The following is a 113,438-nucleotide window of genomic DNA, read 5'->3' as shown; positions in this document are numbered from 1 at the left end:
TTGCGCGATGCCAGAACGGCAACCTCATCCGCGGGGAACTGGCGTTCTGCCAGAATGTTGAGCATTTCGCGGCCCACGTTGCCCGTGGCGCCGACTACGACGACTCTGTAGCCCATTTGTCTGGTTCCTTTATAAGAGACTCATGCCCCGTATGGGACAGCCGCCTCATAGACGGAAAGCCCCATGAACAAAAGGGGCGACGCCGCAACGGCGCTTGCGCGACTGTTCCGCGCGGCCGGGAACGGTGCAGGCGAGCCGGGCGATTTCCCCGTTGGCGGCACCGCAGTAACACCCTGCGTCATCTTGCGCGGCGGGCGACTTTCGCCGTGCCTGTCCCGGTGGCGGCTGATATAAGGGGTGCAACAGATTGAACGAATGCCCCCGGGCGGCGCGTTGGTCAGCCGGTGCCTGCCGGCTTTTCAGCATACGACGGGGCTTGCAAAACAGTGAACGAAAGGGGGGCCCGGTGTTGGTCACTCGAATATCGGGAATGGATGCTCAGTGTTCCGAATGTCCGATCCGATACCGCGCGGTCTGCGCGAAATGCGATTCGGAGGAGCTGGAGCAGCTTGAGGAAATCAAGTTCTACCGCACCTACGAAGCCGGCCAGACGATCGCCTGGGCGGGGGATGAGCTGACGTTTCTGGCGTCGGTCGTCTCGGGCGTGGCGACCCTTGGGCAGACCCTCGAAGACGGGCGCACGCAGATGCTGGGCCTGTTGCTGCCGTCCGATTTCGTCGGCCGACCCGGCCGCGCCTCCTCGGCCTATGACGTGGTGGCGGTCAGCAATGTGACGCTGTGCTGTTTCCGGCGCAAACCCTTTGAGTCCATGTTGATGCAGACCCCCGCCATTGGTGAGCGGCTGCTGGAAATGACCATGGACGAGCTGGATGCCGCCCGCGAGTGGATGATGATCCTTGGCCGCAAAACCGCGCGCGAAAAGATCGCCAGCCTGCTGAGCATCTTTGCCCGCCGCGAAAGCGCGGGCCCCTTCCCCGCGCGCGCCACGGGCGTCAAGATCACCCTGCCGCTGACGCGTGAGGCGATGGCGGATTATCTGGGTTTGACGCTTGAGACCGTCAGCCGCCAGATCTCTGCCCTCAAGCGTGAGGGGATCATCCATCTGGAAGGCAAGCGCAATGTGACCATCCCCGACATGGCGCGGCTTCTGCAAGAAACCGGGGATGAGGGCGCGCGGGGGCATTTCGCCTAGGCACCCGTCGCCCCAACAGGTCCGTCGCGGCCGCATCAATGGGCCATCAGCAGCGGGATCTCGGTCTGCTCCAGCAGATCCCGCGTCACGCCGCCGATCAAGGCCTCGCGGAAGCGCGAATGGCCATAGGCCCCCATCACCAGCAGATCGTTCGCCCGGTCCGTGATCTGACGGCGCAGCACATCGCTGACCCGTGGCAGGGTTTTGGACAGAATCGAAACCTCGACCTTGGCGCCGTGCCGGGCGATCATCATCGTGACCGCGCCGCCCGGGTCGGACCGCTCGGGGCTGTGCGACGGCGGATCGACCATCACCACGTCAACCCGTTCGGCCGAGCGCAACACGGGCAGCGCGTGGCGCACGGCGCTGAGCGATTCGGTGCTTTCGTTCCACGCAATCATCGGCCGTGCGAAGGGGCGCGTGTAGTCTTGCGCGCTGCGCGGTACGACCAGCACCGGCGCCCCCGTCCCGAAGAGGACCGATTCGAGCACGCTCACCTGCAATTGCGTGGCCCCTTCGCCGTAAGGCTGGGTCGCGACGATCAGATCGGCGAACCGGACCATGCCGGCAATCGAGCTTTCCAGTGCCACGGAGCTTACAACGAAGGGCCGGACCGAGAACGCGAACCGCGCAGCGTCAAGTTGCGCCTCTGCCCAGTCAACCATGCGTTTTGCGGTGTCATGGGCGTCGCTGGTGCAGGGAATCGTGAACACCGGCGCGGTGCCCAGCGGCACCATGTCATAGCGCATGGGATCGAACCCGAGGCAGAACACCTCAAGATGTGCGTCATGTTGCTCTGCCAGCGCGCGGGCTGCGTCAAAGGTGGTGCGGTCCACCTCTTCGTCGGTCAGGACCATGCTGATTGTTCGATAGGCCATCGTCGTCGCTTCCTTGTCTTTTTCGCTGCCATGTCGCCGCCGCGCCACCTTTGCGCGCTTCGCGGCCCGCGGCTTTGACACGGGTCAAACAATCGCCTGCAAAAACTTGATGTGGATCAAGGCAGGGTCGCGGCCCGTCGTGGGAAACCCTGCGCCAAAGCGGGTGCCATGCGCCCTGTCGCGACATGAAAGAGGAAAAGACACCATGTGGGACCAAATGAAAGTTGTGGCGTTCGGGGTGATCACCCTGCTGGCCGCCATCGCGGCGAGTTGGGCGCGGGACCTTGCCTATCAGGTCCATGCCCTGATCGTCATGATGGTGTCGGCAGGCATGTTCATCTGGAGCGTGCGCCAGATTGACGAGCCTAAACCACCGCAGCCCACAGGCTATATGGACGGCGTGATCCGCTACGGCGTCATCGCCACGGCGTTCTGGGGTCTCGCCGGGTTCCTCGTCGGGACCTTCATCGCGTTCCAACTGGCCTTTCCGGCGCTGAACTTCGAGGTTCTGCAAGGCATCGGCAACTTCGGCCGCCTGCGCCCGCTGCACACCTCGGCGGTGATCTTCGCCTTCGGTGGCAACGCCCTGATCTGCACGTCATTCTACGTGGTCCAACGCACGAGTGCGGCGCGCCTTTGGGGCGGCAACCTCGCCTGGTTCGTGTTCTGGGGCTACAACCTATTCATCGTGTTGGCCGCGACGGGCTATCTTCTGGGGGCCACCCAGTCCAAGGAATACGCCGAGCCCGAATGGTATGTAGACATCTGGCTGACCATCGTCTGGGTCGCCTATCTGGTGGTGTTCCTGGGCACCATCGTGAAGCGGAAAGAGCCGCATATCTACGTCGCCAACTGGTTCTACCTCGCCTTCATCATCACCGTGGCGATGCTGCACATCGTCAACAATCTGGCCGTGCCGGTCAGCATCTTCGGGTCGAAATCGGTGCAACTTTTCGCCGGTGTGCAGGACGCCATGACCCAGTGGTGGTATGGCCACAACGCCGTGGGCTTCTTCCTGACCGCGGGTTTTCTGGGGATGATGTATTACTTCATCCCGAAACAGGCGGAACGGCCGGTCTATTCCTACAAACTGTCGATCATCCACTTCTGGGCGTTGATCTTCCTGTATATCTGGGCCGGGCCGCACCACCTGCACTACACCGCGCTGCCGGACTGGGCCTCGACCCTTGGGATGGTGTTCTCGATCATCCTGTGGATGCCAAGCTGGGGCGGCATGATCAACGGGCTGATGACGCTTTCGGGCGCATGGGACAAGATCCGCACCGATCCGATCATCCGCATGATGGTGATCTCGCTGGGCTTCTACGGCATGTCCACCTTCGAGGGTCCGATGATGTCGATCCGGGCCGTGAACTCTCTAAGCCACTACACGGACTGGACCATCGGGCACGTGCACTCGGGCGCTTTGGGTTGGAACGGCATGATCACCTTCGCGGCGCTCTACTTCCTGACGCCACGCCTGTGGAACCGCGCGGGCCTCTATTCGCTGCGGCTGGTGAACTGGCACTTCTGGCTCGCCACCATCGGCATCGTGCTCTACGCCGCGTCGATGTGGGTCACCGGCATCATGGAAGGCCTGATGTGGCGTGAAGTGGATGCGCAGGGCTTCCTGGTGAACAGCTTCGCCGACACCGTCGACGCCAAGTTCCCGATGTATGTGGTGCGCGGTCTGGGCGGGGTTCTCTACCTCTCCGGTGCGATCATCATGGTCTACAATCTCTGGATGACAGCCTTCGGAAAGGCGCAGCCCGCTGCGACCACCGACAACGCTGCAATCCCCGCTGAATAAGGAACACCCGACATGGAAAAACCTGGAAAACCAGCCATGCCCGCCAATGCCACCGGGGTTGGCGACCGCCCTCGGAAGCGGACCTTTCTGGACAAGCACCAGATCATCGAACGCAACGCGAGCTTGCTTCTGGTCGGCAGCCTTCTGGTGGTCTCGATCGGCGGGATCGTGGAAATCGCGCCGCTGTTCTACCTCGAGAACACCATCGAAGAGGTGGAAGGCATGCGCCCCTACTCTCCGCTTGAGCTGACGGGCCGCGAGATCTACGTCCGCGAAGGGTGCTACACCTGCCACAGCCAGATGATCCGCCCCATGCGGGACGAGGTCGAGCGCTACGGCCACTACTCGCTGGCGGCGGAATCGATGTATGACCACCCGCACCAATGGGGGTCAAAGCGGACCGGGCCGGATCTGGCCCGCGTGGGCGGGCGGTATTCCGACGCCTGGCACGTGGATCACCTCAAGGACCCGCAGTCGGTGGTGCCGGAATCCATCATGCCGCCCTATGCCTATCTGGCCGACACGATGATCACCGCGGAATACACGCAGGATCTGGTAAAGGCCCATGCGGCGGTCGGCGTCCCCTACACCGACGAGATGATCGAGAACGCAGCGGCGGACTTCATCGCCCAGGCCGATCCCTTCAGCGACTGGGACGATCTCGTTGAACGCTACCCCGGCGCACAGGTGCGCAACTTCGACGACGCGCCGGGCATCTCCGAGATGGACGCGCTGGTGGCCTATTTGCAGATGCTGGGCACGCTGGTCGATTTCTCGACCTTCACCCCCGTCGCCAGCCGCTAGGGGGAAGCATGGAGACATATTCCTTCCTGCGCGAGATGGCGGACAGCTGGGCGCTCTTGCTGCTGGTGATCTTCTTCGTGGGCACGTGGTTCTGGGCCTTCCGGCCCGGCTCACGCGACCTGCACGATGACGCCGCAGACGTGGTGTTCCGGCACGAAGACACTCCGGCGTCCGAAAAGGACGACGATGACAACAACACACCCGGTTCGGAGGGTCGATCATGAGCAACGACACCAAACACAATGACGCCGATGTCGGCACCACCGGCCACGAATGGGACGGCATCGAAGAGTTGAACAACCCGATGCCCCGCTGGTGGGTCTGGTGTTTCTACCTGACCATCATCTGGGGGATCGGCTATGCCATTGCCTATCCGGCGTGGCCGCTGATCAACGGGGCCACCAAGGGCCTTCTGGGCTATTCCACCCGCGCCGAGGTGGCCCGCGACATCGCCCGCGTCGATGCGGCGAACGCCGACCTTGTGGACCGGCTGACCACGGTGGACCTGACCACGATCCGTGACGACGCCGAACTGCACGGTTTCGCGGTCAACGCCGGTGCCTCGATCTTCGCGGCCAATTGCTCGCAGTGCCACGGACGTGGCGCGGCGGGGGTTCAGGCGGGCGGCTATCCCAACCTGCTGGACGACGCATGGCTCTGGGGTGGCGAGATCGAGGACATCGCCTTCACCGTCACCCACGGCATCCGCAACGAGCAATCCCCCGACAGCCGCTATTCGCAGATGCCGGCCTTTGGCAAGGACGGGCTGCTGATGGATGACGAGATCGAGAGCCTCGCACACTTCGTCCTGTCCCTGTCGGGCCGCGACCACGACGCCGATCTGGCCAGCGAGGGCGCACCGCTGTTCATGGACAATTGTGCCGCATGTCACGGCGACGCCGGTGAGGGTATGATCGAAATCGGTGCTCCGAACCTGTCGGATGCGATCTGGCTCTATGGTGGCAGCTTCGATGATATCACGACGTCGATCCACAACGCCCGTTTCGGGGTCATGCCCGCATGGGCAGAGGAATTCCGTGCGGCAGGTGGTCTCACCCCGGCTGAAGTCAACGCCGTCGCAGCTTATGTCCACCAACTGGGAAGCACCCAATAATACCGCTTCGGGGGCGCCGCTGGCGCCTCCGACACAACTGGATCACGCCCTATGAGCTCCTCAGAGAACGTTCCGCTTTATGCCAAGCATGAGCCTGTCTTTCCCCGCAAGGTGAAGGGCAAGTTCCGCTCCCTCAAGTGGGGGATCATGATCGTGACGCTGGGTATCTATTACCTGACGCCGTGGATCCGCTGGGATCGCGGGGCGGAATTGCCCGATCAAGCGGTGCTGATCGACCTTGCCAACCGGCGGTTCTTCTTCTTCTGGATCGAGATCTGGCCCCATGAATTCTACTTCATCGCCGGGCTTTTGATCATGGCGGGGCTCGGGCTGTTCCTGTTCACCTCGGCCATGGGGCGGGTCTGGTGCGGCTATGCCTGCCCGCAGACGGTCTGGACCGACCTGTTCATCGCCACCGAACGCTGGATCGAAGGCGACCGGAACGCCCGCGTGCGGCTCTGGAATGCCAAGTGGGACGCCCGCAAACTGCGCCTTCGGGCCACAAAATACGCGGTCTGGGTCCTAATCGGACTGGCGACGGGCGGGGCGTGGGTCTTCTATTTCACCGATGCGCCGACGCTGCTGGTCGATCTGTTCACCGGCACCGCGCATCCCGTCGCCTACACCACGATGGCGATCCTCACCGCGACGACGGTGTTCTTCGGCGGCATCGCCCGCGAGCAGGTCTGCATCTACGCCTGCCCCTGGCCCCGCATTCAGGCGGCAATGATGGACGAGGACACGATTACCATCGGCTATCGCGACTGGCGGGGCGAGCCGCGCAAGCACTCCGAACCCGTCAAGGCCGGGGAGCCCATGGGCGATTGCATCGACTGCATGGCTTGCGTCAACGTCTGCCCCATGGGGATCGACATCCGCGACGGCCAGCAGATGGAATGCATCACCTGCGGCCTGTGCATCGACGCCTGCGACGACGTCATGTCGAAGATCAACAAGCCGCGCGGCCTGATCGACTATCTGTCGCTGGACGATCTGCCCGCCGAAGCCGCAGGCGAGCCGACAAAGCCGATCTGGAAACACATCCTGCGGCCCCGCACGCTGATCTATACAGCGCTGTGGTCACTGGTCGGGGTTGCCCTGCTGGTCGCGCTGTTCATCCGCACGGACATCGAAATGTCAGTCGCGGCGGTGCGCAACCCGACCTTTGTGACGCTCTCTGACGGCACGATCCGCAACGTCTATGAGGTGCGCCTGCGCAACAAACACGGAGAGGCCCGCCCGTTCGAGCTGTCGCTCAAATCCGACGCCGAGCTTGCATTGACGGTTCAGGGGTTGGAGACTGGCGATACCACCGTGATGGCCCCGGCCGATGACACGCACTTCGTGCGGGTTTTCGTCAGCGCCCCCGCCGGCAGCGCCGCGGCAACCGCCGACCGGACCCCCCTGCGGTTCTGGGTCGAGGATACAATCAATCAGGAGCGTGCCCATCAGGACACGCATTTCAACGGAACCGGAGGGTTTTGACATGGCGCCACTTACAGGACGCAAGGTTTTCATCGGCATGGCCTCGGCCTTCGGGGTGATCATTTCGGTGAACCTCTTTCTTGCCTATTCGGCGGTGAACACCTTTCCGGGGCTCGAGGTGAAGAACTCCTACGTCGCCAGCCAGAACTTCGACAGCGACCGGGCCGCACAAGAGGGGCTGGGCTGGTCCGTCTCGGCGCAGGTGACCGATGACACGCTGCACCTGAACATCGACGACGCCGAGGGCCGTGCCGTCGAAGTCGCGGACCTGTCGGCCACGTTCGGACGGGCGACGAACGTGCGTGATGACCAGACCCCCGCCTTCGTCTTCACCGGCCAGGATTACACCGCGCCGGTGACCACCGCACCGGGCAACTGGAACCTGCGCATGGTTGCCCGGGCCGAGGACGGCACCGAGTTCAAGCAGCGTGTTGTGGTTCTGGTGAACCCATGACCGCCACCGATTTTCACAACGGGCCAAGCGCCTGCCCCGGCTGCGATGCCACGGCCATGGCCACGTCCCGCGCGGCGGGCACGGCGCAGGACGGCGACCGCACGACAACCCTTTCCCTGCCCAGCATCCACTGCGCGGCCTGTATCTCGACCGTGGAACGGGGGCTTCTGGCCGTGCCCGGGGTCTCCTCGGTCCGGGTGAACCTGACGCGCAAACGCGCGGTCGTCCATGCGGCCCCCACGGTCGCCGAGGACGCGCTCACCTCGGCGCTGGCCGCGCTGGGTTATGACGCGCAGCTTCTGGACGAAGCGACGCTCACCGCCGGGCAATCGGACACCGCCGCCCGCGATCTGCTGATGCGGCTAGGGGTGGCTGGCTTTGCCATGATGAACGTCATGCTGCTGTCGGTGGCCGTCTGGTCCGGCGCCAGCGATGCCACCCGCGACCTGTTTCACTGGGTGTCGGCTGCGATCGCCCTGCCGACGATCCTGTTCTCTTCGAAACCCTTCTACGTAAACGCATGGCGGGCGCTGCGTGTGGCGCGGCTGAACATGGACGTGCCGATCACACTGGCGATCTTTCTGGCCGCGGGCATGTCGCTGTTCGAGGTCGCCCATTCCGGCGATCATGCCTATTTCGATGCGGCCCTGTCGCTCACCTTCTTCCTGTTGGCCGGGCGCTATCTGGACCAGCGCACGCGCACGGTGGCGCGCTCAGCGGCGACGGAACTGGCCGCGCTTGAGGCCCCGACCGCGCTGTTGCTGGACGACGACACGCCGAAAACCGTGCCGGTGGACGAGCTTTCCGTGGGCGATCTGGTGCTCGTCCGCCCCGGCGCGCGGATGCCCGTCGACGGAGAGATCGTCTCCGGCGCCAGTGAGCTGGACCGCGCCTTTCTGACCGGCGAATCCGACCCGGTCTCCGCCGCTGTGGGCGACCCGGTGCGCGCCGGTGAGGTCAACCTGACCGGACCGCTGCACGTCCGTGTGTCGGCCGTGGGCGCGGATACGATGCTGCATGCGCTGGCCGATCTGGTGGCCGTGGCCGAGGAAGCCAAGTCGCGCTACAATTCGCTGGCCGACCGGGCCGCGGGGATCTATGCGCCCGCGGTGCACCTGCTGGCCTTCGCAGCCTTCGTGATGTGGCTCTACCTGACCGGCGGCGACATCCGCTATGCGCTGAACATCGCGGTCGCCACCCTGATCATCACCTGCCCCTGTGCGCTTGGTCTGGCCGTCCCGGCGGTGTCCACCGTGGCCTCGGGGGCGTTGTTTCGGCACGGGATGCTGGTCAAACATGCCACCGCGCTGGAACGTCTGGCCGAGGTAGATGCAGTCGTCTTCGACAAGACCGGAACCCTGACGCTTGGCGCGCCCGAGCTGTTGCACGGCGATACGATCCCCGATCTTGACATGGCGCTGGCGGCGAAGCTGGCCCTTGCGTCCGAACACCCCAGAAGCCGCGCCATCGCGCAGGCCGCCGCCCGGCGCACCCTCCCCGAGGTCGAGGTGACCGAGATCCGCGAGACGCCGGGCTTCGGCATCTCTGGCCAATGGCAGGGGCAGCGCGTGGCGTTGGGGCGTGCGGATTGGGTCGGCGCCGAGGGCAGCGGCACGATGCTCAACGTGGAAGGGCGCGGCTCGGTCGCCTTCGATTTCGAGGATGCGCTGCGCCCGGGGGTGGAGCCCCTTTTGCAAACGCTTGAGAAACAGGGTCTGCCAGTGACGATCTTGTCCGGCGACACTGAAGCGCACGTCAAACGCTTCGCCGGTGCGCTGGGGCTGAGCAATTGGCACGCCGGGGTCCTGCCCGAGCAGAAGGCCGATATCCTCACCGAAATGGCGCAATCGGGCCGCAAGGTGTTGATGGTGGGCGACGGGCTGAACGACACGGCGGCGCTGGCGCTGGCCCATGTCTCCATCGCGCCGGCCTCGGCATTGGATGCGGCCCGCGTGGCGGCCGATATGGTGCTGGTGGCACCGGACGTGTCGCGCATCGGCGACGCTGTGCGGATTGCCCGCTCGGCCCGCCGACGTATCCTTGAAAACTTCGGCGTGGCCGCTTGCTACAACGCCGTGGCGATCCCCTTTGCCTTTCTGGGCTTCGCCACACCGCTGACCGCCGCCATTGCCATGTCGACCAGTTCGATCATCGTCTCTCTCAACGCGCTGAGGACCCGCTGATGAACGTGCTCGCCTATCTGATCCCCGTGTCCCTCGTGCTGGGGGGGCTCGGGTTGCTGGCCTTCTGGTGGACCCTGCGGTCGGACCAATATGACGACCCCGAAGGCGACAGCGCCCGCATCCTGCGCGATGATTACGACGATTACCCGGCGGAGACACCGCAATCCCGACCAAAAGACTAGGCGATATGGACCATCGCGCACGGATAGGCTAGCAGCGGTCCATGACAGACGCTCCGGACACCGTCCCGCCCCCACCGAAAACGTCATGGTTTCTTGCGGACAAGGCGTTGGCCGCGCTGGCCTTTGCCATCGCTGCCTTCTGCCTGTTGCCGCACGTATCTGTGCTGATCGCTGCGCTGACCAGTGACACCGAAACGCTGCGCCACCTCGCCGGATCGGTCCTTGGCACCTATTCCGTCAACACCTTGGCGCTGGTGGTCATTGTCGGCTTTTTCACCTTCCTGATCGGCACCGGTGCCGCTTGGCTGGTGACGATGACCGACTTCCCCGGGCGGCGTGTGCTTGAGATCGCGCTGGTCGTGCCGCTGGCCTTTCCCGCCTATGTGCTGGCCTATGCCTATACCCATGTGCTGGACCATCCCGGCGTCGTGCAGACCCTGCTGCGCGATGTGACCGGCTGGGGGCCGCGCGACTACTGGTTCCCCGAAATCCGGTCCTTGGGCGGGGCGGCGATGATGCTGACGTTGGTGCTCTATCCTTACGTCTATCTGCTTGCCCGGGCTGCGTTTCTGGGGCAAAGCGCCACCACGTTCCTGGCCGCACGCTCGCTGGGGAAATCGCCGCTTTATGCCTTCCTGACCGTGTCGCTTCCGTTGGCCCGTCCGGCCATCGCGGCGGGCGTCCTGCTGGCGATGATGGAGACGATCGCCGACTTCGGCACGGTGTCCTATTTCGGGGTGCAGACCTTCGCGACGGGCATCTACAACAGCTGGTTTTCCATGGCCGACCGCGGCGCGGCGGCGCAACTGTCCCTTGGCTTGCTGACCTTCGCGCTGCTGCTGGCCATGCTGGAGCGGTCCAACCGCGGGCGGGCGCGTTTCTCGAACGGCAAACGGCAAGAGGTGATCGCCCGCATTCCGTTGCAGGGCGCGGCGCGCTACGGCGCGATGATCCTGTGCGGAATCCCCGTGGTGCTGGGCGTGATCGCGCCGGTGGTGGCGCTGTCGGTGATGGCCGTGGGGTCCGAGCAGAACCTGCTCAGCCCGCGCTACGTCAAGTTCATCAGCAATTCGCTGACGCTGGCTTCGGTGGCGGCGGGGGTTACGGTGGGTGTGGCCATCCTGCTGGGGAGCTTCGCGCGGCTGCGCGGTACGCGGGCGGCGGGCACGGCGCAATATGTGGCGCGGATCGGCTATGCGGTGCCCGGCGGGGTGATCGCCGTGGGCCTCATGGTGCCCTTCGCCGCCTTCGACAACGGGCTGGACGCGCTGATGCGCGACACCTTCGGCATCTCGACCGGGTTGCTGTTCACCGGCTCCATCTGGCTGCTGGTCGGGGCCTATATGATCCGGTTTCTGGCCGCTGCTTTGGGTGCCTATGAGGGGGGCATCGCCTCGGTGAGCCGCAACATCGACGCCGCCAGCCGCGTGCTTGGCCAATCCTCGCTCGGGACGATCCGGCGCATCCACGTGCCGCTGCTGACGCCCAGCCTTTTGACCGCCGCGTTGATCGTGTTCGTCGACGTGATGAAGGAACTGCCCGCGACGCTGATCATGCGGCCGTTCAACTTCGACACGCTGGCAGTGCAGGCCTATCGTCTGGCCTCGGACGAGCGGTTGAACGGGGCGGCGGTGCCCAGCCTTCTGATCGGCGCGATCGGGCTTTTGCCGGTGATTCTGCTGTGCCGGCAGGTGGCGCGCAACTGACGAAAAAGGGCGCAGCCGAAGCTGCGCCCCTGTTGCCGGATGCCGGGAGTTTATTCCCAACCGACGTCGTTGAAGATGGTCAGCGCCAGCGGAAGCTGCTTGGCAACGGCGCTCAGGTCCACGTCATCAGCCTTGAACTCACCCAAAGACGCGACCTCTTCGCTCAACTCCACACCTTCGACGGCGGGAAACTCGTCATTGCCGGCGGAGAAATACTGCTGCGCCTGATCCGAGGCGAGGTATTCGAGGAACAGCACGGCGTTCTCACGGTTCGGCGCATGGGCGGCAACGCCGGCCCCCGAGAGGTTCATATGCGCGCCCTCGGCGTCCTGGCTGGGCCACTGCAGGCCGATCATGTCGATGCTGTCGGACAGGCCGTCCACGTTGGTGCGCAGGCCACGAGCAAAGTAATAGGAGTTCGACACCGCAATGTCGCACTCACCCGAGACGATGCCGCGCAGCTGGTCGGTGTCGCCGCCCTGTGGATCACGGGCCATGTTGTCGACCACGCCCTGCGCCCAGTCACGCGCCGCCTCTTCACCGTGGTTCTCGATGATCGAGGCCAGAAGCGTCTGGTTGTAGGTGTTGCTGGACGAGCGGATGCAGACCTGCCCCTTGTAGGCCGGATCGGCAAGGTCAAGGTAGGTCGCGGGCGGGTTCGTCACGTCGGCCTTGTCGTAGAAGATGATCCGCGCGCGCTGCGAGAATCCGAACCACTGGTTGTCGCTGTCCTGCAGGTTTGCGGGGATACGCTCTTCCAGAACGTCGCTGTCCACGGACTGCAGAATGCCCATGTTCTTGGCCCGCTCCAGACGCGACGTGTCGACCGTGATCAGCACGTCGGCGGGCGAGTTGCGGCCTTCGGCTTCCATGCGCGCGGCCAGCTCGTCTGCCTTGCCTTCGATGCGGTTGATGGTGATGCCGGTCTGCTCTTCGAAGTCCGAGTAGAGCCGCTCATCGGTGTCGTAGTGGCGTGCGGAGTAGAGGTTCAGCTCGCCTTCGGCGAAGGCGGGGGCGGCGGTGCTCAGCAGCAGCGCGGTAATGGTCAGGGTGCGTGTCGTCATGGGGTCTCCTTAATTCCGACTATTTCACTCGACTACCTGCCGCGCTTTTCGCCGTCAAGCAAGTCTGACTAATTTTATCAGTTATTGAAACCCCACTCACAAAGCTTGACCACCCCGCCCTTTTCGCGCCCTCTGGCCCAAAGGAGGGTCCGATCATGGCAACGACGCAATTTACCACCACACCGACACGGAACGCCTATGACATCGTCATCATCGGCGGCGCGATCTATGGCTCGGCGGTCGCTTGGTTCCTGACCGACAATCCCGATTTCGACGGCTCGATTATGGTGATCGAGCGTGACCCCAGCTATGCGGATTGCGCCACGGCCCACACCAATTCCTGCATCCGGCAGCAGTTCTCGAACCCGCTGAACGTGCAGATTTCCCGCTTCGGGGCCGAGTTCATCAAGAATTTCCGTGGCTTCATGGGCGGCGATCCACGCGTGCCCGAGCTTTCGATCCAGAGTTACGGATACATGTATCTTGCCGACACGCCCGCCTTTGCGAATCAATTGCGCGCCTCGCACGCGGTGCAGCAACAGGCGGGGGCGGCGACGCAGTTGATGACGCCCGAAGAGATCAAGGCCGCCTATCCCTTCTACAACGTGGATGACATCCTTCTGGGCAGCATTAATCTGATCGACGAAGGATACTGGGACGGCGGCACGGTCTTTGAATGGTGGCGGCGGTCGGCGCGGGAACGCGGCGTCGAATACCTTGCCGGTGAGGTGACAGGCATGTCCCTGAACGCCGCCGGCACGCGGGTCGAAAGCGTTACGTTGGCTAGCGGTGAGGTGATCGCCTGCGGGCAGGTGGTCAACGCGACCGGTCCGCGCGGCGCGGCCACCGCGCGCATGGCGGGGATCGATATCCCCGTCGAGCCGCGCAAACGCTTCACCTGGATCTTCTCGGCCGAGACGCCGCTGGACCGCGAGCTTCCGCTGACCATCGACCCGTCCGGCGTTCACGTGCGGCAGGATGGCCCGCAAACCTACCTCGCGGGGGGGCATACCGACGACGACCCGGCCGTCGCGCCGGACGATTTCGCCATGGATCACAGCCTTTGGCAGGACAAGATCTGGCCCGCCATCGCCACCCGCATTCCCCAGTTCGAGGCGATCCGCGTGGTGACGGAATGGACCGGGCACTATGACTTCAACACGCTGGACCAGAACGCGATTGTCGGCCCCCATGACGTGGTCGAGAACTTCCATTTCCTCAACGGGTTCTCTGGCCACGGGTTGCAGCAATCCCCCGCGATGGGCCGTGGCGCGGCCGAGATGCTGGTCTATGGCGCCTACCGGACGCTGGATCTGTCGCCCTTCGGCTTCGATCGCATCCGGCAGGGCCGCGCCTTTGCCGAGGCCGCGATCATTTGACCCTGTCGTCCGGGTGCCGCCCGATCAGCCGCAGCAGGGGACCGGCCCGCAAATAGGTGCCGGTTTCATGCCGGGACCGCGTGCGCAGCACCGGCGTGTTCGCCGAACTGCCCGCGCGGCTTTCCCGCAGGACGATATAAAGCCCCGAAGCGATGATCACCGCCGCGCCGATCAGCGTCGGCTGGTCGATCGTCTCATTGAAGAACAGCGCGCCATAGACCGTGGCCCAGACGATCTGGCTGTATTGCATCGGCGCGATGATCGCGGCTTCCCCGTGCTGATAGGCAGAGATGTTGAGCCGCCCGGCGGTGAAGGCGAAGGCCGCCACCAGCGCGATCAGCCCCAGATGTTCGATGGGCATCGGCTTGTAGACGAAGGCCAGCGCCGCCCCCATGATGAAGAAGTTCGCCATCATCGGATAGAGCAGCATGACCACGGGCCGCTCATCCGCGCCGATGCGGCGCACGATGACCGACGCAATCGCCCCGCCCACGGCCGAGGCCAGCGCCGCCAGATGGCCCAGCGTCAGCTCTTCCGAGCCCGGCCGCAGGACGATCAGCACCCCCGACAGCCCGATCAGAACCGCCAGCCAGCGCCGCAGCCGCACCTTTTCGCCCAGCACCGGAATCGCAAGGATCGTGATCAGCAAAGGTGACGCGAAAAGGATGGCATAAACCTGCGCAAGGGGCAGGACCGAGAAGGCGTAAAAGGCCGAGATCGCCACCGTGACCGAGGCGATGGTCCGCAGCCCCAGCCAGTAGGGGTGGCGCGGCAACAAGGTGCCGGGCTTGGCGTCCCGCATGAGCGTCACCGCCGCCAGCGGAAAGCTGAACAGGACCGAGAAGAACACGATCTGGATCGGCGAATATTCCGCCCCGAGTGTTTTTACGAAGACGTCATGGGTGGCGAAGATGCCGAAGGCCAGCAGCGCAAACAGCGCGCCCTTTGCGTTTGCCGACATGATCCTGACCCTCCGTTTTATCGTTTCTTAACGTCTTGTTATCGCTAACACCCCGGGCCGAAAAAAAGCCGCGCCCAAGGGGTGCGGCTTTACTAGTGTCAAACTAGAGGCTGGCGTCAAGCGCCGCAAGGATCGCGTCGGTCATGCCCGAGGTGCTGACCGGCGTGGTATCCGCATCCCCCAGCAGATCGCCGGTGCGCACACCGTCCGCCAAGACCTTCTCGATTGCGGTTTCTAGGCGCGTCGCATCGGCGCCTTCGTCGAAGGAATAGCGCAACGCCATCGCGAACGAGAGGATGCAGGCAATCGGGTTCGCCTTGCCCTGCCCCGCAATGTCTGGCGCGGACCCATGAACCGGTTCATACATCGCTTTGGGCCGGCCATTCGCCATGGGCGCCCCGAGCGAGGCCGAGGGCAGCATGCCCAGCGACCCGGTGAGCATCGCGGCACAGTCGGACAGGATGTCGCCAAAAAGGTTGTCGGTATAGATCACGTCGAACTGCTTGGGCGCGCGGACAAGCTGCATCGCGCCGTTGTCGGCATACATGTGGCTCAGCTCAACCTCGGGGTAGTCCTTCGACACCTCGGTCACCACGTCGCGCCACAGGATGCCGCTTTCCATGACGTTGGCCTTCTCCATGGAACACAGCTTCTTGTCGCGCTTCATCGCCAGATCAAAAGCCGCCCGCGCGCCGCGTTCGATCTCGGCCTCGGTGTAGCGCTGGGTGTTCACGCCCACGCGCATGTTGTCCTCGGTGTGGATGCCGCGCGGCTCACCGAAATAGACGCCCGAGGTCAGCTCACGCACGATCATGATGTCGAGGCCGGCGACGATGTCTTTCTTGAGGCTGGAGAAATCCGCGAGCGCGTCAAAACACTGGGCGGGGCGCAGGTTGGCGAACAGGTCCATCTCTTTGCGCAGGCGCAGCAGGCCCCGTTCGGGCTTCACGCTGAAGTCGAGGTCATCGTATTTCGGACCGCCGACCGCGCCCAGCAACACCGCGTCCACCTCTTGGGCTTTCGCCATCGTGTCGTCGTGCAGCGGGGTGCCATGCGCGTCATAGGCCGCACCGCCGACAAGGTCTTCGGACACGTCGAACGCCAGATCCCGCTTTGCGCCGAACCAGTCGATCACGCGGCGCACTTCGGCCATGACTTCCTGGCCAATGCCGTCTCCGGGCAGGATCAAAAGGGATGGGTTCGACATGGGCTGGTCCTCGATCTGTCAGGGTCAAATGTATCGGCTTTCGCCTAGCCGCTTGCTGACCCGTGGTCAAGAAATCACGGGGCGGGCTGCCGCAGATCCACCCAGACCAGATGGTGCGGCCCGGCGGCACGCTGGTCGTCGCCCAGAAGCCCGGCGGCGGGATCGTCCGGTGCGGGCCAGAACACGCCTGCATCCACCACGGTCAGGGCGCGGGCGGGCAGCACATAGGACACGCGCAGATTGCCCGGCCCATCGTCGGACCAGTCCGCCGTATCCAGCGCCGGATCGCCATGGTGGTCGGGGTTCGCAGCCTGCTCTCCGCCTTCGCTGCGCGGCGCAGGGTCCTGCAGATCCGGCCGGGCCAGCACCTCCGCGATCCCGTCACGCAGCCCGTCGCCGTCGAAGGGTTCAACATTGGCGTTGCCGATCAGGATGGGCCTCTCGGGCACCGGCCCCATCGCCCCGTCAAGCACCGCCTCCCACAGGCGCAATTCGTCCCGGTTGCGCAGCCCGTTGAAATCCTCGGGCCCGTCGAACACCGGCGAGGTCGCGGAGAACGCCAGCAGGGACAGCGTTACGCCGCCAATCTCCACCGGGACAATCCAATGAGAGGCCGAGGACACGGGCAAAACGTCAAGCACCTGCTGCGACGGGAACGGCGCGCCGTCCAACGTCGGCAACACCGCGCCGGGCACATCGCGCCATAGCGTCGGCGTCAGGTCGCGCACCTTGGTGGCGTCGATCGGATACCGCGACAGAACCGCCATGCCGCCATCGCCGAAGAACCGCCCATAGCCCAGCGCATCGCGGGCCTCTCCGGTGCGGCCGTTGCCATCCACGTCAAGGCCGGTCTGCCGTCCAGCATTGGGCGCGGCGGTGAAGCGGTAGGGATAAGGGTGCTGCAAACGGTCCGAGAGCGCCGCCAGCGCCGCGCCGCCCGCGTCATAGTCGATATCGGTGAGCACCAGCACGTCCGGCGCCACGTGATCGATCACGCCGAGAATGGCGGTGATCTGCGGATCTTCGCCAGAGAGGATGTCGCGCAGCAAAAGGCCCGGCCCGTCGCGGCTGAGCGGGGCGGCATAGGTGGCGATGCGGATGGTCGTTTCGGCCCGCGCCGCAGGGGGCAGGAGCAACACCAAAGCTGCGACGCGCAAGATCAGGCGGGCAGCGCCTCGTCGTCCTGCGCGCTCAGATAGGCCTGCTCGCGCTGGATCGCGATCATCTGCGCGACGCGCAACATGGCGACGCCGCGCATGATCAGGCTGGCGGGAATGAAGGCCCATGCTGTCATCATCCAAATCAGGGTATGCGCATCTTGCAACTGGATCGGATTAAACAGGTCCGAAGCGAGTTTGACAAACGCCGGAATCAGGAACGGCAGAAGGAAGCCCAGAACGATGTTCAACTGCCCGTCCCGCTCCAACCGCTCGACCACGTCGACGCCGGCGGTGGGGTTGAACGTGGGCAGGTTGGTCCAAACGTTGAAGCCGCCTTTCTGGTTGGGCCAGTTGTTCAGCCGCAGCACCAGCACGAAGAAGGCCAGCGACAGCAGCGACACCAGATAGCTGAAGCCCGCCGCCGTGCGCACCCGCTCGACCAGGTCCGACCCGGCTTCGGGCGGAAGCATCAGCACCACAAGGCGCACGGGGGAATAGGGGAAGTCCATCGCCTCGGCCAGACTGCTGCCGACCACCTCGAATAGACGGGTCAGGTTGGTCGGGTCGGTGTAGCCCTTGGCGATCACGGTCAGCGCCAGCACCGTGGTTGCAAGGCCGAAGAACCGCACCCGGTTGAACGGCGGCGCATCACGAAATTCAATCAGGCTGGCACAACCGGCGTTGTATTCAATGAAAACGAAGACCGCCGAGACGATGCAGATCAGGGTCACGATCTGCGCGGTATCGGTCGTCGTTCCCGACAGGATGAGCGACGGGGTCGCGATCATCAATATGACCAAGACTGCCCGTAAGACAGCCCCTGCAAGCCGTGAAATCACTGCCGTTCCATCCTCATCTCGGGCGGTCGCGATACGATGTCGCGTCCTTGTCCCGGTTTGATCCTGCGCGTTTGCGGCAGGCTGCCTCATCTTCGCCATAATGTTGCCCACATTCGGTTGGTGCTGCAAGTATCTGACGGAAAATGCAAAAAGATCGGGGCGGATTTGCGGCGACACTGGTGCGAGATTGCAACCATTCCGTCGCATTCGACCGGTGAGACCTAGATGTGGGGGATTGGGGGCGGGCTGCCACAAGGGCCCGTTTACGCCGCGTTAGCACCTGCGGCAAATGCGGGACGCCTGACGCGGCGTCCCGCCGGGTGATTCAGACCCAGGGCCGCTCAGTCGCGTGCTTTTCCTCGAACGTGTCGATCGCCGCTGCCTTCTCGAGTGTCAGGCCGATGTCGTCCAACCCGTTCATCAGACAGTGCTTTTTGAAGCTGTCGATCTCGAAGTGGTACACCTCGCCATCGGAGGAGGTCACGGTCTGCGCCTCGAGGTCCACTTCGATCCGCGCGTTGGCCCCCTTCTCGGCGTCCTCCATGAGCGCATCGCGCTCTGCCTCGGGCAGGACGATGGGCAGGATGCCGTTCTTGAAGCAGTTGTTGTAGAAAATGTCCGCGAAGCTGGTCGAGATCACGCAGCGGATGCCGAAATCCGCAATGGCCCAAGGCGCATGCTCGCGCGAGGAGCCACAGCCGAAGTTGTCCCCCGCCACAAGGATCGAAGCCTCACGATAGGCGGGCTGGTTCAGCACGAACTCGGGTATTTCGTTGCCCTGCCGGTCATAGCGCATCTCATCAAACAGGTTCACGCCAAGGCCCGAACGTTTGATCGTCTTCAGGAACACCTTGGGGATGATCATGTCGGTGTCGATGTTCACCAAGGGCATTGGCGCCGCGATCCCGGACAGTTTGTCGAACTTTTCCATTACATCATCTCCCGCACGTCAGTGAGTTTGCCTGTGATCGCCGCCGCCGCCGCCATGCCCGGAGACACGAGGTGCGTGCGGCCCTTGTAGCCCTGCCGCCCTTCGAAGTTCCGGTTCGAGGTCGAGGCGCAGCGTTCGCCTTCGGACAACTGGTCCGGGTTCATGGCGAGACACATGGAGCAGCCCGCCATGCGCCACTCAAAGCCCGCCTCCTTGAAGATGTCGGCAAGGCCCTCTTCTTCGGCCTGAGCACGCACAAGACCCGAGCCGGGCACGACCATGGCGCGCATCCCGTCCTTGACCTTCTTGCCCTTCAAGATCTCGGCCGCGGCGCGCAGATCCTCGATCCGGCCGTTGGTGCAGGACCCGATGAAGACCGTGTCGATCTCGATATCGGTGAGCTTCTGGCCCGCCGTCAGCCCCATGTAGTCCAGCGCGCGTTTCGCCGCGTCGACCTTGCCGCCCGCGAACGACGCAGGGTCAGGCACAACGGCGTCGATGGGCAGAACGTCCTCGGGCGAGGTGCCCCAAGTGACCGAGGGTGCGATGTCATCGCCGCGGATCGTTACGACCTTGTCCCAATGGGCGTCATCGTCGGAGTAAAGCGTCTTCCAGTATTCCACCGCCTTGTCCCAGTCTTCGCCCTTGGGCGCATGGGGTCGGCCCTTGCAATAGGCGAAGGTCTTCTCGTCCGGCGCGATCAGCCCGGCCCGCGCGCCGCCCTCAATGGCCATGTTGCAGACCGTCATGCGGCCTTCCATGCTCAGATCCTGAATGGCGGTGCCGCAGTATTCAATCACGTAGCCGGTGCCGCCGGCGGTGCCGGTTTCCCCGATCACCGACATGGTAATGTCTTTCGCCGTCACACCCGGTTTCAGGTGGCCGGTGATCTCGACCTTCATGTTCTTGGATTTCTTCTGGATCAGCGTCTGGGTGGCCAGCACGTGCTCCACTTCCGATGTGCCGATGCCGTGGGCCAGCGCACCAAAGGCGCCGTGGGTGGCCGTGTGGCTGTCGCCGCAGACGACGGTCATGCCCGGCAGGGTCCAGCCCTGTTCGGGGCCCACGATATGCACGATGCCCTGACGGACGTCGGAAACGGGGTAATAGTGGATGCCGAAATCCTTGGCGTTCTTGTCGAGCGCTTCGACCTGAATGCGGCTGTCCTCGGTCATCGTCTCGGCGTTGGCGCGGTCCAGCGTGGTGGGCACGTTGTGGTCCGGCACGCCGATTGTCTTGTCCGGTGCGCGCACCGTGCGGCCCGCCATGCGCAGGCCTTCGAAGGCCTGCGGCGAGGTCACTTCGTGGACCAGATGCCGGTCGATATAAAGCAGACAGGTGCCATCGTCGGCCTCATGCGCGACGTGGGCATCCCAGATTTTGTCATAGAGCGTTTTGGGGGACATGGTCCTCTCCCGATGTGGTGAAATGGAACTTGAATTGCGGAGTGGGCGACCGTCGGACCGGGATCACCCCGGAGGCGCGACAGGCGCGCAGCAGGTCATAGGTGAGCGAGAATGGTGCGCGTGGCACCATAGAAGCGCCACGGCAGGCGCGCGCGATCATCCATGTCGAACACTTGTGTCATAGGGCGGCAATATACCCCTTGGTCGAGTCTCGCAAGGGCGATCGGCCTGCCTCGGCCGCGGCCAGAGCGCCATGATCCTTGCCCCAACTGCCCGCTCGGCGCATGCTGAGACCACGCGGGCGACCAGAGGGCGTGTATGGAACCGGACGAACTACCAGACCTTGTGGATCAGGCGGCGGATATTGCCGCCATCGGACAGGGCGTTCTGGGAGAGGTCGCCGCGTTCTTCGAAAGCCTGTTGCGCCCGTGGAACGCCTATCAGGTCGGGATCATCGTCGCGGTCTGGCTGCTGGCCCATGTTGCCAGCAAACTCTTGCAGCCGCGTCTGCACGAATGGATGCGGGCCCGCGAAGGCTGGCCGAAATGGCGGCTGCGCTGGCTGCTGGTGGTGCACAAACGGCTGCGGATGATCTTCTTCGTGGCGCTGCTCTGGATCGTTCTTGCCACCATGCGCGAGGTCACCTGGGGGTCGCGCTCCTATCTCATCGGCATCGTCGCCAATCTGGCCCTGGCCTGGCTGATCGTGACCTTCGCGACGCGGCTGATCGGCAACCCCTTCGTGCGTTCTATCGTGCGCTACGGTGCCTGGGCCTGGGTCACCTTGCGGATTGTCGGGCTCACCGAAGAGGCGGTCGAGGTGCTGGACGCGGTGGCCTTCGAGATGGGCTCGGTGCGCTTGTCGCTCTGGCTGCTGTTGCAGGGTGCGTTCATCCTGTCGCTGTTCTTCATCGCCGCGCGGTTCATCACCAAACAGACCGCCACCCGCATCCAGTCGAACGAGGATATCAGCCCGTCGATGCGGGTGCTGGTCGTCAAGTTCATCCAGGTGCTGCTTTACGGCGCGGCCTTCTTCATCGGCTTGCGCGCGGTGGGCTTCGACCTCACCGGGCTTGCAGTGCTCTCGGGGGCCATCGGCGTGGGCCTTGGCTTCGGCTTGCAGAAGGTGGTGTCGAACCTTGTCTCGGGGATCATCATCCTGCTCGACAAATCCATCAAGCCGGGCGACGTGATCACCGTGGGCGAGACCTTCGGCTGGATCAATTCGCTGGGCGCGCGCTATGTCAGCATCACCACGCGGGACGGGCGCGAGTATCTGATCCCGAACGAGGATCTGATCACGACGCAGGTTGTGAACTGGTCCCATTCCAACGATTTCGTGCGGCTCGACATCTATTTCGGCACCGCCTACGGCGACAACCCGCACGAGGTGCGCAAGCTGGCGATCGAGGCGGCGAAATCCGTCGATCGCGTGCTGTCGTTCCGTCCGCCGGTCTGTCACATCGTCGGCTTCGGTGACAGCAGCGTGGACTATATACTGCGGTTCTGGATTCGCGACCCCACAGGCGGGCTGACCAACATTCGCGGCAATGTCTATCTGGCGCTGTGGGATGCCTTCGCCGAGCACGGCATCTCGATCCCCTTCCCCCAGCGCGAGGTCAAGATGCTCGAAGGGTCGCAACTGGACACCAGGGCGCTGGATTAGGCCTCGCACCGGGACGGCAAGACACAGAGGCAGCGCCAAAACGCCGCTAACCTTTGCGAGCGTTGAAATGGCCCCCTTGCGTTGTTAAGTTGGCGCAGAACCCAGCGCCAGGGTTAGGATGGCGCTCTTTAAGGAGGACAATGAACTGTCTCTTTCTACATCACCTGGCCATTCCGCCAGTGACGGACGCTCTCGGATGAGCGTGCAGACCCCGAACGCCGACAGCACGCTGGCGGCAGTCCTGAAATCTCTTGACGACGACAAGGCCGAAGACGTTGTGCAGATCGACCTGCGCGGCCGCTCCGAGATGGGTGACCACATGGTCATCGCCTCGGGCCGTTCCTCTCGGCAGGTGTCGTCCATTGCTGAAAAGCTGACCGAACGATTGAAGCGCGACTTCGGCATCCTGTCCAAAGTCGAAGGCAAAGCGGCCGGCGACTGGGTGTTGATCGACACCGGCGACGTAATCGTTCATGTCTTCCGCCCCGAAGTGCGGGAGTTCTATCAGCTTGAAAAGATGTGGCTGAGCCCGGACGAGGCGGCGAAGGCCGACTGAGGGCGGCTTTATGAAAGTCACACTCTGCGTCGTGGGCCGCTTGCGGGCGGGCCCCGAACGCGACCTGATCGACGACTATCTGACACGTTTCGACCGCACCGGACGGGCCCTTGGCCTGGGTCCGGTCGACGTGCGCGAGGTTGAGGATCGCAAGGGCGGAGGTATGGCAGCCGAGGCGGCGCTGCTTGAAAATGCCCTGCCCGCGGGCGCTGCGGTCATTGCGCTGGACGAACGGGGCAAGCTGAAAACCTCGCCGGAGTTCGCCGCCGATCTGACGCGGTTTCGCGACGACGGGCGCCGCGATCTGGCTTTCGTGATCGGCGGCGCCGACGGCATCGACCCCACGCTGCGCGCACGGTGCGACGCCGCCCTGAGCTTCGGCAAGATGGTCTGGCCCCACATGCTGGTGCGGGTGATGCTGGCCGAACAGCTTTACCGCGCCGCCAGCATTCTGGCCGGCGCGCCCTATCACCGCGCTTAGGATTGAGTTTATTTGGTCAGATGAAGGGGGAACGGTTTCCGTGGCCCTTGCGGTGGGCTAGAACGCGGGCGAGCAAGCAAGAGAGGCTAACATGTCGACACCCAAACCTGTTGTCCTTTGTATTCTGGATGGTTGGGGCAAGCGCGCCGAGACCGAGGGCAACGCCCCCGCTTTGGCCCATGTCCCGAATTTTGACCGGATTATGTCCGGCCCGACGGCGCAGCTTGTGACTCATGGTCCTGATGTCGGTCTGCCAGAGGGGCAGATGGGCAACTCCGAAGTGGGGCACACCAACATCGGCGCGGGCCGTGTGGTGGCGATGACGTTGGGGCGGATTGATGGCGTGGTGGCGGACAAGAAACTCGCCCGCCAGCCGGTGCTGGACAGCTTTATCGCGACTCTGAAGCAGACCGGCGGCACCGCGCATCTGATGGGCCTCGTGTCCGAGGGGGGCGTGCACGGCATGTTCAGCCACACGCTCGCCGCGGTGAAGGAAATCACCGCCGCCGGCGTTCCCGTGGCGCTCCACGCGATCACCGACGGGCGCGACGTCGCCCCCCGAGATGCGCAGCCCTATCTGCGCCAGCTTGATGCAGCGATGCCCGAAGGCAGCCGGATCGCGACCCTGTCCGGGCGCTATTTTGCCATGGACCGGGACAATCGCTGGGACCGCGTCCAGAAAGCCTATGACGCGATGGCGCGCGGTGAGGGGGTGCAGCACGACGGCCCGGCCGAAGCGGCGCTTGAAGCGGCCTATGCCCGCGACGAGAGCGACGAATTCGTGACCCCGACCGTGCTGGGCGATTTTGGCGGCATGGCAGACGGCGACGGGTTCTTCTGCCTCAACTTCCGGTCCGACCGCGCACGCGAGATCACCCAGGCCCTGCGCGATCCCGCCTTCGACGGCTTCGCACGGGGCGACGCCCCACACCTTGCTGCCGCCATCGGCATGGTCAAATATTCCGACGCCCATGAGTTGTGGCTCGAAACGGTATTCCCGAAAGAGGATATTCCCAACACGCTGGGCGCCTGGGTCTCGCAGCACGGGTTGCGGCAATTCCGCGTGGCCGAGACCGAGAAGTACCCCCATGTGACGTTCTTCCTCAACGGCGGGGTCGAGACACCCGAAGTGGGCGAAGATCGCTACATGGCGCCCTCGCCCAAGGTGGCGACCTATGATCTGCAGCCCGAGATGTCGGCGGCCGAGGTGACCGAGGCTTTCGTCGGCGCGATCCGCGACGGGTATGACCTGATCGTCTGCAACTACGCCAACCCCGATATGGTCGGCCACACGGGCGATTTGCAGGCTGCGATCAAGGCTTGTGAGGCTGTGGACGCAGGCTTGGGCGCGGTGCTGGAGGCGCTGGAGGCGGCGGGCGGCGCGATGATCGTCACCGCCGATCACGGCAATTGCGAAACGATGATCGACCCCGACACCGGCGGCCCGCACACGGCGCATACGACCAATCCGGTGCCAGTGGCGCTGGTCGGCGGTCCGTCGGGGGCGACATTGCGGGACGGGCGGTTGGCCGATCTGGCCCCGACACTGCTGACGCTCATGAGGCTTGAGCTTCCGCCCGAAATGACCGGGACCTCCCTGCTGTCGTGAGGGTGCTTGCCCTGATAGGTGCGCTGCTGGCGAGCCCGCTGGCGGCCCAGACGCCCGCCCCGACCCCGGCCGAGGCGGCGCAGATGGCCGCCGCGCGCCTGCAAGAGGCGCAGACCGCGCTTGAAGCGGCCACCGCACGGTCCGACCGGGTGGCCGCGCTGACCCAGACGGTGCAGGCCTATGAAGACGGGCTGGCCGCATTGCGCGACGGGTTGCGCCGCGCGGCGATCCGGCAGCGCACGCTGGAAGGCGATCTCAATGCCCGCTCGGACGAGGTTGCGCGCCTGCTGGGCGTGTTGCAGACCATGGGCCGCGCCCCGACGCCGATCCTGTTGCTGCACCCCTCCGGCCCCACAGGCACCGCGCGCTCGGGCATGATGCTGGCCGATGTGACGCCTGCGCTACAGGACAAGGTGACCGCCCTGCGCGACCAGCTGGACGAGGTGGCGGTGCTGCAGGGTTTGCAGAACGACGCGCTGTCGGTGCTGGAAGAGGGGCTGGCCGGGGCGCAGGCTGCGCGTGCCGCCCTGAGCGCTGCCATCGCCGACCGCACCGACCTGCCCCGGCGCTTCGCCGACGATCCGGTGCAGACCGCCGTGCTGCTGGCCAGCTCCGAAACGCTCACCGCCTTCGCCAGCGGGTTGACGGAAACGCAAGTCAGCGGCGGCCCCGAAGCGGATGCGATCCGCGGCGGTCTTCCCTTGCCCGTGGATGGTCAGGTGATCCGCCGTTTCAACGAACCGGATTCCGCCGGTATCGCCCGCCCCGGCATCCTGATCTCGACCCGCCCCCGTGCGCTTGTCACCACGCCGGTTGCGGCGACGGTGCGCTATGCGGGGCCGCTGCTGGATTATGGCACCGTGGTCATTCTTGAACCTGCCGCCGGCACGCTTTGGGTCATCGCCGGACTGGCCGAGGCCTTTGGCGAGGCCGGGCAGATCCTGCCCGAGGGCACGCCGGTCGGGCTGATGGGGGGCGCGGTGACGCAGGCTCAAGATATTTTGACCGAAAGCGCGCAGGGATCCGCCGGTCAGCGCACCGAAACGCTTTATCTCGAGGTCAGAGACATGCAGAGTGTCGTCGACCCGGCAGAGTGGTTCGCATTCGAACGCGCCCGCCCGTGATGAAAGACCGCTGGCCGATTTGGCCGAACGTGATGATGGGAAAGACTTGGATGAAGAAATTTGCAATGGCCGCGACGGGCGGGATTTTGATGGGGGCGATTGCCACCACGCAGGTCGCGGGCCCGCTGATCGCCCAGGAAGCACAGAACAACGCCAGCGTTTACGAACAGCTTGACCTGTTTGGCGACATCTTTGAGCGAATTCGCGCGCAATACGTGGAAGAGGTTGATGAGGCTGCGCTGATCGAGGCGGCGATCGACGGAATGCTCACCTCGCTCGATCCGCACTCAAGCTACCTGTCCCCCGATGATGCCGCCGACATGCGCGAATCCACCCGGGGCGAGTTTGGCGGCCTCGGGATCGAGGTCACGCAGGAAGAAGGGTTTGTGAAGGTCGTCTCACCCATCGATGGCACCCCTGCCGCCGAGGCGGGCATCGAAGCGGGCGATTTTATCACCGCCGTGGACGGCGAGAACCTGCTGGGTCTGACGCTGGACAAGGCGGTCGACATGATGCGCGGGCCGGTGGGCTCTGAGATCGTGATCACCGTGGTGCGCGAGGGGGTCGAGCCGTTTGACGTATCCTTGATCCGCGACACGATCACGCTGACCGCCGTGCGCAGCCGCGTCGAAGGAGAGACCGTGGTGCTGCGGATCGTGACCTTCAGCGACCAGACCTACCCCAGCCTGGAAGAGCAACTGGCCGAACAGGTCGAAGCGGCGGGCGGGATCGAAAACGTCAACGGTTTCGTCATCGACCTGCGCAACAACCCCGGCGGGCTGCTGAATCAGGCGGTTGCCGTGTCCGATGCTTTCCTTGACGCCGGCGAGATCACCTCGACCCGCGGCCGCAGCCCGTCGCAGGGGCAGCGCTGGAACGCCCGCGAAGGGGATCTGGCCGAGGGGCTGCCCATCGTGGTGCTGATCAACAACGGCTCGGCCTCGGCCTCTGAGATCGTCGCCGGTGCGCTTCAGGACCACCGCCGCGCCATCGTCATCGGCACGAAGTCCTTCGGCAAGGGATCGGTGCAAACGGTCATGCCATTGCGCGGCGAAAGCGCCATGCGCTTGACCACCGCCCGCTATTACACCCCGTCGGGCCGCTCGATTCAGGCGCTTGGCATCTCGCCCGATATCATTGTCGAACAGCCCCGGCGGGACCCGAACGAGGAGACCGAGGAAGAAGAGACCAACCCCGCCTTCCTGCGCTCCGAGGCCAACCTGCGCGGCGCGTTGGACAACGACAGCCTGTCCGACGACGAGATTGAGCAGATCGAAGCCGACCGCCTGCGCGCGGAAGAGGCGGCCAAGCTGCGCGAGGAGGATTATCAACTGGCCTATGCCATCGATATCCTCAAGGGCCTGTCGGCCCTCGGTCCGAACGTCGACAAATAAACATCCGGATCGGGCGAGACATGGCAAAGACCCTGACGGCTGAGGACATCGCAAAGCTGCCCTACCGGCGCTGCGTGGGTGTGATGGTGGTTAACGCGGAGGGCAAGGTCTTCGTGGGCCAGCGCGTGGACCGCGACACGGATGCATGGCAAATGCCACAGGGCGGCATCGACGCAGGCGAAGACCTGCGCACCGCCGCCCTGCGCGAACTGGCCGAGGAAACGGGAATCACGTCCGATCTGGTCGAGATCGAAGCCGAAACCGGTGACTGGCTCCCCTATGATCTGCCGCACCGGATCGTGCCGAATATATGGAAGGGGCGTTATCGCGGGCAGGAACAGAAGTGGGTTCTGCTGCGGTTCAAGGGTGAAGATGCCCAGATCGACATCGAACAGCCGGATCAGGAATTCTCGCGCTGGAAATGGATGGCGCCCGAGGATCTGCTTGCGCATATTGTGCCGTTCAAGCGCGACGTTTACGCCAAGGTGCTCGACGCCTTCCGCGACCGGCTTTAGGGCGCGTCCGCAGCGATCCGCCCAAACGCAGGGCAGTGCCGAAGCACCCTTGCGCCGATGACGCGGAACGGGAATGCTTCGATCATGAAACACCTGATCCTTGCCGCCCTTTGCGCCACCCTTACCGCCGGACAGGCCAGTGCGCTGTCCTGTCTGCCGTCTGACGTGGCGCGTGCCTTCCAGCAAGCCTCGGATGCGGAAGAACGCTACGTCGTCCTGCTGGGCAGCTTCAGCTTCGACATGCCACCCCAGACCAGCACGGACATCAACCGGCCCGACATCCGGCGGACCGAAGCACAGTTCACCGGCGAATATCTGGGGGCTGACGGTTTCACCTCCGCACCGGCCCTGACCGTCGATCTTGAGTTCGACTGCCTCGCCGCGTGGTGCGGTGCCCTGCCCGAAACAGGCGATGAAACCCTCGCCTTTGTGGAAATGGTCGACAACGGCTATTCCCTCTCCGTCGGCCCCTGCTTCGAGAAGACCTTCGTGCGCCCGTCACCCGAGGACGTCGCGCGCGTCGAAGCCTGCATGCGCGGCGACACCTGCGAAGAGATGCCGCTGCGCTAGCACCAAATCAGGAGCGTGTGCGCTTGACCTTTCGGGCGGTCTTTGCGGCCTTCTTACGGCCCTTCGCAGCTTTGCGACGGGGGGAGCCGCCGCGCCCCTTGCCCTTCGGCCCTTTGCCACGCGGGGGCGCCTCGCCGTCGATCTCGACCAGATCGACGATCAGCCCGCCGGTCACCGGCGCAGCCTCGACCAGCTTCACCGTCACTGGCACCCCAAGGCCGATCACCAGCCCGCTGTCGCTGCCGGTGAGGGTCTGCTCATCCGCGTCATAGCGGAAATACTCGGCCCCGAGGTTGCGGATCGGGATCATTCCGTCGGCCCCCGTCTCATCCAGCTTCACGAAGACGCCGAACTTGGCGAGGCCGCTGATCCGGCCGGACATGACCGTGCCCACATGGTCGCTGAGATAGGCCGCGAGATACCGGTCGGTGGTGTCCCGCTCGGCCAGCATGGAGCGCCGCTCGGTGTCCGAAATCGCCTCGGCAATGGCGGGCAGCCTTTCTTCGATCTCGGGCGTCAACCCGTCATCCCCCCAGCCATGGGCCGAGATCAGTGCGCGATGCACGATCAGGTCCGAATAGCGCCGGATGGGAGAGGTGAAATGCGCATAGGCCTTCAGCGCCAACCCGAAGTGCCCGAAGTTCTCGGGGTTGTAGTAAGCCTGCGTCATCGACCGCAGGGTGGCGATATTGATCAGCTCCGCATGGTCGGTGTTCTCGGCCTGCGCCAACAACCGGTTGAGGTGCGCGGTCTGCAACACCTGACCCTTGGCCAGCACCAGCCCTGCCGCCTCCGCGGTCTCGCGCAGGGCATCCATTTTCTCGCGCGTGGGCTCTTCATGGACGCGGAACAGCAGCGGCGACTTCTTGGCGACCAGCGTTTCCGCCGCGGCCACATTGGCAAGCACCATGAACTCCTCGATCAGCCGGTGCGCGTCCAGACGCTCCTTGAACGCCACGTCGACCACCTCACCCTCGTCGTTGAGCACGATGTTCCGCTCGGGCAGGTCCAGTTCCAGCGGCTGGCGCTTGGCACGCGCGCGGGTCAACGCCTCGTAACAGGCGTAGAGCGGGCGGATTACGTCATCGAGCAGCGGGGCCACCTTCTCGTTCACGTCGCCATCCATGGCGGCCTGCACCTCTTCGTAGTTCAGCGACGCAGGCGAGGTCATCAGCCCGCGCACGAACCGTTGCGAGGTTTTCACACCGAATTCATCCACCTGCATCTCCACCGCGATACAGGCGCGGGGCACCCCTTCGTGCAGCGAACACAGGTCCCCCGACAGCCGGTCGGGCAACATCGGCACAACGCGGTCGGGGAAATAGGTGGAATTGCCGCGCTTGCGGGCCTCACGGTCCAGCGCCGACCCCGGCGTGACGTAGTGCGCCACATCGGCAATCGCGACCCACAGGGCGAACCCGCCGTCCGCGCGGGGGATCACGCAGCAAGCGTCGTCGTGGTCGCGCGCATCCGACGGGTCGATGGTGACCAGCGGCAGATGGCGCAGATCCTCACGCCCTTGCAGTCCGGCGGGCTTAGCACGGTCGGCCTCGGCGATCACCTCATCGGGGAAATGGTCAGGAATGTCGTGCTGGTGGATCGCGATGAGCGAGACCGCGCGCGGCTGCGACGGATCGCCCAGCCGCGCCACGACGCGGGCCTTCGGCAGACCCATGCGCCCCTTGGGGCCGGCCTGTTCGGCCTCCACCAATTCGCCATCCTTCGCGCCGTCCGTGGCATCGGCGGCGACCGTCCACTCCTTCTGCGAACCCTTGTCCACGGGCAGAATACGCCCCCCTTCCGAGCCAGCCCGGAACACCCCCAGAATGCGCAGCGGATTGGTTCCGATGCGGCGGATCAGCCGCGCGCGATAGGCGTGATCCTCGCCCGCCACCTCAGTCAAACGCCCCAGCACGCGGTCGCCGTCGCCCAGTGCGGGCTCCCCGTCTTTCATCTGCATCAGGATGCGCGGCGCCTCACCCTCACCGGCCCATTCCAGCGGGCGCGCAAACAGATCGCCGTCGCCATCCGTGCCGGTGATCTGCAACACCGCCACCGGCGGCAGCGCGTTCGCATCACGGTAGGACGATTTGCGCTTGGCCAGCTTGCCCTCGTCCTCCAGCTCGCGCAGCAGCCGTTTCAGGTCGATCCGGGCGGCGCCCTTGATGCCGAAGGCCTTGGCGATATCGCGTTTGGCGGCTTTGGTGGGATTCTCGGCAATCCAGTCAAGGATTTCGGTCTTTGAAGGTATACGTGTCATGGGCATGAGGTAGCACGCCACAGCCGCAAGGGCAGGCCTATTCTTCTCTGGTGCAAAAATACCTCGGGGGAGTCGCGCAGCGACGGGGGCAGCGCCCCCTCCCCCATTGCATCAAGCGCCAATCACCCGAAATAGTCGCGCAGCACCCGGCCATAGACCGCCTTGAGCTGTTCGATCTGTTCCACCGGCACGCATTCATCAACCTGATGCATGGTCTTGCCGACCAGTCCGAACTCCACCACCGGACAGTGATCCTTCACAAACCGCGCGTCCGAGGTGCCGCCCGTCGTGGACAGCACTGGCGTTACCCCCGTTACCGAGGCCACGGCGCCGCTCACAAGCTCGGACAGCTCCCCCGGCGGGGTCAGGAAGCTCTCGCCCGAGACACGCACATCCATATCGATCCCCACACCGAAGGCCGCCGCCACGGCATCGACCTCGTCCTGCATCCACGCGATGACCGACGCGCCGCTGTGCAGATCGTTGAACCGCACATTGGCGCTGGCGCGGCTCACCGCCGGGATCACATTGGTCGCGGGGTTGCCCGTGTCGATGGTGACCACGGCCAACGTCGACGGGTCGAAATGCTCCGAGCCGTCGTCCATTTTGTGGCTGGCCAGCCGGTCCATCAGCCGCGCCATGGCGGGCAGCGGGTTGTTGGCACGGTGCGGATAAGCCGAATGCCCCTGTTTGCCGGTCACCGTGAAGTGCGCGGTGAGAGAGCCGCGCCGCCCCACCTTGATCATCTCGCCCATGGTCTCGGGGCAGGTGGGCTCTCCCACGATGCAGTGGCTCATCCGCTCACTCTGCTCTTGCATCCAGTCGAGCAGCGCAAGCGTGCCGTCCTTGCCCGGCCCTTCCTCATCCCCGGTGATGGTCAGGATGATGGCCCCGTCCGGCGGTGTCTCGCGCACGAAGTCGATGGCCGCCGCCACGAAGGCCGCGACCCCGGATTTCATGTCGGTCGCACCGCGGCCATACAGCACCCCGTCGCGCAGCTCGGCCCCGAAGGGGTCAACTGTCCAGGCATCCGCGTCCCCCACCGGGACTACATCCGTATGCCCGTTGAACCCGAAGCTGCGAGCGGCCCCGCGTGCGCCCCAGCGGGCGAACAGGTTGGGCGTGCCGTTGCGGTCGACGCGCACGGTCTCGAACCCGGCGTCGGACAGCAGCGCGTCCAGCAATTGCAGTGCGCCGCCCTCGGTCGGGGTGACGCTGGGGCAACGGATCAGATCGGCGGTCAGGGCGGTGGCATCGACGGTCATGGGCTCTCCTGTTTTCACAGGGGTAGCCGATGCACGCAGGAAGTTGCAAACCCTGCCGCATGTGTCAGATGCGACACACTCCGTGGCTTACGTGCAGGTCAGCCGCGCAAAACGCGACCGGATTTGGCGGCGCTCGTCCTATAGATACCCCAATAAGACAGACCCGAGGCAGGGCAGACATCAAGCGGACCCAACGCGGTTCAAAGGCCGCAACGTCGGCCAATATATACCGGACCCCACGCGCGGCGCGGGGCCCATCCGTCTGGCTCGTCTCATCTTGGGAAGGATGAGGGACCATGGTTGCAGGCAGAGAGCTGACCTACGACACCAATGCGACGGCCATGCAGATGGCCAATACCATTTTCGGCAACGGCGTGACCGTGACCGGCGCGTCCTATTCGGGGTCGAGCTATTCTTCGGCGATCTACTCGAACGGCGATGCAGTTGCGGGCAACGTGACGCCCGCCGACACCGGCGTCATCCTGTCCACCGGCAGCGCCACGCTGTTCACCAACAACAACTGGAGGCAATCCAACTTCCGCTCCAACACCTCGGTCAACTCCGGCGGCGAGAACAACGAAGCCGGGTTTAACGAGCTGGCCGGCACCAATACCTACGATGCCTCCTATATCGACGTGGATTTCATCCCCACGAACGACACGATGACCATGCAGTTCGTGTTCAGCTCGGAAGAATACCCCGAATACACCAATTCGATCTACAACGACGCCGTGGGGGTCTGGATCAACGGCAATCTGGTGCCCCTTGCCGTGACCGAGAACGGCACGACGATCAATTCGATCAACGATACCAACAACATAAACCTGTATCAGGACAACGCCTACGACCAATACAACACCGAGATGGACGGGTTCACGATCACCATGACCCTGACCATTCCGGTCAACGTGGGCGAGGTGAACTCGATCCGGATCGGCATCGCCGATGTGTCCGACAGCAACTATGATTCCAACCTTCTGATCGCCGCGAACTCGGTCCAGACCGAGCTGGTCGCCGAACAGGACCACGTGACCATGCAGGACAGCGTCACCAAGACGGTGGACGTTCTGGGCAATGACATCAACAACACCAACGGCACGCTGACGATCACCCATATCAACGGGATCGCGGTGACCGCGGGGCAGACCGTGACGCTGACCACCGGCCAGACGGTGAAGCTCAACGCCGACGGCACCTTCGACATCACGACCGACAGCGACTTCGAGACGTCAAGTTTCACCTACCAGATCGCATCGACCAACGCGGCCGGTGCCACCATCGAGACCGACGTGGGCTTCGTCACGGTCGAGACAATTCCCTGTTTCGTGGCCGGAACCCTGATCGGCACGCCCCAGGGGCCACGGCCGGTTGAGGCGCTGGTGCCCGGCGATATGGTCCTGACCCGCGATGAGGGGCCCCGCCCCGTGCGGTGGATCGGGCGGCGCAGCGTGCCCGCGGTGGGCAAGATGGCCCCGGTCTGCATCAAGGCTAACGCCTTGGGTGAACATGGGGAACTGCGCGTCTCGCCCCTGCACCGCATCCTTGTCGAGGACGCCCGGGCGGAACTTCTGTTCGGCGATTCCGAAGTGCTGATCGCCGCGCGCGACCTTGTGAACGATCACAGCATCCGCAGCATCGATGGCGGCGAAGTGGAATATGTGCACCTCCTGTTCGACCGCCATCAGGTGATCTATGCCGAAGGGCTGGCAACCGAGAGCTTCCTGCCCGGCCCCCAGACGACCCGGTCGTTCGAGGCCGAGATCATCGCCGAGATCACGGCAATTTTCCCTGAACTCGACCTGCTGACCGGGGCGGGCTACGGCCCGGCCGCGCGCCCGCTGCTCAAACGGTTCGAGGCGGAAACCCTGCGCCCGCGCGTGGCCTGATCGCAATGGCGCGGACGACACCGACCTGGATCGCGACACGCACGCCGGAGCGCTGCGTGTTCAATCCCGCCGGGCTTGACGCCGGACACAGCACCGCCCCGGTGGGGGCAGACCTTTTGCCCCGCGGCAGTCTGCTACTCGAAGTCGTCACCGGACCTGCGGATCACCCCCGCAACCTGTTGCGCTATGTGGTGCGCGACCCCTGGCCTGCGGGGCTGACGTTGTGTCTCGAACCCGACGGCACCCTGCGGCTGATGATGCGGCAGGGCAACCGGCACCTGTCCGTGGCGCTGCAAACGACGCTCGGCCGCACAGAGCAAACGGTCCATATCACCTATGTCTGGGATGCCCCAGCGCGCACCGGGCGGCTCAGCGCCTATCTGCCGGATTTCGGCCTGTTGTGGCAAACCGGGGTGGCCGACCCCTTCCCCCTTTCGCTGCGGGATGCGGCGCGGATGATGGCCCGCGCCGACGCCTGCGCCATGGACAGCGGCGTGACGTTTGCCGCCTTGGCCGACACACCCTGCCCCATCGGCCCGCTTCCCGGGCTGTCCGGCGATGCGGCGGTCGAGACACCGGGCGGTCCGCGCCCGCTGCGCGACATCGTTGCGGGGGATCTGGTGTCGGTCCATCGCGGTCCGCCGATGCCCGTGCTCTGGGCGGGCTGCGCGCAGGTTCCCGCGCTGGGACGGTTCGCCCCCCTCACCCTGCGGCAACCCTATCTGTCGCTTCGAGACGATCTGGTCGCAGCGGGCGATCAGCGGGTCTGCTTGTCGGGATCGGATGTGGAATACCTGTTCGGGGAAGAGCGGGTCAGCACGGCGATCCGCCACTTCGACCTGCGCAAATGTGTCATGCCGGTCCGACCAGCCCCCGCGGTGGTCACCTATCACCAGATCCTGCTGGCCAGCCATGAGATCATCACCGTGAACGGCGCAAAGGTGGAAAGTTTCGACGCCTCGGCGGTGCTGTCCCCCGACCTATTGGCGACGTCGGTGCTGGCAGACATGCCAGCGGATCGTTGCCCGCGCGACATCGGCCTTGCGGCACCGGTGCTGCAAGGGTTTGAAGCGCACACGCTGACCGGCGTGGCCATCGGCTAGGGTTGATCCCCCGCGCCGTCGTCAATCTTGTCGTAAAACGGAGTCATCTGGGCCACGATGACGCTGTTTTCGTCCAGCGCCCGTTGCATCAGTTCGCGTTCCTCATCGGGGATGTCGTGCCCTTCGGCCAGACGCTCATCCAGCGTGCCGTAGCCCGAGACGTCAAGCGGTGCGACGTCCGCCTGCTTCAGGATTGCCACAGTCTCGCGTACGGCCTCGGCCTCATCCACGCCCGAGGCATAGATCATCAGCGCCGCGCCGGTGCTGTCCTTGGGCAGGCCGTCACCCTCTTTCCGGCCAACTTCAACCAGCAAGGTAAACACCTGCTGGCGAGAGGGTTTTTTGGCGGGTTTCGCCTTGGCGGGCTTTGATGCTTTCTCTGACATACCGGCGACCTAGCCTGCGCGGCGGGGTCCGTCAACAAATCCGGCCCCTGTTACGAGTCCCCTGCGCGCGGTCAGGACAGCTTGCGATAGCCCCAGATTAGCACAATCGCGCCGGCGGCACCGACGATCAGCTGCGGAATCCAGCTGCGCTGTGCGTAGATACCGAACCACGACAGGACGAGGTTGAGCAGCAAGGCCCCCACGATCCCCAGAATGATGTTCAGAAAAATCCCCGTGTCGGCCTTCATGATCATGCTGGCGATCCAGCCTGCCAGCCCGCCCACGATGATAGACGCAATAATACCCAGTCCCATGTCGTACTCCAGTTGCTCCAGTCAGCAACGCGCGGGCGTCAGGATTGGTTCCCCTCGGGGTCGAGATATCGCGATTTCGCGGCCCAGAGGGACGACAGGATCAAGACGAATTGCGACGGCAGGTAAACCAGAAAGAACAGCGCCAGCACCATGGCCCAGAGCGGCGGATCATAAGCCGCGATCAGCGCGCGGGCGGGGGCGAACAGCAGCGCCACCAGCGCAAGAAGGCTCGCGGCATCGATCGCCACAGGCCCCCAGGCCGCCAGCCACGAGGGCCGCACCCCGGCCGCCATGCGCCGCCGGGCCAGCGCACGCGACAGGATCAATCGCGCAACAGCTCGTTGATGCCGGTCTTGGACCGGGTCTTGGCATCCACCCGCTTCACGATCACCGCGCAATACAGGTTGATGTCGTTCTTAGAGGGCATGGTGCCCGACACGACGACCGAATAGGGCGGCACCTCACCGTAGAACACATCGCCGGTTTCGCGGTCAACGATCTTGGTGGACTGGCCGATATAGACGCCCATCCCCAGAACCGACCCTTCGCGGATGATGCAGCCTTCGACCACCTCGGACCGCGCGCCGATGAAACAATTGTCTTCAATGATGGTGGGGCCGGCCTGCATGGGTTCCAGCACACCGCCGATGCCCACGCCGCCCGACAGATGGACGTTCTTGCCGATCTGCGCGCAAGAGCCGACCGTCGCCCAACCGTCCACCATCGAGCCTTCGTCCACATAGGCGCCTAGGTTCACGAAGGACGGCATCAGCACCACGCCCGGCGCGATATAGGCCGAGCGGCGCACGATCGATCCGGGCACTGCGCGGAAGCCCGCGGCCTTCCACTGGCTGTCGCCCCAATCCTGCCATTTCGACGGCACCTTGTCCCACCAGTGGCCGCCCCCGTTGGAGCCTTCGATCATCGCCATGTCGTTCAGTCGGAAGGACAGCAGAACGGCCTTCTTGGCCCACTGGTTCACGTGCCAATTGCCATCGTCGCCCCGTTCCGCCACGCGCAACTTGCCGGAATCGAGCGCGGCAAGCGTGTCTTCGATCGCCTCGCGCACCTCACCGGTGGTCGCCGGGCTGATCGCATCCCGGTCGTCCCAGGCGGTTTCGATGGCGGTCTCAAGCTGTGCGTTCGACATGGGGGCCCCTTGTGGCTGCGGTGTATCTCTGGACAGGCTCATACCGCGCGGGGCGCAGCGCGGCAATGCGCAAGGCGGCTTGGATTGCGCGGACCACCCGCTTGGGGTCGCGAAAATTATATGAGGTACGAGACACATGACCTACCCCACCTTGATCGCCCTTGTGGTGACGGTTTGCGGCGGCGCGGCGGTGGCCCTGCAGGCGCCGATCAACGCGGCCCTTGCCGATGGCCTCAGATCGACCATCGGTGCGGCGGCGGTGTCGTTCGCGGTCGGGCTGGTCGCTTTGCTGGTGGTGCTCGTGCTGACGGGGGACGGCGCTGCCCTTGGCCGCATCGGAAATGTGAACCCGTGGCTGCTGGTGGGCGGCTTTCTGGGCAGTTTCTACGTCTGGAGCATCGTCTTCGCCGTGCCGGTGCTGGGGGTTCTGACCGCGATCTCGGCGGTGGTGCTGGGCCAGCTTCTGGCCGCCCTGATGCTGGATGCGATGGGGCCGTTCGGATTGCAGGCCATTGAAATCACGTGGCAAAGGGTGGCCGGAGTCGTCCTTGTCGGGGCCGGGCTGATCCTGTCGAAACTCTGAGTTTTTGCGTTCAAATCGGGATCGGCGCGGGGTTCGCGCCGCAGAGCAGCACGGCCACACGTTCGTCCTTTTCCGGAACGTAGGCCCCCGACAGCACCGCCGCGAGCGCGGCCGCGCCCGCCGGTTCCACCAGCTGCCGCAGCGTCTGCCACAACCGCTTTTGCGCCTCTGCGACCGCCTCATCGCTGACCAGTACGGTTTGCAGATCACGGGCGGTGGCGAGGTCATAGGCCAGACGCCCGATGCGCCGCGCGCCCAACGCATTGGCGCAAAGGCCCGACACCTCGATGTCCGTCTCGGGGCCACGGGCCAGCGCCGCCTGCATGGTGTTCGTCGTCTCGCTCTCGACCCCGACGATCTTGCGCCCCTCAAGCCATGCCATGGCGCCGCCGATCAGCCCGCCGCCGCCAATGGCGACCAGCACGGTGTCGGCATCGAGGTCCTGCGCCTCCCACTCGCGAAAGCAGGTGCCTTGTCCGGCCAACGTGGCGGGCGCGTCATAGGGGTGAATGTCCAGCGCGCCGGTCGCCTCTTGATGGGCGCGGGCCGCCTCGGCCGCATCGGCATAGGCGCCCTCGACGATGTGCAGCGTCGCCCCCGTTTGCCGGATCACGTCGATCTTGGCCGGACCGGCGAAAGCGGGCACGAAAATATGCGCCGCGTGCCCCAATGCGCGCGCCGCATGGGCCACCGCCGCCCCGTGGTTCCCGCCCGAGGCGGCGACGATGCCCGCTGGCGGCACATCCGCCGTCAGCACCGCATTGAACGCCCCACGTGCCTTGAACGACCCTGTGACCTGCGTGTGTTCGAACTTGAACTGCAGCGGCAGGCCAAAGCCGTCGCTGCGCATCACCGGTGTCTGGTGGACGTGACCGGCAACCCGCGCGGCGGCGGCGTTTATTTCTTCGCGTGTGACAGGCATCGGCCCCTCGATCATTGGACAATCTGCGCGCAACCTGCCACTAAAACCCAAAGCGCAACAACCGCCGATTGGGAGCAGCCCGCATGAAAGACGACCACCGCCGCCATCCGTTCCGGGACTCGAGCGAAGACCGCAAAGAGGCGCAGCAGGTTCCCGATACGCCGCAAACCCGCTCGCCCGCCTATACGCTGGCCTTCGTGGATGAGGATTTCCTGTGCCGGGATGAGCTGCGTCCCGTGCGGCTGCAACTGGAACTCCTGAAGCCCGAGTTGATGCTCGACGAACAGGGCATCCAGTCGACGGTGGTGATGTTTGGCGGCGCACGGATTCCCGCGCCTGTTGAAAAACACACCGCGCGGACCGAGACCTTGGCCGAACTGTCGAAATACTACGATGAGGCGCGCGAATTTGCCCGTCTCCTCACGCTCAAGGGCGATTCAACCGAGAATGTCGTCGTCACCGGGGGCGGGCCCGGCGTTATGGAGGCAGGCAATCGCGGGGCCGTCGATGCGGGCGGCAAGTCCATCGGGTTGAACATCGTGCTGCCGCACGAGCAGGCCCCGAACGAATTCGTAACCCCCGAGCTGTGTTTCAACTTCCACTATTTCGCCATCCGCAAGATGCATTTCCTGATGCGGGCCAAGGCGATCACCGTGTTCCCCGGTGGCTTCGGCACGCTGGATGAAACCTTCGAAGCGTTGACCCTGATCCAGACAGGGCGGATGAAAAAGGTGCCGTTCTTGCTGTTCGGCCGCGCCTTCTGGGAAAAGATCATCAATTGGGAAGCGCTGTCCGACGCGGGCACGATTTCCCCAGCCGATCTAGAGCTGTTCAAATTCGTCGAGACCGCCGAAGAAGCGCTCCACGAGATGGAGAATTGGGAAGGTGCCGGCGAAAAGCGCGAGGTGATCCCCGGCCGCCCGGACACCGACCCGCCCGCCGGAGTCGAGTCGCCCTATGGCGAGTCGGAGCGCGACGACGACTGAAACGGGACGGGCGCTTAAAGCCCCGCGTCCGCTTCGATCTGTTTGCGTGATTTGCGTTCGCGCTCGGTGGCGGATTTCAACTGCCCACAGGCGGCCATGATATCCTCACCGCGCGGCTTGCGGATGGGTGACGAATACCCCGCCTTGAAGATGATCTCGGCAAACGCCTTGATCCGCTTCCAGTCGGAGCGTTCATAGGGCGCGCCGGGCCATTCGTTGAACGGGATCAGGTTGATCTTGGCGGGGATGCCGTCGATCAGCTTGATCAGACGTCGCGCATCCTCGTCTGAATCGTTCACGCCTTTCAGCATGACATATTCAAAGGTGATCCGCTCGGAGTTGCTGACTTTGGGATAGGCGGCAAGCGCCTTCAACAGCTCTTCGATGTTCCAGCGTTTGTTGATCGGCACCAGCTTGTCGCGCACCTCATCGGTGGTGGCGTGGAAGCTGACAGCCAGTTGGCAGCCGATCTCTTCCGCGGTGCGGTGAATTTCCGGCACGACCCCCGAGGTGGACAGCGTGATGCGGCGGCGCGACAGGGCGATGCCTTCGCCGTCCATGGCGATCTTCATCGCGTCGCGCACGTTCTCGAAATTATAGAGCGGCTCGCCCATGCCCATCAGCACGATGTTCGACAAAAGGCGCGGCCCCTGATCGGCGGTGCTCAGGCCCGCTTCGGGCCATTCGCCCAGATCGTCTCGGGCCAGCATGACTTGCCCGATGATCTCTCCTGCGGTGAGGTTGCGGACCAGTTTTTGGGTGCCCGTGTGGCAGAAGGAACAGGTCAGCGTGCAGCCCACTTGCGACGAGATGCACAGGGTGCCGCGGTCGGTTTCGGGGATATAGACCACCTCGACCTCGTGCCCGCCGGCGATGCGAACGAGATACTTGCGGGTGCCGTCTTCCGAGACGTGCTTGCTCACCACTTCGGGCAGTTCGATCTTGAAATGTTCGGCCAGCGTCGCGCGAAGGTCTTTCGACAAGTTCGTCATCTTCGCAAAGTCGCGCACGCCCCAGTGATAGAGCCACTGCCAGATCTGGTTGACCCGCATCTTGGCCTGTTTCTCTTTCACGCCAACACCGATCAACGCGTCGCGCATCTGGGGGCGGGTCAGTCCGACAAGGTTCGCAGGGCCGCCCTCGGGCAGCTTGCGTTTGATCGTCATCACATCCTGAGTGATGGGCGCGGTGATGGGTTCGGGGGCCGACATAGCAGACTTTCGGTTTGGGTCAGATGGGCGACATATAGGAACGATCGCCAATTTCCAAAGTGATTCTTTTCGTCGCGGGGTGTTGGGCAGCATCGCGCGACCACAGGTTCACCCCCCTATCGCCCGATGCACCGCCCAATAAGAAAGGGCGGCGCATATCTGCACCGCCCGTCCTGTCACATGAATCAGACTTGACCGCCTAGCTGGAACAGCGGCTCGCCGCTTCTTCCACGCCGGCCGTAAAGCCCAGCAAAGAGAATGTGTCGCGGGTCACCGTGCCACGTCCGGACCGTGCAGTGATCGTGGCGGCCGACCCGCGTTTCATCGCCGCCACGATGCGGGCGTCATCCTCGGGCGTGGCGGGCCAGGCCCATTCGCCTTCAGTGAACAGCTCATAGGTGGTGCCGCCGATCTCAAGCTCGGCGGTCGAGCCACCGGCGAACGGATAGCCGCCGGTAAAGGTCACCTGCCCCTCGACCCCGGCACCGGGACGATAGAAGACGAACAGCAAAATCTCGCCCCGGCGCACCGAGACGACCTGCCCATCGCGGGAGTTTACGGTTTCCTTGGGCGCCGAGACGGCCCAGCATTCCTTGGGGTCGGTTTCCACGAAGACCGACCAGTCCGTGTTCGCGGCCACACGGTTCGAGCTCGCCTCTTGCGCGGCGGCGGATGTCCCGATGGTCATTGCCCCAGCGGTCATACATGCAACTACGCCAAACGCGCGCGAAATCTTTGAAATCATATCTACAGCCTCCAAGCTGTCCGTGCCTCTGGTTACTCTGATCAAGTCAGCACCTCTGCCGGGTACTTTTTCGACTGGATTGAGCCGTTTCAACTCGATAGCCATAGCACTAGCAAGTTTTTGCCCAAATGGGAAAGCCCTTCGGGCACACTAAATTGTGCGGATTGCCGCCGAAACAGGGGATGACATGACACAAGCAGTCGATCTGGTGGAAATTTGGCGCGGCGGACGTCTGGAATCCTGGCACCAAGGCCACGCGGTGGTGGTGGATGAGGGCGGCGACATCATCGAGGCTTGGGGTGACCCCGAAGCGGTGACCTTCCCGCGATCTTCGGCGAAGATGATCCAGGCCCTGCCGCTGGTCGAAAGCGGGGTGGCCGACCGCTTCGGATTGACCAGCGAACAGCTCGCCCTCGCCTGCGCGTCCCACTCGGGCGCGGCGATCCACACCGACCGCGTGCAACGCTGGTTGGCCGATCTCGGGCTGGGCAACGATGATTTCCAATGTGGCCCGCAATGGCCGCAGGACATTCCCGCCCGCAACGGGTTGATCAAGGCCGACGATAGCCCCTGCCGCTATCACAACAACTGTTCCGGCAAACACTGCGGGTTCCTGACTCTGAGCAAGGCAAACGGCTGGGGCCCCGACTACGTCGAGATCGACCACCCCCTGCAGGTTTTGCTGAAGCAGACCTTTGAAGAGCTGGTCGAGGAGAGCTCGCCCGGGTGGGGAATCGATGGCTGTTCGGCCCCCAACCACGCCAGCACGGTACACGGGATGGCCCGCGCCATGGCGACCTTTGCGAGCGCTGATGACAGCACCACACGGGGGGCCGCGATGGTGCGCCTGCGCGAGGCGATGATGGCGCACCCCGAGCTGGTGTCGAACACCGACCGCGCCTGCAACCACCTGATGCGGGCCGCCAAGGGCAAAGTGGCGGTGAAGACCGGCGCCGAAGGCTTCTTCATCGCCATCATCCCCGGCCAGAAACTGGGCGTCGCGCTGAGAATCGTCGATGGCGCCACCCGCGCCTCGGAATGCGCCATCGCCGCGATCCTGTGCAAACTGGGCGTGCTCGACGCCGAAGACCCCGCCGTCAAAGCCTACCGTAACCCCGTGCTGAAGAACTTCGCCAGCCTGGTCACCGGAGAAATGCGCCCCGCTTCGACACTTGCCTAGATCATGTCCCACAGCAACTTCGCCGCCAGCGCGCTGGCAGAGATCACCAGCAGCGGCTTGATCAGCCGTGACCCCACCCGCATGGCCAGACGGCTGCCGACCCATGCGCCGGCGATCTGGGCCAGCCCCATGGCCAGCCCCGTGATCCACCAAGGCGACGCGACCAGCGCATAGACCGCCAGGCCCCCAAGGTTCGACGAGAAGTTGAGGAACTTGGTATGCGCCGTGGCTTTCAACACCCCGTAGCCCGCCAGTGTCACGAACCCGATCATGTAGAACGCCCCCGCGCCCGGCCCGATCACCCCGTCGTAGAAGGCAACCGCCGGCACCAGCGTCAATGCTACCGCAAGCGGCGTCAGACGCGCGGTGCGGTCCATGTCGTCCAATCCCGGCTTGAAGGCGAAGAACAGGGCGACGCCCACCAGCAGCACCGGCAGCGCCAGCCGGATCAGCTCGGTCGGCAAAGACGCGGTGAACAACGCCCCGCCACCGGCCACGACAAAGGCCAGCAACGCCAGCGGCGCTTGCCGTCGCAGGTTCACATGGCCACCCCGCGCATAGGTCAGCGCCGCAGTCCCGGCGCCGAAGACCGCCTGCACCTTGTTGGTGGCAATCGCCACGACCGGGGGCGCGCCCGCAAGGACAAGAACGGGCAGAACGATAAGCCCGCCGCCCCCGGCAATGGCGTCGACCGCCCCGGCGAAGAACGCCACCAAAAGCAGCAGGGCCAGAATATCGGGCGCAACCTCGATCATGTGACGAACTCCGTCTTGGCGTAGCCCTGCAGGTAGAGCAACGCGGTAAGGTCCCCGTGATTGATCCGCACGTCACACTGCTCGGAGACAATCGGCTTGGCATGGAGCGCGACGCCCGTGCCCGCCCGGTGGAGCATGCCAAGATCGTTGGCCCCGTCCCCCACGGCGATCACATCGGCCGGGGTGATCCCGAGGCGTGCGGTGATCTCTTCCAGCGCCTGCACCTTCGCGGCCTGCCCCAAAATCGGGCGCCCGGCCTCTCCGGTCAGACGCCCGTCCGCCGCGACGAGCGTGTTGGCTCGGTGTTCGTCGAACCCCAACCGCGCCGCGATGACCTCGGTGAAGGCCGTGAACCCGCCCGAGACCAGCGTCGCATGGCCGCCGTGTGCTTTCATCGTCGCCACAAGCTCCGCGCCGCCGGGCATCGGGGTGATCCGCTCGGACAACACCTTGCCGATCACCGCCTCTTCCAATCCGCGCAGCAGCCCGACCCGTTCAATCAGCGCCGCCTCAAAATCCAGCTCGCCGTTCATCGCCCGCGCGGTGATCTCGGCCACCCGCGCCCCGACGCCCGCCTCGTCGGCCAGCTCGTCAATGCATTCCTGCCGGATCATCGTGCTGTCCATATCCGCCAGAAGCATCGTCTTGCGGCGCCCCTCCAACGGCTGACACACGAGATCGACCCCCAGCGCCTGCAATTCGGTCCAGACGTGCCAAAAGTTCGCAGGCCCCTCGGCGACCGCGAATTCGGCAGCCTCATCGGCGGCCAGCCACTGGACCGATTTCCCGCCCCAAGCGTTGCGCAGACTGTCCACCAGCGCCGGGTCAAGCACGCCGGGGGGGGCGATCAGGGTGATTACGAACATCGAATGCCTCCGTTTGCCGCCAGAAACCAAGCCCGCGCCGAAAGCGCAACAGGTTCCGCTTCATCTGACCAAATAAACTCAATTCCATCACCGCCGCAGGCGCCTTTGTCGCAAATCTGAAGCAATCCGTCGCAAGGCGTCATATTTGCACTTGTGGCAGCCCCGCGTTGTCCCTATCCCTGTCGGTGGGACACCCTTCCCCAACGAAGGGCGCATATCTGTAAGGATAACAGCAATGACGATGCAAAAACCGGCCGCGCGGCCGGACAATCCGCGCTTTTCTTCTGGCCCCTGCGCCAAACCCCCCACATGGACACCTGACGTGCTTGCCGACGCGCCCCTTGGCCGGTCGCATCGCGCGCCTGTCGGCAAGGCGAAGCTGAAAGCCGCCATCGACGGCACGCGCGAGATTCTCGGCGTGCCCGAGGATTACCGCATCGGCATCGTGCCCGCTTCGGACACCGGCGCGGTCGAAATGGCGCTCTGGTCCCTGCTGGGCGAACGGCCCGTGCAGATGGTGGCTTGGGAAAGCTTCGGCGCGGGCTGGGTGACGGATGTGGTCAAACAGTTGAAGATCGAGGCCACGAGCCACACCGCCGACTATGGCGAAATCGTCGACATGGTCGCGCTCGACTATGACAAGGATGTCGTCTTCACCTGGAACGGCACCACCTCGGGCGTGCGCGTGCCTTCGGGTGACGTGATCCCGGCGGAGCGCGCTGGCCTGACGATCTGCGACGCCACATCGGCCGCCTTCGCGCAGGATTTGCCGTGGGACAAGCTCGATGTGACGACCTTTTCCTGGCAGAAGGTGATGGGCGGAGAAGCCGCGCATGGCATGCTGATCCTCAGCCCCCGCGCCGTCGCCCGACTGGAAAGCTACACCCCCGCCTGGCCCCTGCCGAAGATTTTCCGCCTGACCAAGGGCGGCAAGCTGATTGAGGGTATTTTTGAGGGCGCTACGATCAACACCCCCTCGATGCTCTGCGTCGAAGACTACCTTTTCGCGCTGGATTGGGCGCGGTCGGTCGGCGGCTTGGACGGCTTGCGCATGCGCGCCGATGCCAATGCCCAGGCGGTCTGGAACTTCTGCGCCACCCGCGACTGGATCGACAACCTCGCCCGGGATCGCGCAACCTGGTCGAACACCTCGGTCTGCCTGAAGTTCACCGACGACCGGATCACCGACAGCGCAGCCTTCGCCAAGGCAGTGGCCAAACGGCTTGAAGCCGAAGGCGTAGCCCTCGACATCGGGGCCTATCGCGACGCGCCTGCGGGCCTGCGCATCTGGTGCGGCGCCACGGTCGAGACCAGCGACATCGAAGCGATGCTGCCCTGGCTTGACTGGGCCTTCCACGCCGAACTCGCCGCCTGACCCAAGCCAGCCCTGCGGGGCGCCTGCGCCCTGCCTTCCCGATATTTTTCCAAAGGATGCTTATCATGGCTCCCAAAGTTCTCGTTTCCGACAAACTCTCCGACACCGCTGTGCAGATCTTCCGGGATCGCGGCATCGACGTGGATTTCAGGCCCGATCTGGGCAAGGACAAGGCCGCGCTGGCCGAGGTGATCGACCAATACGACGGCCTCGCCATTCGGTCCGCCACCAAAGTTACCGCGAAGCTTCTGGACCGCGCCACGAACCTCAAGGTCATCGGCCGCGCCGGGATCGGCACCGACAATGTCGACAAGGATGCGGCCTCGAAAAAGGGGGTGATCGTCATGAACACGCCCTTCGGCAACATGATCACCACCGCCGAACACGCCATCGCCATGATGTTCGCCGTGGCCCGCCAGATCCCCGAGGCGAGCGCCTCGACCCACGCCGGTAAATGGGAAAAATCCCGCTTCATGGGGGTGGAACTCACCGGCAAGACGCTGGGCGTGATCGGCGCGGGCAACATCGGCGGCATCGTCTGCGACCGGGCGCGCGCGCTGAAGATGAAGGTCATGGCCTATGACCCCTTCCTGAGCGAGGAGAAGGCCGACCAGATGGGCGTGCAGAAGGTGGAGCTCGACACGCTCTTTGCGCACGCCGATTTCCTTACCCTGCATGTGCCCTATACCGAACAGACCGCCAATATCCTCAGCCGCGAGAATATCGCCAAGCTGAAGCCCGGCGTGCGCGTCATCAACTGCGCCCGCGGCGGCCTTGTGGATGAAGAGGCTTTGGCCGAAGCGCTGAAATCCGGCCATGTGGCGGGCGCGGCCTTCGATGTGTTCGAGACCGAACCGGCGACCGACAGCCCGCTGTTCAACCTGCCCAACGTTGTCGTCACCCCGCACCTAGGCGCAGCGACGACCGAAGCGCAGGAAAACGTCGCCCTGCAGGTGGCCGAACAGATGTCGGACTATCTGCTGACCGGCGCGGTGACCAACGCGCTCAACATGCCCTCGGTCACCGCCAAAGAAGCCAAGATCATGACACCCTGGATCAAGCTCTCGGGCCATCTGGGCAACTTCATCGGCCAGATGACGGACGAGCCGATCACCGCGATCAATATCCTGTTCGACGGCTCCGTCTCGCAGATGAACCTCGCCGCGCTGACCGCCGCCACGGTCGCGGGGATCATGAAAAAGGCCAATCCCGACACCAACATGGTCAGCGCCCCTGTGATCGCCAAGGAACGCGGCATCCAGATCAGCACCACCAAACAGGACAAGTCCGGCGCCTTCGACGGCTACATCAAGGTGACCGTGGTAACCGAAAAGCGCGAACGCTCCATCGCGGGCACGGTGTTTAGCGACGGCAAGCCGCGCTTCATCCAGATCAAGGGCATCAACATCGACGCCGAGATCGGCGCGCACATGGTCTACACCACGAACGAGGATGTCCCCGGCATCATCGGCCTGTTGGGCAACACCATGGGCAGCCACGACGTCAACATTGCCAACTTCACGCTGGGCCGCTCGGAAGCCAAGGGAGAGGCGATCGCCCTGCTCTATGTGGATGAGGCCATCCCGCCCACTGCACTGGCGGCACTGGAAGACACCGGCATGTTCACGCAAGTCAAACCGCTCGCCTTCGACGTCTGAACAAACGGTCGGGCGCGCGGGCTTGCATCCCGCCGCCCGTTCATCTTTGCTTGAAAAATATCCTGGGGGGCGCGCGTCAGCGCGGGGGGCAAGCCCCCCATGATCCACCGCGTCCCCCCGCAAAAGGACCTTTGATGTTTTACGTTCTCGGCGACATTCACGGCCAGACCGCCGCGCTGGACCGCGCGCTGCGGCTGATCGAGGCCGACGGCGGCGCGGACCGGCCGCTCTATTTCGTCGGCGACCTCGTGGATCGCGGGCCGGACAGCCGGGGTGTGATCCAGCGGATCATCGACGGGCAGGACGCGGGCCGCGACTGGCACTGCACCCTTGGCAACCACGACCTGATGTTCGCGCAATTCGTCCTGACCGGTCGGGTTTCCCACCCCGAGATCAAATCCGGCAAGACCTGGCTGCACCACCGGCTCGGCGGCGTGCACACGTTGGCTTCCTACATGGCGGAAAACGAGCTCGACCACCCCGAGTGGACCTCATGGGCCGAAGCGCAAGAGGCCGGCCTCGACCCCTCCTCAGCGTCACTGCAACAGGCCCTGTCCGACGCGGCCCGCGCGGCTGTGCCAGAGCGCCACATCGACTGGATCACGGCGCTTCCGCTGATGTGCGACGCGCCGGATAACCACCTGATCGTCCACGCCGGCCTGCGCCCGGGCCGCCCGCTGGCCAAGCAGACCCGCAGCGACCTGACCTGGATCCGCGACGGCTGGCTCGATTACGACGGGCCGCTTGATCACCGGGTCGTCCACGGGCACACCGCGCTCGACTTTCCGGCGCATCACGGCAACCGGATCAACACCGACGGCGGCGCGGGCTATGGCCGGCCGCTGGTGCCCTGCGTTTATGAAGGCGGCCAGTGGTTCACCCTGGACGAGACTGGCCGCACCCCGTTGCAGCCCGCCGCCTGATGCCCCGCTGGCCCGCCTGCGTGCAATGGCGCTTTCCGCGCCCCGCCGCGTCGGGTAAGCAGCGCCCATGACCACCACCTTCGGCAGCCTTGACGCGCTCTTGTCGCACGGGTTCGACACCGTGATCGACGTCCGTTCGCCCGCCGAATACGCCGAGGACCACATCCCCGGCGCGATCAACCTGCCCGCGCTGGATAATGACGAACGCGCGCGTGTGGGCACGATCTACGTGCAAGAGGCCGCGTTCAAGGCCCGGCGGATCGGCGCGGCGCTTGTCGCGCGCAATCTGGCGGCCCACCTCGAAGGTCCGCTGCGCGACAAGCCCGGCGGCTGGCGGCCGCTGGTCTATTGCTGGCGCGGCGGGCAACGCAGCGGGGCGGTCACGTCATGGCTGACACAAGTGGGCTGGCGGGCCGAACGGTTGCAGGGCGGCTATCAAACCTATCGCAGCCTTGTGCATGACGCGCTTTATCAACAGCCCCTCCCGCACCGGCTGATCCTGATCGACGGCAACACCGGCACGGCCAAGACCGACATCCTGCACCGGCTGGCGCGGCACGGGGTGCAGGTGCTGGACCTTGAAGGATTGGCGAACCATCGCGGGTCTTTGCTGGGCAGCCTGCCCGGCGGCCAGCCGCCGCAGAAGTGGTTCGAGACGCAGATCGCCCGGCAACTGGCCGGGTTCGACCCCGCGCGCCCGGTGCTGGTCGAAGCCGAGAGCAGCAAGGTCGGCGCGCGGATCGTGCCGCCCAGCCTTTGGTCGGCGATGAAGGCCGCGCCCCGGATCGAGGTTGAGGCCCCCGCCGCCGCGCGCGCCGCCTACCTCGCGCAGGCCTATCACGACGTGCTGGCGGACCGCGCGGAGCTGGCCCAAAAGCTCGCCCCCCTGCGCCGGTTGCGCGGGGGCCGCGTCGATCACTGGCTTAAGGTTTGGGACAGCGGTGACATGGCTGCCGTCACCGCACTTCTGATGGAAGAGCATTACGACCCGACCTATCGCTCCAGCCGCGCGAAACACGCGGCGACCGTGCTGCACAGGTTTCCCGTCGCGGGGCTCTCGGACGAGGACCGCGACGGGCTGGCCGGAAGGATCGCCACTTGGCTCGACAACTTCAACGAAACGTAACGCCGGTGCCTTCGGTGATCTCGCCAATGGGGGTGAGCGCCGCAGCGCCCATCGCGGCCAGCCGCTCCGCCTCTGTTCGGTCCAGCACGGCCAGCAAGCCGCCGCTGGTTTGCGGATCGAACATCAGCGCCGCGCGGGGGGTGTCGGGCGCGGTGACGCGCCAATCGGCGCGGTTGTCGGCATAGATCGAAGAGCGCACGCCCGCCTCGGCCAAGTCCAGCGCCCCGCGCATCAGCGGCACTGCGTCCAGATCGACCACCGCCCCGACGCCCGATGCCTCGCATATCCCGGCCAGATGCCCGGCCAACCCGAAGCCCGTCACATCGGTCATCGCCCGCGCCTGCGCCAGCGACCGCGCGGCGGGCGCGTTTGAGCGCACCATCCAGTCGTAACAGCTCAGCACATCCTGACCGCGCGCCTGTCCGCGCATCTCTGCGGCCAGAATGGTGCCCGAGCCGACGGGCTTGCTCAGCACGATCACATCCCCAAGCCGCGCCCCTGCCAGGGTGATCGCCGCCCCGTCAAGCAGGCCGGTCAGGCTCAGCCCGATGGTGAGCCCGTCGCCCATGGTCGTATGCCCGCCGACCAGCGCCGCGCCTGCGTCCTGCAACACCTCGGAGACCGTCGTGGTGATTTCGCCCACGGTGCGGCGCTGCAACTCCGGCGCCATGCGCGGCACCGTCAGGGACAGCACCGCCGCCTGCGGCGCGGCCCCCATCGCCCAGATGTCGCCCAGCGCGTGGAGCGTCGCGATCTTCGCCATCAGCACCGGGTCCTTGGTCACCGCGCTCAGGTGATCCGTGGTGAAAACCTGCGTCGCGCCGCCGGTCCGCAGCACCGCCGCGTCATCGCCCGGCGTGGACAGAATATCGTCGCGCCCGTGCGGGGTGATCCCGGCCAGCACGTCCTGCAACGCGCCGCGCCCGACTTTCGCACCGCAGCCAGCACACAGGGGCGCATCGCCGGTGATCTGACGCACGCCCTCGGCGACCACCTTTGGCAGCTTCTGCTGCATGGTGGGCAACGCGTCGAACTTCGCCATGAAAGTGCGGTCGATGTGGTCCTTCCAACGCCACAGCAGCCGCCCCCGCCGCGCGGTGCCGAACCTCTCGGCCAGCGCCTCGCGCGCGCCCAGCGAGATGAGCTTGAGGTAGTCCTTCTGCGGCCGGTAGCGCCGCATGCGCCCGCCCGACAGCGCGGCCCGCAGATTGTCGTAAAGATAGGGCGCCTCACGCACGGCAAAGACCCCGGCCTTGGGGCGCGGCGCGTGGCTCAGATGGGCGCAATCCCCCACCGCAAAGGCCGACGGGTCCGAGGTTTGCAGGCTTGGCCCGACGGTGAGGAAGCCGTCTTCGGTGTCCAACCCGCTGTGCGCCAGCCACCCCTGCGGGCGGGCCCCGGCGGCGCCGGTGGTGAACCCGGACGCGATACGTCGGCCGTCGGACAGGAGCACATGATCCTCCGCGACCGCCCGAACCTCGGCATTCTCGATCAGGTGCACGCCCTGTTCCGCCATCGCCCGCAAAAGCCTTTGGCGGGCGGCGGCGTTGACCTGTTCCAGCGCCCGACCCCGGTCGAGCAACGTGATCTCGGGCGCACGGTCGCGCAAGGCGTGGGCCATCGCCATGGCAAGCTCCGCCCCCGCCACGCCACCGCCGATCACTGCAACCTTCGGCTCTGTCGCGTTGGCGCGGAACGCCTCCCACTTCGTGGCGAAGGGACCCAGCGGCTTGGCCGGGATGCCGTGTTGCGCGAAGCCATCAAGCGCGGGCATGGCAGAGGTGATCCCGACATCGACCGAGGCCACATCAAAAGCCACCGGCGGGCGCCCCTCAACCGTGATCGTCTTGCCCTGCACATCCAGCGCCGTGGCCGCCCCCGCAATCAACCGCGCGCCCGCGAAGCGCGCAAGCTGCACCAGATCGATGTCCAGATCCTCGCGCGCGTAATGGCCCGCGACGAAGCCCGGCAGCATGCCCGAATAGGGCGCGGTGGGCCCGGGGTTGATCAACGTCAGCCGCACGCCAGGCAACGGGTCCATGCCCCATCTGCGCAGCACCAGTGCGTGGGTGTGGCCACCGCCGATCAACACAAGGTCGCGGGTCAGGGGAATGCTGGGTGTCATGATCCGGTTCTAACCGCCGCGCCGCGCGCGGGCGAGGGGTTTTGCTCAGTCATAGCCCGTCATCTCAAGATAGCCGTGCCCGTCGTGACTGCCCGAAACCGTGACCGGCCCTTCCCAATAGGCGACGGTGGTGTCCATCCACGCCTGCGGGTTCAACGCCGCAACCGTGACGTCCACGCCCTTGGCCGCAAGCTGCACGCGCCAGCCCGTTGGCACCGTGTTGCCCCGCACCTCGGTCCGCATCACCGGCTCTGCTTGGAAAGCGCCGTCGGGATAGGCGGTCGTGCGGCCCTGCGGATCAATCCACGTGGCCGAGGTATAAACGCTGCCATCGATCTGGCGCAGCCGGAACCCCATCAGCTTTCCGGTTCCAAGCGAGAGCGAGAACCAGTCCCAGCCGGTCTGATCCTCGGACAGGGGTTGCGACGACCATTCCCGGTCGAGCCATGCCTCTCCGGTGACAGCAACCTCCCCCTCGGGCAGGGTCAGCGTACCGGCGATGTCGTAGAAGGGCTGGGAGTAGTAATAACTCGCCTGCCCCTGTGCGGATTTGACGGAATAGCCGCTATCGCCGTGAAAAACGATGGGACCTTGCGCCGTCAGCGTTGTGTCAAAGGCGAAGTCCGGCCCGCTGGCGGTCATGGTCAGGGTGTCGAAATCCGGCCCCGCGATCTGCCAGTCGTCGATCCATGCGGCGAAAGGCGCCGCCGTCGCACCCGCCTGTCCGATACCGCCCCGCGCCAGCCGTTCGGCCACATGGTGCGCATCGGGCGTGGTGACGGCGGCGTGCCCCATCCAGAGCTGCGGCGCGCTCCACCCCGTGCCGGGTTCGGGGGCAAGGGCACTGCGAAACAAGGTCCATTGCAACCCGTAGGGTGTGCCGTACTCCCCTTCGAGGTTCGCGGTGACATACCACCACTCAATCCGGTAGCCCGGGTGCGCCCCGTGGTCGGCAGGGAAGTCGAAAAACGCGGGCCGCTGCGGCACCGCAAAGCCTTCGGTCTCGGTGCCCAAGCCCGCAAAGCCCTGCGCCACAGCCGCGACAGGCAGGAACAGCAAAAAGGCCAGCCCCCTAACGTTCATTGGAAAACACCTTCAAAAGCTCCGAGGGGCGCGTGCGACTGAGCTTGCGCGCGGGCCAAAGTGCGGCGAGCACCGCAGCCAACACGGCAAAGACCGTCAGGCGCGCATAGTCGAGCGGGAAGAGGAACATCGGCAGCCGCCAGCCGAAGGCCTCAACGTTGACCACCGCCAGCAACGTCCAGGCCAGCGCCAAGCCCAGAGGCAGCGCCAGCACCGCCGTAAGCAGGGCGAGCAGCACCGCGCGCAGGATCTCGATCCTCCCCAGCCGCGCCCGCGTCAGCCCCTGCGCCCAAACGGGGGCGAGCTGCGGCAGGCGCATGGTGGCAAGGGTCAGAAGGCTCATCAGGATCGCGAACCCCGCCACGGCAAGGGTCAGCACGTTGAGCGCGGCGGTCACCGTGAACGTGCGGTCGAAGACCTCAAGCGAAAAGGCCTTTAGCTGCGCCTGATCGATCATATTGTCCTCGGCCAACCCGAAATCGTCGCGCAGGTCTTCGGCCAGCGCGGACACGTCGCCTGCCTCCATGCGCAGACCGAAGCGCTCCGCTCGCACCGCGGGGAAAAGCTCGGCGAACAGCGTCGCCGTCACCAGCACCTGCCCGATGGGGTTGCCATAGTCGCCATAGATGCCCAGCACCGGAAGGCGCCGGTCCGCGACGGTGATCTCGTCCCCGATGGACAGCCCGCCCCGGCGCGCAAGCTGTTCGTTGATCGCCGCCCCCTGCCCCGCCTCGATCCGGGGCCATGCGTCAGGCGCTTCCTGCAAAAACAGCCAGTGCGCGCGGTAGGTCTCATGGGCGGCGGGGCCGTGGATTTCGGCCGGCAGGCCCGCGACCTGCTGATCGACGGACTGGATCGGCAAGACCTGATCCACACGCGGCGCAAGATAAGCGGCCAGCGCTGCCGCCTGTTCGGCGTCATCGGCATAGACATATAATTCCGAGGCCAGCCGCTGATCCAGAAACCCGGTAAAGGTCAGCCGGAAACTGCTCACCATGGTGGAAACGCCGACATTCGCCGCCATCGCCAGAAGCAGCGCCATCAGCGCCAGCGACAGGCCGGGCAATTGCTGGCGGGTGTCGGCCCAGAACCATTCGGCCATGACCGAGCGCGCCCGCGCCGCGCCGAAGGCCAGCACACGGTCAAGGATCACCGGAAGCGCCAGCGCGGCCCCGATCAGCAGCGCGGCGAGCATGGCGAAGCCAAGCAGCAAGCTTCCCCCGACAAGGCTCAAGGCCACGGCCAGCCCCAACAACCCCGCCGCCGCCCCCGCCTGCCAAAGGCGGCGCGCGCCCGATTGCATCGCCCAAGCGCGGGGCCGTGCCGAAGCCAGCAGCGGCATCTGCGCCAACTGCCACAGGGAAGAGGTCGCCGCCAGCGCCGTGCCGCCGACCGCGATCGCCAGCCCCGACAGCCACCAGTCGGGCCGCAGCTGCAAGGTGCCCGAGATAGACGCGCCGTAAAGCCCATCAAGGGTCGCCGCCACATCGGGCAGAAGCGCGGCCGCGACAACATAGCCCAGCCCGACGCCGATCGTGCCCGCGAGCAGGGAAATCACCAGCAGTTCCGCCGCAATCAGCGCGATCAGCCGCCGCAGGGGGAAGCCCAGCGCGCGCAGGGTTCGGATCACCGGCCGTCGCTGTTCGAAGGCAAGGCCGATGGCCCCGTGGACGATGAAAATGCCCACCGCGAAAGAGAGCAGCCCGAAGGCCGTGAGGTTGAGGTGGAAACTGTCGGTGAGCTGCGCAACATCGCCCCCCGTTTGCGGCGCCCGCAGGGTGAGGTCGGGCGCGACTTCGGCCAAGGCGCGTTGGCGGATCGGTTGTTCGGGCAGGACAATAAGCCGACTCAACTGGCCGTCGGCCTGCAACAGCTCCTGCGCCGTGCCCACATCCGTCAGCACCATGCTCGGCGCCACCTGAGCCGAGACGACGCGGGCCACATCGGGCGCGCCCAGCCGGTTCAGTGCCTCTGCCGTGCCAAACAGGACCCCGTTCAACAGCACGTCGAGCGTCAACGCATTATCAGAGAGATCGACCGGACCGAACCCGTTCGGCGCAGTCAGCGGGTCGAAGCCCACAACGCGCACCCCGTCCAACCGCCCTTCCAGCACCGGACTGACGCGCCAGCCCGCCCGGCGCAGGGCAATGTAGCGGTCCTGCGGGATCACGCCACCGGGCGCGGTGATCTGCGCATATCGCCCCTCGCCCAGCGTTTCGGCGGCGGCGTCGTAGCTGGCGCGGGCCTCGGCGTTCACCGCCTGCACCCCGGACCAAAGCGCCGTGGCAAGGGACAGGCCCACCACCAAAGTGAAAAGTTGCAACGGGTTGCGCCGCCAGTGCGACAGAAGCGCCTGAAGCCCGGCCCGCGTCATGCGATCCGCCCGGCCCGCAGGTGCAATTCCCGCCCCATCCGCGCGGCCAGCCGTTGCGAATGGGTGACCATCAGCAAGCCGGCATCGGTCTCCGCCGCCAGCTCAAGCATCAGGGCCAGAACCCTGTCCGCCGTCGCCTCATCAAGGTTTCCCGTCGGCTCATCGGCGAGGATCAGGCGCGGCTTCGCGGCTAATGTCCGGGCGATGGCCACGCGCTGCTGCTGGCCGCCGGACAATTGCTCGGGGTATTTCGCAAGCTGATCCGCAAGGCCCATGCGATGGGCGAGCGCCTCGGTCCAAACAGGGTCCTCGGTGCCGCCCAGCCGCGCCTGGAACGAGATGTTGGACGCAACGGTCAGCGACGGGATCAAGTTGAACTGCTGGAACACGACGCCGACCTGGTCGCGCCGCAGCCGCGCGCGCCCGGCGTCGTCCAATGCGCCGATGTCGGTGCCGTCCAACGCGACCGTGCCGCTGTCGGGCAGGTCCAACCCACCCACCAGATGCAAAAGCGTGCTCTTGCCGCTGCCAGATTCCCCGGTCAGGGCCAGCGTTTCACCGGCGCGCATCTCAAGGTCGATCCCCCGCAGAATGGGCAGCGGCCCGTCGGGGCCGGGGAATGACTTGTGCAGATCGGTGACACGCAACAGCATGACATGGTTTCCTTTGCCGGATCGGTCGGTCGCCGAGGTCTTCAACCCTGCTCAAGGGGTAGCCTGTTCGAGATCGCCGGCAAGGGCAATGGCGTCGAAGACCGCACCGTCCATTTAGAGGTTGGCACGATGTCGCAGCCCGCTACTGTGGGCCAAATTTCGCAAAATGAGGTCCTGAATGTCTGATATCGTAATCTTGTCCGGCGCACGCACGGCCATTGGCGGCTTTGGCGGCAGTCTGGCGGGGGTGACCCCCATCGATCTGGGAACCACCGTGGCCAAAGCCGCGATGGAGCGGGGCGGCGTGGACCCTGACCGCATCGGCACCGTGACCTTCGGCCATGTCATCAACACCGAACCCCGCGACATGTATCTGAGCCGCGTCGCCGCAATGCAGGCCGGCGTGCCCGACAGCGTGCCGGCGATGAACGTGAACCGGCTGTGCGGGTCCGGTGTGCAGGCCATCGTCTCGGTGATCCAGTCGCTGCGCATGGGCGACGCGGACTTCGGTCTTGCCGGTGGCGCCGAAAGCATGAGCCGCGCGCCCTATATCCTGCCCGATGCGCGCTGGGGCGCCAAGATGGGCGACGTGCGCGGGCTGGACATGATGCTGGGCGCGCTGAACTGTCCCTTCGGCACCGGTCACATGGGGATCACCGCCGAGAATGTCGCTGCGGAACATGACATCACCCGCGCCGATCAGGACGCCTTCGCGCTTCAGTCGCAGGAACGGGCCGCAGCGGCCATCGACGCCGGCTATTTCGATGCCCAGATCGTTCCGGTCGAAGTGAAGAAACGCCGCGAGACGGTGCAGTTCGACCGCGATGAGCACCCCAAGGCGACCACGGCCGAGGCGCTGGCCGGTCTGCGCACCGCGTTCCAGAAAGACGGCACGGTCACGGCAGGCAACGCGTCGGGCATCAACGACGGCGCGGCGGCGGTGGTGCTGGCGACGGCGGACGCCGCCGAGGCCGCAGGCCTTACGCCGAAGTTCCGCGTGCTGGGCTATGGGCACGCCGGTGTGCGCCCCGAGGTGATGGGCATCGGTCCGGTCCCTGCGGTCGAGGCCTTGCTGGCGAAAACCGGCCTGTCGGGCGGTGATTTCGATGTGATCGAAAGCAACGAAGCCTTCGCAGCACAGGCGCTGGCCGTGAACAAGGGGCTGGGGCTGGACCCGGCGAAGGTGAACCCCAACGGCGGGGCCATCGCGCTGGGTCACCCCGTGGGCGCCACGGGTGCGATCATCACGGTCAAAGCCATGTACGAGCTTGAGCGCATCGGCGGCAAACGTGCCCTGATCACCATGTGCATCGGCGGCGGTCAGGGTATCGCGCTGGCGATCGAACGGCTCTAACCGGCCTTGGGGTAGGCGCGCAAGAAGGTGAGCGTCTGCCCCTCGGACAGGTCCGGCTCGAAGGCGTAGCCACCCGCGTTAAAGGCCTTCAGCCCGTCCAGATCGGTCACGCGGTTCTCGACGATATGCCGCGCCATCGCACCCCGCGCCCGTTTGGCGTAAAAGCTGACAATGCGCGGGCGATCGTCCTTCACTTCCATGAACTGCGGCGTGATCACCTTGAGCTTCAACGCCGCGGTGTCCGCCGCGCCGAAATATTCCTGCGACGCGCAATTCACCAGCGTGTCGGTGCCTTGCGCTTCAGCCAGCGCATTGAGCGCTTCGGACAGGGTCGTGCCCCAGTAGTCATAAAGGTTTTTGCCGCGCCGCGTCTTGAGGCGGCTGCCCATCTCAAGTCGGTAGGGCTGGATCGCGTCCAGCGGGCGCAGCAGCCCGTAAAGCCCCGACAGGATGCGCAGATGGCCCTGCGCATAAGCCAGATCATCCTCGGACAGCGTCCGCGCCTCGAACCCCTGATAGGTGTCGCCGTTGAACGCAAAAGCGGCGGGGCGGGTGGCTTCGGCGGCGGGCGTGTCGTCAAACGTCTTGAACCGGTCCCGGTTGAGGCGAGCAAGATCGTCGGAGAGCGACATCAGATCCTTCAGCGCCCCCAACGTTAGGTTGCGCGCGGTCTTGGCAAGGCGCACCGCATCCGCCTGATAGTCCGGCGTGGTGGCGGGGATGTCGACCGGTGACCAGTCGAGGGATTTGGCGGGGGAGATGACGGTGAGCATGGCGCGGTCCTTGGGGCAGATGATGGGGGCAACCTATGACCTCGGGCCGGAAAGAAAAGGGCTGATCGGCCCTCCGGGGGGAGTTTGCCTGGGTCAGATGAAGCGGGGGCCGGGCGGCCTCAGGCCTCGGACAGGATGGTCAGGAAGGCCGGGCCGAACCGTTCCGCATGGCGGTCACCCACCAGGCGGGCCAGCGCGGCCGCGTCGCGGGGCTTCTGGCTGGCAACCTTGGCCAACTGGCTGGCGGAACAGGACATCGGCTTGTCGGTGCCATGGGGGCCGCGCGACAGGTCCGCCTGCACTTCAAGCAGGCGGTCATAGATCGTGCCCTCGTTGCGTCCGGCGAGCTTCTGGCGCTGCGGATGCAGGGCCTCGGCCTCTCCGGTGATGACCTCAAGAAAGGCTGCGCCGTAGCTGTCGAGTTTCTTCGCGCCCACGCCGCCGATCTGCGCCATCTCATCAAGGGTGCGCGGGCGTTTCTCGGCCATTTCGATCAGGGTGCGGTCGTTGAAGATGATATAGGCCGGCGCGCCCAGCTGTTCGGCAAAGGCCCGGCGTTTTGCCTTGAGCGCGGAGAGGAGCGGGGCGTCTTCCTCGGCCACCATTTGCTTGACCTTGGGGCCGGATTTCGCCGCGCGGATGGTGTCGCGCCGCAGGTCGATTTTCTCCTCATCGCGCAGGATCGGGCGGGCCTTCTCGGTCATCCGCAGGGCGCCGTGTCGCTCGGCGTCGGGCCGCATCAGATCATGGCCCATCATCTGCCGGAAGATCGCCTGCCACTGGACGCGGGAGTAGTCCTTACCGACGCCGAAGGTGGGCAGTTGGTCGTGGTTCCACTGGCGCACCTTGTCGGTCATATTGCCCAGCACGATGTCGATCAGATGGCCCGCGCCGAACCGCTCCTCGGTGCGCAAGGCCGCCGAAAGCGCCATGCGCACCGGCTGCGTGCCGTCGAACACCTCGGGCGGCTTGTCGCACAGGTCGCAATGACCGCAAGGCACCGGATCCTCACCGAAGTAAGACAGCAGGTTCTGACGGCGGCAGTGCAGGGCCTCGGCCAGTCCCAGAAGCGCGTTCAGGCGCCCGTGATCCGCGGCGCGGCGTTCGGGCGGGGCAAGGCCTTCGTCGATCTGCTGGCGGCGAAAGCGGATATCGTCCTGCCCGAACAGGGTCAGGGTTTCCGCAGGTGCCCCGTCGCGTCCGGCGCGGCCGATTTCCTGATAGTAGCTTTCGATGGATTTCGGCAGGTCCGCATGGGCGACCCAGCGGATATCGGGTTTGTCGATCCCCATGCCGAAGGCGATGGTCGCGCAGACGATCAGCCCGTCTTCCTGCTGGAAACGGCGCTCAACGGTGCGGCGATCCTCGGCGTCCATGCCGCCGTGATAATAGCAGGTTGTGTGCCCATCGTCCGCCAGCGCCTTTGCGAGTGTTTCGGTCTTGGCGCGGGTGCCGCAATAGACGATGCCCGCCTGTTCGCGGCGGGTGTTGGCAAAAGCGAGGATCTGGCGGCGGGGGTTGTCCTTGGCGGCGAAGGCAAGGTGGATGTTGGGGCGATCGAAGCCGTGCAGGAAGGTCTCGGGCGGCGCGCCGTCGAAAAGCTTTGCGACGATCTCATCGCGGGTTTCGCCGTCAGCGGTGGCGGTGAAGGCCGCAAGAGGCACGTCCAAAGCGCGGCGCAACTCACCGATGCGAAGGTAATCGGGACGGAAGTCATGACCCCACTGGCTGACGCAATGAGCCTCATCCACGGCGATCAGGCTGACGCCCGCCTGCCGCAGCATCCGCTGCGCGCCGTTCGACGCGAGGCGTTCCGGCGCGATATAGAGCAGCTTGAGGCTGCCACGTTCGAGGGCGCGCCAAACCTCCTCGGTTTCTTCCTCGGTGTTGCCGGAGGTGAGCGCCCCGGCCTCAACCCCGGCTTCACGCAGACCGCGGACCTGATCCCGCATCAGCGCAATCAGCGGAGAGATCACCACCGTGACCCCGTCGCGCACCAGCGCAGGCAGCTGGAAACACAGGGATTTCCCGCCGCCTGTCGGCATGATCGCAAGCGTGTTCCGACCTTCGGTGACCGCCTCGACAATCTCTTGCTGGCCGGGGCGGAACCCGTCAAAGCCGAATACGTCACGAAGAAGCGTGGCAGCGCCCATGTCCGTCAACCTGTGTTGAAGATATTAATTGCTCGTTAACAGGCAGGGAATCACAGGCGGCCCTGCAAGACAAGGGGTGCAGGGCCGGCAGCGTCGTGTCAGGAGACGGAAATCAGGCTGTTGATCAGGATGATCCGCAACGCCTCAAGCCCCAGCAGCGCCACCAGTGGCGACAGGTCGATCCCGCCCATCTGCGGCAGGATGCTGCGGATCGGGCCGTAGATCGGCTCAAGCAGGCGGTTGAGGCCATACCAGATCTGGCTCACCAGCGGTTGGCGGATATTGAGCACCTGAAAGCTGATCAGCCACGACATGATGAAGTGCGCGATGATGAAGATGCGCGCGACGCCGATCACCATCAGCAGGATTTCGATTAAAGAGACCATGTCCGTATCCTTTAGGGGTTTGGCGTCAGGTAAGCGCGCGGACGGCAAAGGGCAATGCCCTTCCGTCACGTCACAGGTTGACGTTAACGTCACCCTATCTATGTCTGGCGCTATGTATCCGTTTCTTCGCCTTGCATTCAACCTATGGGCCGCGCGCAAACTGCCGCCGATGACCCCGCTTGAGCTGCACGTCTCGCAGCACCGGTGCCGGCTGGTTGATTGCGACATCTTCGCCGAGATGAACAACGGGCGCATTCTGACGATGTATGAGATGGGCCGCTTTCAGGCAGCGGTGCGGATGGGGCTCTGGGCGCTGCTGAAAGAGCGGCGCTGGGGGCTGACCGTGGCGGGCACCTCGATCCGCTATCGCCGCCGCATCACGCCGTTCGAGAAATACGAGACCCGCACCAAGATCGCCACTTGGGACGACCGGTTCGTCTATATCGAACAGGGGATGTTCAAGAAGAACGGCGAATGCGCCAGCAACGTGTTGCTGCGCACGGCGGTGGTCGAGAAGGGCCGCGCGGTGCCCACGGCGCGGCTGATCGAGGCGCTCGACATCACCGATCCGCGCCCCGAACCGGCCGCATGGGTGCAGAACTGGATCGACGCCGAGGCGACGCGCCTCTGGCCGCCCGACCTGGGGCAAGACGGCCCGAAACCGCAGCCCAGGGAATCCGCCCCCCGCACCTGACGTGGCCGGTTGCCTGTTGCGGCAAATGCCTGTCTTATCGCGCCAGCAGGGGGACGGACATGGCGGCAACTCTAAGAAAGCGCATCTGGGGCTGGATGGCCTTTGACTGGGCGTCGCAGCCTTTCTACACGCTGGGTCTGACCTTCATCTTCGGCCCCTATTTCGCCGCCGTCGCGGCTGAGCATTATCTCACAAGCGGGGCCGATCTGTCCACGGCGCGCGCGCAGGCGCAGGGGCTGTGGTCCGGCGGGCAGACCGTGGCCGGGCTGATGATCGCCTTCTCGGCGCCCTTTCTGGGGGCGTTTGCCGACAATTCGGGCCGCAAGATGCCCTGGATCGCCTTCTTCTCAGTCATCTATGTCATTGCAGCATCTTTGCTTTGGGGCCTGACGCCGGACGGGGCGAACCTGATCTGGGTGCTTGTCGTGTTCTATGTCGGTTTCTTTGCCGCGGAGTCCGGGCTGAACTTCGTCAACGCGATCCTGCCCAGCCTTGGCACGCGGCAAGAGGTGGGGCGCATCTCGGGCTCGGGGGTGGCCGTGGGCTACTGGGGCGGCGTCGTGGCCCTGTTCATCGTGCTGCTGTTTCTGGCCGAGAACGACGCGGGCGTCACGCTTCTGGGCAACGCGCCCCTGTTCGGCCTTGATCCCGATTTGCGAGAGGGCACGCGCGCCGTCGGCCCCTTCATCGCGATCTGGTTTATCATCTTCATGGTCCCGTTCTTCCTTTGGGTGCGCGACGATCCATCCTTGGGCGGCAAGCCGACAAACCTGCGCGCCGTCTCGGCCGAGCTGTTCGCCACGCTGCGTTCGGTCAAGGACCGCAAGAGCTTGCTCAACTTCCTGCTCGGCTCCATGTTCTACCGCGACGCGCTGAACGCGCTCTATGCCTTTGGCGGGGTCTATGCGGCGCTGGTGCTGGACTGGCAGACCGTACAGGTCGGCGTCTTCGGGATCGTGGCGGCCATTGCGGCGGCGATCGTCACCTGGGCGGCCGGCTTGGCCGACCAGCGCTTCGGCCCCAAGCCGGTGATCCGCGTCGCCGTCTGGCTGTTGATCATCGTCTGCATCGTCATCGTGTCCATGTCGCGCGAGCGGTTCCTGTGGCTGCCCTTCACCGAGGGGTCCGCCCTGCCCGACCTTATTTTCTACGTCTGTGGTGCGATCATCGGGGGCGCGGGCGGAGCGGTCTATTCGGCCAGCCGCTCGATGATGGTGCGCCACACCCACCCCGAACGCCCGGCCGAGGCCTTTGGCCTGTTCGCCCTCTCGGGCAAAGCGACAGCGTTTCTGGCCCCGGCCAGCATCACCCTCTTCACCTATCTGACCAACAACAACCAATTGGGCTTTCTGCCCGTAATCTTCCTTTTCCTGATCGGGTTGATCCTGCTACGCTGGGTTAACCCAGAAGGAGATCGGGACGAATGGGCAGTATCCTCAAGACCGGACTAATCCTTGCGATGCTCGGCGGAGTGGCCGGATGTCGTGACGCAGACGTCAGCCGCGCCGCCAGCGATCCGCGACCGGCGGCCACCGTATCGGCGCAGAACACCGGCGACACGCGCGTCGCGAAAGAGGTGTTCGGCCATATCCCGGCCGCTTCGAACCAACGCAGCGAACCCTTCGGCGGCTATTCACGCGGCTGTCAGGCCGGCGCGGTGCAACTGCCCGAGACCGGGCCCACATGGCAGGCCATGCGCCTGTCGCGCAACCGCAACTGGGCACAGCCGGACACCATCGACTACGTGCGTGACCTCAGCCGCTTTGCCGCGACCCTCCCGGGGTGGGAAGGGCTCTACATCGGCGACATGAGCCAGCCGCGTGGTGGGCCGATGCTGACAGGGCATGCCAGCCACCAGACCGGGCTCGACATCGACGTGTGGATGTTGCCGCCGGACCGGCTGAACCTGTCGGCGACGGAGCGTGAAAGCCTGTCGTCGATCTCCATGCGTCGCGCGCGGGGGGCCTATACCAACGACAGCTGGACCGAGCAGCACATGCAGTTGCTGCGGGCCGCCGCCAGCGATCCGCGCACCGCCCGCATTTTCGTCTTTCCGGGTGCCAAGGTGGCCATGTGCAACTGGGCCACGGGGGACCGGTCGTGGCTCAACAAGATCCGCCCCTGGTATGGGCATCACTACCATTTTCATGTCCGTTTGCGTTGCCCCGAAGGGGCCAGCGGCTGCACCAACCAAGCCCCGCCCCCGCCGGGCGATGGCTGTGCCGATGCGCAAAGCTGGGTGAACAACATCCTCAACCCGCCGCCCCCGGACCCGAACGCCACGCCCAGCCCCCCGCGCGGGCCGGTGACCATGGCCTCCCTCCCCGGGCAATGCCTCAGCGTCGCGCAAAGCCAGTAAACGATCACGTTTGACAAGTCCGGCGCCGCCCGTCATAGGGGCGGCGTCCTTTGTTCCGAAGGGCCAAGTGTCCGACTACCTTGTCAAAACGGATTTTGATCATGACCCGACTTCTTCCCGGCATCCTTGCCATGGCCATCGTCGTGGTGGCCTCCAACATCCTCGTGCAGTTCCTCATTCTTGACGGGTTGCTGACATGGGGGGCCTTCACCTACCCTTTCGCCTTTCTCGTCACCGACATCATGAACCGCGTCTATGGCGCGGGGCCGGCACGCCGCGTCGTTCTCGCGGGCTTTCTCGTCGGGGTGATCTGCTCGCTGATCGGCAGCCAGATCATGCTGCAGGGGGACGGCTACGAATTCCCCGCCGTGGCGCTGCGTGTGGCGGTCGGCTCGGCCACCGCCTTCCTTGTGGCGCAGCTGATCGACGTCGCCGTGTTCCAGCGCCTGCGCAGCGGGGCCTGGTGGCGCGCGCCGCTTGCCTCGACGCTGATCGGCTCAACCATCGACACCGCGCTGTTCTTCGTCATCTCGTTCAGCGCGCTGCTGTCGTTCGGGGCTGCGGCCGACGCCGAAATCGCCTGGGCGCAGGACGCGGCCCCCTTCCTGCTGGTGGGCCCCGATGCGCCGCTTTGGGCGACGCTTGCTGTTGCCGACTGGAGCGTGAAGCTCGCCGTGGCATTGGCGGCCCTGATCCCGTTCCGCGTCATTGTGGGCCGATTGCAACATTCCGCCTAGATATCGACATTTTTTCTTTGGTGATCCCCAGAAGTTGTGCTTCTCTAACCTTAGGCGAAACAACGAAAGGAGGTGATCCAGTGTCGAGAAAGATAGTGGAAGGATGTGTCGGGACAACTATGGAGGCGCATGTCTAGGGCAACCCTTGGGCATGTAATTCCATAGGTGAGATCAAGATGAAAGCGCGCGCAAGCGCCTCTCTAACCGGCATCACCTCCTGAACTTTCGGAAGGCCGTCCCCTCGCTTGGGACGGCCTTCTTCTTGCGCCGCCTTGCCCCCGGCTGACATCCGCGCCATGGGCCCTATATTGAACCCGACCCTTTGCCCCAGCCGGACCCACACCCCATGACCCTGCGCATCACCGACAGCATCACCATCGAGGACTGGGAGTTGACCGAGCAATTCGTCCGCGCCAGCGGGCCGGGCGGGCAGAACGTCAACAAGGTCTCCACCGCCGTTGAGCTGCGGTTCGAGGCGGCACGCTCGCCCAACCTGCCCGGCCCCGTGAAAACCCGACTGCGGCGGCTGGCGGGGCGCAAATGGACCAGCGACGGGGCGCTGGTGATCTTCGTGCAGGACACCCGCAGCCAGGCCCGCAACCGCGAACTCGCCCGCGAGCGTCTGGCCGAGATGATCCGCGCCGCCCTCGTCGCGCCCAAGCGGCGGGTCAAGACGCGGGTCAGCGCCAACCAGAAGCGCAAACGGGTCGAGGCGAAGAAGAAACGCGGTGAGGTGAAGGCCCTGCGCAAGGGGCCCGAGGTCTAGCACCGGGAACCGGCGGAAGCCTCGTGCGTTGAGTCCCCGACTGCCAGAAGGAGACGACGATGCCCTATGACGACAAAGGCCCCGAGGAAAGCCGCACCCCCCAAGACCGCGGCTTCAACGCCCGCAGCCTGATCTACGTGCTGATCCCGCTGGGCTTCGTCCTGCTCGTCGCCTTCATGATGCTGGGCGGCGAAGCGGTGCAAGAGACGACGGACGGGAGCGTGGCTGATCCGGTCGAGGAGCAGCTGGATTAGGGTTTGCTCGGGTTGAGGTGAGGGAGCGCTGCGGGGGACCGTGGCGCTTTTTTGTTGGGGGGGGACTAACGTCGCCCAATATATTTAAGCCAGTGTCCGACATGCGGACAAAGCGTTAATTCGCTGCAGAAACCTACAGTCTATTCCAGCACTATTAAGTACAGCTTGCCACGTCAGTGTCTAGCTAGCATGATAGATACTGTGCCTTTAATATAGCGCTGCCGCTTGAGGTGATTAAACAGCAATGGTTTCATTCGTTTGGATAATTGTCACGGTCAGCACGCTTTTCGTTGCTAATGCATCCAACGCTGCTGACATCAGAACTACGCAAACACGCGACTGCCTCGTGGAAATTGATGGCGAGATTACACACGGCGACGCCGCGCGACTGATGGCGCTGTCCGGTCATCTGTTAGTGCATAATGGGGAAAGCACTTCGGAGTCAGTGCTGTGCCTTGATAGCCCGGGGGGTAGCGTGATCGAGGGCTTGAAGATGGCTCGTTTCATCATGGAGAACGGGATCAGCACATACATTGGAGATGGTGATGTGTGTGCTTCCATTTGCGCCATCATGTTTATGATGGGTAATTACAGAGGCAGCGAGGTGGCAGGGCTGAGTCGGACTATGCACTACCGTTCACAGCTCGGGTTTCACCGTCCATATCTTGAAGCAGATGAAGCCCGTTCTTACACGTCCGATGACATTGAAAGTGTGTATAGGCTGGGCGTTGAGACGGTTTTCGATATCTTCACTTTGGCGAACACTCGCGAGCCATGGGGTACAGCGCGCATGATCGAGGCTGAACTAATGGCGAAGATAACCGGTACGCCAGGATCGGAGATGTTCTACGTTACTACGGTAGAGGAAGCAGAGCGGTGGCGTATTTTCTTAGATGGTCTACCCGATACCCCGCCGGGGGCCAGGAAACCGCAGTATGCGTGCGAAAATGCGCTTGCATATCCAGTGGCGTTGCCATCGGAATTGAACGGGAATGACGGACTCTTGGGGGATGCGGTCTACGACTTCGACCCTTTAAACGCCTACAATGTTGAAATATTCGCAAACGCGCCTCTTGCAGTGGTAGGACAGACAGAAGATGTCGCCTCGATCCGGGCAGGATATTCGGGCGTGGGTTGCAAAGTAGCAATGCAGAACAACTATGTCGCTGTCTGTGGCTATGATGGAACCACCGATACCTACGTGGGCGCATGTACTGTACAGTATGGAATGAGGAACTATAATACTACGGTGCTTCTGCATCCCAAAACGGAATTCCGGACACTTGGGCTAAGCGATGGTTTGGGCGCGGATGCTCGACGGATCGCGCAATGCGAAATCTGGGATTCATCCAACGAGGTAACCGACAGCGATCCTTGTCTTCACAGCGTGATTTTCCTAGCGCAGAGCAGCCGTCCTCTGACACGGCATGTGTTCGATTGGCCATCTGGTGCTCGAACGATCGTAGACATTGGCGCGACCTCGTATGGTGAAACAAGTGAATTTGTTCGAATCAATGGCGAATCTGGCAGCCGAATATCGAAGCAACAATCAATGCAATGTGTATTGAATGAAACGACCGGAAACACGTTGTGTGTAAACAGTTAGGGCTCTTCCTGTTAGCGCCGCTAAAATCCTATTTATACTGACTAACTGTAAAGTATGAAGATATGAACTTAGTATCGGACGCCCATACGATTTCTAGCCTTGCCCAAGTCGGTCTAGTTGCCGCCGTTCTCTACAGACGAGACTATGGGCCGTTCTAGGCTTACCCTCAAACCACAACCTCCACCCGCTCCTGCGCGCCGACCCCGAACACCCGCTTATACCGCTCGATCTCCGCGTCCGGCCCCATCGCCTTGTTCGGATTGTCGCTCAGCTTCACCGTGGGCTGGCCGTTGGCCTCGACCGCCTTGCAGACCAGTGAGAACGGGGCGAGCGTGTCGCCTTCGGTCAAGCCTTTGAAATCGTTGGTGAGCATCGTGCCCCAGCCGAAGCTGACCTTGGTGCGGCCGCGGAACTGGTTGTGCAGGGCGACGATCTTGTCGGCGTCCAGCCCGTCCGAGAAGATCACAAGTTTCTCCATCGGGTCCTCACCCCGCGACTTCCACCATTCAATGGCGCGTTCGGCGCCGGTGGCGGGGTCGCCGCTGTCCACGCGGATGCCCGTCCACCCCGCGAGCCAGTCGGGCGCGTTGTCCAGAAAGCCCTGCGTGCCATAGGTGTCGGGCAGGATGATGCGCAGGTTGCCGTCGTGCTCGTCGTGCCAGTCCGACAGCACGTCATAGGGTGCGCGGGCCAGTGCCGCGTCATCCCCGGCCAGCGCGGCATAGACCATGGGCAGCTCGTGGGCGTTGGTGCCGATGGCCTCAAGGTCGCGGTTCTTGGCGATCAGGCAGTTGGACGTGCCGGTGAACCGCGTGCCCAGCCCCTCTTGCATGGCGCGGACGCACCAGTCCTGCCACAGGAAGGAATGCCGCCGCCGGGTGCCGAAATCCGCCACGCGCAGATCCTCCAGCGGGCGCAGCTTCTCGACCTTCTCCCACAGTTTCGTCATGGCGCGGGCGTAGAGCACCTGCAACTCGAAGCGGCCCATCTCCGTCAGCACGGCGCGCGACCGCAGCTCCATCAGGATGGCCAGCGCCGGGATCTCCCACAGCATCACCTCGGGCCATTTCCCCTCGAACGTGAGCTCATACTGCCCGTCGCGCTTTTCCAGATGATAGGGCGGCAGGCGGAGCTGTTCGAACCAGTCCATGAACTCGGGCGAGAACATGGAGCGTTTGCCGTAGAACGTGTTGCCCCGCATCCATGTGGACTCGCCCCGCGACAGCGAGAGCGAGCGCACATGATCCAACTGCTCGCGCAGCTCCCCCTCGTCCACCAGATCGGCCAGCCGCACGGATTTGGTGCGGTTGATCAGCGAAAAGGTGACATTTGTGTCCGGCTTGTTGCGAAACACCGACTGACACATCAGAAGCTTGTAGAAGTCCGTGTCGATCAGCGACCGCACAATCGGGTCAATCTTCCATTTGTGGTTCCAGACCCGAGTCGCGATATCGACCATATTCTTCCCCTTAAATGCGCGCCAATCCCCGCGCGGCTTGTCTAGCCGACATCAGGCCGGAAGGAAAAGCAATGGTTCATCGGCGCCCAAGTGCGTCAAGGGCTTCCCCCGATCGGGGTTCAGCTCTTGCTGCCAATTGTCGATGGCGTCGATGGGGGCGATCAGCTGGATGGTCGAAAGGGTAAGGTTGTCGCGGCCGATCAGCCCGGCGATAAGTTCCAGCGCCAGCATCGCGGCGACGACCAGCCAGATCGGCAGCGCAAGCGCGGCGAAGAACCCGGCCATCATGAAGACGTAGTCCATCACCGCGTTCAGGACACTGTCACCCAGATAGCCCCGGTTGATCGTCGTGGCACGGAAGGCGTTCAGCACCCAATCGGTATGTTCGATGATCTCCCACCCGATCCCGGTGACGATGGCAATGGCGAAGAGCACGTTGAAGCCCAAACGCGGGAAGACCACGCGGCCCAGAAGCGGGATGAGCATGCCGTGCAGGATGTGGCTGAGCGTGTACCAGTCCGCAATATGTTGCGAGTTTTCGCTGCTGAAAATCGAGGGCACCCAGAGCCGGACGGTCCCGCAGGTGCAAATGAGCGGCTGCCCCCAGGCCCAAAGGGTCACACCGATGAGGGGCACCCCCAGAAGGGCCACAAGGAATAGGATCGTGCGGGCCACTTACGGCTCCTGCTGTTTGTTCTGCCGGCGCAGATTAGGCAGCAATTGCGGCAAGAGTGTGGCGACCCGCACCGCAGGCGGTGCCCCCGGGGCGGGGGCCGCCTGCTTTAGTGTTCGTGGGGGTCGTTCTCGGAATCTTCCTGGGTTGCATGGACCGTGCCGTGGCGGTGATCCGGCGGGCCGTAGATCGCGTAAAGCTTGAGCGGCTCTTCCCCGATGTTGGTGATATTGTGCCACATGCCCGCAGGCACGAAGACGGCCCAATCGTCGCCAACCTCTTTGTCGTAGTCCAGGTTATCCTTGCTCTGGCCCATCTGCACACGTCCGCGTCCCTGCTCAAGGCGCAGGAACTGGTCGTTGCCCTCATGCACCTCAAGCCCGATGTCGCCGCCCACGGGGATCGTCATCAGGGTGAGCTGCAGGTTGTGTCCGGTCCAGCGCGTGGTGCGGAAATTGGTGTTGTCCAGCGTGTCCTTCTCGATATCGACGACGAAGGGCTCGGCGCCGTAATCCTTGGTGTCCGTCATGATCTGTCCTTTCCGGTCTGGGGCGTTTCCCATGAGGTAGTTCCCGGACCGGGTCGGACAACTGCGGCGGATTGTCGTGCCGGCGCGCTAACCGTCAGACAGCGTGACCCCGGCGGCGGCCATTCCAGCCGTCGCGGCGGCAAGGCTGCCGTCAAAATCAATGGCGCGGGACAGGTCGGTGCGCACCGTCACCTCAAACCCCAGTTTCGCCGCGTCTACCGCCGAGAAATTCACACAGAAGTCCGTGGCAAGACCCGCAAGGGTCAGCCGCTCGATGCCCCGCGTGCGCAGATACCCCTCAAGCCCCGTGGGCGTGCTGTGGTCATTCTCGAAGAACGCCGAGTAGCTGTCGATGGCTGGATTGAACCCCTTGCGCAGGATCATGTCGGCGCGGCTGGTGTCGAGGTCCTTGTGAAAGGCCACGCCCGGGCTGCCGATGACGCAGTGATCGGGCCAGAGCACCTGCGGGCCGTAGGGCATCTCCGTCACGGTCATCGGGTCAACGCCGTGGGTGCTCGCGAATGAGGAATGCCCCGCCGGGTGATAGTCCTGCGTCAGGATCACCGCGTCGAAATCCTCCATCAACGCGTTCAGGCCGGGCACAATGTCGTCGCCCCCCGTCACGGCCAGCGCGCCGCCGGGGCAGAAGTCGTTTTGAACGTCGATCACGATAAGAGCATGGGTCATGGCGGGCCTCGGAGGTAAAAAAGGTCAGATGATTTGCGCCTACCCTACGGGTTGAGCGCGCCGGTGCAACGCAGTATTGGAACGCCATGTATATCGTTGCCGCGCTCTATCATTTCACGCCCTTCCCCGACCCTGCCGCGCTCAAGGGGCCGCTGGCCTCGGTGTGTGAGGCGCACGGCGTGATGGGCACGCTGCTTCTGGCCCGCGAGGGGATCAACGGCACCATCGCCGGATCGCGCGGTGGGATCGACGCGGTATTGGCCCATATCCGCGCCCTGCCCGGCTGCGCCGACCTCGAATGGAAGGAAAGCACCGCCAGCGTGCCACCCTTCAACCGCATGAAGGTGCGCCTCAAACGTGAGATCGTGACCATGGGCCAGCCGGACGTGGACCCCACGGCCAGCGTCGGCCACTACGTTGAGCCTGCCGACTGGAACGCTTTGATCACCGCCCCGGACGTGGCCGTGATCGACACGCGCAACGATTACGAAGTGGCAATCGGCACCTTCGACGGCGCAATCGACCCCGAAACCAAGAGCTTCGGCGAATTCCCCGCATGGTGGGAGGCCAACAAGCACCGCTTCCACAACAAGCGCATCGCGATGTTCTGCACCGGCGGCATCCGCTGCGAGAAATCGACCAACTACCTGATCGGTCAGGGGGTCGAGGATGTCTATCACCTCAAGGGCGGCATCCTGAAATACCTCGAAGAGGTCCCGCAAGAAGACAGCACATGGGACGGGGAGTGCTTCGTCTTTGACGCGCGTGTCAGCGTCGGTCACGGCTTGAAGGAAGGCCCCCACATCCTGTGCTACGCCTGCCGCCGCCCTCTCTTGCCCGAGGATCGGGATCGCCCCGGCTTCGAGCTGGGCGTGTCTTGCCACCAATGCATCGACGAGACCTCCGAGCGCGACAAGGACCGCTTCCGCGAGCGTCAGAAGCAGATCGCCCTTGCCGCCCAGCGGGGCGAGGCGCACGTTGGGCCGAAGCGTCCCTAAGCCGCCCCGATTTGCGCGACTCAGCAAAAGTGGCGTTAAATGGACCCCTGCACAACAAAGGAGCGGACCCATGGCGAAATTCTTGTTGATCTATCACGGCGGCGGCATGCCCGAGACCCCTGAAGAGGGGGAAAAGGCCATGGCGGCTTGGGGGGAATGGTATCAGGGCATGGGCGATGCGGTCGTCGATCCCGGTGCGCCGGTGGGCAAGTCCCACACGGTCAGCGCCGATGGACACGTGGAAAACGGCGGCGCCAACCCGGTCTCGGGCTATACGGTCCTGTCGTGCGACAGCTATGAGGCCGCCTGCGCCCACGCGGCCAAGAACCCCATGGTGAAAGACGGCAGCGGCTCGGTCGAAGTCGCCGAAATGATGGAAATGTAGGCCGGATTCGGGCTGGCATCTTCGCTGCTGATCGGGTCAAGTCACGGCAAGGAGATTTGCCATGATTACCCCCGATTTGCTCGAAACGATCCGGTCGAAATTTGCCCATGTGGACAGCTGTCCGTTTCAGGGCCCGCGTGTGTTCTTCGAGAACGCGGGCGGCGCGCTGACGCTGAAATCCGCCGTCGAGACCAGCGCGAAATTCGCCGCGATCCCCGACAATCAGGGCCGCGCCAATCCGGCGGCCCAGGCGCTGATGGACGTCATCGCCGAAGCTAAGGTGGCGGCGATAGACTGGTTCGGCGTGGATCACGGGCAGGTTTTCGTGGGCGAAAGCGGCACCGAACTGCTGTTTCGCCTGATCCGCACGGCGGTGACGGGCACCGAAGGCGGCGTGCTGCTGGGCTCGACCGTCGAACACCCGGCCTCTCGCTCGGCGATGGATCACTGGGCCAAGAAGCTGGGCCGCGACTATCGCCTCGTGCCCCACGACGACGCGCAGGGTCTGGTCACCGCCGAGGCCTATGCCGAAGCCGTGACGCCGGACACCAAGGTCGCGACGATCCTGCACACGTCGCCCGTCACCGGGATGGGCATGGACCTTCCCGCAATCACGAAAGCGATCCGCGCGGTGGCGCCCGAATGTTTCATCATCGTCGATGGCATCCAACATGCATCGCACGGGTTGGTGGACCTGACGGCCGCGGATGTGGATGGCTACGTGGTCTCCCCCTACAAGGTATTCTCGCGCCACGGCTACGGCGTCGCATGGGTCAGCGACCGGTTGACCGCGTTGGGGCCCGAGCAGCTTCTGGGCGGACCCGAGGCGAATTGGGAATTCGGCACCCGCGACACCGGGGCCTATGCCACGTTCCGCGACGTGGTGGACTACTTCGACTGGCTTGGCGCTGAGGTGAGCGATGCTGACTCCCGCCGCGGCCGGATCGAAGCCGCAGGTGCTGCGATAAATGCCCACGAAAAGACGCTGACGGATGCCATGCTGAACGGCACCGGCAATCTCAAGGGATTGACCGAAATGGCCGGCATTTATGTCGTCGGAGGTGCCGACAATCCGGCGCGGGAAGGGCTGGTCTGTTTCTGGTCGGATGATGTCGCCGCGGCCGACATCGTCGAAGCCCTGAACAAGGAAGGCATCCGCACCCACGTGCGCAAGGCGGACCACTACAGCGGCAACATTCTTGACCCATTGGGTCAAGGGGCGGCGGTGCGGGTCTCCATGTGCCACTACAACTCAGAAACCGAAGTGGCCCGGTTCCTGAGTGTGATGGCGGATATTCTCGACCGCTGATTATTCTTCGGCGTCCCGGTCGTTCTCAAGATCGCTCAGGGCGCCGGACACCTCTTGCGTGTCGTCGCCGTCGTGGCGCCCCGGATCCCCGGCCCAATCGCCTTCGCGGCGCACCGCATCCTTGATCTCCGGCGGCAGTTCGCGGGCCAGATCGGCGACCGGCGGATCATCGCGGTCGCGCGGCTCTTTGCGGATGTCACGCTCTTCGCCCGGGGTCACGATGGTCAGATTCTCGGTCTCGGGGGTGACCTCGGACTGGGGCTGTGTGCTGTCGATGTTCTTCTTGTCGGCCATGTCGCATTCTCCTTTGTGTCATCAGGACAACGCGGCAGGCCGGATTTGGTTGTCGGCTTTCACACAAAAGTGCGAAAATCCGCAGCCCGTCCGTCAGTCGCCAGCCGACCGCCCGGCCCCGGGCGGTCGCCTGTCTGTGCGAAATGTCGCTAGATCACGCCCATCGCCCGCATGGCATCGGCCACGCGCACGAAGCCCGCGATGTTCGCGCCCAGAACGTAATCCCCCGGCACGCCATATTCCTCGGCCGTCTCGTGGCACGAGGCGTGGATGTTCGTCATGATCTCTTCCAAACGGCTCTCTGTTTGGGCAAAGCTCCAGCTGTCACGGCTGGCGTTCTGCTGCATTTCAAGCGCCGAGGTCGCCACCCCGCCCGCATTCGCCGCCTTGCCCGGGGCGAACAGCACGTTGGCGTCCTGAAACAGGCGCACCGCTTCCGGCGTGCAGGGCATGTTCGCCCCCTCGGCCACGGCTTTCACCCCGTTCTCGACCAGCACCTTCGCGTTGCTGCCGTTCAATTCGTTCTGCGTGGCACAGGGCAGGGCCACATCACAGGGGACATCCCAGATCGAGCCGCCCTCGACGTAGTGGCAGCCGTCGCCGCGCAGGGCCGCATATTCGGAAATCCGCCCGCGCTTCTCTTCCTTGATCTGCTTGACCAGCGACAGATCGATGCCGTTCTCGTCGACGATATAGCCTGCCGAATCCGAACAGGCGACGACCTTGCCCCCGAACGAGATGATCTTCTCCATCGCGTAGATCGCCACGTTGCCCGAGCCCGAGACGACGCAGCGCATGCCTTCGGGATCGGCGCCGCGGGTTTCCAGCATCGACCGCAGGAAGAACGCCGTGCCGAAGCCCGTGGCCTCCTTGCGGGCGCGCGAGCCGCCGTAAACCAGCCCCTTGCCGGTGAGCACGCCCGCCTCGAACCGGTTGTTGAGCCGTTTATACATGCCGAACATATAGCCGATCTCGCGCGCGCCGACGCCGATGTCGCCTGCGGGCACGTCCACATATTCGCCGATGTGGCGGTGCAGCTCGACCATGAAGGACTGGCAAAAGCGCATGATTTCCCGGTCCGACCGGCCCTTGGGGTCGAAGTCCGATCCGCCCTTGCCGCCGCCGATGGGCAGGCCCGTCAGCGCGTTCTTGAAGGTCTGCTCGAAGCCCAGAAACTTGATGATCCCGACATTGACCGACGGATGAAACCGGATGCCGCCCTTATAGGGGCCAAGCGCCGAATTGAACTGCACGCGAAAGCCGCGGTTGATCTGCACCTGATTGTTGTCATCGATCCACGGGACGCGAAAAATGATCTGCCGCTCCGGCTCGCAAATGCGCTCGATCAGCGCCTCGTCCGAGTATTCCGGTTTCCGCGCCACAACACGGCCAAGGCTTTCCAGCACCTCCCGCGCGGCCTGATGGAACTCGGGCTCGCCCGCGTTGCGGTGCAGAACGGTGCTAAGGATGGGCTGAAGCTTTTCGTCTACTGTATTCAAAGGGCAATCTTTCTGCGCAGGTCCGATGTGATGTCGCGGGAATCGTGAAATCTGGCGAGCCGTGGAGGACTCGAACCCCCGACCTGAGAATTAGAAGTTCCCCGCTCTAATCCAGCTGAGCTAACGGCCCGCACGCGCTTCTTTTAATGGGCAACGCACGGGGAATTCAAGCGGCGGTTTCGCCGATCCACGCGTGTTGTGCCCGGGCTTGGGGTTTGCGGGCGCTAGGACGCCAGAGGGGTCGCCGCTTCGGTGCGCGCCTTGAACCGCGCGGTTTGCGGATCGACTTGATAGCGATCGGCATAGTCCGACGCCCGACGCGCCAGATCGTCCACCGCACGGATGACGAAATCGACCTTCTCATCGCTCATCAACGCCGACAGGTTCAGGCGCACCCAACCCGGTTTGGCGGTTTCCTCGCCCCGTTCCAGTGCTGCGATCGTGGCGTCGGAATCCGTCTTGTCCAGACCCAGCAGACGGTGGCCGTAAGGCCCCGCGCAAGCGCAGCCGCCGCGGGCCTGAACCCCGGTCAGGTCGCTGAGCAGGCGGGTGAAGAACTGGTGGTGCACGGGCGCGCCGGTCCCGTCGGTCAACCGGAACGAAAAGATCGGCAGCGCATCTGCCCCGCGCTGGCCCAGAAGCTCGATTCGGTCGTTCCTGGACCAGACCGCAAGCGCGCGTTCGCGCAGCTCGGTCTGGCGTGCGGTCAGCCAATGCTGGCCCAAAGCCTCTTTCACCAGCATGGCGAGGGCGGCGCGAATATCGCCGATCACGTTCGGCGTGCCCCCCTCTTCCCGCGCGGCAAGCCGGTCGGAATAGACATGCCCCCAGGGCGACACGAAGCTGACCGTGCCGCCGCCGGGCAGCGTGGGCACCGCGCGGGTGGCAATGGCGTCGCGGATCACGGCGACGCCGCTGGCGCCCGGTCCGCCGGGGAACTTGTGGATCGAGCAGACGATGGCGTCCTTTTCCGCGTCGGTTCCGGGCCGCATGTCCATCTCGCAATAGGGGCCTGCGCAGCCGTAGTCCCAAACCGCGAGCGCCCCGTGCGCCTTGAGCAGCCGCGTCACCGCGTCCGTGTCGGTGCGCAGACCTGTCACGTTGGACGCCGCCGAGAAGGTGCCGACGATCCGCGCCGCGCCCTGCGCGTCCCGCAGCGCGCGGTCCAGGTCAGAGAGGTCAACGCCGCCGCCCACCGCTTCGGCGATCTCGATCACCTCGGCCCCGGTTTCGCGCCACGGCAGGATGTTCGAATGATGCTCGTAAGGGCCGGTCAGAACCACCACACGCTCCCCGGCCGCGACCAGGGGCGCGAGGTCGAGCAGACCGGCAATCCGGTTGATCCCCGCCGTCGAGCCCGCACCGGTGAAGACCACGCTGGTGCCCACCCCAGCGTTGGTCAAACGGGCGATCTCCGCCCGCGCGGCTTCTCGCAGCTTGGTCATGTATTCGCCGCAGAACGACGCTTGGGTGTGGGTGTTCGCGTAGTAGGGCAGCACCTGATCGCGGATGAAATCCTCAACCTGCGTCAAAGCCCGCCCGGAGGCGACGTAATCCGCATAGACCAGCGGCTTCGGCCCGAACGGCCCGTCGATCTTCACGTCCTCCCCGATCAGCCCGCTGCGGATATGATCGTGCACGTCGGCGCGGGACAGGGATGCTTTGAAGGTCTCAAGGGGGGTCATGTCGGCTCCGGTGTTGTGAACCTCTGCATTCTGACACGTCAGACGGAAAAATCTTCACATAAAACCACCGTTGCATATCCTGTTTTGGGTCATATGATCCAATCTTATGGAGAACCTAGATCATTTCGATTGCCGCATTCTGGAAGAGCTGCAGCGCGACGCGGGCCAGTCTCAGCGGGCGCTGGCCGAACAGGTCGGCCTGTCGCAAAACGCCTGCTGGCGGCGGCTCAAGGCGCTGGAGGCGCGCGGCGTGATCCGCAACCGCACGGTGGTCATCGACCGCGAGAAACTCGGCGGCAGCTTCATCATCTTCGCGCTGATCAAAACGCGGCACCACTCGACCGACTGGCTGCGCAAGTTCCGCGCCCATGTCTCGGCGATCCCCGAAGTGATCGACTTTTTCCGCATCGGTGGCGAATATGACTATCTGCTGAAGATCGTTGTCAACAACATGGCGGGCTATGACAACGTCTATAAACGGCTGATCGAGAACATCGAGCTCGACACCGTGACCTCCTATTTCGCGATGGAAGCGATCGAGGAGCAGCGCCCGCTGCCCCTTGGCCGGCTTTAGCGCCGCGCGTCAGGTCCAGCGCAGGACGACCTTGCCGGACTGCCCGGATTTCATCGCGGCAAACCCCTCGCGGAATTGATCCACCGGCAGGCGGTGCGTGATCACGCGGCTCACGTCCAGCCCGTTCTGCAGCATGGCGATCATCTTGTACCAGGTCTCGAACATCTCGCGCCCGTAAACGCCCTTGATGGTGATCGCCTTGAACACGATCCGCGACCAGTCCACCGGCGACTTGCCCGGCGGAATGCCCAGAAGCGCGATCTTGCCGCCCATGATCAAGTTTTCCACCATTTGATCGAGCGCCTGCTGACTGCCGGACATCTCAAGCCCGACGTCGAAGCCCTGTTTCATCCCCAACTCGTGCGAGACGTCGTGCAGGTCTTCGGCGGTGACATCCACCGTGCGCACGTTGGGACAGACCACCCGGGCTAGCGCAAGGCGGTCGGGGTTGATGTCGGTGATCACCACATGCCGCGCGCCCGCATGGCGCGCCACGGCGGCGGCCATGATCCCGATCGGCCCCGCGCCGGTGATCAGCACATCCTCGCCCAGCAGGTCATAGCTCAGCGCGGTGTGCACGGCATTGCCAAGCGGGTCGAGGATCGCGCCAATCTCGTCAGGAATGTCATCGGGCAGCGGCACCACGTTGAACGCGGGCAGTCGCAGGTATCCGGCAAAGGCGCCTTGCACGTTCACGCCAATGCCGCGCGTGCCCGGGTCCAGATGGAACTTCCCCGACCGGCTCTGGCGGCTGTCTGTGCCGACCACGTGCCCCTCGCCCGAGCAGCGCTGGCCAAGCTGCAAGCCGGTGACGTTGCGCCCGAGCTCGACAATCTCACCGGCGAATTCGTGTCCGGTGATCATCGGCACCGGCACCGTGGCCTGCGCCCAGTCGTCCCAGTTCCAGATGTGGATGTCGGTGCCGCAAATGCCCGTGGCGTTGATGCGGATCAGAACATCATCGGGGCCGATCTCGGGCACCGGCGCCTGCACCATCCACAACCCCTCTTCGGGTTTGGACTTCTCAAGCGCCTTCATCGTGTTGGGCAAGCTCATGAGATCACGCCCAACGCGCGCCCGACCTTGCCGAAGGCCTCAAGCGCGCGGTCCAACTGCTCGCGCATCAGGGCCGCATTCATCTGCGTGCGGATGCGCGCCTGCCCCTTGGGCACCACGGGAAAGAAGAACCCGGTGACATAGACGCCTTCCTCGAACAGGCCCGCGGCCATGTCTTGCGCCAGTTGCGCTTCGCCCAGCATGACCGGCACGATGGGATGCTCGCCCGCCAGCACGTCGAAGCCCAGCGCCTCAAGTCCGGCGCGCCAATAGGTCGCGTTCTCCTTGAGTTGCGCGCGCAGGTCGGCCCCCTCTTCCACCAGCCGGATCGCCTCCAGCCCGGCGGCCACTAGCATGGGCGGCAGCGCGTTCGAGAACAGATAGGGCCGCGCACGCTGGCGCAACACGTCGATCACCGCCTGCGGCCCTGCGATATAGCCGCCCAGCGCGCCACCCAAGGCCTTGCCCAGCGTGCCGGTGAGGATGTCCACATCGACGCCGAAGTGGTCAGGGGTGCCCGCGCCGTTCGGCCCCATAAGGCCGGTGGCATGGCAGTCGTCCACCATCACCAAGGCGTCATAGGTTTTCGCCAACCGCGTAATCTCGGGCAGGTTCGCCAGATAGCCATCCATCGAGAACACACCATCGGTGGCGATCATCACATGCCGCGCCCCGCCGTCCCGCGCCTCTTTCAGTTTCGCTTCAAGGTCGGCCATGTCGTTGTTGGCGTAGCGGAAGCGCCGCGCCTTGCACAGGCGGATGCCGTCGATGATCGACGCATGGTTCAGAGCGTCGGACACCACCGCATCCTCGGGGCCCCAAAGCGGCTCGAACAGGCCACCATTGGCGTCGAAGCAGGCGGCAAACAGGATCGAGTCATCCTTGCCCAGAAACGACGCGAGCTTTTGCTCAAGCTCCCGGTGCAGGTCCTGCGTGCCGCAAATGAACCGGACCGAGGCCATGCCGAACCCCTTGTCGTCCATCGCGTCCTGCGTGGCCTTCTTGAGGTCGGGGTGATCGGCCAGCCCCAGATAATTGTTGGCGCACAGGTTGATCACCTCACGCGTGCCCACGGTGATCTCGGCCCGCTGGGGCGAGGTGATCAAACGCTCGCGCTTCATAAGCCCGTCCGCGTCGATCTGCGACAGCATGGCCTCCATGTCGGCAATGAAACGATCACTCATCGGGCACCTCCTGCACAGTTGCCCCTTGGTACAAGCCCGCGGGCGCAATCGCAATGCACCGCCGCGCCCAGTGTAAATCAAGGCAAAGCTGTCTCGGAAGAGCTCAAATATACCTAGGGCCGAACCATCTGACGAAGGTCATTTAAGAGATTGAGTTCCCATACAGGACCAAGCAGATACAAATCGTCGCCTGACGACGACCATCATTGACTTGCGTCATATCTCCATGCTCGTTGACAGCATTATGCTCGCCGTGGGACCAAGAAGGGCTACTCAGTTATACCAGCGGCCTATTAGGAATAAGGGGGGGTTATCCTTCCAAAAACGAAACCCAGACAAAGGAGAAAGACAGAATGCGCGTCACGTCAATTACGCCGATGAAGAATGAGGGACCCTATATTTTAGAATGGGTCGCCCACAATCGCATGATCGGGATCAACGACATGCTAGTGTTCTCGAATCATTGTTCGGATTTCACGGATGTTATTCTCGAGCGATTGGATGAACTCGGCCTTGTTCGCCATATGATCAATCCGTCGGTCCGCAAACAGAATGCCCGTCATCATATTGAACTGGTGCGCTACGTTAATGAATTGCCACGCCTGCGGCGATCCGACTGGGTTACACATATCGATGCAGATGAATTCATCCGGGTCAAGGTTGGAAATGGCAGGTTGGAGGATCTTGTGAATGCGGTGCCAGACGCCGATGCAATTTCCATGTCATTGCGTACCTTTGGGTGTAGCGGTATCGACGGCATATTGCCAGACGATGGATTGGTGACTGAAACGTTCCGTTGGCGCAAAGACAACAATAAAAGTCATGCGCCGGTGAAGTATCTCGCGCGGGGCGGTTTCCCTTGGACGAAATTCGCAAACAATTCGCCTGAGCTTGCAGAGCCAGAGCTCTGCCGGGTGAACTGGGTAAATGGAGACGGGACCGAGTTGCCGTCTGAGAAAATTGCAACCCCGTTCAAAAGGCTTCCTCCCAATATGACCGCTTTCGGTTTGGTTGACATCGCCCATTATACGATCCGCTCCTTTAGAGGCTTCCTGTTGCAAAAGGACCGCGGAAGCGCCAACCCGATCAAGGGGATCAAACCCACCGAGCCGGACTTAGAGGACACCATGAGGTATTGGGATCTTTACAATTGCAATGAAGTTGAAGACGAAATTTCCAAAGCCGGAAATCCTGATCTGCGAGGAGCGGTGGCTGAGCTCTTAAAGGACACTGAACTAGCTGACCTCCACAAAGCGTCGGTTAATTGGCATAGAATGCGCGCACAAGAGTTGCTGAAAAATAAGACCTATGCGAATATTTACCGAACTATCCTATCCCGGCACGAGGAAGTTTTCCCGAAGGTCGTATCCCAGATAGACGATCGATTTGCGTAGAAGACTGGCAGAAATTGGGCGCCTGAGTGTATTCAGACAAAGGGGGTGTCGATGACACAGACGTTGAAGATCCGTGCCGTCAACAGTTCATCGGCGAATGCCGCTGGTCCGTGAGGCCAGTGGACGGAAGCAACGTCGGTGACGCGCAAATGCCATGACGCCCTTTCCGACCGAGGCGCCCATGCGGTCATTCCGCCGCGCAAGAACGCCAAACCGTGGTAGCCTTCGACTGTCGGCGCCATCGCCGGGAAGGAGGCACTACGCATTCACCGCCGCCTACATATAGATTTTGTATGCGAATACGCACGATATCTTGCGCGAGTGTTCGGATCGCTCAGTCCTTACCCCGATTCCGAGGCAACTTTGCCCCGATTTACACAGGCTTGTAAATCGGGGCAAAGTTGTCTCGGAAAAGCCTAAATAAACTTTATAAAACAATGGCTTAAAAGCCCTCACTATGAAATCGGAGCAAAGATCCCGCGATAATCGGGGCAAGATTGCGCGGAATCTTATCAAGGATCTCGCGAACACAGATGCCCCAAGAAAAAAGCCCGCCAAAAGCGAGCTTCTTGGTCTATAGATTTTCGATTGTCGTCAGGAGGATGCATTCACCTGCATCAAAGATTTAACATCAACCTGAATGGCGTCGATGCCAGTCCTACCCGGGTGGCGGAATGCCATAATTCGGCCTTCAAGAGCCTCAGCGAAAATTTCCTCGAAATGCCCGGCACCGCGCTGGCACGCATAGGAGATCGGGTGGAAATCGTCATTTTGCGCTCCCAACTCTGGGAGTTCTGCAACCCGCGCCAATAGGTCATCTAAATGGCGTCGGGCGAACACCACTCTACGGACGGAACCGCGTCCAGTTGTCGGGATCAAAGGCTGCAAGGTTCCATGGCGGTAGAGCCGTTTTACCTGACTTTTGCTTGCGCCCAGATACACGGGGACTTCGGACAGTGGGATAGCGGTTGAAAAGGCGTCGATAAGCGGGACGATCCTGGCCACCTCAAACACCATTTTCCCACTTTCGACCTCGGTCGCCTCTTGCGGGATTTCGCCAAGTTTCTTGAGAAGGCGGGATAGGCGCGGACGCTCAATTTCAACCGCTTTCGAAAGACTATAGAGGGTATGATATCGCCGTTCGGTGATCTCAGCTCCCAAGACTTTCGTGCCTGGCTCCACCGCGGAATGCTTTACAATATGGTCGCGCAGAATGTCGCGAATTGGGCCGGGATCGACCGCGTTGCTGCGGCGGTCCAACCAGTCAAAGAGCTTGCCGTAGTAGGCCAACGGTCCCGCCTGGACCGCGGTTGCCGACGACGATTTGCGGATTGTATCCAGCGCCTCCTCGATTGCGCCTGGGCCCTCGGAATAGATCGAGAACCCAATATCTGTGGCCTCTTCGGTTTGGGCGGCGGTCAACCTCGTGAGAGCAACCTTGTGGCCATGCTGCAGGATGCCGCCAAGCATCTCAGATGCGGCAAGAACATGCTCCAGTGTCTGGCCTGCCATCCAAGAGCCTTCGGAACTTGAACCGCCGGTAACACGGCCTCGCAGCCATTTAAGGTATTCTGGCGGTTCTGGCGTCGCCGTACTTGGCGAAGCCATCGGTTCGCCTCCCAGCGCTTCTCGCAGGTTGGTCTCATTCTTGTAGGGCGCCTCAACGAGCCATGTTGAGTGCAGGTCACAGCGAGACACATGGCGAACCCCCCAGATCAGTCGAAATCGGCGATCAGGAATCGCGCCGTCTTCCGCGAGACAGCTCGGGCAGTAACGGTCTGCACGTGGACTCAGGAAAGATTTCGACAAATGTTCGCCTCGGAAAGAGGCCGCCCGCTGGAGCACGCGGATGGCAGCGCGCTGTGCTTCATCGAGGGCCAGTCCAACCGCCTGAGCGAACGCTGATACCGCCCCGGGGCGCCCAGAGGCAAAATGCTCGGTATTGACGCCCAGGTCGCGGAGCAATCGTGCCATGCCGCGCCCTGTGTGCATTCCGGCCAAACGGTCTGTGTAGGACAAGAGTGTTTCCTCGGGGTCGAATGGAAGGGAAGGCCAAAGGGACATCATTGAGCCCACCCGATCGAAAGCAGCTCAGCCTCCACAGCAGACCAACCTGCAGCTTCAAACGGCGTCATGCCCATGGTTGAGTTCGTTTTTCTGAAGACCCGCTCGGCAAATTCGAGCGTAATCTCCTCGCGCCTCCTTGAGATGGCGCCGCGCAGAATTTCCTTGGCCAGTTCGACCGATTTTCCGACTTGGCCATGTTTCGCGAAGAGAATGCGGTCAGCAAAATTTTCCTCGTCCTCGACTTTCAGCTCGAGGATTTTGGCTGATTTTGAGAAATTCCGGCGGAAGAGGTGCGCCCCCTTGCTACCGGGGCAGATCCGCGACAGCGCGAATTGGTTGAACCGGCGGATAGTTTCGCCCGTGGGCTCTGACAGGAGCGCGAAAGCTGGTGGCAGCCATGTCAAGCCAGACGATGACCTCCGCCGAAGTGTTGAAGACTGTCAGAGAGCGCCGCCAAAGCCATTGGTATCCAATCTACCGCGATATCTATAAAGCGATTGGCTACGCCACGGAATTCCAGCAGGCCCTGGCCGAGGCAACGCTCTCTATGACCTCCCCCGCCGAGGGGGTGAAGCGGTACGTGTCCAGCTGGTTCAAAATCGACCAGCTCTATCGTAAGTTCATCTACCACATGCAGAAGAGCGGACAGGCTTCCCTGCTGGGATCATTGTTCGAAAGCGTTGAGAACCGCTACACCACCAACTTTCTTTTAACGGTCAATGACGCCTGGCAGGACCAGATCGCGAAGCTGTCCGACTGGTCAGTGCCCAGGTATGCCAAACAGACAGACTTCTACCGCGATCATGCGGCCAAGTACCGGCGCCGCGACCAAAAAGTTGTCGTGATTGTCTCGGATGCGCTGCGCTTTGAGGTGGCCGAGGAATGCCAGCGCGAGATTCGCAAGTTGTCTCGCTACGATGCGCAACTGAAGCCGATGGTCTCGACGCTCCCCAGCTACACCCAGCTTGGCATGGCCGCCCTGCTGCCGAACGAGGCGTTGACCCTGTCCGGCGATGCGGCTGTGTCGTCTTTCGGTGAGCCGACTCAGGGCACCGTCAACCGCCAAAAAATCCTCGGCAAAGGCCGCGCCGGCGATACAGCGAAAGCCATGAAGGCAGAAGACTTCATGAACATGAAGGCGGAAGAGGGCAAAGCGCTCTTCCGCGATCATGATATCCTGTACCTCTATCACAACCGCATCGACATCATCGGCGACAAGCTGGCAACCGAGGATCGCTTAACCGAGGCCGCTGAAGATGCCATCGAGGATCTGACAAAGCTTGTTCGCAAGCTGACGACCGCGAATTTCTCGAATATTTTGATCACCGCAGATCACGGGTTTCTCTATCAGCACCGCCCGTTGGACCAGTCCGATTTCTCTGTTGCTGACCCCACGGGTTCGGAAATCCTGTTTAAGAACCGGCGCTTCGTTATAGGTCGCGGACTGAATGAAACCTCTGGAATGAAGAAATTTTCGTCGGCAGAACTGGGTCTGTCGGGTGACCTCGACGTGCTGATCCCCAACTCGATCAACCGTATGCGCGTCAAAGGCGCGGGCAGCCGATTTGTCCATGGGGGCGCATCGCTGCAGGAAGTTGTCATCCCGGTATTAAAGGTCGGCAAACGGCGGGAAGCAGATGTGGGCAAGGTCGATGTCCAGATTATCGTCCCCGGTCGAAGCTTGATCTCATCGGGCCAAACAGCAGTCACGCTCTACCAGGCCCAGGCCGTTTCCGAGAAACAGCAGCAGCGTGATCTGTTGGCAGGCATATACGCCAATGACGGCACGCTTATCTCCGATGAACACAATCTCACGTTTGACTTCGCCTCGGAGAATGCCCGAGAACGAGAGCTGCCACTCAAGTTTCTCCTGTCCCGCGAAGCGGACCAGTTCAACGACCAAGATGTCTTCTTGAAACTGCGCGAGCGGATCGGCAAGACCAGCCACTACGAAGATTATGCCAGCCACCGCTTCCAGTTGCGCCGCGGCATCACCACAGATTTCGATTTTTAAGGACCGGCCATGAGCTCTCTCGATGACAAGATCAACGAACACTTCGCAGGCTATGTGGTCCGCAAGGATCTGGTGAAAGCCGTCAAAGGCAATGCCATCGTACCAACCTATGTGTTGGAATACCTGCTGGGCCAATACTGCGCGACCGATGACGAGGCTTCGATCCAAAGTGGCATCGAAACGGTCAAGGACATCCTGCGTAAGCACTATGTCCATCGCAACGAAGCCGGCTTGATCCAGTCCACGATTAAGGAAAAAGGGCGCTACAAGGTCATCGACCAGATCAGCGTATCGTTGAACGAAAAGACCGATAGCTATGAGGCGGTCTTTGATAATCTGGGCATTAAGAAGGTCGCTGTCGACAGCGGTACAGTTAAGGCCCATCCCAAACTACTGGTCACGAGCGTTTGGTGTATCGCCGATGTGCAGTATGAGTTTGCTGAAGACGCCCGTACCTCTCCCTGGGTGTTGGAAACCATCAAGCCGATCCAGATCGCACGTGTGGATTATGACGGCTATAAAGAGGCCCGCGGTCAGTTCAGCAAAGATGAATGGATTGATCTGCTCATGCAATCCATCGGGTTTGATCCTGAAGCATTCGGGCGTCGCAGCAAGCTCTTGCAACTGATGCGTCTGATCCCGTTTGTCGAACGCAACTACAACATCATCGAGCTGGGGCCCAAGGGAACCGGCAAGTCCCACATCTACTCTGAATTCTCGCCTCATGGACAATTGATATCCGGGGGCGAGGTGACGATCCCGAAACTCTTCGTAAACAACTCCAACGGACGGATCGGCCTCGTTGGCTACTGGGATGTTGTGGCGTTCGATGAATTTGCCGGGCGCGAGAAGACCGCGAATAAAGCGCTCGTCGACATTATGAAAAACTACATGGCCAACAAGACTTTCTCCCGCGGGGTCAACCCCATGGGGGCGGAGGCCAGCTTTGCTTTCGTCGGCAACACAGATCACAATGTGCCCTACATGCTGAAGAACAGCGACCTGTTCGAAGCCCTCCCTCCGCAATTCCACGACAGTGCCTTCATCGACCGGCTGCACGCCTATTTGCCCGGCTGGGAGATCGATGTGATCCGCGGCGAAATGTTCACCAGTGGGTATGGCTTCATCGTCGACTACCTTGCTGAAATTCTGCGCCATCTGCGCCAGGAAGATTTCTCCAACCGCCCCGACCAACATTTCCGTGTGAGCGAGAAAGTCTCAACCCGTGACCGCGATGCGATCTACAAGACCATGTCCGGAATGCTGAAAGTCATTTTCCCGGCCGGCGGCGAAAGTGCCGAGGATGTCGAGGAGCTGCTGCAACTGGCGATGGAAAGCCGGAAACGGGTCAAGGATCAGCTGTTCAGGATCGATGCGACCTATCCCGAGGTTGATTTCTATTATTCCGGATCCGACGGGGAGAAGCGGTACATTCAGACCGTCGAAGAGCAAGAGTTTCCGCAGTTCTACAACCAAAAACCGACACCGAATTCGATGCAACGTTCGGATGAGAAAACGCAGATCTCCGATGATGTAATCGAAAGTACCGTCGAACGCCGAGCGTCGGAACCAGCCCAGGACTCGGTCGCACGACCCCTCAAGGACGGGCACTTTACCTACGCGGAGAATCGTAAGGGCATCAGTTTCGACAAGTTATTCGGCCCCTATACGGACGGCGCCACCCGGATCGTGATTACTGATCCTTATGTGCGTAAACCATATCAGATCAGAACGATGATGGAATTCGTTGAGATGATTGTCCGGCGCAAGAAACCCGAAGATCAGATTTCAATTCACCTCGTGACGGGGCCGCATGACGGAGAGGTTCAAAGGCAGCGTGAACTTCTCGAGAGTATCACCGAAGCATGTACTGGTACCGGCGTCGATTTTACTTGGGCACTTGATACTACCGGAACCGCGCACGCGCGGGACATCTCAACCGATACGGGCTGGAAGATCGTGCTCGATCGCGGCTTGGATATCTACCAACCCCCTATTCGCCGCGACGGTTTCAGCCTTGGCGATCGCCTACAGGAACATCGCATGTTGAAAGGGTTTTATGTAACGTATGTAAGGCAATAGAACATGTTCGGTCGGGAGCAGCCCATGGTGCATGGGACTCCAGGGGGATTATATCCCTGGCATCCCGTCAGCGGTCGATCACGTAATCAAATCTATCGCCAGCTACATATAGATACCATAGCCGAGCAATAACCACATCTTGTATTACAATTCAGTGCGCGGGATCTTTACCCCGATTCCGAGACAACTTTGCCCCGATTTACAAGGCTCAGTGTGTCCAGGTGCCGCGGCGGTCGGTGGCGAAATTCTCGCCGTAGCCGCCCATGCGGATGTTGGGTCGCCGCTCGTTGGGGTCGCGCACGACGGCGGTGATGCCGTTATCCTTGGCGTATTCGAGCGCTTCTTCCTTGGTGTCGAAGGTCAGCCGCACCTGCGTCTGGGTGTCCGCGGACGAGGTCCAGCCCATCAGCGGATCAATCTCGCGCCCTTCTGAGGGGGCGAATTCCAGCACCCACAAACGGGTCTTCGCGGTGCCCGACGACATCGCGGTGCGGGCGGGTTTGTAGATTCGTGCGCGCATGACAAAACCTTTCAAGAACCTGCCGACTTATCCGGCAAAATACCGGCAGGAGCAAGTGAGTCCCATCTCTTTCCGGCCCGTCCCTTGCATCTATTTCCACCGCCGCCCCTTACATCGGCACCGCGCGGCGCTACCTGACGTCCCTGCAAGGAGCGCCCCCATGACACCATCCGACCTGATTGCGATGAACATGCGCCTCGCCACGCTCATGGTTGAGACGGGCACGGTGATGAACCTGCGGCTTCTCGGCATGGCCGGTGCGCTGCCCGCCCGCCGGGGCGAGACCCGGCGCATGGTTGATGAAAAAGCTTCCGTTGCGGCGCAGTCCTATATGGCGGCGAGCACTGCGATGATGGCGGGAAAACCGCCGCTGGCGATCTATGAGGCCGCCCTGAAACCCGTCAGCAGCAAGGTGTCGGCCAACCGCAAACGGCTGTCGAAACTGTAGCCGGCCGCGCGCGTCAGACGGTTTCCGCCTCCAGCGACACCCCGACAAACTCACCTGCCGTCTGCGCCAGCGCCGGCCAATCGGTGAACTCGTGATCGCCTTCGGAGGCTTCGTAGTCGCGCCCGCGCATCACCACGTGCTCCAGCACCTGCATCGCGTAATAGTCGTATTTGCCGATGCGGACAGCACCGGCGACGCAGGCCTCACGCTCGGGTGACAGGCCGGTGCGCATCTTCATCTCGGTCAGGTAATCCCGCGCGTCCGCATGGCCTTCGGGGAAAGCCGCGCTCAGGCTGATCGACAGCATCAGCACGCGGCGGGCGGCAAGCTCTTTCGCGTGGGCGGTCAGAAACACCTCAAAGGCTTTCGGGTGCCGCCGCTCATGCACCGGCGCGGCCAGAATGACGTGTTCGACCCCGTCGAACGACACGTCAACCATCCGGTTGCCGGCGTCGACCACGGTGACGGCGCATCCCGCCGCCTGCAGACGCTGTTCCAGAAATCGGGCGATCTTGCCGGTTTGCCCCTCGATCGTGGCATAGGCTATCAGAACTGACATCGCATCCTCCTGTCGCGTGATGGGGCAAGCCTAGCCGCGCGGCCCCTTTGCCGCTTTGCGCCAGATCAAACTCCTGCTCGGGCGCGGCCTGTTGCCCCTTGAACACAGCGCCATCGGGCTCATTTATGACAGGACAAAGGGAATCATTGATGCACAACAACACGCCTGAACGATCCGTCGAAACGATGCCGATGATGTCCTATCCGGCGCCGGACGTGAAAAACCGTGAAAAGCTCGAAGGCGGCAAGAAATTCGTCCTCGACACCGAGTTCGAACCCGCAGGCGATCAGCCCGCAGCCATCAAGGAGCTGACCGCGGGCATCCTTGACGGGGAACGCGATCAGGTGCTGCTGGGGGCGACCGGCACCGGCAAGACCTTCACGATGGCCAAGCTGATCGAAGAGACCCAGCGCCCCGCCATCATCCTTGCACCGAACAAAACGCTCGCCGCGCAGCTCTACGGCGAATTCAAAGGCTTCTTCCCCGACAACGCCGTCGAATATTTCGTCAGCTACTACGATTACTACCAGCCCGAAGCCTATGTCGCGCGGTCCGACACCTTCATCGAGAAGGAAAGCCAGATCAACGAACAGATCGACCGGATGCGCCACTCGGCCACGCGTGCGCTGCTGGAACGGGACGACGTGATCATCGTCGCCTCGGTGTCGTGCATCTACGGCATCGGTTCGGTCGAGACCTATGGCGCCATGACGCAGGATTTGCACGTGGGCCGCTCCTACGACCAGCGGCAGGTGATGGCCGACCTGATCGCGCAGGCCTACCGCCGCAACGATCAGGCCTTCCAGCGGGGCACCTTCCGTGTGCGCGGCGACAGTCTTGAGGTCTGGCCCGCCCACCTCGACGATCGCGCTTGGAAACTCTCGTTCTTTGGCGAAGAGCTTGAGGCGATCACCGAGTTCGATCCCCTGACTGGCGAGAAGACCGACAGTTTCAGCAAGGTCCGCATCTACGCGAACTCGCACTACGTCACACCCAAGCCGACGATGAAACAGGCGATCATCGGCATCAAGAAAGAGCTGAAGATGCGGCTCGACCAACTGGTGAACGAAGGCAAACTGCTGGAAGCGCAACGGCTTGAGCAACGCTGCAACTTCGACCTAGAAATGCTTGAGGCGACCGGCGTCTGCAACGGGATCGAGAACTATTCGCGCTACCTCACGGGCCGTGCACCGGGTGAGCCGCCCCCCACGCTGTTCGAATTTATCCCCGACAATGCCATTGTTTTCGCGGATGAATCCCACGTTTCGGTCCCGCAGATCGGCGGCATGTACAAGGGCGACTTCCGCCGCAAGATGACGCTGGCCGAACACGGGTTCCGCCTGCCGTCCTGCATGGACAACCGGCCGCTGAAGTTCGAGGAATGGGACGCCATGCGCCCGCAATCCGTCTTCGTCTCGGCCACCCCCGCCGCGTGGGAGCTTGAGCAGACGGGCGGCGTCTTCACCGAACAGATCATCCGCCCCACCGGCCTGCTGGACCCGGTGATCGAGATCCGCCCGGTCGAGACGCAGGTGGACGATGTGATGGACGAGATCCGCAAGGTCACGGCCGAAGGCTTCCGCACGCTGGTCACAACTCTGACCAAACGCATGGCCGAAGACCTGACCGAATACCTGCATGAGAACGGCATCAAGGTGCGCTACATGCACTCGGACATCGACACCATCGAGCGGATCGAAATCCTGCGCGACCTGCGGCTGGGGGCCTTTGATGTGCTGATCGGGATCAACCTGTTGCGCGAGGGGCTGGATATCCCCGAATGCGGGCTGGTGGCCATTCTGGACGCCGACAAGGAAGGGTTCCTGCGCTCGGAAACCTCGCTGATCCAGACCGTGGGCCGCGCCGCGCGGAACGCCGAAGGGCGCGTCATCATGTATGCGGACCGGATCACAGGCTCGATGGAGCGGGCCATAGGTGAGACCAACCGCCGCCGCGAGAAGCAGATCGCCTACAACGAAAAGCACGGCATCACACCGGCAACGGTCAAGAAGAACGTCGAGGATATTCTGGCCGGCCTTTACAAGGGCGACGTGGACATGAACCGCGTCACAGCGACCATCGACCAGCCCACCGGCGGCAATCTGCAAGCGGTGCTCGACGGGTTGCGCGCCGACATGCGCAAGGCGGCCGAAAACCTCGAGTTTGAAGAGGCCGCGCGCCTGCGTGATGAGGTCAAGCGCCTTGAGACCGTCGATCTGGTGGTCAGTGACGACCCCCTCGCGCGGCAATATGCGGTGGAGAAGGCCGTGGGCGACGCCAACAAGGCGGCGGGTCGTTCGACCGCCGGACGGCCCGGCCAACGGGGCGGCGTCAAACCCCGCAAACGCCGCAATTCCTGACCCCGCTGCCATGAAAAAGCCCCCGCCCGGACGGGCGAGGGCCAATACACACTCGAATACTCGTTACTATCTTTTTTGCGCCCGATACCGTTCGGCGATAACACACGAATTTCACGCGGCGCGGGTGCGGGGCCCCGCGGGGCCACCTGTCCGCGTCGATAAATCAACGGCTTACCCGCCCGGATCGTTCCAATTTATTTCCCGGGAACAGAATCTCTCACGCTTTCGTTGACTCTTCAGATACGAAGCAAAAATTGGAGATTTCACGATGGAATATGGCATTCTTGGCCTGCTCGTCCTGATCGCGGACATCTACGCGATCTATCAGGTCCTCACATCCGGCGCGTCCACGGGCGCGAAGATCCTCTGGACCCTGTTGATCCTGATCCTGCCTGTTGTGGGCTTTATCATCTGGCTGCTGGCAGGCCCACGGGGCGGCTCGGTCAACGTATAACCGACGACGTCATCGCACATCTGAGCCCCGCCCGTTTCCACGGGCGGGGCTTTTGCCTTTGCGCCATTGCGACGCGCCTGTAGGGCGGTAAGGTGCAGATATGACAACAGGTCTGATCCTTGGCGCGGCGGTTTGGGCAACCGGCCCATCCCCAACCTTGGCGCGGCGGACGCGCCACGGGGCGCAGCTTTATCACGCGGGGGCCGTGCAGCGCCTGATCGTCTGCGGTGGCTTGGGCCGGCACCCGCCCAGCGAAGCCCACGTCATGGCAGCACTGCTGGAGGCCGAGGGCGTCCCCGCCTCCGCCGTAGCGCTTGAGGACCGCTCAACCACCACGCGCGAGAATATCCGGTTCGCCCTGCCCCTGCTGGACGAAGCCGACGTGATCGTCATCACCGACTGGTCCCACGCCCCCCGCGCCCGTCTGATCGCGCGACGGCACGGGCTACGCGCGCGCTCCTCCTCCCCCAGCCTCAAGGGCGCGCGCGTCTGGCCGCAGACCAAAATGGCCGGGCGAGAGCTTTTCGCCTATCTCGCCCATGCCCTGCACATTGTCCGCTGATCCCGCCTACGCCGGATTGTCCATGCGCGCCGAGTAGCGAATCTCGCCCCGGACGGGCTCGGGCCAGATCACGTCGAAAGCGTCCGAGTTCGACCCGTTGACCGGTTCCACATAGGGCTGCGCCCAGACTTTCTGGTTGCTGCCGTTGCGGATCGGCCCCACGGGCACCAGCGCGTCCACGGTGCGCGCCCAGCCGCCGAAAGGCAGATAGCCTTCGGTGTCCACGGTCCATGTCTGATCGACCGAGTTTTCCTGGTGCGTGTCGATATGCGGGTTGCGCGTGGGCTGGGCGATGCCGTTAAAGGCGTTGCCCTGAAAGACGATGTTGCGCATCCGGTCGAACCGCAGGTTGGCGAAAGTGGTGTCGATCTTTTCGACCCGGCCGACGGTGGCCGAATTGGTGCGGAACACGTTGCCCTGCACCGACAGCCCGTTGATCGCGTGATCGGCCCCATGGGGTTTGACGACGATCCACGAAAACGCGGTTGTCACCTCGCTCACCAGAAAGATATTGCCAACGATGGTCAGCCCACCGAAGGAATAGCCCGTGGCATCTGGCGTGGCGTCGTGTTCGTTTGTCCACTCGATGAAATTGTTGTCGATGTAGTTGCCGGTGAACGTGGTCAGGCAATTGGGCGAGGTGAGCACGACGCCGGCCAGACGTGGCCCGTCGTCCTGATTGTCGCCCTGAAACCAGTGGTTGTTGGCGATGATGTTGCCATTGCCCTGCAGCACCATGAAATGCCGGAAACGAACGCCGCGGTTGTTGCGGATCTTCGGATCGTTGGCGTTCACGTTGAACCCGATCGACTGGCGGTTGCGGGATTCAATCGCCTGTTCGTTGGACACAAAGGTGTTGCGATCGAGAATGAGCCCCTGACAGCCCGTCCCGTGCGAGGTGATACCCTTGGCTTTCGGCTTCTTGATCTGGCTGTCGCGCACCTGAAACACCAGCCCGTTGGGGGCCAGCAACACGCCGTTGCACTTGCCTTCGCAGCTGAACTCGACCGCATCAAGGATCATGTCCGAGAGCTTGCTGAAGCCGCTGAAATCCAACAGGTATTTATGGCGGGTGAACGTGAACTGCTGGGTGCCGATGGCATCATATAGCTGGGCGTTCAGCGTCACTTCGGACTTCGCCACATCGACCGAGGTGACGTAGATCTCGCGCCCGACGCCGTTGCCCGTCACCCGGCTGCCCGGCGCGATGGCGCTGATATTGGTCACATTCGTCAGCTTGATCGATTTCGACGCGCTGTAGGTGGCCTGCGACACCACCACGTCATCGTCCCAGGCCGGCCCGTCGATGGGCTGGAACTGGCCGTTGCGGATCACGCGGCGGGTCTCGAAGCTGGTCTTGTTATGGACCGCCTCCTGCATGTCCACGGGTTCGGACAGGGAAATCCGCCGCCCGCCAAGGTCGAGCCCCTCGTGGTCCGAGAAATTGAGCAGCGCCTGAAACGCCTTTTTGAAGGCCGACTCCTCATTGGCGAAGGCATCCACATAGGTCGGGTAGTCGAAGTTCTTCTGGAACACCAAACGATATTCCGGCGGCTGGATCACCGTGCCCTGAAACCGCACGTGATTGTTGAAGGTGACGTTGTTGCCAAGGTAATAGGTCCCCTCGGAGACCAGCACCTCGCGCCCCTGGCTGTCCTGATCGGCGGCCTCGAAGGCGGCGGAATCGTCGGTCACGCCGTCGCCCATCGCGCCGTAATCGCGCACATCAACGATGCCCATCTGATCGCGCAGAAAAACCGAGGAGACATCCTCGATCACAAGATCGTCGATCCGCACGATGCCCCCGTTCGGCCCCGTCAGGTCCAGCCCGATGTGGCCGTAGTCGGCGGTGGGCCAGGTCATATCGACACCCATGCGCGCGCCGGTGCCGATGATGGCCGAGACCTCGACCACTTCGCCATAGGCGGTCAGCGGGGTTTCCGGCCTGGTCTCCACCACGCCGTCCAGATGTGTCCCGTCCGGCTGCGCCGCCCAACCGGCGATCCGCACGTTGGGCAAGGCGCCCGAGATGCACTTCACCCGCGCCGTCACCCGCAGATACAGGCCCGGCTCGATCGGGGTCTGCCCCATGTAGCGCAGCTTGGTGACGGCGCTGGTCTTCACGATCTCAAGACTGCCGGAGAAATCCTGATCCGCCGGCACGAAGACCCCGTTGCCCGATTGCGCATAGGTGTCGGACCCCGGCGTGCCGTCGCCGCTGGACCAGACGTCAAGCCCGTCCGCAAAGGGTGGCGGCATCAGCACCAGACCGTCGGTAATCACCTTGTTCATATGAAATCCCCCGAAAAGTTTGGGGGCAGCGCCGCGCCACCCCGACAAAGCCAAGCACCCCGGCCCAAAAGGGCGCAGGATCACGGAGTCAGGGATAGGCGGGCGCGGTGAAGGACGCCTTGCGCGACCGTGACGGTGCAGGGGCCTGCCGCGCAACGCGCAGGGCGCGGGTCAGGACATCATGTCGGGCGCGGGGATCACCTGCACCGCGTCGATCTGCCAGCCGTCGGGCGTCATAATCATCTGATAATCAAGGATATAGAACAGACCGTCAGGCCCCTTGATCTGCACCTCTTGCCGTGTGCGCCCGCCCGTGGCCTGCTGATCCAGAAACCGCGCGTCGGCGTTGTCCCAGACCATGGGATAGCCGTTGCGCACCATGCCGCCGAAGGTCTCGGGCGTGCGGAAAATGCGCTTGATCGTGGGGCTGGCGTATTGCCATGCGGCGTCAACATCGCGGTCGCGGAAGGCCTGCAACTGGCCGGTGATCACATCCTCGATCGTGGCCTCTTGCGCGGCCAGCGGGGCCGCCCAAAGGGTCAAACCAACAAGGGCTGCGGACAGATGTTTCATGGCGCTCTCCTGCGTGATCCTGTGACAGATACGCAAGAGAGCGCCATGCAGTTTCAAAAGCCGCCCGATTTAGCCGGTGGCCAGCTCCCCGCGCAGACCTTTTTCGATCAGCGCGATGCTTTCCTCGATGCCGTAAAGCGCGATGAACCCGCCAAAACGGGGCCCCTGTTTCGCGCCCAGCAACACCTCGTAGAGGCATGAGAACCACGCCCGCAGCGGGTCAAACCCGTGAACTTTGCCGACGGCAAAGACGATGGATTGCAGGAACTCGTCATCCTGCCAGTCCACTGTGGGCAAGGGCTGGTCCTTGCCTTCCTTGGCGTTCTTCTCGGCGATGACGGCCAGCGCCTCGTCTTCGGACTTCAGCGCCCGCACCAGATGCTCCAGCGCGCTGCGTTCCTGCTCGGTGGGCAGGCGGAACTCTTTGTGGGGCTCCACGAAATCCTTGTAGTAGCGCACCGCATGGCCCGCCGCCGCGTCCAGATCGGGGTTCGCCTCGGGCGACGCATCGGGCGCATAGCGCTGGATGAAGCCCCAGAGCTTGTCCTTGTCCTGCGCTTGGCTCACCGAGGCGAGGTTCAGCAACATCGCGAAAGGCACCACCATGGTAGACTGCGGCGCGTCCTCTCCGTGGATGTGGAACACGGGGTTGTTGACCTTCTGCGGCGCGTCCTGCGTCTGGAACGCGCGCAACTGCTGGTGATACTCGTCCACCGCCTTGGGGATCACGTCGAAGTGCATCCGCTTGGCCGTCTTCGGCTTGAGATACATGAAATACGACAGGCTTTCCGTGCTGGCATAGGTCAGCCATTCGTCGATGCTGACGCCATTGCCCGAGGTCTTGGAGATCTTGCGGCCCTGATCGTCGAGGAACAGCTCATAGGTGAAGTGTTCCGGCTTGGTGCCGCCCAAGATCTCGCAAATCCGGTCGTAGATCGGCGTGTTGGTGGAATGGTCCTTGCCATACATCTCGAAATCGACGCCAAGGCTGGCCCAGCGTGCCCCGAAATCGGGCTTCCACTGCAGCTTGACGTTGCCACCGGTGACGGGAACGGTCCACTCGCGGCCATCCTCGTCGTCGAAGGTCACCGTGCCCTCTTTCGCGTCCACGTGCTTCATTGGCACATACATCACGCGGCCGGTTTCGGGGTGCATGGGCAGGAAGATCGAATAGGTTTCACGCCGCTCATCGCGCAGGGATTTCAGCATCACCGCCATCACATCGTCATAGCGTTCTGCCGCGCGCAGCAACACCTCGTCGAAGGCGCCGCTCTCGTAATACTCCTTGCCCGAGATGAACTCATACTCGAAGCCGAAGGTATCAAGGAACCGGCGCAGCATGGCGTTGTTGTGGTGGCCAAAGCTCTCATGGGTGCCGAAAGGGTCCGGCACCTTGGTCAGCGGAAGCTGCAGATAGGGTTGCAACTGCTCGGGGTTGGGCACGTTGCCCGGCACCTTACGCATCCCGTCAAGGTCGTCCGAGAAACAGATCAGCCGTGTCGGAATGTCCGAGATCACCTCGAACGCGCGCCGGATCATCGTCGTGCGGCTCACCTCACCGAAGGTGCCGATATGCGGCAGCCCCGAGGGGCCGTAGCCCGTCTCGAACAGGACATGATCCTTGCCGGATGTCTCGACCCGTTTGAGCAACCGCCGCGCTTCTTCAAAGGGCCATGCTTTTGAGGTCATTCCTGCTTCGCGCAAAGAGGTCATGTCAGTCTCGTTCCAAAGGGCCGCACCCCGATGGTGCGACATCTTGCGCGTCCTATTGCAGCAGGGCATCGACGTCAATAAATTGGACCTGTAACGCAGGAGCCTCCGCCATGATCGACACCCCTTCCCTGACCGCGCAAGACGCCCTTTGCGCGATGATGATCGCGGTCTCCGCCAGTGATGAGACCATCCGCACCGCCGAACTGGTCAAGATCACCAACGTGCTCAATCACCTGCCGGTGTTTGCAGACTACGATTCCGACCATCTGGCGCGGGTCTCAAGAACGGTGCTGGACCTGTTCGATCAGGAAGACGGGCTTGACGCGCTCTTCGGCCTGATCCGCGACACTTTGCCCGAACGCCTGTATGAGACCGCCTATGCGCTGGCCTGCGAAGTGGCCGCCGCGGATGGCAACATCGCCCAGAGCGAGCTGCGCATGCTTGAGGAAATTCGCTACGAGTTGAACATCGACCGGCTGCATGCGGCCGCGATTGAGCGCGGCGCGCGGGCGCGGCATGTGACGCTAGATTAACCGCCCTGCGGCACCGTCGCGGCGGCATCTTCGGGGATCACCCCCCGTGACACCACGCCCCAGCGGCGCAGCAAGGTGTATTGCAGCCGCTTCGACCGGCTGTTCCACGCGCGCGCGCCTTCGGGGATCTCGTCGCCCGAGGCGATTCCCACGGCGCGGCGCTCCGGACTGGCCGTGAGGATCGCAAAGGCCAGATCCTTGCCCTCCGCCGATTGGATGTAGCCCGACAGGGCGCTGACGAAGTTCAGCGTTCCGGTCTTGGCGCGCACCACCGCCGGATAATGTTCCAGCAAGTTCCCTTCCTGGTCGCGCAGGGTGATCCGCTTCATCAGCGGCCGCACCGGACTGTCCGCCCCGGCCGAGACCAGCAACTTCGTCATGTCGCCCGCGCTGATCCGGTCCTCGTCACTCAGGCCGGAGTGGTCCACGAAACCGCATTCAATCCCGTGTTCCTGCCCCGCCCATTGGTTCATCTGCGCCGCCGAAGCCCGAATCCCCAAGGCGGTGCGCGACCGTGCCCGCGTCGCGGTCAACCCGCAGATCTCTGCGGTGAGGTTGGTGGAATAGAGCAGCATCTCGTTGAGGATCTCGCGCAGGGGGGCGCTGCGATGGCGGATGAACTCCGTGCGCTCCTCGGGCAGCTCATCCACCACCGTGGGCGCGGGCAGTGTGATCCCCGCGTCGGCGGCCAGCCCCCGGAACACGTCGCCGCAATAAAGCGCTGGCTGGCGCACCGGCATCCAGCGCGAACCGCCATTGCCCAACGCCGACCGCTTCACCGTCCATCGGTCCGGCCCCAGCACGGTGAACACCGCGCCGTCCCGATCCTCGACCCGCACCGACGCCATGGTCACCGGCGGCACGCGGGTCTCGGTGCGGGCGGTCAGCTCCACGTCCCAGCCGTTGCCGGATTTGCTCCATTTGAAATGCACGCGATTGTAATTCAGGTTCAACCCGCTGACCGCAGGATTGTAGCCCAGATAGTCCATCTGCGAGGGTTCGATCTCTTCCGCGTAGGGCAGCGCCCCGCGCCAGCACAGGAAATCGCCCGTAATCTCTTTCAGGCCCGTCGTCTGCAATTCGGCGACGATATCTGCCAGATCGTCCGACGACAGCGTTGGATCCCCGCCACCGGACAAAATCAAATCTCCATCCAAAACTCCGCCAACGATGGGTCCTGTGGCAAATATGCGCGTTACAAAGTGGTAATCCGGCCCCAGTGCGTCAAGCGCGTAAAGCGCCGTGACTGCCTTGGTGACACTGGCGGGGGGCAACGCTTCGTCTGCGTTCAGGCTTTCCACGATCTCGCCGGTTTCCGCGTCCGCCAACATCACGCTGACCTTGCCATCAAGGTTTGCCGCGTCGATCAGCTCGGCGATGGTGGTGCGTTCGCGGGGAGCGACGCGCGGCACGGGGCTGGTTTCGGGGGCAAGCGCGGGCGCGGGATCGCCGGCGCGCATCTTCGGTCGCAGGGACGACAGCGGCGCCTCGGCCAGCGCGACACCCGCCGCACCGGACAAAAGCCCGCCCACCATGGCCCTGCGTGTAAAAATCACTGTCATATCGCCTAACTAGTTGGGTGCTGAAGGGGTAACAACCAAAGGCCGGTTCCAGTTCCCCGCGCTGCGGATCGCGGTCGAGGAGATTTGCGACATCGGCAGGTTCACAAAGGCCCAGGCCGGTGGATCGGCGCGGCCCAGCAATGCGGCTTCACGCCCCGTCAGCCGGTGGCCGCGATAAAGGCGGGCCGCGAGCGACAGCCGCGCCGCGATCCTGTCGCCGGGCCGCGCCAGAACGCCCACGGGCACCCGCGATATGATCTTTTGCCAGTCCTGCCACAGATGGAACTGCGCCAGATTGTCGGCCCCCATGAGCCAGACGAACCGCACCCCCGGATAAAGCTGCTGCAGCTTCGCGATGGTGGTGGCGGTGTAGCGCGTGCCCAGCCGCGCTTCGACATCCGTGACCGTGACGCGCGGGTGGTCGATCAGCGCGCGCGCATGGGCGATGCGGTGATCCAGCGGCGCGGGCCCGCGGGTCTTGAGCGGATTGCCCGGACTGACCAGCCACCAGACCCGGTCCAGCCCGAAGCGGACCAACGCCGCTTTGGTGATGTGAACGTGGCCCTGATGGGCGGGATCGAAGGATCCGCCCAGCAAACCGATCACCTGTCCGGCGCGGGCATATGGCATCGCGTGTCGTTGCATCGCCCCTGCTTAGCCACCTGCACACGGCAAGGCAAACCCGGCGCCCCCGAACCGGTCCGCGCGCACCGGCGCGGGGGGGCGTCCGTTAAATGCATCGCAAAAAGACGCGCCCATTAAGGAAGCGAAAACCTTGCCCGCTTATGACCGCTGCTGTCCTAACCAAGGCAGGCCATGTGACCTTTTTCGTCGTCTCATATCTTCTTTTGCTAACACTTGCGCTGACACTGGTGCCGGTTCTGCTGCGGTCGTATCGGCGGGGCAAATCGCTCACGACAATTTTGCGAAAGACGCAGCAGGACATGGCCGAGACGCTGCGCGCGGCCGAGAATTACCGTGTGGCCTGCGAACATGCGCCCGACGGGATCATCATTCAGGACATGCGCGGCCGGATCATCTGGGCGAACCGCGCCTATGGACGGATCCACGGTTACGACACCGCGGCGCTGATCGGCCGCAACCCGCTTGAGTTCGTGTTTTCCCCCGACCGGACCCCCCCGCCCGAAGAGATCGAGGCCTTCCGCTACAACGCCGCCGATGAAGAGGCGCTGGGCCTGAAGCTTTACCGCAACACCCGGTCCGACGGCACGGATTTCTGGAACCAGATCAGTGTCTCGATCCGGCGGGCCGCCGATGGACGGGAAAGCGCCATTCTGGTCTGCCGCGACGTGACCGAACAGGTCGAGCGGGAAAACGCCCTGCGCGACGTCAGCCAGAAGCTGGAATACGAAGCCACCCACGACAGCCTGACCTGCGTGCCCAATCGGGCGGCCTTTATGACCTTCATGGAACAGACCGTCGCCCGTCCGGACCATCGGGCGCTGGGCTTGCTGCACATCGATCTGGATAACTTCAAGATCGTGAACGACACCCACGGCCATTCCGCGGGCGACGCCGTTCTTGTCCACACCGCCGCGATCGTGCAGGCGACCATCGGCGACCGGGATCTTGTGGCACGGATCGGCGGGGACGAATTCGTCGTTGTCTGCCCCGACACCGCCGACCTCGCGGCGCTTGACCGCTTGTCGACGGACATCCTGACGCTTCTGGAAGAGCCTTTCGAGTGGTCCAACCGCATCATGCGGGTCGAGGCCAGCATCGGCGCCGCCTTCTCGGACAGCGGCGACCTTCCCCCGGACGAGCTTTTGCTGCAGGCGGATTTCGCGCTTTATGAAGCCAAGCGGGCGGGCCGGCACTGCGTCGCGCTTTATGACGAAGAATTGCACGCCCGCCACACCCGCGAGCTGCAGTATGCGACCGAGTTGACCGAGGCCATCGACACCGGCGCGATGGATCATGTGTTCCAGCCGAAGATGGACCTTGAGACGCAGCAGATCATCGGCTTCGAGACGCTTGTGCGCTGGACCCACCCCCGCGACGGCACGATTCCGCCGGACGCTTTCCTGCCCATCGCCAAGGACCTCGGGCTGCTGGGCGCGCTGGACCTTCTGTCCATGTCCGCCGCGATCGACGAGAAACGCCGCCTCAACCTGCTGGGGTATGGCGACATCGACATGGCCTTCAACGCCTCACCGGAATTGCTCTCGCACCCCGAGTTCATCAACCGTCTGATCTGGGGGGTCGAGGCTGCGGGCATCGAACGCCATCAGATCGTGATCGAGGTGCTGGAGAACACCGATTTCGGCGAAGCGACCGAGACGGCGTCGCACGCGTCGATCATCGCCGACCTGCGTGCGGCGGGATTTCAGGTGCATCTGGACGATTTCGGCATCGGCTTTGCGGGCCTGTCACACCTCGCCTCGCTCGACGTAACGGGGGTGAAAATCGACCGTGGGCTGATCTCGGTCATGCTGGAAGACCCCACCAGCCGCAAGATCGTGCGCAAGATCGTCGAATTGTCCAACGATCTTGGCCTTGGCGTGGTCGCCGAAGGGGTTGAGGATCTGCACACCGCCAACACCCTGCGCGCCATGGGCTGCGGCATGATGCAGGGCTACTGGCTGTCGCGACCGCTGCAGCCCGAAGACCTCGCCTCTTGGCTGGCCAACCGCGTCGCAGGCCCGCAGGACCGCTCTGCCTGACCCCCATTGCACCGTCCTTCGCGGACGCGTAGTTACGGCCGAACCTTAATTTAGTGCAGGGGATCAACCTGATGGCTGCTTATCAATACGTCTATTTCATGGACGGTGTCTCCAAAACCTATCCCGGCGGGAAAAAGGTGTTTGAAAACATCCGCCTGAACTTCCTGCCCGGCGTGAAGATCGGCGTGGTCGGTGTGAACGGCACCGGTAAATCGACGCTGATGCGGATCATGGCGGGGCAGGACAAGGATTTCCAGGGCGAGGCCTGGGCCGCCGAAGGCGCGCGTGTGGGCTACCTCCCGCAGGAGCCTGAGCTCGATCCGAACCTGACCGTGCGCGAAAACGTCATGCTCGGCGTGAAGGCGAAAAAGGACATCCTTGATCGCTACAACGAACTGGCCATGAACTACAGCGACGAGACCGCCGACGAGATGGCGCAGCTGCAGGACGAGATCGACAGCAACAACTTGTGGGACCTCGACAGCCAGATCGACGTCGCCATGGAGGCCCTGCGCTGCCCGCCGGACGACGCCGACGTGACCACGCTGTCAGGCGGTGAGAAGCGCCGCGTGGCCCTGTGCCAGCTTTTGCTCGATGCGCCCGACATGCTGCTTCTGGACGAACCGACCAACCACCTGGACGCGGAAACCATCGCCTGGCTGCAGCAGCACCTGATCGACTACAAGGGCACAATCCTGATCGTCACCCACGACCGTTATTTCCTCGACGCGATCACCGGCTGGATTCTGGAGCTCGACCGCGGCTCGGGCATCCCGCACGAAGGGAACTATTCAAGCTGGCTGGAAGCCAAGGCGAAACGGCTTGAGCGTGAGGCGAAAGAGGACAAGTCCAAGCAACGCACGCTTGAGCGCGAACTTGAGTGGATGCGGCAGGGTGCCAAGGCGCGGCAGGCCAAATCCAAGGCACGGATTCAGGCCTACAACGAGCTTGCGAACCAGTCCGAGCGCGAAAAGCTGGGCCGTGCGCAGATCATCATCCCCAATGGTCCGCGTCTGGGCGACAAGGTGATCGAGGTCGAGAACATCAGCAAGCACATGGGCGACAAGCAGCTGATCGAGGATCTGAGCTTCGAGCTGCCCCCGGGCGGCATCGTCGGCGTGATCGGCCCCAACGGCGCGGGTAAATCCACGCTGTTCGGCATGCTGACCGGCCAGATCGAACCGGACAGCGGCAGCATCACGCTGGGCGACACGGTCGAGCTAAGCTACGTGGACCAGTCCCGCGACGCGCTGGACCCCAACGCCACCGTCTGGGAAGAGATTTCCAGCGGCGGCGAGGTGATCAAGCTGGGCGATGCGGAAATGAACTCGCGCGCCTATTGCTCGGCGTTCAACTTCAAGGGTGGCGACCAGCAAAAGAAGGTCGGCGTGCTTTCGGGCGGGGAACGCAACCGCGTTCACATGGCCAAGCTGCTGAAGTCCGGCGGCAACGTGTTGCTGCTTGACGAGCCGACCAACGATCTGGACGTGGAGACGCTGCGCGCGCTGGAAGATGCGCTGGTGGATTTCGCCGGCTGCGCGGTGGTGATTTCCCACGACCGTTTCTTCCTTGACCGGATCTGCACACACATTCTGGCCTTCGAAGGCGAGGCCCACGTCGAATGGTTCCAAGGCAACTTCGAGGACTACGAAGAGGACAAGAAGCGCCGGCTTGGCGCGGACGCCATGGAACCCAAGCGGATGAAGCACAAGAAATTCGCCCGCTAAACCGGGTTCCACACGAACAGAAGGGCGGCCCTGCGGGGTCGCCTTTTTTGTTTCGGGTCAGGATGCCGTCGGTCAGCGCGTCGGCAGAAGCGCCCGGCGCGACGGTTGCGCGACAAAGTCCGAGACCGCCGCCGCCGCCGAGCGTCCTGACCAGAGTTTCTGGGCGCTGATCGTCTCAACCACCAGCGACAAGGGCGGCCCCTCAGCGCCTGGGCTCGTCTGCACCCATTCATCTAGCCGCGCGTGCAGGGCCGCAAGATCCGGCGCGCTGCGTCCGTGGGTGACGCAGACGAAACGCCCCTTCCCGGCATGGGCGAAGCTTGTCGGAGCAGAGGGCAGGACGCTGGACAGGTGCTGTGCGAGATCCTCGATCAGACGCCGGAACTGCGCCGCGCTGGTCTTGCGATAAAGTTTCTGCGCGTTCTCGATATCCACCGAGAATAGCGTCATCGCGAAAAGCCCGTCGGGTTTGCGCAGCAAGGCATTCTCGAACACCGAAAGCTCAAGCGCGGCGGGGCCGGCGGACACCTTGAACGGCTCGTCAAAGGCAATCGCGGTCAGCCGGGCGAGATCGGCCATCTCGTGGCGGGCCTGCCGCTCACGGCGCAGGCTGTCCGACAGCAGCACCGCCAGTTTGATCCGCGAGCCGAGCTCAAGCCCGTCAAAGGGCTTGTTGACGAAATCCGTGGCCCCGGCGTGGAAGGCCTGCTCCATGATGTCATGGGCGCGACTGGCGGTGATCATCACGATCGGCGTGGCGCGATAGGCGTCCTGCGCGCGCACGGTTCGGCACAATTCGACGCCGCTGATCCCGGGCAACATGATGTCGAACAACAGCACGTCAAAGGGCTCCGCCGCCGCCTCGATCATCTCCAGCGCCTCTTCGCCAGAGCTGGCGAAACGCACGTCCTCGTATCCGAACTGCGCGAAGGACAGCGACAGGATCTTCAGAATGACGGGATCATCGTCAACGGCAAGGATGCGCATTGTCAGGGGGCCTCAACTGGTTCATGGCACGATTCACGGGGCATTAACCAATAACCTAAGCGCCGATCATGGCGCGATTGCGGCTGATTGACGATGATTTTGCGCACGGCAGGCCGCGTGCGTCACTTGCGTTTGACGAACTCGGTCAGGATCACGATGCGCTGCCCTTCGACGCGGCCTTCGATCTGGGCGCCATTGTCGGGCACCAGTGAAATGTTGCGCACCGCCGTGCCGCGCTTGGCGGTGAAACCCGCGCCCTTCACCGGCAAATCCTTGACCAGAACCACCGTATCTCCGTGCTCCAGCCGCATGCCGTTGCTGTCGAAATGTTCGACCTTGGGGGTCACGTCCTTGGCCCGCGCCAACACCTCGGGCTCCATCATCATGGCGTCGCGGGCGTCGGTGGCCCACATCTCGTCGATCTCGCCCAGCTTGCGCCAGACGGCGATCTGCACCGCAGGCTCGGTCGACCACATCGCCCCTTCAAGGCAGCGCCAATGGGCCGGGGGTACGTCCCCCTCGCCCCGGCAGGCGGGGCACAGCAGGACCTGATCCTCGGGTGGGACCTCAACGCTTGTCAGTTGATCCTTGGCGCCGCAAAACTCGCAGCAGCCGCCGGCCCGGTCCATCAGTTCATCCCACCGCATGTGCTGTCCTTTCGATGTGCCCTTTGTCTCAACACCCGCCACGGGCGAAGGGCAAGCCTTAATCGGTGCAGGCAGGATTCAGCCGATCGCGCCCTGGCCCGCGATAAATCTTGCAATGCGGCCCGACGTGCCCCATATGAACCTTGCAAACGTTATTCTATCTCGACCCCTGTCTACCTTCATCGGCACACAGTTCTTCGATCTAGCACTGACTACGCCGACGCTGCGGCACTTCCGCCGGCAGCACTTTATAAGGAAGACATGACATGGCCACAGGCACAGTCAAATGGTTCAACACAACTAAAGGCTTCGGCTTTATCGCTCCTGAAACCGGTGGCAAGGACGTTTTCGTTCACATCTCCGCTGTTGAGCGTTCCGGCCTCACCGGTCTGGCAGACGATCAGAAGGTCACCTTCGACGTCGAAGCCGGCCGCGACGGTCGTGAGTCCGCGGTGAACCTCGCACTCGCATAAGTATTGAACCTTCGGGTTTGAATGGGGGCGGTCCTTTCGGGGGCCGCCCTTTTTCGTGCCTGTTGCCCCGCGCGGCGATGGGCGGGGAAATGCCAGCGCCTGCGGGGTGGCGCGCAAAATGTCTTGTCTTGACCCAGCGTCACTTGCATTATCAAAGGGCCTGTTACCACGATCCACACTGCTACCCCTGCGGTTCAGACATTCTGCCTGTCCCTCATGCCAGTCCACACGATCGGAATGACGCGCCACACCGCTGCATCCCGTGAGCGGACACGACAAGAGGAAGACACACCATGCCAAACGGCACCGTGAAATGGTTCAATACGACTAAGGGTTATGGGTTCATCGCACCGGACGGCGGCGGGAAGGATGTGTTCGTGCACATCTCGGCTGTCGAACGCTCCGGCCTGACCGGTCTGGCCGATGACCAGAAGGTGACCTTCGACGTGGAAGCCGGCCGTGACGGACGCGAAAACGCGGTCAATCTGGCCCTGGCGTAAGCTGGGCGGATCGACCGGAACGGGCGCCTTGGACCGGCGCCCGTTTTGCTGACCGGTCGGCGGTCACTCGTCCAGCACGAAGGTGACCTTCAGGACCACCCGGTATTCATCGATCTTGCCATCGCTGACCGTGACCTTCTGGTCCGCGACCCAGGCGTTCTTGATGTTCTTGATGGTTTTCGACGCCCGCGCGATGCCATTCTCGACCGCATCATCGAAGGATTTCGACGACGCGCAGATGATTTCCGTGACTTTTGCGACAGAAGTGCTCATGGGATGTCTCCTTGGCTTGTGAGACCCTGACCCTAGCCCGAACGGCGCGGCTTTCCATGTCCGGCGCTCAGCGCGCGAGGTCGTCCAGCCACTCCAGAATGCGCGGGCCCAGACCTTCGACGATCACCTCGACCCCGTCTGCGCTGGGGTGAATGCCGTCCGCCTGCATGAAACGGCGGCGGGCGGCGGCGTCAGGGGTTTCCGCGGTCAGGGGCGCGAAGAAATCGGGTATCAGCGCGGCGTCATGGGCGTCGGCCAGCGCCGGATACATGCCCTCGAACGCCGCTTCATACTGCGGGCCGTAGTTGCCCGGCGCGTCCAGGCCGATCATCAGCACCGGCACCGCTGCCGCCTCCGCCGCTTGCAGGATGCCGTCAAGGTTGGCGCGGCTCACCTCCGGATCGATGCCCCGCAACAGGTCGTTGCCGCCCAGGGCGAGGATCATCGCGTCCACCTCGGGCGTCAACGTCCAGCCCACCCGCGAAAGCCCGCCCGCCGTGGTGTCCCCCGACACGCCCGCGTTGATGATCTCGACCTGCGCGCCCTGATCGCGCAGCCATGCCTTCAATTGCGGCACGAAACCATCTTCGGCGGGCAGGCCGTAGCCCTGCGTCAGGCTGTCGCCCAAGGCGGCGATGGTGACCCCGTCGGCCTGCGCGGGACCTGCGGCGATCAGCGACGTCACCGCAAGGTTGCGGGCGGCGCGGATTGCCCCATATGTCAGGGAACCCGTTCCCCGAAAGGCCGCCCCCATGTCCCACGCCCTGAGTTTGCGCGATGTGTCCCTGTCGCTGTCCGGCAACGCCGGTCCGGTGGACATCCTGCACGACATCACGCTTGACGTCGCCGCGGGCGAGACCTTGGGGCTGGTCGGGCCAAGTGGGTCTGGCAAATCGTCGCTCCTTATGCTCATGGGCGGTCTGGATACCGCGACCACGGGGTCGATTTCGGTGCTCAGCACGGACATCACCGCTTTGGGCGAAGATGCGCTGGCCCGCTTTCGTCAGGGTAATATGGGGGTGGTGTTCCAGTCTTTCCACCTGATCCCGACGATGACCGCGTTGGAAAACGTGGCAACGCCGCTTGAGCTGGCGGGCGCGCGCGATGCCTTTCCCCGCGCCGAGGCCGAGCTTGAGCGCGTCGGGCTGGGCGCGCGGTGCGATCATTACCCGTCGCAGCTTTCAGGCGGCGAGCAACAGCGCGTGGCACTGGCCCGCGCTTCGGTCACCCGACCGAAACTGCTGCTCGCGGATGAGCCGACGGGCAATCTGGACGAAACCACCGGCGCCGCGATCATCGAGCTGCTGTTCGATCTGCGCGACCATCACGGCGCGACGCTGGTGATGGTCACCCACAGTCACGATCTGGCCGCCCGCTGCGACCGGGTGGTGCGTCTGCGCGACGGACGGATCGAGGCATGACGCAGGCCTGGACCATCGCGCGGCGCGAATTGCGCGGCGGTCTGCGCGGTTTTCGCATCTTTTTGGCCTGTCTCGCGCTGGGGGTGGCGGCGATTGCCGCCGTGGGCACCGTGCGCGCCTCGATTCAGGCGGGGCTTGTGGCCGATGGCGCGGCGCTGCTGGGCGGCGACGCCGAGGTGCGGCTGACCTATCGTTTCGCGGACGAAGAGGAAGCGGCGTGGATGGCGTCGATTGCCGAAGCTGTTTCCGAGACGGTTGATTTCCGCTCCATGCTGGTGGTGCCGCGGGACGATGTGGATCGGGGGCTGACGCAGGTGCAGGCGGTCGACGCCTTCTACCCCCTGATCGGCGCGACGGTGCTGGACCCGCCGATGCCGCTGGACCGGGCTTTCGCGGGCAACGGCGCGCACCCCGGCGCGGTGATCGAACGGGTGCTGGCGGACCGGTTGGCGCTGCAGGTGGGCGACACCTTCACGCTGGGCACCCAGACCTTCACGCTCTCCGCGATCCTTGAAAGCTATCCCGACAACTCCGGCGCGGGCTTCGGGCTGGGGCCGCGCACGCTGGTGCGGCTGGACGATCTTGCGGGCTCCGGCCTCTTGGCCACGGGCACCTTGATGGAGACGAACTACCGCCTTGATCTGCCCGATGGCGCGGACCTCGCCGCGCTGGAAGCCGAGGCCAAGCGCCGCTTTGCCGACAGTGGGCTGCGCTGGCGGGATGCGCGCGAAGGCGCGCCGGGTGTGGCGCGCTTCGTGGACCGGATCGGCGCCTTCCTGATCCTGATCGGCCTGTCCGGTCTGGCGGTGGGCGGGGTCGGCGTCTCCTCCGCCGTGCGCGCCTATCTGCGCGGCAAGGCCGAGGTGATCGCCATCCTCAAGACCCTCGGCGCCAGCCGCCGCACGATCTTTCTCACCTATTTCTTGCAAATCGCCGTGCTGACGATGGCCGGGGTGGGGCTGGGCCTGATCCTTGGCGCGACCGTGCCCCTTGCTCTGGCGCCCCTGATCGAAGCCCGTCTGCCGATCCCGGCAGTGTTCACGCTCTATCCCCTGCCCCTGCTCGAGGCGGCGCTTTACGGCGTTCTCGCGGCGCTGCTCTTCACGCTCTTGCCCTTGGCGCGGACCGAAGCGATCAAGCCCGCGACCCTGTTCCGCGACGCTTTCGGCGCGGGCGGCGGCCTGCCCGGTGCGCGCTACATCATCGCCACCCTGCTGCTTCTGGCGCTGCTGATCGGCGCGGCGGTCCTGTTTTCCGGCACCGCGTTCCTGACGCTCTGGACCGCGGGCGGCATCCTGTTCGCGCTGGTGCTGCTGGTGCTTGCCGCCGCCCTCGCCCGCTTCACCGCGCGGCGGTTCCGGCGGCTGGCGCGGGGCTGGCCTGCGTTGCGCATGGCGCTCGGCTCAATCGGGGCCCGCGACGGCGAGGCCACGTCAGTCGTGCTGTCGCTGGGCCTTGGCCTCGCCGTGCTGGCCGCCGTGGGCCAGATCGACGGCAGCCTGCGCGGCTCCATCGCCGAGGAATTGCCGCAGGTCGCGCCGAGTTACTTCTTCGTTGACATCCAGCCCGACCAGATCAACGGCTTCCGCGCGCGGCTGGACGGCGATCCGGAGGTGTCGGACTACGAAGCCGCGCCGATGCTGCGCGGCATCATCACCCGGATCAACGGCGCACCGGCGCGCGACTTTGCCGACCATTGGGTGCTGCGCGGGGATCGCGGTGTGACCTATTCCGCCCGCCCCGCCGAGGGGACGGTGATCACCGAAGGCCGCTGGTGGCCCGAGGACTACGACGGCCCGCCGCTGATTTCCTTTGCCGCCGAGGAAGGCGCGGAAATGGGCCTGTCGCTGGGCGACACGATCACCACCAACATTCTGGGCCGAGAGATCACCGGCACCATCGCCAACTTCCGCGAGGTTTCGTTCGAGGATGCGGGCATCGGCTTCATCATGTCGATGACCCCGTCGGCGCTGCAGGGGGCGCCCCATTCGTGGATCAGCACCGTCTATGCCACACCCGAGGCCGAAGCCGCGATCCTGCGCGACATCGCCGGGGCCTATCCCAACGTCACCGCGATCCGTGTGCGCGACGCGATCGACCGGGTGGTCGAGCTTCTGGGCGGCATCACCGCAGCCACCCGCTACGGTGCGCTGGCCACGCTGGTGACGGGGTTTCTGGTGCTGATCGGGGCGGCGGCTTCGGGCGTTCCGGCCCGCACCTATGAAGCGGCGGTGCTGAAGACGGTCGGCGCATCGCGCGGGGTAATCCTGCGCAGCTTCGCCCTGCGCGCCGCGCTTCTGGGGCTGGCGGCGGCGGCGGTTGCGCTGGCCGCCGGGATCGCGGGCGGCTGGGCAGTGAGCACCTTCATCTTCGAAACAGAATATACGCCGGTCTGGGGTTCTGCCGCCGCGATCCTTCTGGGCGGCGTCGGGGCCACTTTGCTGGCCAGTCTGGGCTTCGCCCTGCGCCCGCTGGCGGCCAGACCGGCCCGCGTGCTGCGCGCAAGGGAATAACTCCTACCGGTTCCGGTAAAGCCAGCCGAACACCCGCGCCTGCCGCAACAGCCCGTCGGACGGATCGCCCCCCGCGCCGCCCTGCCGGATGACCCCGAGCGCCAGAAGCACGGCGAGGATTCCGAACAGGATGCCGCCGACCGATTGGCCGATCAGCACGCCGCTTGCGCCGAACCACGTGGAAAAGACGATCACGAAGGGGATCGTGCCCAGCGTATGGCGACCCCAGTTCAGCAGCGTCGAATAGAAGGGGTGGCCCATGTTGTTGAAGGCCGCACTGCTCAGGAAGATGATGCCGTTGAAGAACCACAGCAGGCTCAGCGGACCGGCGAAAAGGAACACCAGCGTGCGGGCCTCTCCGTCCAGCGCGAAGAGGATTTCCAGCCCCGGCCGGGCCAGAAACAACAGCGCCGAGACGGCGCAGACCACGATGCCGCTGAAGATCAGCCCGTCAAAGAAGGCGCGCCGCACGCGGTCCGGGCGCGAGGCGCCGAAGTTCTGGCCGATCACCGGCCCGATCGCGCCGGACAGGGCGAACAGGATGGCGAAAGCCACCGGCGTCAGACGGCCGATGATCGCCATGCCCGCCACTGCATCCTCTCCGAATTGCGACATGGCGCGGGTGACATAGGCTTGCCCCAGCGGCGTCGCCAACTGGGTCAGGATTGCCGGGATCGCGATCACCATCACGGGCCGGAAATCGGGCAGCATGCTCGCCAGACTGGGCCGCCCGAAACCGCCGTAATGCCGCACGATGGGCACCAATGCGGCCACCCCGATGGCGACCCGTGCAGCGACGCTGGCCCATGCCGCGCCCTGCAATTCCATCCCCAGCCCGAAGATCAGGATCGGATCCAGTACAGCGTTCACCACCCCGCCGATGATCGTGGCCATCATCGACCGCCGCGCATCCCCGTGCGCGCGCAGGATCGCGCCCCCGACCATCCCCACGAGCAACAGCGCAAGCGAAGGGATCACGATGGTCAGATAGGACACGGCAAGGGCTGCGGTCTCTCCGGTGGCGCCCACAAGACCGACGATGGGCCCGAGGTTGAGCCAGACCAGCGCGGCGAAGAGCGCCCCGAACCCGAAGCCGAAGATCAGCACGTTGGTCGCCAGCCGCTGCGCACGCTCACGGTCGCCGCTGCCCAATGCCCGCGCCACCAAGGCGCCGCCCGCGATGGACATGCCGATGCCGAAGGACGACGTGAAGAACAGGATCGCGCCGGCATAGCCGATGGCCGCTGCAAGCTCGGCCTTGCCCAGCATCGAGATAAAGATCATGTCGACGAAATCGACAAGAAACACGGCCATCAGCCCCACGGAAGAGGTGAGCGCCATGACCGTGATGTGCCGCATCAGCGACCCGCTCAGGAACCGCGCCTGTGCCTCCGGTGCGGGGCGGCCCGTCAAACCTTGGGTTTTCGCTGCACGAGAGGCATGACATCCGCCATCTCTGGCCCACGGCTGCGCCCGGTCACCGCGCGGCGCAGGGGCATGAACAGACCCTTGCCCTTGCGGCCCGTGGCCTCTTTCACTTGGGCGGTCCAGTCGCCCCAAGTCGCGTCGGTATAGGGCGGCTCATCCAGCAGGGACAGCGCCTGCGCGACGAAATCGGCATCCTCGGCGTCGACCTGAGCCTCGGCCCCGTCGCGGAACACCGCCCACCAGCTTTCCATGTCGTCCAGCGTGGTGATGTTCTCGCGCACCACGTTCCAGAACCGCTCACCCAGCGCCTCGGGCACGCCCAGCGCCAGCACCTGTTCGCGCACCTCGGCATAGGGGCGCGCGGCAAGGTAGCGGTGGGTCAGCGGCTTGAGGTCGTCGGCGTCGAATTTGGTGGGGGCCGAGCCGAATTTCGACAGATCGAAATTGGCGTAAACCTCATCCACGGTGTCGCGCAACTCCACCGGGTCGGAGGAGCCCAACCGCGCCATAAGAGACAGGATCGCCATGGGCGCGATCCCCTCTTGCCTCAGATCGCGCAGGGCAAGGGTGCCCAGACGTTTCGACAAAGCCTCCCCCTGCGGGCCGGTCAGAAGCGAGTGGTGCGCGAAGCGCGGCACCGTGCCGCCCAGCGCTTCGATCATCTGGATCTGGGTCGCGGTGTTGGTCACGTGGTCCGAGCCGCGCACCACGTCCGTCACGCCCATCTCGGTGTCGTCCACCACCGATGCCAACGTGTAAAGAATCTGCCCGTCGTTCTTGAACAGCACCGGATCGCTGACCGAGGCCGCGTCAATGGAAATGTCGCCGATGATCCCGTCGCACCATTCGATCCGCTTGTGATCCAGCTTGAACCGCCAGTGCGACCCGCGCTCGGCCCGCAACCGGTCCTTTTCATCCTCCGACAGCGCGAGCGCAGCGCGGTCATAGACCGGCGGCTTGCCCATGTTCATCTGCTTCTTGCGCTTCAGGTCAAGCTCGACCGGCGTCTCGAAACACTCATACAGGCGGCCCAGCTCGATCAGGCGCTGCTTTGCGGCGTCGTAGCGGTCAAGGCGCTTGGATTGGTATTCGACACGGTCCCAGGTGATCCCCAGCCAGGTGAGGTCTTCCATGATCGCGTCGATATACTCCTGCTTCGAGCGTTCGGGATCGGTGTCGTCGATGCGCAGAATGAAGGTTCCCCCGGCCTGCCGCGCCAATGCGGCGTTGAACAGGGCCGCCCGAAGGTTGCCGATGTGCAGATAGCCGGTGGGGGACGGGGCGAAACGGGTGGTTGTCATAGCGTGCGGTCCAGATGGGAAAGGTGCAGAAGGCTCTTTCACAGGTGGCGGTCAATGTCCATATTGGCAAGATGCAGCGTCGCAGGCGAAACCGGATCAGACATTTGGGCCCCTTTGCTCTGCTCCTCAACCTTTTTGTGTTCGTGGCGGTCGCCTTTGTTCTGGGCGGCGACGCGGTCAACGGGCGTCGGGCGGGGGGTGTTCACTACCTGTCCAGGGGCGGGGTCGAAACCGAAGTCGCCCCCGCGGTCTGGTGGTATTCGCAGATCCACGCCACGGTGACCTTCGGCAGCTTCGCGCTCTACCTTGTTTACCGGCTGTGGCGTCGCACCCGCCGCTAGGACGGCGTGATCGTCCAGCGTGTGCCAAGATCCTCAAGTCCGGCGCGCACGATCTCTTCCAGCACCTGCAGGTCCACGTCCGCCAACTTGTTGATATAAAGACAGGCTTTGCCGGTCTTGTGCTTGCCAAGCCGGTCCAGCAGGCCCCCGAAATTCTGGTAGCCCGGCATGATATAGAGGGTCAGGTTCGCCTTGCGCGGGCTGAACCCGGTTGCCAGACAATCCCCCTCCCGTCCGCTGTCATAGATGTAGTGGTAGCTTCCGTAGCCAATCATCGTTGGACCCCACATGCGCGGCTGCCAGCCGGTCACCCGACGAAACATCGCATCCAGCGTCAGCGCGTCGGCGCGGCGCACCGGATGTTCGACCGCCTGCAGAAAGGCCTGCACGTCCACGTCTGTCGGTTTGGTCTTGTTGTCTGCCATGGCGCGGCCTCCTGACGGCAGGGTATCACAGCACATCGCAATACAAAAAGGCCCGCCGCAGATGCGACGGGCCCCTGTTGGAGAAACAGGTTCGACTTACTTGACGATGCCGATGATGGCGTTCGTCTCGGTGTCAACCAGAACGGGCGTGCCGTTCACCCAAAGGTAGTGATATTCACTGTTCGGGATCTCATAGGTCTCGACAGTATCCGGGATGGCTGCGCCGACCACGACTTCACCGTCCAGATAGACCGTGTCGACGGGGTTTTCTGCGACATAGACAATGTTGTCCTCGGTGATTTCCTCGGTCACGTCACCGGCCACGGCGCCCGCAAGACCCGAAGCCACGATGGTGCCGATGGGTCCGCCCAGCGCATAGGCCGTCAGCGCACCAACTGTCGCACCGGCAGCAGCGCCAGTGCCTTCGTTGCTCTCAACTTCGGCGGTGGTCAGGGTCACGATTTCGACCTTTTCGGGACCTTGTTGCATGGATCAGCGATTTTCCGGTATCGGGGTGACAGGTTTTCGGGAAGGACGATCTGATGCCGTACA

General features: G+C 63.8%; 108 protein-coding genes and 1 tRNA gene (1 of these 109 running past the window's edge). 55 read left to right on the top strand and 54 right to left on the bottom strand.

Annotated features, from left to right (window positions below):
• On the bottom strand, window positions 1–116 hold the beginning of the coding sequence (locus DC363_RS10245; RefSeq protein WP_108641060.1) for an aspartate-semialdehyde dehydrogenase. It extends 907 nt beyond the left edge of the window; 116 of the gene's 1,023 nt are visible here — the first part of the coding sequence; its start codon is at window positions 114–116; the stop codon falls past the left edge of the window.
• Window positions 117–490: 374 nt separating this feature from the next.
• Here DC363_RS10245 and fnrL point away from each other — a divergent pair, with 374 nt between their 5' ends.
• Window positions 491–1,213: a transcriptional regulator FnrL gene (gene fnrL, locus DC363_RS10240; protein ID WP_108641059.1), complete on the top strand. Its 723-nt coding sequence runs from the start codon at window positions 491–493 to the stop codon at window positions 1,211–1,213.
• Window positions 1,214–1,248: 35 nt separating this feature from the next.
• Here fnrL and DC363_RS10235 read toward each other — a convergent pair whose 3' ends face one another.
• Entirely contained in the window at window positions 1,249–2,091 is an 843-nt protein-coding gene (locus tag DC363_RS10235; RefSeq protein ID WP_108641058.1) for a universal stress protein, read from the bottom strand.
• Between the two features lie 205 nt (window positions 2,092–2,296).
• Between DC363_RS10235 and ccoN the strand changes: the two genes are divergently transcribed.
• From ccoN to DC363_RS10195, 9 genes are read left to right on the top strand one after another with little or no spacing between them, the layout of a single operon-like run.
• Window positions 2,297–3,901 carry a cytochrome-c oxidase, cbb3-type subunit I gene (ccoN, locus tag DC363_RS10230; protein WP_108641057.1) on the top strand — a complete coding sequence of 535 codons (1,605 nt, stop codon included), beginning with the start codon at window positions 2,297–2,299 and terminating at the stop codon, window positions 3,899–3,901.
• Between the two features lie 36 nt (window positions 3,902–3,937).
• On the top strand, window positions 3,938–4,705 hold the full coding sequence (gene ccoO, locus DC363_RS10225; RefSeq protein ID WP_108641056.1) for a cytochrome-c oxidase, cbb3-type subunit II: 768 nt from the start codon (window positions 3,938–3,940) through the stop codon (window positions 4,703–4,705).
• An 8-nt stretch (window positions 4,706–4,713) separates the two neighbouring features.
• Window positions 4,714–4,929, top strand: a complete 216-nt coding sequence (locus DC363_RS10220) for a cbb3-type cytochrome c oxidase subunit 3 (RefSeq protein WP_108641055.1) — start codon at window positions 4,714–4,716, stop codon at window positions 4,927–4,929.
• The gene (gene ccoP / locus DC363_RS16965; RefSeq protein ID WP_196778411.1) at window positions 4,926–5,819 is read left to right on the top strand and encodes a cytochrome-c oxidase, cbb3-type subunit III; all 894 of its coding nucleotides are present in this window, start codon (window positions 4,926–4,928) and stop codon (window positions 5,817–5,819) included. Before DC363_RS10220 ends, ccoP begins: the two co-directional genes overlap by 4 nt.
• A 51-nt stretch (window positions 5,820–5,870) precedes the next feature.
• Complete coding sequence (gene ccoG / locus DC363_RS16960) at window positions 5,871–7,304, top strand: cytochrome c oxidase accessory protein CcoG (RefSeq protein ID WP_196778410.1); 1,434 nt, start codon at window positions 5,871–5,873, stop codon at window positions 7,302–7,304.
• Window position 7,305: 1 nt separating this feature from the next.
• Complete coding sequence (locus DC363_RS10210; RefSeq protein ID WP_108641054.1) at window positions 7,306–7,758, top strand: FixH family protein; 453 nt, start codon at window positions 7,306–7,308, stop codon at window positions 7,756–7,758.
• Window positions 7,755–9,941, top strand: a complete 2,187-nt coding sequence (locus DC363_RS10205) for a heavy metal translocating P-type ATPase (RefSeq protein WP_108641053.1) — start codon at window positions 7,755–7,757, stop codon at window positions 9,939–9,941. Before DC363_RS10210 ends, DC363_RS10205 begins: the two co-directional genes overlap by 4 nt.
• Window positions 9,941–10,123 (top strand): cbb3-type cytochrome oxidase assembly protein CcoS, encoded by a 183-nt coding sequence (ccoS, locus tag DC363_RS10200; RefSeq protein WP_108641052.1) that lies wholly within the window; start codon window positions 9,941–9,943, stop codon window positions 10,121–10,123. Before DC363_RS10205 ends, ccoS begins: the two co-directional genes overlap by 1 nt.
• Before the next feature lie 41 nt (window positions 10,124–10,164).
• Window positions 10,165–11,829 carry an ABC transporter permease gene (locus DC363_RS10195; protein ID WP_108641051.1) on the top strand — a complete coding sequence of 555 codons (1,665 nt, stop codon included), beginning with the start codon at window positions 10,165–10,167 and terminating at the stop codon, window positions 11,827–11,829.
• 50 nt (window positions 11,830–11,879) lie between these two features.
• Here DC363_RS10195 and DC363_RS10190 read toward each other — a convergent pair whose 3' ends face one another.
• Window positions 11,880–12,893 carry a Fe(3+) ABC transporter substrate-binding protein gene (locus tag DC363_RS10190; protein WP_108641050.1) on the bottom strand — a complete coding sequence of 338 codons (1,014 nt, stop codon included), beginning with the start codon at window positions 12,891–12,893 and terminating at the stop codon, window positions 11,880–11,882.
• A 155-nt stretch (window positions 12,894–13,048) separates the two neighbouring features.
• On the opposite strand from DC363_RS10190, the gene DC363_RS10185 reads away from it, so the two are divergent.
• Window positions 13,049–14,272: an NAD(P)/FAD-dependent oxidoreductase gene (locus DC363_RS10185; RefSeq protein WP_108641049.1), complete on the top strand. Its 1,224-nt coding sequence runs from the start codon at window positions 13,049–13,051 to the stop codon at window positions 14,270–14,272.
• On the opposite strand, the gene DC363_RS10180 is transcribed toward DC363_RS10185, so the two are convergent.
• The 6 genes from DC363_RS10180 to leuC all read right to left on the bottom strand — a co-directional run bounded on the left by DC363_RS10180 (window position 14,265) and on the right by leuC (window position 20,776).
• Window positions 14,265–15,233, bottom strand: coding sequence for a DMT family transporter (locus DC363_RS10180; protein WP_108641048.1), 969 nt, complete (start codon window positions 15,231–15,233; stop codon window positions 14,265–14,267). The genes DC363_RS10185 and DC363_RS10180 overlap by 8 nt on opposite strands.
• Window positions 15,234–15,336: 103 nt before the next feature.
• Window positions 15,337–16,440: a 3-isopropylmalate dehydrogenase gene (leuB, locus tag DC363_RS10175; protein WP_108641047.1), complete on the bottom strand. Its 1,104-nt coding sequence runs from the start codon at window positions 16,438–16,440 to the stop codon at window positions 15,337–15,339.
• 74 nt (window positions 16,441–16,514) lie between these two features.
• Window positions 16,515–17,579 (bottom strand): endonuclease/exonuclease/phosphatase family protein, encoded by a 1,065-nt coding sequence (locus tag DC363_RS10170; protein WP_241962975.1) that lies wholly within the window; start codon window positions 17,577–17,579, stop codon window positions 16,515–16,517.
• Between the two features lie 20 nt (window positions 17,580–17,599).
• Window positions 17,600–18,388 carry a hypothetical protein gene (locus tag DC363_RS10165; protein ID WP_108641045.1) on the bottom strand — a complete coding sequence of 263 codons (789 nt, stop codon included), beginning with the start codon at window positions 18,386–18,388 and terminating at the stop codon, window positions 17,600–17,602.
• Window positions 18,389–18,764: 376 nt separating this feature from the next.
• A complete protein-coding gene (gene leuD, locus DC363_RS10160; protein ID WP_108641044.1) occupies window positions 18,765–19,370 on the bottom strand; it encodes a 3-isopropylmalate dehydratase small subunit in 606 nt (201 codons plus the stop codon).
• Window positions 19,370–20,776, bottom strand: coding sequence for a 3-isopropylmalate dehydratase large subunit (gene leuC / locus DC363_RS10155; protein ID WP_108641043.1), 1,407 nt, complete (start codon window positions 20,774–20,776; stop codon window positions 19,370–19,372). Before leuC ends, leuD begins: the two co-directional genes overlap by 1 nt.
• A 318-nt stretch (window positions 20,777–21,094) precedes the next feature.
• Between leuC and DC363_RS10145 the strand changes: the two genes are divergently transcribed.
• The 8 genes from DC363_RS10145 to DC363_RS10110 all read left to right on the top strand — a co-directional run bounded on the left by DC363_RS10145 (window position 21,095) and on the right by DC363_RS10110 (window position 28,690).
• Window positions 21,095–22,441, top strand: a complete 1,347-nt coding sequence (locus DC363_RS10145) for a mechanosensitive ion channel family protein (protein WP_108641042.1) — start codon at window positions 21,095–21,097, stop codon at window positions 22,439–22,441.
• A gap of 196 nt (window positions 22,442–22,637) precedes the next feature.
• A complete protein-coding gene (rsfS, locus tag DC363_RS10140) occupies window positions 22,638–22,997 on the top strand; it encodes a ribosome silencing factor (RefSeq protein ID WP_108641041.1) in 360 nt (119 codons plus the stop codon).
• Between the two features lie 10 nt (window positions 22,998–23,007).
• Window positions 23,008–23,478: a 23S rRNA (pseudouridine(1915)-N(3))-methyltransferase RlmH gene (gene rlmH / locus DC363_RS10135; protein WP_108641040.1), complete on the top strand. Its 471-nt coding sequence runs from the start codon at window positions 23,008–23,010 to the stop codon at window positions 23,476–23,478.
• A 91-nt stretch (window positions 23,479–23,569) separates the two neighbouring features.
• Window positions 23,570–25,087 carry a 2,3-bisphosphoglycerate-independent phosphoglycerate mutase gene (gpmI, locus tag DC363_RS10130; RefSeq protein WP_108641039.1) on the top strand — a complete coding sequence of 506 codons (1,518 nt, stop codon included), beginning with the start codon at window positions 23,570–23,572 and terminating at the stop codon, window positions 25,085–25,087.
• Window positions 25,084–26,211 (top strand): murein hydrolase activator EnvC family protein, encoded by a 1,128-nt coding sequence (locus DC363_RS10125; protein ID WP_158270866.1) that lies wholly within the window; start codon window positions 25,084–25,086, stop codon window positions 26,209–26,211. The genes gpmI and DC363_RS10125 overlap by 4 nt, the downstream gene beginning before the upstream one ends.
• Window positions 26,212–26,261: 50 nt before the next feature.
• Entirely contained in the window at window positions 26,262–27,605 is a 1,344-nt protein-coding gene (locus DC363_RS10120) for a S41 family peptidase (RefSeq protein ID WP_108641268.1), read from the top strand.
• Between the two features lie 20 nt (window positions 27,606–27,625).
• Window positions 27,626–28,120 carry an RNA pyrophosphohydrolase gene (locus DC363_RS10115; protein ID WP_108641038.1) on the top strand — a complete coding sequence of 165 codons (495 nt, stop codon included), beginning with the start codon at window positions 27,626–27,628 and terminating at the stop codon, window positions 28,118–28,120.
• 84 nt (window positions 28,121–28,204) lie between these two features.
• Window positions 28,205–28,690, top strand: a complete 486-nt coding sequence (locus DC363_RS10110; protein WP_108641267.1) for a hypothetical protein — start codon at window positions 28,205–28,207, stop codon at window positions 28,688–28,690.
• 7 nt (window positions 28,691–28,697) lie between these two features.
• Here DC363_RS10110 and rnr read toward each other — a convergent pair whose 3' ends face one another.
• Window positions 28,698–30,950 carry a ribonuclease R gene (gene rnr, locus DC363_RS10105; RefSeq protein WP_108641266.1) on the bottom strand — a complete coding sequence of 751 codons (2,253 nt, stop codon included), beginning with the start codon at window positions 30,948–30,950 and terminating at the stop codon, window positions 28,698–28,700.
• A 122-nt stretch (window positions 30,951–31,072) separates the two neighbouring features.
• Window positions 31,073–32,215: a succinyl-diaminopimelate desuccinylase gene (gene dapE, locus DC363_RS10100; protein WP_108641037.1), complete on the bottom strand. Its 1,143-nt coding sequence runs from the start codon at window positions 32,213–32,215 to the stop codon at window positions 31,073–31,075.
• 296 nt (window positions 32,216–32,511) lie between these two features.
• Here dapE and DC363_RS10095 point away from each other — a divergent pair, with 296 nt between their 5' ends.
• Window positions 32,512–34,101, top strand: a complete 1,590-nt coding sequence (locus tag DC363_RS10095; protein WP_108641036.1) for a Hint domain-containing protein — start codon at window positions 32,512–32,514, stop codon at window positions 34,099–34,101.
• A gap of 5 nt (window positions 34,102–34,106) precedes the next feature.
• The gene (locus DC363_RS10090) at window positions 34,107–35,204 is read left to right on the top strand and encodes a Hint domain-containing protein (RefSeq protein WP_108641035.1); all 1,098 of its coding nucleotides are present in this window, start codon (window positions 34,107–34,109) and stop codon (window positions 35,202–35,204) included.
• On the opposite strand, the gene DC363_RS10085 is transcribed toward DC363_RS10090, so the two are convergent.
• The 4 genes from DC363_RS10085 to dapD form a co-directional block, all read right to left on the bottom strand.
• A complete protein-coding gene (locus DC363_RS10085; RefSeq protein ID WP_108641034.1) occupies window positions 35,201–35,590 on the bottom strand; it encodes a hypothetical protein in 390 nt (129 codons plus the stop codon). The genes DC363_RS10090 and DC363_RS10085 overlap by 4 nt on opposite strands.
• Window positions 35,591–35,661: 71 nt before the next feature.
• The gene (locus DC363_RS10080; RefSeq protein WP_108641033.1) at window positions 35,662–35,904 is read right to left on the bottom strand and encodes a GlsB/YeaQ/YmgE family stress response membrane protein; all 243 of its coding nucleotides are present in this window, start codon (window positions 35,902–35,904) and stop codon (window positions 35,662–35,664) included.
• 38 nt (window positions 35,905–35,942) lie between these two features.
• On the bottom strand, window positions 35,943–36,230 hold the full coding sequence (locus DC363_RS10075; RefSeq protein WP_108641032.1) for a hypothetical protein: 288 nt from the start codon (window positions 36,228–36,230) through the stop codon (window positions 35,943–35,945).
• Window positions 36,227–37,054: a 2,3,4,5-tetrahydropyridine-2,6-dicarboxylate N-succinyltransferase gene (dapD, locus tag DC363_RS10070; protein WP_108641031.1), complete on the bottom strand. Its 828-nt coding sequence runs from the start codon at window positions 37,052–37,054 to the stop codon at window positions 36,227–36,229. Before dapD ends, DC363_RS10075 begins: the two co-directional genes overlap by 4 nt.
• A gap of 136 nt (window positions 37,055–37,190) precedes the next feature.
• Here dapD and DC363_RS10065 point away from each other — a divergent pair, with 136 nt between their 5' ends.
• Window positions 37,191–37,637: a DMT family transporter gene (locus DC363_RS10065; RefSeq protein WP_108641030.1), complete on the top strand. Its 447-nt coding sequence runs from the start codon at window positions 37,191–37,193 to the stop codon at window positions 37,635–37,637.
• 10 nt (window positions 37,638–37,647) lie between these two features.
• Here DC363_RS10065 and DC363_RS10060 read toward each other — a convergent pair whose 3' ends face one another.
• Complete coding sequence (locus tag DC363_RS10060) at window positions 37,648–38,559, bottom strand: serine/threonine dehydratase (RefSeq protein ID WP_108641029.1); 912 nt, start codon at window positions 38,557–38,559, stop codon at window positions 37,648–37,650.
• 83 nt (window positions 38,560–38,642) lie between these two features.
• On the opposite strand from DC363_RS10060, the gene DC363_RS10055 reads away from it, so the two are divergent.
• A complete protein-coding gene (locus tag DC363_RS10055) occupies window positions 38,643–39,545 on the top strand; it encodes an LOG family protein (RefSeq protein ID WP_108641028.1) in 903 nt (300 codons plus the stop codon).
• 14 nt (window positions 39,546–39,559) lie between these two features.
• On the opposite strand, the gene rlmN is transcribed toward DC363_RS10055, so the two are convergent.
• Both rlmN and DC363_RS10045 read right to left on the bottom strand, forming a co-directional pair.
• Window positions 39,560–40,756 carry a dual-specificity RNA methyltransferase RlmN gene (gene rlmN, locus DC363_RS10050; protein WP_108641027.1) on the bottom strand — a complete coding sequence of 399 codons (1,197 nt, stop codon included), beginning with the start codon at window positions 40,754–40,756 and terminating at the stop codon, window positions 39,560–39,562.
• 199 nt (window positions 40,757–40,955) lie between these two features.
• Entirely contained in the window at window positions 40,956–41,501 is a 546-nt protein-coding gene (locus DC363_RS10045) for an invasion associated locus B family protein (RefSeq protein WP_108641026.1), read from the bottom strand.
• Window positions 41,502–41,688: 187 nt separating this feature from the next.
• Between DC363_RS10045 and DC363_RS10040 the strand changes: the two genes are divergently transcribed.
• On the top strand, window positions 41,689–42,681 hold the full coding sequence (locus tag DC363_RS10040) for an asparaginase (protein ID WP_108641025.1): 993 nt from the start codon (window positions 41,689–41,691) through the stop codon (window positions 42,679–42,681).
• On the opposite strand, the gene DC363_RS10035 is transcribed toward DC363_RS10040, so the two are convergent.
• Window positions 42,678–43,436 (bottom strand): TSUP family transporter, encoded by a 759-nt coding sequence (locus DC363_RS10035; RefSeq protein WP_108641024.1) that lies wholly within the window; start codon window positions 43,434–43,436, stop codon window positions 42,678–42,680. The genes DC363_RS10040 and DC363_RS10035 overlap by 4 nt on opposite strands.
• Window positions 43,433–44,302 carry a phosphoserine phosphatase SerB gene (gene serB / locus DC363_RS10030; RefSeq protein ID WP_108641023.1) on the bottom strand — a complete coding sequence of 290 codons (870 nt, stop codon included), beginning with the start codon at window positions 44,300–44,302 and terminating at the stop codon, window positions 43,433–43,435. Before serB ends, DC363_RS10035 begins: the two co-directional genes overlap by 4 nt.
• A 235-nt stretch (window positions 44,303–44,537) precedes the next feature.
• On the opposite strand from serB, the gene DC363_RS10025 reads away from it, so the two are divergent.
• From DC363_RS10025 to mnmH, 4 genes are all read left to right on the top strand, one after another.
• The gene (locus tag DC363_RS10025) at window positions 44,538–45,677 is read left to right on the top strand and encodes a phosphoserine transaminase (RefSeq protein ID WP_108641022.1); all 1,140 of its coding nucleotides are present in this window, start codon (window positions 44,538–44,540) and stop codon (window positions 45,675–45,677) included.
• Between the two features lie 65 nt (window positions 45,678–45,742).
• Window positions 45,743–47,335, top strand: coding sequence for a phosphoglycerate dehydrogenase (serA, locus tag DC363_RS10020; RefSeq protein ID WP_108641021.1), 1,593 nt, complete (start codon window positions 45,743–45,745; stop codon window positions 47,333–47,335).
• 134 nt (window positions 47,336–47,469) lie between these two features.
• Complete coding sequence (locus tag DC363_RS10015; RefSeq protein ID WP_108641020.1) at window positions 47,470–48,258, top strand: metallophosphoesterase; 789 nt, start codon at window positions 47,470–47,472, stop codon at window positions 48,256–48,258.
• Between the two features lie 67 nt (window positions 48,259–48,325).
• On the top strand, window positions 48,326–49,384 hold the full coding sequence (gene mnmH, locus DC363_RS10010) for a tRNA 2-selenouridine(34) synthase MnmH (protein ID WP_108641019.1): 1,059 nt from the start codon (window positions 48,326–48,328) through the stop codon (window positions 49,382–49,384).
• On the opposite strand, the gene selD is transcribed toward mnmH, so the two are convergent.
• From selD to DC363_RS09990, 4 genes are read right to left on the bottom strand one after another with little or no spacing between them, the layout of a single operon-like run.
• Window positions 49,371–51,509 carry a selenide, water dikinase SelD gene (gene selD, locus DC363_RS10005; RefSeq protein WP_108641018.1) on the bottom strand — a complete coding sequence of 713 codons (2,139 nt, stop codon included), beginning with the start codon at window positions 51,507–51,509 and terminating at the stop codon, window positions 49,371–49,373. The two genes, mnmH and selD, sit on opposite strands and share 14 nt — an antisense overlap.
• Window positions 51,510–51,554: 45 nt before the next feature.
• Window positions 51,555–52,592, bottom strand: a complete 1,038-nt coding sequence (locus DC363_RS10000; RefSeq protein ID WP_108641017.1) for a lipocalin-like domain-containing protein — start codon at window positions 52,590–52,592, stop codon at window positions 51,555–51,557.
• Window positions 52,582–54,966 carry an ABC transporter permease gene (locus DC363_RS09995; RefSeq protein WP_108641016.1) on the bottom strand — a complete coding sequence of 795 codons (2,385 nt, stop codon included), beginning with the start codon at window positions 54,964–54,966 and terminating at the stop codon, window positions 52,582–52,584. Before DC363_RS09995 ends, DC363_RS10000 begins: the two co-directional genes overlap by 11 nt.
• Complete coding sequence (locus DC363_RS09990; protein ID WP_108641015.1) at window positions 54,963–55,619, bottom strand: ABC transporter ATP-binding protein; 657 nt, start codon at window positions 55,617–55,619, stop codon at window positions 54,963–54,965. Before DC363_RS09990 ends, DC363_RS09995 begins: the two co-directional genes overlap by 4 nt.
• A gap of 178 nt (window positions 55,620–55,797) precedes the next feature.
• On the opposite strand from DC363_RS09990, the gene DC363_RS09985 reads away from it, so the two are divergent.
• The gene (locus DC363_RS09985; RefSeq protein ID WP_108641014.1) at window positions 55,798–56,973 is read left to right on the top strand and encodes an acetyl-CoA C-acyltransferase family protein; all 1,176 of its coding nucleotides are present in this window, start codon (window positions 55,798–55,800) and stop codon (window positions 56,971–56,973) included.
• Here the strand turns inward: DC363_RS09985 and yaaA are convergent.
• The 3 genes from yaaA to DC363_RS09970 all read right to left on the bottom strand — a co-directional run bounded on the left by yaaA (window position 56,970) and on the right by DC363_RS09970 (window position 60,285).
• A complete protein-coding gene (gene yaaA, locus DC363_RS09980) occupies window positions 56,970–57,746 on the bottom strand; it encodes a peroxide stress protein YaaA (RefSeq protein WP_108641013.1) in 777 nt (258 codons plus the stop codon). The genes DC363_RS09985 and yaaA overlap by 4 nt on opposite strands.
• A 119-nt stretch (window positions 57,747–57,865) precedes the next feature.
• Window positions 57,866–59,899 (bottom strand): DNA helicase RecQ, encoded by a 2,034-nt coding sequence (gene recQ, locus DC363_RS09975; RefSeq protein WP_108641012.1) that lies wholly within the window; start codon window positions 59,897–59,899, stop codon window positions 57,866–57,868.
• 98 nt (window positions 59,900–59,997) lie between these two features.
• Entirely contained in the window at window positions 59,998–60,285 is a 288-nt protein-coding gene (locus DC363_RS09970) for a YggT family protein (protein ID WP_108641011.1), read from the bottom strand.
• A 112-nt stretch (window positions 60,286–60,397) separates the two neighbouring features.
• Between DC363_RS09970 and DC363_RS09965 the strand changes: the two genes are divergently transcribed.
• The 7 genes from DC363_RS09965 (at window position 60,398) to DC363_RS09935 (ending at window position 66,701) form a co-directional block, all read left to right on the top strand.
• Window positions 60,398–60,979 (top strand): acyl-CoA thioesterase, encoded by a 582-nt coding sequence (locus tag DC363_RS09965; protein ID WP_108641010.1) that lies wholly within the window; start codon window positions 60,398–60,400, stop codon window positions 60,977–60,979.
• 59 nt (window positions 60,980–61,038) lie between these two features.
• Window positions 61,039–62,430 carry an MFS transporter gene (locus DC363_RS09960; RefSeq protein WP_108641009.1) on the top strand — a complete coding sequence of 464 codons (1,392 nt, stop codon included), beginning with the start codon at window positions 61,039–61,041 and terminating at the stop codon, window positions 62,428–62,430.
• Window positions 62,403–63,338, top strand: coding sequence for a penicillin-insensitive murein endopeptidase (gene mepA / locus DC363_RS09955; protein ID WP_108641008.1), 936 nt, complete (start codon window positions 62,403–62,405; stop codon window positions 63,336–63,338). Before DC363_RS09960 ends, mepA begins: the two co-directional genes overlap by 28 nt.
• A 101-nt stretch (window positions 63,339–63,439) precedes the next feature.
• Window positions 63,440–64,075: a queuosine precursor transporter gene (locus DC363_RS09950; RefSeq protein ID WP_108641007.1), complete on the top strand. Its 636-nt coding sequence runs from the start codon at window positions 63,440–63,442 to the stop codon at window positions 64,073–64,075.
• A 346-nt stretch (window positions 64,076–64,421) separates the two neighbouring features.
• On the top strand, window positions 64,422–64,841 hold the full coding sequence (arfB, locus tag DC363_RS09945) for an alternative ribosome rescue aminoacyl-tRNA hydrolase ArfB (protein ID WP_108641006.1): 420 nt from the start codon (window positions 64,422–64,424) through the stop codon (window positions 64,839–64,841).
• A gap of 59 nt (window positions 64,842–64,900) precedes the next feature.
• Entirely contained in the window at window positions 64,901–65,095 is a 195-nt protein-coding gene (locus DC363_RS17155) for a nicotinate phosphoribosyltransferase (protein ID WP_241962973.1), read from the top strand.
• A gap of 244 nt (window positions 65,096–65,339) precedes the next feature.
• Entirely contained in the window at window positions 65,340–66,701 is a 1,362-nt protein-coding gene (locus DC363_RS09935) for a COG3904 family protein (protein WP_108641005.1), read from the top strand.
• A gap of 166 nt (window positions 66,702–66,867) precedes the next feature.
• On the opposite strand, the gene pncB is transcribed toward DC363_RS09935, so the two are convergent.
• From pncB to pncA, 4 genes are all read right to left on the bottom strand, one after another.
• Entirely contained in the window at window positions 66,868–68,160 is a 1,293-nt protein-coding gene (gene pncB, locus DC363_RS09930) for a nicotinate phosphoribosyltransferase (protein WP_108641004.1), read from the bottom strand.
• A gap of 51 nt (window positions 68,161–68,211) precedes the next feature.
• Window positions 68,212–68,835 (bottom strand): DUF2585 family protein, encoded by a 624-nt coding sequence (locus tag DC363_RS09925; protein WP_108641003.1) that lies wholly within the window; start codon window positions 68,833–68,835, stop codon window positions 68,212–68,214.
• 107 nt (window positions 68,836–68,942) lie between these two features.
• Window positions 68,943–69,362: a cupin domain-containing protein gene (locus tag DC363_RS09920; protein WP_108641002.1), complete on the bottom strand. Its 420-nt coding sequence runs from the start codon at window positions 69,360–69,362 to the stop codon at window positions 68,943–68,945.
• A gap of 87 nt (window positions 69,363–69,449) precedes the next feature.
• Entirely contained in the window at window positions 69,450–70,049 is a 600-nt protein-coding gene (gene pncA, locus DC363_RS09915) for a bifunctional nicotinamidase/pyrazinamidase (RefSeq protein ID WP_108641001.1), read from the bottom strand.
• 86 nt (window positions 70,050–70,135) lie between these two features.
• On the opposite strand from pncA, the gene trhO reads away from it, so the two are divergent.
• From trhO to DC363_RS09900, 3 genes are all read left to right on the top strand, one after another.
• Window positions 70,136–71,047: an oxygen-dependent tRNA uridine(34) hydroxylase TrhO gene (gene trhO / locus DC363_RS09910; protein ID WP_108641000.1), complete on the top strand. Its 912-nt coding sequence runs from the start codon at window positions 70,136–70,138 to the stop codon at window positions 71,045–71,047.
• A 70-nt stretch (window positions 71,048–71,117) separates the two neighbouring features.
• A complete protein-coding gene (locus tag DC363_RS09905) occupies window positions 71,118–71,432 on the top strand; it encodes a YciI family protein (protein WP_108640999.1) in 315 nt (104 codons plus the stop codon).
• Window positions 71,433–71,493: 61 nt separating this feature from the next.
• Complete coding sequence (locus DC363_RS09900) at window positions 71,494–72,741, top strand: aminotransferase class V-fold PLP-dependent enzyme (protein WP_108640998.1); 1,248 nt, start codon at window positions 71,494–71,496, stop codon at window positions 72,739–72,741.
• On the opposite strand, the gene DC363_RS09895 is transcribed toward DC363_RS09900, so the two are convergent.
• The 4 genes from DC363_RS09895 to DC363_RS09880 all read right to left on the bottom strand — a co-directional run bounded on the left by DC363_RS09895 (window position 72,742) and on the right by DC363_RS09880 (window position 76,219).
• Complete coding sequence (locus DC363_RS09895) at window positions 72,742–73,035, bottom strand: hypothetical protein (RefSeq protein WP_108640997.1); 294 nt, start codon at window positions 73,033–73,035, stop codon at window positions 72,742–72,744. It lies immediately after the preceding gene.
• Window positions 73,036–73,184: 149 nt separating this feature from the next.
• Window positions 73,185–74,534: an NADP-specific glutamate dehydrogenase gene (gene gdhA, locus DC363_RS09890; RefSeq protein ID WP_108640996.1), complete on the bottom strand. Its 1,350-nt coding sequence runs from the start codon at window positions 74,532–74,534 to the stop codon at window positions 73,185–73,187.
• A 52-nt stretch (window positions 74,535–74,586) separates the two neighbouring features.
• Window positions 74,587–74,664, bottom strand: a tRNA-Arg gene (locus DC363_RS09885).
• Between the two features lie 94 nt (window positions 74,665–74,758).
• On the bottom strand, window positions 74,759–76,219 hold the full coding sequence (locus tag DC363_RS09880; protein WP_108640995.1) for an aminotransferase class V-fold PLP-dependent enzyme: 1,461 nt from the start codon (window positions 76,217–76,219) through the stop codon (window positions 74,759–74,761).
• 106 nt (window positions 76,220–76,325) lie between these two features.
• On the opposite strand from DC363_RS09880, the gene DC363_RS09875 reads away from it, so the two are divergent.
• Window positions 76,326–76,793, top strand: coding sequence for an Lrp/AsnC family transcriptional regulator (locus DC363_RS09875; protein WP_108640994.1), 468 nt, complete (start codon window positions 76,326–76,328; stop codon window positions 76,791–76,793).
• A 9-nt stretch (window positions 76,794–76,802) separates the two neighbouring features.
• On the opposite strand, the gene tdh is transcribed toward DC363_RS09875, so the two are convergent.
• Both tdh and DC363_RS09865 read right to left on the bottom strand, forming a co-directional pair.
• Window positions 76,803–77,831: an L-threonine 3-dehydrogenase gene (gene tdh, locus DC363_RS09870; RefSeq protein ID WP_108641264.1), complete on the bottom strand. Its 1,029-nt coding sequence runs from the start codon at window positions 77,829–77,831 to the stop codon at window positions 76,803–76,805.
• 14 nt (window positions 77,832–77,845) lie between these two features.
• Window positions 77,846–79,033, bottom strand: a complete 1,188-nt coding sequence (locus DC363_RS09865) for a glycine C-acetyltransferase (protein ID WP_108640993.1) — start codon at window positions 79,031–79,033, stop codon at window positions 77,846–77,848.
• Window positions 79,034–79,386: 353 nt separating this feature from the next.
• Between DC363_RS09865 and DC363_RS09860 the strand changes: the two genes are divergently transcribed.
• Window positions 79,387–80,427, top strand: a complete 1,041-nt coding sequence (locus tag DC363_RS09860; RefSeq protein WP_108640992.1) for a glycosyltransferase family 2 protein — start codon at window positions 79,387–79,389, stop codon at window positions 80,425–80,427.
• 594 nt (window positions 80,428–81,021) lie between these two features.
• On the opposite strand, the gene DC363_RS09855 is transcribed toward DC363_RS09860, so the two are convergent.
• Complete coding sequence (locus tag DC363_RS09855) at window positions 81,022–82,491, bottom strand: TniQ family protein (protein ID WP_277871180.1); 1,470 nt, start codon at window positions 82,489–82,491, stop codon at window positions 81,022–81,024.
• A complete protein-coding gene (locus DC363_RS09850; RefSeq protein WP_108640990.1) occupies window positions 82,491–82,898 on the bottom strand; it encodes a hypothetical protein in 408 nt (135 codons plus the stop codon). The genes DC363_RS09855 and DC363_RS09850 overlap by 1 nt, the downstream gene beginning before the upstream one ends.
• Between DC363_RS09850 and pglZ the strand changes: the two genes are divergently transcribed.
• Window positions 82,892–84,508 (top strand): BREX-1 system phosphatase PglZ type A, encoded by a 1,617-nt coding sequence (gene pglZ, locus DC363_RS09845; RefSeq protein WP_108640989.1) that lies wholly within the window; start codon window positions 82,892–82,894, stop codon window positions 84,506–84,508. The two genes, DC363_RS09850 and pglZ, sit on opposite strands and share 7 nt — an antisense overlap.
• A gap of 9 nt (window positions 84,509–84,517) precedes the next feature.
• Window positions 84,518–86,590 (top strand): BREX system Lon protease-like protein BrxL, encoded by a 2,073-nt coding sequence (gene brxL / locus DC363_RS09840; protein WP_108640988.1) that lies wholly within the window; start codon window positions 84,518–84,520, stop codon window positions 86,588–86,590.
• A gap of 208 nt (window positions 86,591–86,798) precedes the next feature.
• Here the strand turns inward: brxL and DC363_RS09835 are convergent, their stop codons facing one another.
• Window positions 86,799–87,110 (bottom strand): ETC complex I subunit, encoded by a 312-nt coding sequence (locus DC363_RS09835; RefSeq protein WP_108640987.1) that lies wholly within the window; start codon window positions 87,108–87,110, stop codon window positions 86,799–86,801.
• Window positions 87,111–87,270: 160 nt separating this feature from the next.
• Between DC363_RS09835 and DC363_RS09830 the strand changes: the two genes are divergently transcribed.
• Window positions 87,271–87,558, top strand: coding sequence for an antifreeze protein (locus tag DC363_RS09830; RefSeq protein ID WP_108640986.1), 288 nt, complete (start codon window positions 87,271–87,273; stop codon window positions 87,556–87,558).
• A 13-nt stretch (window positions 87,559–87,571) separates the two neighbouring features.
• Here the strand turns inward: DC363_RS09830 and DC363_RS09825 are convergent, their stop codons facing one another.
• Window positions 87,572–88,117: a flavodoxin domain-containing protein gene (locus DC363_RS09825; protein ID WP_108640985.1), complete on the bottom strand. Its 546-nt coding sequence runs from the start codon at window positions 88,115–88,117 to the stop codon at window positions 87,572–87,574.
• Window positions 88,118–88,266: 149 nt separating this feature from the next.
• Between DC363_RS09825 and uvrB the strand changes: the two genes are divergently transcribed.
• The 3 genes from uvrB to DC363_RS09810 all read left to right on the top strand — a co-directional run bounded on the left by uvrB (window position 88,267) and on the right by DC363_RS09810 (window position 91,493).
• Entirely contained in the window at window positions 88,267–90,477 is a 2,211-nt protein-coding gene (gene uvrB, locus DC363_RS09820; protein WP_108640984.1) for an excinuclease ABC subunit UvrB, read from the top strand.
• A gap of 268 nt (window positions 90,478–90,745) precedes the next feature.
• Complete coding sequence (locus tag DC363_RS09815; RefSeq protein ID WP_108640983.1) at window positions 90,746–90,931, top strand: PLDc N-terminal domain-containing protein; 186 nt, start codon at window positions 90,746–90,748, stop codon at window positions 90,929–90,931.
• A gap of 100 nt (window positions 90,932–91,031) precedes the next feature.
• Entirely contained in the window at window positions 91,032–91,493 is a 462-nt protein-coding gene (locus tag DC363_RS09810) for a YdcF family protein (RefSeq protein WP_108640982.1), read from the top strand.
• Between the two features lie 6 nt (window positions 91,494–91,499).
• On the opposite strand, the gene DC363_RS09805 is transcribed toward DC363_RS09810, so the two are convergent.
• From DC363_RS09805 to DC363_RS09795, 3 genes are all read right to left on the bottom strand, one after another.
• On the bottom strand, window positions 91,500–93,785 hold the full coding sequence (locus tag DC363_RS09805) for a glycosyl hydrolase family 28-related protein (protein WP_108640981.1): 2,286 nt from the start codon (window positions 93,783–93,785) through the stop codon (window positions 91,500–91,502).
• 171 nt (window positions 93,786–93,956) lie between these two features.
• Window positions 93,957–94,358: a DUF4864 domain-containing protein gene (locus tag DC363_RS09800; protein ID WP_108640980.1), complete on the bottom strand. Its 402-nt coding sequence runs from the start codon at window positions 94,356–94,358 to the stop codon at window positions 93,957–93,959.
• A 69-nt stretch (window positions 94,359–94,427) separates the two neighbouring features.
• A complete protein-coding gene (locus DC363_RS09795) occupies window positions 94,428–96,071 on the bottom strand; it encodes a lysine--tRNA ligase (RefSeq protein WP_108641263.1) in 1,644 nt (547 codons plus the stop codon).
• 110 nt (window positions 96,072–96,181) lie between these two features.
• Here DC363_RS09795 and DC363_RS09790 point away from each other — a divergent pair, with 110 nt between their 5' ends.
• Window positions 96,182–96,604, top strand: a complete 423-nt coding sequence (locus DC363_RS09790; RefSeq protein ID WP_108640979.1) for a tellurite resistance TerB family protein — start codon at window positions 96,182–96,184, stop codon at window positions 96,602–96,604.
• Here DC363_RS09790 and dacB read toward each other — a convergent pair.
• Window positions 96,601–98,166 (bottom strand): D-alanyl-D-alanine carboxypeptidase/D-alanyl-D-alanine endopeptidase, encoded by a 1,566-nt coding sequence (gene dacB, locus DC363_RS09785; RefSeq protein WP_108640978.1) that lies wholly within the window; start codon window positions 98,164–98,166, stop codon window positions 96,601–96,603. The genes DC363_RS09790 and dacB overlap by 4 nt on opposite strands.
• 9 nt (window positions 98,167–98,175) lie before the next feature.
• Window positions 98,176–98,796, bottom strand: a complete 621-nt coding sequence (locus DC363_RS09780; RefSeq protein ID WP_241962972.1) for a nicotinate-nucleotide adenylyltransferase — start codon at window positions 98,794–98,796, stop codon at window positions 98,176–98,178.
• 188 nt (window positions 98,797–98,984) lie between these two features.
• Between DC363_RS09780 and DC363_RS09775 the strand changes: the two genes are divergently transcribed.
• Complete coding sequence (locus tag DC363_RS09775) at window positions 98,985–100,850, top strand: putative bifunctional diguanylate cyclase/phosphodiesterase (RefSeq protein WP_108641262.1); 1,866 nt, start codon at window positions 98,985–98,987, stop codon at window positions 100,848–100,850.
• A 71-nt stretch (window positions 100,851–100,921) separates the two neighbouring features.
• Window positions 100,922–102,577, top strand: coding sequence for an energy-dependent translational throttle protein EttA (ettA, locus tag DC363_RS09770; protein ID WP_108640976.1), 1,656 nt, complete (start codon window positions 100,922–100,924; stop codon window positions 102,575–102,577).
• 72 nt (window positions 102,578–102,649) lie between these two features.
• Here the strand turns inward: ettA and DC363_RS09765 are convergent, their stop codons facing one another.
• Window positions 102,650–103,564 (bottom strand): response regulator transcription factor, encoded by a 915-nt coding sequence (locus tag DC363_RS09765; RefSeq protein ID WP_108640975.1) that lies wholly within the window; start codon window positions 103,562–103,564, stop codon window positions 102,650–102,652.
• 122 nt (window positions 103,565–103,686) lie between these two features.
• Window positions 103,687–104,211 (bottom strand): PhnA domain-containing protein, encoded by a 525-nt coding sequence (locus DC363_RS09760; protein ID WP_108640974.1) that lies wholly within the window; start codon window positions 104,209–104,211, stop codon window positions 103,687–103,689.
• A 266-nt stretch (window positions 104,212–104,477) separates the two neighbouring features.
• On the opposite strand from DC363_RS09760, the gene DC363_RS09755 reads away from it, so the two are divergent.
• A complete protein-coding gene (locus tag DC363_RS09755; RefSeq protein ID WP_108640973.1) occupies window positions 104,478–104,684 on the top strand; it encodes a cold-shock protein in 207 nt (68 codons plus the stop codon).
• A gap of 293 nt (window positions 104,685–104,977) precedes the next feature.
• On the top strand, window positions 104,978–105,184 hold the full coding sequence (locus tag DC363_RS09750; protein ID WP_108640972.1) for a cold-shock protein: 207 nt from the start codon (window positions 104,978–104,980) through the stop codon (window positions 105,182–105,184).
• A gap of 63 nt (window positions 105,185–105,247) precedes the next feature.
• On the opposite strand, the gene DC363_RS09745 is transcribed toward DC363_RS09750, so the two are convergent.
• Together DC363_RS09745 and DC363_RS09740 are read right to left on the bottom strand one after the other, a co-directional pair.
• Window positions 105,248–105,457: a dodecin family protein gene (locus tag DC363_RS09745; RefSeq protein WP_108640971.1), complete on the bottom strand. Its 210-nt coding sequence runs from the start codon at window positions 105,455–105,457 to the stop codon at window positions 105,248–105,250.
• Window positions 105,458–105,524: 67 nt separating this feature from the next.
• Complete coding sequence (locus DC363_RS09740) at window positions 105,525–106,211, bottom strand: arylesterase (protein WP_108640970.1); 687 nt, start codon at window positions 106,209–106,211, stop codon at window positions 105,525–105,527.
• On the opposite strand from DC363_RS09740, the gene DC363_RS09735 reads away from it, so the two are divergent.
• Window positions 106,210–106,878, top strand: coding sequence for an ABC transporter ATP-binding protein (locus DC363_RS09735; protein ID WP_108640969.1), 669 nt, complete (start codon window positions 106,210–106,212; stop codon window positions 106,876–106,878). The two genes, DC363_RS09740 and DC363_RS09735, sit on opposite strands and share 2 nt — an antisense overlap.
• Window positions 106,875–109,391 carry an ABC transporter permease gene (locus DC363_RS09730; RefSeq protein ID WP_108640968.1) on the top strand — a complete coding sequence of 839 codons (2,517 nt, stop codon included), beginning with the start codon at window positions 106,875–106,877 and terminating at the stop codon, window positions 109,389–109,391. Before DC363_RS09735 ends, DC363_RS09730 begins: the two co-directional genes overlap by 4 nt.
• A gap of 3 nt (window positions 109,392–109,394) precedes the next feature.
• Here the strand turns inward: DC363_RS09730 and DC363_RS09725 are convergent, their stop codons facing one another.
• Window positions 109,395–110,750 carry an MATE family efflux transporter gene (locus DC363_RS09725; protein ID WP_108641261.1) on the bottom strand — a complete coding sequence of 452 codons (1,356 nt, stop codon included), beginning with the start codon at window positions 110,748–110,750 and terminating at the stop codon, window positions 109,395–109,397.
• A 50-nt stretch (window positions 110,751–110,800) separates the two neighbouring features.
• A complete protein-coding gene (gene gltX, locus DC363_RS09720) occupies window positions 110,801–112,120 on the bottom strand; it encodes a glutamate--tRNA ligase (RefSeq protein ID WP_108640967.1) in 1,320 nt (439 codons plus the stop codon).
• A gap of 104 nt (window positions 112,121–112,224) precedes the next feature.
• Here gltX and DC363_RS09715 point away from each other — a divergent pair, with 104 nt between their 5' ends.
• Window positions 112,225–112,461, top strand: coding sequence for a hypothetical protein (locus DC363_RS09715; protein ID WP_146180780.1), 237 nt, complete (start codon window positions 112,225–112,227; stop codon window positions 112,459–112,461).
• Here DC363_RS09715 and DC363_RS09710 read toward each other — a convergent pair.
• Window positions 112,458–112,886 carry a DUF1801 domain-containing protein gene (locus DC363_RS09710; protein ID WP_108640965.1) on the bottom strand — a complete coding sequence of 143 codons (429 nt, stop codon included), beginning with the start codon at window positions 112,884–112,886 and terminating at the stop codon, window positions 112,458–112,460. The genes DC363_RS09715 and DC363_RS09710 overlap by 4 nt on opposite strands.
• A gap of 96 nt (window positions 112,887–112,982) precedes the next feature.
• Window positions 112,983–113,345, bottom strand: coding sequence for a DUF1236 domain-containing protein (locus tag DC363_RS09705; RefSeq protein WP_241962971.1), 363 nt, complete (start codon window positions 113,343–113,345; stop codon window positions 112,983–112,985).
• Window positions 113,346–113,438 lie beyond the last annotated feature (93 nt).

Origin of the sequence: Thalassorhabdomicrobium marinisediminis, assembly GCF_003072065.1 — a bacterium.
In the GTDB taxonomy this organism is placed as follows: domain Bacteria; phylum Pseudomonadota; class Alphaproteobacteria; order Rhodobacterales; family Rhodobacteraceae; genus Octadecabacter; species Octadecabacter marinisediminis.
Note: the sequence above shows the minus strand (reverse complement) of the source record. Positions and strands in the feature narration are given on the sequence as shown.

Coding starts and splice junctions, on each gene's coding strand:
- fnrL (WP_108641059.1), top strand. CDS start 491: ATGGATGCTCAGTGTTCCGAATGTCCGATCCGATACCGCGCGGTCTGC.
- DC363_RS10235 (WP_108641058.1), bottom strand. CDS start 2,091: ATGGCCTATCGAACAATCAGCATGGTCCTGACCGACGAAGAGGTGGAC.
- ccoN (WP_108641057.1), top strand. CDS start 2,297: ATGTGGGACCAAATGAAAGTTGTGGCGTTCGGGGTGATCACCCTGCTG.
- ccoO (WP_108641056.1), top strand. CDS start 3,938: ATGCCCGCCAATGCCACCGGGGTTGGCGACCGCCCTCGGAAGCGGACC.
- DC363_RS10220 (WP_108641055.1), top strand. CDS start 4,714: ATGGAGACATATTCCTTCCTGCGCGAGATGGCGGACAGCTGGGCGCTC.
- ccoP (WP_196778411.1), top strand. CDS start 4,926: ATGAGCAACGACACCAAACACAATGACGCCGATGTCGGCACCACCGGC.
- ccoG (WP_196778410.1), top strand. CDS start 5,871: ATGAGCTCCTCAGAGAACGTTCCGCTTTATGCCAAGCATGAGCCTGTC.
- DC363_RS10210 (WP_108641054.1), top strand. CDS start 7,306: ATGGCGCCACTTACAGGACGCAAGGTTTTCATCGGCATGGCCTCGGCC.
- DC363_RS10205 (WP_108641053.1), top strand. CDS start 7,755: ATGACCGCCACCGATTTTCACAACGGGCCAAGCGCCTGCCCCGGCTGC.
- ccoS (WP_108641052.1), top strand. CDS start 9,941: ATGAACGTGCTCGCCTATCTGATCCCCGTGTCCCTCGTGCTGGGGGGG.
- DC363_RS10195 (WP_108641051.1), top strand. CDS start 10,165: ATGACAGACGCTCCGGACACCGTCCCGCCCCCACCGAAAACGTCATGG.
- DC363_RS10190 (WP_108641050.1), bottom strand. CDS start 12,893: ATGACGACACGCACCCTGACCATTACCGCGCTGCTGCTGAGCACCGCC.
- DC363_RS10185 (WP_108641049.1), top strand. CDS start 13,049: ATGGCAACGACGCAATTTACCACCACACCGACACGGAACGCCTATGAC.
- DC363_RS10180 (WP_108641048.1), bottom strand. CDS start 15,233: ATGTCGGCAAACGCAAAGGGCGCGCTGTTTGCGCTGCTGGCCTTCGGC.
- leuB (WP_108641047.1), bottom strand. CDS start 16,440: ATGTCGAACCCATCCCTTTTGATCCTGCCCGGAGACGGCATTGGCCAG.
- DC363_RS10165 (WP_108641045.1), bottom strand. CDS start 18,388: ATGATCGCGACCCCGTCGCTCATCCTGTCGGGAACGACGACCGATACC.
- leuD (WP_108641044.1), bottom strand. CDS start 19,370: ATGGAAAAGTTCGACAAACTGTCCGGGATCGCGGCGCCAATGCCCTTG.
- leuC (WP_108641043.1), bottom strand. CDS start 20,776: ATGTCCCCCAAAACGCTCTATGACAAAATCTGGGATGCCCACGTCGCG.
- DC363_RS10145 (WP_108641042.1), top strand. CDS start 21,095: ATGGAACCGGACGAACTACCAGACCTTGTGGATCAGGCGGCGGATATT.
- rsfS (WP_108641041.1), top strand. CDS start 22,638: ATGAGCGTGCAGACCCCGAACGCCGACAGCACGCTGGCGGCAGTCCTG.
- rlmH (WP_108641040.1), top strand. CDS start 23,008: ATGAAAGTCACACTCTGCGTCGTGGGCCGCTTGCGGGCGGGCCCCGAA.
- gpmI (WP_108641039.1), top strand. CDS start 23,570: ATGTCGACACCCAAACCTGTTGTCCTTTGTATTCTGGATGGTTGGGGC.
- DC363_RS10120 (WP_108641268.1), top strand. CDS start 26,262: ATGAAGAAATTTGCAATGGCCGCGACGGGCGGGATTTTGATGGGGGCG.
- DC363_RS10115 (WP_108641038.1), top strand. CDS start 27,626: ATGGCAAAGACCCTGACGGCTGAGGACATCGCAAAGCTGCCCTACCGG.
- DC363_RS10110 (WP_108641267.1), top strand. CDS start 28,205: ATGAAACACCTGATCCTTGCCGCCCTTTGCGCCACCCTTACCGCCGGA.
- rnr (WP_108641266.1), bottom strand. CDS start 30,950: ATGACACGTATACCTTCAAAGACCGAAATCCTTGACTGGATTGCCGAG.
- dapE (WP_108641037.1), bottom strand. CDS start 32,215: ATGACCGTCGATGCCACCGCCCTGACCGCCGATCTGATCCGTTGCCCC.
- DC363_RS10095 (WP_108641036.1), top strand. CDS start 32,512: ATGGTTGCAGGCAGAGAGCTGACCTACGACACCAATGCGACGGCCATG.
- DC363_RS10090 (WP_108641035.1), top strand. CDS start 34,107: ATGGCGCGGACGACACCGACCTGGATCGCGACACGCACGCCGGAGCGC.
- DC363_RS10085 (WP_108641034.1), bottom strand. CDS start 35,590: ATGTCAGAGAAAGCATCAAAGCCCGCCAAGGCGAAACCCGCCAAAAAA.
- DC363_RS10080 (WP_108641033.1), bottom strand. CDS start 35,904: ATGGGACTGGGTATTATTGCGTCTATCATCGTGGGCGGGCTGGCAGGC.
- dapD (WP_108641031.1), bottom strand. CDS start 37,054: ATGTCGAACGCACAGCTTGAGACCGCCATCGAAACCGCCTGGGACGAC.
- DC363_RS10065 (WP_108641030.1), top strand. CDS start 37,191: ATGACCTACCCCACCTTGATCGCCCTTGTGGTGACGGTTTGCGGCGGC.
- DC363_RS10060 (WP_108641029.1), bottom strand. CDS start 38,559: ATGCCTGTCACACGCGAAGAAATAAACGCCGCCGCCGCGCGGGTTGCC.
- DC363_RS10055 (WP_108641028.1), top strand. CDS start 38,643: ATGAAAGACGACCACCGCCGCCATCCGTTCCGGGACTCGAGCGAAGAC.
- rlmN (WP_108641027.1), bottom strand. CDS start 40,756: ATGTCGGCCCCCGAACCCATCACCGCGCCCATCACTCAGGATGTGATG.
- DC363_RS10045 (WP_108641026.1), bottom strand. CDS start 41,501: ATGATTTCAAAGATTTCGCGCGCGTTTGGCGTAGTTGCATGTATGACC.
- DC363_RS10040 (WP_108641025.1), top strand. CDS start 41,689: ATGACACAAGCAGTCGATCTGGTGGAAATTTGGCGCGGCGGACGTCTG.
- DC363_RS10035 (WP_108641024.1), bottom strand. CDS start 43,436: ATGATCGAGGTTGCGCCCGATATTCTGGCCCTGCTGCTTTTGGTGGCG.
- serB (WP_108641023.1), bottom strand. CDS start 44,302: ATGTTCGTAATCACCCTGATCGCCCCCCCCGGCGTGCTTGACCCGGCG.
- DC363_RS10025 (WP_108641022.1), top strand. CDS start 44,538: ATGACGATGCAAAAACCGGCCGCGCGGCCGGACAATCCGCGCTTTTCT.
- serA (WP_108641021.1), top strand. CDS start 45,743: ATGGCTCCCAAAGTTCTCGTTTCCGACAAACTCTCCGACACCGCTGTG.
- DC363_RS10015 (WP_108641020.1), top strand. CDS start 47,470: ATGTTTTACGTTCTCGGCGACATTCACGGCCAGACCGCCGCGCTGGAC.
- mnmH (WP_108641019.1), top strand. CDS start 48,326: ATGACCACCACCTTCGGCAGCCTTGACGCGCTCTTGTCGCACGGGTTC.
- selD (WP_108641018.1), bottom strand. CDS start 51,509: ATGACACCCAGCATTCCCCTGACCCGCGACCTTGTGTTGATCGGCGGT.
- DC363_RS10000 (WP_108641017.1), bottom strand. CDS start 52,592: ATGAACGTTAGGGGGCTGGCCTTTTTGCTGTTCCTGCCTGTCGCGGCT.
- DC363_RS09995 (WP_108641016.1), bottom strand. CDS start 54,966: ATGACGCGGGCCGGGCTTCAGGCGCTTCTGTCGCACTGGCGGCGCAAC.
- DC363_RS09990 (WP_108641015.1), bottom strand. CDS start 55,619: ATGCTGTTGCGTGTCACCGATCTGCACAAGTCATTCCCCGGCCCCGAC.
- DC363_RS09985 (WP_108641014.1), top strand. CDS start 55,798: ATGTCTGATATCGTAATCTTGTCCGGCGCACGCACGGCCATTGGCGGC.
- yaaA (WP_108641013.1), bottom strand. CDS start 57,746: ATGCTCACCGTCATCTCCCCCGCCAAATCCCTCGACTGGTCACCGGTC.
- recQ (WP_108641012.1), bottom strand. CDS start 59,899: ATGGGCGCTGCCACGCTTCTTCGTGACGTATTCGGCTTTGACGGGTTC.
- DC363_RS09970 (WP_108641011.1), bottom strand. CDS start 60,285: ATGGTCTCTTTAATCGAAATCCTGCTGATGGTGATCGGCGTCGCGCGC.
- DC363_RS09965 (WP_108641010.1), top strand. CDS start 60,398: ATGTATCCGTTTCTTCGCCTTGCATTCAACCTATGGGCCGCGCGCAAA.
- DC363_RS09960 (WP_108641009.1), top strand. CDS start 61,039: ATGGCGGCAACTCTAAGAAAGCGCATCTGGGGCTGGATGGCCTTTGAC.
- mepA (WP_108641008.1), top strand. CDS start 62,403: ATGGGCAGTATCCTCAAGACCGGACTAATCCTTGCGATGCTCGGCGGA.
- DC363_RS09950 (WP_108641007.1), top strand. CDS start 63,440: ATGACCCGACTTCTTCCCGGCATCCTTGCCATGGCCATCGTCGTGGTG.
- arfB (WP_108641006.1), top strand. CDS start 64,422: ATGACCCTGCGCATCACCGACAGCATCACCATCGAGGACTGGGAGTTG.
- DC363_RS17155 (WP_241962973.1), top strand. CDS start 64,901: ATGCCCTATGACGACAAAGGCCCCGAGGAAAGCCGCACCCCCCAAGAC.
- DC363_RS09935 (WP_108641005.1), top strand. CDS start 65,340: ATGGTTTCATTCGTTTGGATAATTGTCACGGTCAGCACGCTTTTCGTT.
- pncB (WP_108641004.1), bottom strand. CDS start 68,160: ATGGTCGATATCGCGACTCGGGTCTGGAACCACAAATGGAAGATTGAC.
- DC363_RS09920 (WP_108641002.1), bottom strand. CDS start 69,362: ATGACGGACACCAAGGATTACGGCGCCGAGCCCTTCGTCGTCGATATC.
- pncA (WP_108641001.1), bottom strand. CDS start 70,049: ATGACCCATGCTCTTATCGTGATCGACGTTCAAAACGACTTCTGCCCC.
- trhO (WP_108641000.1), top strand. CDS start 70,136: ATGTATATCGTTGCCGCGCTCTATCATTTCACGCCCTTCCCCGACCCT.
- DC363_RS09905 (WP_108640999.1), top strand. CDS start 71,118: ATGGCGAAATTCTTGTTGATCTATCACGGCGGCGGCATGCCCGAGACC.
- DC363_RS09900 (WP_108640998.1), top strand. CDS start 71,494: ATGATTACCCCCGATTTGCTCGAAACGATCCGGTCGAAATTTGCCCAT.
- DC363_RS09895 (WP_108640997.1), bottom strand. CDS start 73,035: ATGGCCGACAAGAAGAACATCGACAGCACACAGCCCCAGTCCGAGGTC.
- DC363_RS09880 (WP_108640995.1), bottom strand. CDS start 76,219: ATGACCCCCCTTGAGACCTTCAAAGCATCCCTGTCCCGCGCCGACGTG.
- DC363_RS09875 (WP_108640994.1), top strand. CDS start 76,326: ATGGAGAACCTAGATCATTTCGATTGCCGCATTCTGGAAGAGCTGCAG.
- tdh (WP_108641264.1), bottom strand. CDS start 77,831: ATGAAGGCGCTTGAGAAGTCCAAACCCGAAGAGGGGTTGTGGATGGTG.
- DC363_RS09865 (WP_108640993.1), bottom strand. CDS start 79,033: ATGAGTGATCGTTTCATTGCCGACATGGAGGCCATGCTGTCGCAGATC.
- DC363_RS09860 (WP_108640992.1), top strand. CDS start 79,387: ATGCGCGTCACGTCAATTACGCCGATGAAGAATGAGGGACCCTATATT.
- DC363_RS09855 (WP_277871180.1), bottom strand. CDS start 82,491: ATGTCCCTTTGGCCTTCCCTTCCATTCGACCCCGAGGAAACACTCTTG.
- pglZ (WP_108640989.1), top strand. CDS start 82,892: ATGTCAAGCCAGACGATGACCTCCGCCGAAGTGTTGAAGACTGTCAGA.
- brxL (WP_108640988.1), top strand. CDS start 84,518: ATGAGCTCTCTCGATGACAAGATCAACGAACACTTCGCAGGCTATGTG.
- DC363_RS09835 (WP_108640987.1), bottom strand. CDS start 87,110: ATGCGCGCACGAATCTACAAACCCGCCCGCACCGCGATGTCGTCGGGC.
- DC363_RS09830 (WP_108640986.1), top strand. CDS start 87,271: ATGACACCATCCGACCTGATTGCGATGAACATGCGCCTCGCCACGCTC.
- DC363_RS09825 (WP_108640985.1), bottom strand. CDS start 88,117: ATGTCAGTTCTGATAGCCTATGCCACGATCGAGGGGCAAACCGGCAAG.
- uvrB (WP_108640984.1), top strand. CDS start 88,267: ATGCACAACAACACGCCTGAACGATCCGTCGAAACGATGCCGATGATG.
- DC363_RS09815 (WP_108640983.1), top strand. CDS start 90,746: ATGGAATATGGCATTCTTGGCCTGCTCGTCCTGATCGCGGACATCTAC.
- DC363_RS09810 (WP_108640982.1), top strand. CDS start 91,032: ATGACAACAGGTCTGATCCTTGGCGCGGCGGTTTGGGCAACCGGCCCA.
- DC363_RS09805 (WP_108640981.1), bottom strand. CDS start 93,785: ATGAACAAGGTGATTACCGACGGTCTGGTGCTGATGCCGCCACCCTTT.
- DC363_RS09800 (WP_108640980.1), bottom strand. CDS start 94,358: ATGAAACATCTGTCCGCAGCCCTTGTTGGTTTGACCCTTTGGGCGGCC.
- DC363_RS09795 (WP_108641263.1), bottom strand. CDS start 96,071: ATGACCTCTTTGCGCGAAGCAGGAATGACCTCAAAAGCATGGCCCTTT.
- DC363_RS09790 (WP_108640979.1), top strand. CDS start 96,182: ATGATCGACACCCCTTCCCTGACCGCGCAAGACGCCCTTTGCGCGATG.
- dacB (WP_108640978.1), bottom strand. CDS start 98,166: ATGACAGTGATTTTTACACGCAGGGCCATGGTGGGCGGGCTTTTGTCC.
- DC363_RS09780 (WP_241962972.1), bottom strand. CDS start 98,796: ATGCCATATGCCCGCGCCGGACAGGTGATCGGTTTGCTGGGCGGATCC.
- ettA (WP_108640976.1), top strand. CDS start 100,922: ATGGCTGCTTATCAATACGTCTATTTCATGGACGGTGTCTCCAAAACC.
- DC363_RS09765 (WP_108640975.1), bottom strand. CDS start 103,564: ATGCGCATCCTTGCCGTTGACGATGATCCCGTCATTCTGAAGATCCTG.
- DC363_RS09760 (WP_108640974.1), bottom strand. CDS start 104,211: ATGCGGTGGGATGAACTGATGGACCGGGCCGGCGGCTGCTGCGAGTTT.
- DC363_RS09755 (WP_108640973.1), top strand. CDS start 104,478: ATGGCCACAGGCACAGTCAAATGGTTCAACACAACTAAAGGCTTCGGC.
- DC363_RS09750 (WP_108640972.1), top strand. CDS start 104,978: ATGCCAAACGGCACCGTGAAATGGTTCAATACGACTAAGGGTTATGGG.
- DC363_RS09745 (WP_108640971.1), bottom strand. CDS start 105,457: ATGAGCACTTCTGTCGCAAAAGTCACGGAAATCATCTGCGCGTCGTCG.
- DC363_RS09735 (WP_108640969.1), top strand. CDS start 106,210: ATGTCCCACGCCCTGAGTTTGCGCGATGTGTCCCTGTCGCTGTCCGGC.
- DC363_RS09740 (WP_108640970.1), bottom strand. CDS start 106,211: ATGGGGGCGGCCTTTCGGGGAACGGGTTCCCTGACATATGGGGCAATC.
- DC363_RS09730 (WP_108640968.1), top strand. CDS start 106,875: ATGACGCAGGCCTGGACCATCGCGCGGCGCGAATTGCGCGGCGGTCTG.
- DC363_RS09725 (WP_108641261.1), bottom strand. CDS start 110,750: ATGCGGCACATCACGGTCATGGCGCTCACCTCTTCCGTGGGGCTGATG.
- gltX (WP_108640967.1), bottom strand. CDS start 112,120: ATGACAACCACCCGTTTCGCCCCGTCCCCCACCGGCTATCTGCACATC.
- DC363_RS09710 (WP_108640965.1), bottom strand. CDS start 112,886: ATGGCAGACAACAAGACCAAACCGACAGACGTGGACGTGCAGGCCTTT.